Origin of the sequence: Acinetobacter sp. ACNIH2 (assembly GCF_002934965.1) — a bacterium.
In the GTDB taxonomy this organism is placed as follows: domain Bacteria; phylum Pseudomonadota; class Gammaproteobacteria; order Pseudomonadales; family Moraxellaceae; genus Acinetobacter; species Acinetobacter tandoii.
In genome coordinates, this window is sequence record NZ_CP026412.1 from 2878906 (window position 1) to 2994248 (window position 115343).

The 115343-nt window shown below is 39.0% G+C and carries 112 protein-coding genes, 2 pseudogenes and 1 CRISPR repeat array (2 of these 115 only partly in view); of the genes and pseudogenes, 79 read left to right on the forward strand and 35 right to left on the reverse strand.

Going from position 1 to position 115343, the window contains the following annotated elements:
* Positions 1-380, reverse strand: partial view of an NADP(H)-dependent aldo-keto reductase gene (locus C3F34_RS13595; RefSeq protein ID WP_044738507.1) — the 5' portion only. It extends 670 nt beyond the left edge of the window; the window shows 380 of its 1050 coding nt (coding positions 1-380); it begins with the start codon at positions 378-380; its stop codon lies beyond the left edge, outside the window.
* A gap of 158 nt (positions 381-538) precedes the next feature.
* The gene (gene crp, locus C3F34_RS13600; RefSeq protein WP_044738506.1) at positions 539-1246 is read right to left on the reverse strand and encodes a cAMP-activated global transcriptional regulator CRP; all 708 of its coding nucleotides are present in this window, start codon (positions 1244-1246) and stop codon (positions 539-541) included.
* A 148-nt stretch (positions 1247-1394) separates the two neighbouring features.
* Between crp and C3F34_RS13605 the strand changes: the two genes are divergently transcribed.
* From C3F34_RS13605 to C3F34_RS13615, 3 genes are all read left to right on the forward strand, one after another.
* A complete protein-coding gene (locus C3F34_RS13605) occupies positions 1395-1817 on the forward strand; it encodes an OsmC family protein (RefSeq protein ID WP_044738505.1) in 423 nt (140 codons plus the stop codon).
* A 294-nt stretch (positions 1818-2111) separates the two neighbouring features.
* Positions 2112-4691, forward strand: a complete 2580-nt coding sequence (gene clpB / locus C3F34_RS13610) for an ATP-dependent chaperone ClpB (RefSeq protein ID WP_104441840.1) — start codon at positions 2112-2114, stop codon at positions 4689-4691.
* Between the two features lie 211 nt (positions 4692-4902).
* Positions 4903-6192 (forward strand): DUF945 family protein, encoded by a 1290-nt coding sequence (locus C3F34_RS13615; protein ID WP_104441841.1) that lies wholly within the window; start codon positions 4903-4905, stop codon positions 6190-6192.
* Between the two features lie 211 nt (positions 6193-6403).
* Here C3F34_RS13615 and C3F34_RS13620 read toward each other — a convergent pair whose 3' ends face one another.
* Both C3F34_RS13620 and C3F34_RS13625 read right to left on the reverse strand, forming a co-directional pair.
* Positions 6404-7309: an AEC family transporter gene (locus C3F34_RS13620; protein ID WP_104441842.1), complete on the reverse strand. Its 906-nt coding sequence runs from the start codon at positions 7307-7309 to the stop codon at positions 6404-6406.
* Positions 7310-7320: 11 nt separating this feature from the next.
* Positions 7321-8223 carry a TauD/TfdA family dioxygenase gene (locus C3F34_RS13625; protein ID WP_104441843.1) on the reverse strand — a complete coding sequence of 301 codons (903 nt, stop codon included), beginning with the start codon at positions 8221-8223 and terminating at the stop codon, positions 7321-7323.
* Positions 8224-8791: 568 nt separating this feature from the next.
* On the opposite strand from C3F34_RS13625, the pseudogene C3F34_RS13630 reads away from it, so the two are divergent.
* Positions 8792-10035 (forward strand): annotated as a pseudogene (locus tag C3F34_RS13630) (dicarboxylate/amino acid:cation symporter).
* Positions 10036-10093: 58 nt separating this feature from the next.
* On the opposite strand, the gene rlmKL reads toward C3F34_RS13630, so the two are convergent.
* Entirely contained in the window at positions 10094-12298 is a 2205-nt protein-coding gene (gene rlmKL / locus C3F34_RS13635; RefSeq protein WP_104441844.1) for a bifunctional 23S rRNA (guanine(2069)-N(7))-methyltransferase RlmK/23S rRNA (guanine(2445)-N(2))-methyltransferase RlmL, read from the reverse strand.
* Positions 12299-12550: 252 nt separating this feature from the next.
* Here rlmKL and C3F34_RS13640 point away from each other — a divergent pair, with 252 nt between their 5' ends.
* The 7 genes from C3F34_RS13640 to C3F34_RS13670 all read left to right on the forward strand — a co-directional run bounded on the left by C3F34_RS13640 (position 12551) and on the right by C3F34_RS13670 (position 19788).
* The gene (locus C3F34_RS13640) at positions 12551-12904 is read left to right on the forward strand and encodes a hypothetical protein (RefSeq protein ID WP_044738601.1); all 354 of its coding nucleotides are present in this window, start codon (positions 12551-12553) and stop codon (positions 12902-12904) included.
* Positions 12905-13089: 185 nt separating this feature from the next.
* Positions 13090-14180, forward strand: a protein-coding gene (locus tag C3F34_RS13645; RefSeq protein ID WP_104442269.1) for an IS4 family transposase whose coding sequence is annotated in 2 segments (ribosomal slippage) — positions 13090-13630 and positions 13630-14180 — 1092 coding nt in all. Because the reading frame shifts where the segments join, the coding sequence is not laid out codon by codon here.
* 162 nt (positions 14181-14342) lie between these two features.
* Positions 14343-15359, forward strand: coding sequence for an aspartate carbamoyltransferase catalytic subunit (locus tag C3F34_RS13650; protein WP_044738500.1), 1017 nt, complete (start codon positions 14343-14345; stop codon positions 15357-15359).
* Between the two features lie 9 nt (positions 15360-15368).
* Positions 15369-16604: a dihydroorotase gene (locus C3F34_RS13655; protein WP_104441845.1), complete on the forward strand. Its 1236-nt coding sequence runs from the start codon at positions 15369-15371 to the stop codon at positions 16602-16604.
* Between the two features lie 155 nt (positions 16605-16759).
* Positions 16760-18220, forward strand: a complete 1461-nt coding sequence (locus C3F34_RS13660) for an OmpA family protein (protein WP_104441846.1) — start codon at positions 16760-16762, stop codon at positions 18218-18220.
* 190 nt (positions 18221-18410) lie between these two features.
* Positions 18411-19112, forward strand: a complete 702-nt coding sequence (locus C3F34_RS13665) for a VIT1/CCC1 transporter family protein (RefSeq protein WP_104441847.1) — start codon at positions 18411-18413, stop codon at positions 19110-19112.
* 451 nt (positions 19113-19563) lie between these two features.
* The gene (locus C3F34_RS13670) at positions 19564-19788 is read left to right on the forward strand and encodes a hypothetical protein (RefSeq protein WP_016166554.1); all 225 of its coding nucleotides are present in this window, start codon (positions 19564-19566) and stop codon (positions 19786-19788) included.
* Between the two features lie 108 nt (positions 19789-19896).
* Here C3F34_RS13670 and bioB read toward each other — a convergent pair whose 3' ends face one another.
* On the reverse strand, positions 19897-20886 hold the full coding sequence (gene bioB / locus C3F34_RS13675) for a biotin synthase BioB (RefSeq protein WP_104441848.1): 990 nt from the start codon (positions 20884-20886) through the stop codon (positions 19897-19899).
* A 299-nt stretch (positions 20887-21185) separates the two neighbouring features.
* Positions 21186-22286 (reverse strand): tRNA epoxyqueuosine(34) reductase QueG, encoded by a 1101-nt coding sequence (gene queG / locus C3F34_RS13680; RefSeq protein WP_044740632.1) that lies wholly within the window; start codon positions 22284-22286, stop codon positions 21186-21188.
* A gap of 21 nt (positions 22287-22307) precedes the next feature.
* Here queG and C3F34_RS13685 point away from each other — a divergent pair, with 21 nt between their 5' ends.
* Together C3F34_RS13685 and C3F34_RS13690 are read left to right on the forward strand one after the other, a co-directional pair.
* A complete protein-coding gene (locus tag C3F34_RS13685; protein ID WP_104441849.1) occupies positions 22308-23798 on the forward strand; it encodes an NAD(P)H-hydrate dehydratase in 1491 nt (496 codons plus the stop codon).
* A gap of 1 nt (position 23799) precedes the next feature.
* Positions 23800-24078: an acylphosphatase gene (locus tag C3F34_RS13690; RefSeq protein ID WP_104441850.1), complete on the forward strand. Its 279-nt coding sequence runs from the start codon at positions 23800-23802 to the stop codon at positions 24076-24078.
* A 17-nt stretch (positions 24079-24095) separates the two neighbouring features.
* Here the strand turns inward: C3F34_RS13690 and ruvC are convergent, their stop codons facing one another.
* A complete protein-coding gene (gene ruvC, locus C3F34_RS13695) occupies positions 24096-24641 on the reverse strand; it encodes a crossover junction endodeoxyribonuclease RuvC (protein ID WP_016166549.1) in 546 nt (181 codons plus the stop codon).
* Between the two features lie 236 nt (positions 24642-24877).
* Positions 24878-26971: a TonB-dependent siderophore receptor gene (locus tag C3F34_RS13700; protein ID WP_104441851.1), complete on the reverse strand. Its 2094-nt coding sequence runs from the start codon at positions 26969-26971 to the stop codon at positions 24878-24880.
* 351 nt (positions 26972-27322) lie between these two features.
* Between C3F34_RS13700 and C3F34_RS13705 the strand changes: the two genes are divergently transcribed.
* Positions 27323-27901 carry an FxsA family protein gene (locus C3F34_RS13705; protein WP_104441852.1) on the forward strand — a complete coding sequence of 193 codons (579 nt, stop codon included), beginning with the start codon at positions 27323-27325 and terminating at the stop codon, positions 27899-27901.
* 141 nt (positions 27902-28042) lie between these two features.
* Positions 28043-28675 (forward strand): LysE family transporter, encoded by a 633-nt coding sequence (locus C3F34_RS13710; protein ID WP_044740607.1) that lies wholly within the window; start codon positions 28043-28045, stop codon positions 28673-28675.
* Here the strand turns inward: C3F34_RS13710 and C3F34_RS13715 are convergent.
* Positions 28659-28850: a hypothetical protein gene (locus tag C3F34_RS13715; protein ID WP_044740608.1), complete on the reverse strand. Its 192-nt coding sequence runs from the start codon at positions 28848-28850 to the stop codon at positions 28659-28661. The two genes, C3F34_RS13710 and C3F34_RS13715, sit on opposite strands and share 17 nt — an antisense overlap.
* A gap of 303 nt (positions 28851-29153) precedes the next feature.
* On the opposite strand from C3F34_RS13715, the gene C3F34_RS13720 reads away from it, so the two are divergent.
* Positions 29154-29396 (forward strand): hypothetical protein, encoded by a 243-nt coding sequence (locus C3F34_RS13720; protein WP_104441853.1) that lies wholly within the window; start codon positions 29154-29156, stop codon positions 29394-29396.
* Positions 29397-29416: 20 nt separating this feature from the next.
* Here C3F34_RS13720 and C3F34_RS13725 read toward each other — a convergent pair whose 3' ends face one another.
* From C3F34_RS13725 to C3F34_RS13735, 3 genes are all read right to left on the reverse strand, one after another.
* Positions 29417-29719 carry a monooxygenase gene (locus tag C3F34_RS13725; RefSeq protein ID WP_044740610.1) on the reverse strand — a complete coding sequence of 101 codons (303 nt, stop codon included), beginning with the start codon at positions 29717-29719 and terminating at the stop codon, positions 29417-29419.
* Between the two features lie 113 nt (positions 29720-29832).
* Complete coding sequence (locus C3F34_RS13730; RefSeq protein WP_016166542.1) at positions 29833-30432, reverse strand: TetR/AcrR family transcriptional regulator; 600 nt, start codon at positions 30430-30432, stop codon at positions 29833-29835.
* A gap of 457 nt (positions 30433-30889) precedes the next feature.
* Positions 30890-31309, reverse strand: a complete 420-nt coding sequence (locus C3F34_RS13735; protein ID WP_104441854.1) for a DUF1398 family protein — start codon at positions 31307-31309, stop codon at positions 30890-30892.
* Between the two features lie 294 nt (positions 31310-31603).
* On the opposite strand from C3F34_RS13735, the gene C3F34_RS13740 reads away from it, so the two are divergent.
* From C3F34_RS13740 to C3F34_RS13845, 22 genes and pseudogenes are all read left to right on the forward strand, one after another.
* Positions 31604-33826, forward strand: coding sequence for a TonB-dependent siderophore receptor (locus C3F34_RS13740; protein ID WP_104441855.1), 2223 nt, complete (start codon positions 31604-31606; stop codon positions 33824-33826).
* Positions 33827-34163: 337 nt separating this feature from the next.
* On the forward strand, positions 34164-34919 hold the full coding sequence (gene hutC / locus C3F34_RS13745) for a histidine utilization repressor (protein ID WP_171284973.1): 756 nt from the start codon (positions 34164-34166) through the stop codon (positions 34917-34919).
* Positions 34920-35331: 412 nt separating this feature from the next.
* Positions 35332-37008, forward strand: coding sequence for a urocanate hydratase (gene hutU, locus C3F34_RS13750; RefSeq protein WP_044740614.1), 1677 nt, complete (start codon positions 35332-35334; stop codon positions 37006-37008).
* Between the two features lie 87 nt (positions 37009-37095).
* The gene (gene hutH / locus C3F34_RS13755) at positions 37096-38634 is read left to right on the forward strand and encodes a histidine ammonia-lyase (RefSeq protein ID WP_005300454.1); all 1539 of its coding nucleotides are present in this window, start codon (positions 37096-37098) and stop codon (positions 38632-38634) included.
* Positions 38635-38698: 64 nt separating this feature from the next.
* The gene (locus C3F34_RS13760; protein ID WP_044740615.1) at positions 38699-40111 is read left to right on the forward strand and encodes an amino acid permease; all 1413 of its coding nucleotides are present in this window, start codon (positions 38699-38701) and stop codon (positions 40109-40111) included.
* A 51-nt stretch (positions 40112-40162) separates the two neighbouring features.
* A complete protein-coding gene (hutI, locus tag C3F34_RS13765; protein WP_044740616.1) occupies positions 40163-41368 on the forward strand; it encodes an imidazolonepropionase in 1206 nt (401 codons plus the stop codon).
* A 10-nt stretch (positions 41369-41378) separates the two neighbouring features.
* Positions 41379-42302 (forward strand): formimidoylglutamase, encoded by a 924-nt coding sequence (gene hutG, locus C3F34_RS13770; protein ID WP_044740633.1) that lies wholly within the window; start codon positions 41379-41381, stop codon positions 42300-42302.
* Positions 42303-42408: 106 nt separating this feature from the next.
* The gene (locus C3F34_RS13775) at positions 42409-43074 is read left to right on the forward strand and encodes an HAD family hydrolase (RefSeq protein ID WP_104441856.1); all 666 of its coding nucleotides are present in this window, start codon (positions 42409-42411) and stop codon (positions 43072-43074) included.
* A pseudogene (murI, locus tag C3F34_RS13780) lies at positions 43071-43871 on the forward strand (glutamate racemase). Before C3F34_RS13775 ends, murI begins: the two are co-directional and overlap by 4 nt.
* A gap of 330 nt (positions 43872-44201) precedes the next feature.
* Positions 44202-45599 (forward strand): glutamine synthetase family protein, encoded by a 1398-nt coding sequence (locus tag C3F34_RS13785; protein WP_104442358.1) that lies wholly within the window; start codon positions 44202-44204, stop codon positions 45597-45599.
* Between the two features lie 329 nt (positions 45600-45928).
* The gene (locus C3F34_RS13790) at positions 45929-46351 is read left to right on the forward strand and encodes a DUF2946 family protein (RefSeq protein ID WP_228155368.1); all 423 of its coding nucleotides are present in this window, start codon (positions 45929-45931) and stop codon (positions 46349-46351) included.
* A 78-nt stretch (positions 46352-46429) separates the two neighbouring features.
* Positions 46430-48610: a TonB-dependent receptor gene (locus C3F34_RS13795; RefSeq protein ID WP_228155304.1), complete on the forward strand. Its 2181-nt coding sequence runs from the start codon at positions 46430-46432 to the stop codon at positions 48608-48610.
* Positions 48611-49066, forward strand: coding sequence for a copper resistance protein NlpE N-terminal domain-containing protein (locus tag C3F34_RS13800; protein WP_044740620.1), 456 nt, complete (start codon positions 48611-48613; stop codon positions 49064-49066).
* A gap of 429 nt (positions 49067-49495) precedes the next feature.
* Positions 49496-51715 carry an OsmC domain/YcaO domain-containing protein gene (locus tag C3F34_RS13805; protein WP_104441857.1) on the forward strand — a complete coding sequence of 740 codons (2220 nt, stop codon included), beginning with the start codon at positions 49496-49498 and terminating at the stop codon, positions 51713-51715.
* Between the two features lie 645 nt (positions 51716-52360).
* On the forward strand, positions 52361-53677 hold the full coding sequence (locus tag C3F34_RS13810; protein ID WP_104441858.1) for an NAD(P)/FAD-dependent oxidoreductase: 1317 nt from the start codon (positions 52361-52363) through the stop codon (positions 53675-53677).
* Positions 53678-54055: 378 nt separating this feature from the next.
* Positions 54056-55042, forward strand: a complete 987-nt coding sequence (locus C3F34_RS13815; RefSeq protein ID WP_044740622.1) for a quinone oxidoreductase family protein — start codon at positions 54056-54058, stop codon at positions 55040-55042.
* Positions 55043-55054: 12 nt separating this feature from the next.
* Positions 55055-55903 (forward strand): TauD/TfdA dioxygenase family protein, encoded by an 849-nt coding sequence (locus C3F34_RS13820; RefSeq protein WP_044740623.1) that lies wholly within the window; start codon positions 55055-55057, stop codon positions 55901-55903.
* Between the two features lie 60 nt (positions 55904-55963).
* Positions 55964-57067: a 3-keto-5-aminohexanoate cleavage protein gene (locus tag C3F34_RS13825; protein ID WP_044740624.1), complete on the forward strand. Its 1104-nt coding sequence runs from the start codon at positions 55964-55966 to the stop codon at positions 57065-57067.
* Positions 57068-57213: 146 nt separating this feature from the next.
* Positions 57214-58545, forward strand: coding sequence for an MFS transporter (locus C3F34_RS13830; RefSeq protein ID WP_104441859.1), 1332 nt, complete (start codon positions 57214-57216; stop codon positions 58543-58545).
* Entirely contained in the window at positions 58545-59198 is a 654-nt protein-coding gene (locus tag C3F34_RS13835) for a DsbA family oxidoreductase (protein WP_104441860.1), read from the forward strand. The genes C3F34_RS13830 and C3F34_RS13835 overlap by 1 nt, the downstream gene beginning before the upstream one ends.
* Positions 59195-59512 carry a Rieske (2Fe-2S) protein gene (locus C3F34_RS13840; protein WP_044740627.1) on the forward strand — a complete coding sequence of 106 codons (318 nt, stop codon included), beginning with the start codon at positions 59195-59197 and terminating at the stop codon, positions 59510-59512. Before C3F34_RS13835 ends, C3F34_RS13840 begins: the two co-directional genes overlap by 4 nt.
* Before the next feature lie 28 nt (positions 59513-59540).
* On the forward strand, positions 59541-60542 hold the full coding sequence (locus tag C3F34_RS13845) for a YeiH family protein (protein WP_044740636.1): 1002 nt from the start codon (positions 59541-59543) through the stop codon (positions 60540-60542).
* Between the two features lie 76 nt (positions 60543-60618).
* Here the strand turns inward: C3F34_RS13845 and C3F34_RS13850 are convergent, their stop codons facing one another.
* Positions 60619-61635, reverse strand: coding sequence for an AraC family transcriptional regulator (locus C3F34_RS13850; protein WP_044740628.1), 1017 nt, complete (start codon positions 61633-61635; stop codon positions 60619-60621).
* A 266-nt stretch (positions 61636-61901) separates the two neighbouring features.
* Between C3F34_RS13850 and C3F34_RS13855 the strand changes: the two genes are divergently transcribed.
* Both C3F34_RS13855 and C3F34_RS13860 read left to right on the forward strand, forming a co-directional pair.
* Entirely contained in the window at positions 61902-62489 is a 588-nt protein-coding gene (locus C3F34_RS13855) for an RBBP9/YdeN family alpha/beta hydrolase (RefSeq protein ID WP_044740629.1), read from the forward strand.
* 276 nt (positions 62490-62765) lie between these two features.
* Positions 62766-64601 (forward strand): DUF1302 domain-containing protein, encoded by a 1836-nt coding sequence (locus C3F34_RS13860; protein WP_044740630.1) that lies wholly within the window; start codon positions 62766-62768, stop codon positions 64599-64601.
* A gap of 512 nt (positions 64602-65113) precedes the next feature.
* Here C3F34_RS13860 and C3F34_RS13865 read toward each other — a convergent pair.
* Positions 65114-66184, reverse strand: coding sequence for an SDR family oxidoreductase (locus C3F34_RS13865; RefSeq protein ID WP_104441861.1), 1071 nt, complete (start codon positions 66182-66184; stop codon positions 65114-65116).
* A gap of 95 nt (positions 66185-66279) precedes the next feature.
* Between C3F34_RS13865 and C3F34_RS13870 the strand changes: the two genes are divergently transcribed.
* The gene (locus C3F34_RS13870) at positions 66280-66657 is read left to right on the forward strand and encodes a MerR family transcriptional regulator (protein ID WP_104441862.1); all 378 of its coding nucleotides are present in this window, start codon (positions 66280-66282) and stop codon (positions 66655-66657) included.
* A gap of 354 nt (positions 66658-67011) precedes the next feature.
* Positions 67012-67338, forward strand: coding sequence for a hypothetical protein (locus C3F34_RS13875; RefSeq protein WP_171284974.1), 327 nt, complete (start codon positions 67012-67014; stop codon positions 67336-67338).
* Between the two features lie 22 nt (positions 67339-67360).
* On the opposite strand, the gene C3F34_RS13880 is transcribed toward C3F34_RS13875, so the two are convergent.
* From C3F34_RS13880 to C3F34_RS13945, 14 genes are all read right to left on the reverse strand, one after another.
* On the reverse strand, positions 67361-67657 hold the full coding sequence (locus C3F34_RS13880) for a hypothetical protein (protein ID WP_104442361.1): 297 nt from the start codon (positions 67655-67657) through the stop codon (positions 67361-67363).
* Between the two features lie 96 nt (positions 67658-67753).
* Entirely contained in the window at positions 67754-68206 is a 453-nt protein-coding gene (locus tag C3F34_RS13885) for a hypothetical protein (protein WP_104441863.1), read from the reverse strand.
* Positions 68193-68558, reverse strand: a complete 366-nt coding sequence (locus tag C3F34_RS20605; protein ID WP_228155305.1) for a hypothetical protein — start codon at positions 68556-68558, stop codon at positions 68193-68195. Before C3F34_RS20605 ends, C3F34_RS13885 begins: the two co-directional genes overlap by 14 nt.
* Positions 68559-68615: 57 nt before the next feature.
* The gene (locus C3F34_RS13895; RefSeq protein ID WP_104441864.1) at positions 68616-68933 is read right to left on the reverse strand and encodes a hypothetical protein; all 318 of its coding nucleotides are present in this window, start codon (positions 68931-68933) and stop codon (positions 68616-68618) included.
* On the reverse strand, positions 68933-69616 hold the full coding sequence (locus C3F34_RS13900; RefSeq protein WP_104441865.1) for a DNA polymerase III subunit epsilon: 684 nt from the start codon (positions 69614-69616) through the stop codon (positions 68933-68935). The genes C3F34_RS13895 and C3F34_RS13900 overlap by 1 nt, the downstream gene beginning before the upstream one ends.
* A 10-nt stretch (positions 69617-69626) precedes the next feature.
* Positions 69627-70361, reverse strand: coding sequence for a hypothetical protein (locus tag C3F34_RS13905; protein WP_104441866.1), 735 nt, complete (start codon positions 70359-70361; stop codon positions 69627-69629).
* Between the two features lie 24 nt (positions 70362-70385).
* Positions 70386-71081, reverse strand: a complete 696-nt coding sequence (locus tag C3F34_RS13910) for an ATP-binding protein (RefSeq protein WP_104441867.1) — start codon at positions 71079-71081, stop codon at positions 70386-70388.
* Positions 71082-71120: 39 nt separating this feature from the next.
* Complete coding sequence (locus C3F34_RS13915) at positions 71121-71390, reverse strand: putative quorum-sensing-regulated virulence factor (protein WP_104441868.1); 270 nt, start codon at positions 71388-71390, stop codon at positions 71121-71123.
* Positions 71391-71714: 324 nt separating this feature from the next.
* On the reverse strand, positions 71715-72563 hold the full coding sequence (locus C3F34_RS13925; protein ID WP_104441870.1) for a DUF2303 family protein: 849 nt from the start codon (positions 72561-72563) through the stop codon (positions 71715-71717).
* Between the two features lie 60 nt (positions 72564-72623).
* Entirely contained in the window at positions 72624-72965 is a 342-nt protein-coding gene (locus C3F34_RS13930) for a hypothetical protein (RefSeq protein ID WP_104441871.1), read from the reverse strand.
* A gap of 308 nt (positions 72966-73273) precedes the next feature.
* A complete protein-coding gene (locus tag C3F34_RS20310; RefSeq protein WP_158654362.1) occupies positions 73274-73561 on the reverse strand; it encodes a hypothetical protein in 288 nt (95 codons plus the stop codon).
* 43 nt (positions 73562-73604) lie between these two features.
* Entirely contained in the window at positions 73605-74513 is a 909-nt protein-coding gene (locus C3F34_RS13935) for a hypothetical protein (RefSeq protein WP_104441872.1), read from the reverse strand.
* Between the two features lie 4 nt (positions 74514-74517).
* On the reverse strand, positions 74518-75456 hold the full coding sequence (locus tag C3F34_RS13940; RefSeq protein WP_104441873.1) for a hypothetical protein: 939 nt from the start codon (positions 75454-75456) through the stop codon (positions 74518-74520).
* Between the two features lie 46 nt (positions 75457-75502).
* A complete protein-coding gene (locus C3F34_RS13945) occupies positions 75503-76165 on the reverse strand; it encodes a helix-turn-helix domain-containing protein (protein WP_104441874.1) in 663 nt (220 codons plus the stop codon).
* A 111-nt stretch (positions 76166-76276) separates the two neighbouring features.
* Between C3F34_RS13945 and C3F34_RS13950 the strand changes: the two genes are divergently transcribed.
* From C3F34_RS13950 to C3F34_RS14030, 18 genes are all read left to right on the forward strand, one after another.
* The gene (locus C3F34_RS13950; protein ID WP_104441875.1) at positions 76277-76471 is read left to right on the forward strand and encodes a helix-turn-helix domain-containing protein; all 195 of its coding nucleotides are present in this window, start codon (positions 76277-76279) and stop codon (positions 76469-76471) included.
* Positions 76472-76503: 32 nt separating this feature from the next.
* The gene (locus tag C3F34_RS13955) at positions 76504-76830 is read left to right on the forward strand and encodes a hypothetical protein (RefSeq protein ID WP_104441876.1); all 327 of its coding nucleotides are present in this window, start codon (positions 76504-76506) and stop codon (positions 76828-76830) included.
* Between the two features lie 2 nt (positions 76831-76832).
* Positions 76833-77114 (forward strand): hypothetical protein, encoded by a 282-nt coding sequence (locus tag C3F34_RS13960; protein WP_104441877.1) that lies wholly within the window; start codon positions 76833-76835, stop codon positions 77112-77114.
* Positions 77111-77716 carry a hypothetical protein gene (locus tag C3F34_RS13965; RefSeq protein ID WP_104441878.1) on the forward strand — a complete coding sequence of 202 codons (606 nt, stop codon included), beginning with the start codon at positions 77111-77113 and terminating at the stop codon, positions 77714-77716. Before C3F34_RS13960 ends, C3F34_RS13965 begins: the two co-directional genes overlap by 4 nt.
* Complete coding sequence (locus C3F34_RS20315; RefSeq protein WP_158654363.1) at positions 77713-77880, forward strand: hypothetical protein; 168 nt, start codon at positions 77713-77715, stop codon at positions 77878-77880. The genes C3F34_RS13965 and C3F34_RS20315 overlap by 4 nt, the downstream gene beginning before the upstream one ends.
* Entirely contained in the window at positions 77877-78437 is a 561-nt protein-coding gene (locus C3F34_RS13970) for a hypothetical protein (RefSeq protein ID WP_104441879.1), read from the forward strand. The genes C3F34_RS20315 and C3F34_RS13970 overlap by 4 nt, the downstream gene beginning before the upstream one ends.
* Positions 78434-78646, forward strand: coding sequence for a hypothetical protein (locus tag C3F34_RS13975; RefSeq protein WP_104441880.1), 213 nt, complete (start codon positions 78434-78436; stop codon positions 78644-78646). Before C3F34_RS13970 ends, C3F34_RS13975 begins: the two co-directional genes overlap by 4 nt.
* Complete coding sequence (locus C3F34_RS13980; protein WP_104441881.1) at positions 78643-79152, forward strand: hypothetical protein; 510 nt, start codon at positions 78643-78645, stop codon at positions 79150-79152. The genes C3F34_RS13975 and C3F34_RS13980 overlap by 4 nt, the downstream gene beginning before the upstream one ends.
* A gap of 73 nt (positions 79153-79225) precedes the next feature.
* Positions 79226-80773 (forward strand): DNA cytosine methyltransferase, encoded by a 1548-nt coding sequence (locus tag C3F34_RS13985; RefSeq protein WP_104441882.1) that lies wholly within the window; start codon positions 79226-79228, stop codon positions 80771-80773.
* The gene (locus tag C3F34_RS13990) at positions 80770-81675 is read left to right on the forward strand and encodes a DUF1376 domain-containing protein (protein ID WP_104441883.1); all 906 of its coding nucleotides are present in this window, start codon (positions 80770-80772) and stop codon (positions 81673-81675) included. The genes C3F34_RS13985 and C3F34_RS13990 overlap by 4 nt, the downstream gene beginning before the upstream one ends.
* Positions 81672-82415, forward strand: a complete 744-nt coding sequence (locus C3F34_RS13995) for an ATP-binding protein (protein ID WP_104441884.1) — start codon at positions 81672-81674, stop codon at positions 82413-82415. Before C3F34_RS13990 ends, C3F34_RS13995 begins: the two co-directional genes overlap by 4 nt.
* Positions 82416-82423: 8 nt before the next feature.
* Entirely contained in the window at positions 82424-82597 is a 174-nt protein-coding gene (locus tag C3F34_RS14000) for a hypothetical protein (RefSeq protein WP_158654364.1), read from the forward strand.
* Positions 82594-82989 (forward strand): DUF1064 domain-containing protein, encoded by a 396-nt coding sequence (locus tag C3F34_RS14005; RefSeq protein ID WP_104441886.1) that lies wholly within the window; start codon positions 82594-82596, stop codon positions 82987-82989. Before C3F34_RS14000 ends, C3F34_RS14005 begins: the two co-directional genes overlap by 4 nt.
* Positions 82990-83012: 23 nt before the next feature.
* Entirely contained in the window at positions 83013-83471 is a 459-nt protein-coding gene (locus C3F34_RS14010; protein ID WP_104441887.1) for a hypothetical protein, read from the forward strand.
* Between the two features lie 71 nt (positions 83472-83542).
* Positions 83543-83758, forward strand: a complete 216-nt coding sequence (locus C3F34_RS14015) for a hypothetical protein (RefSeq protein WP_104441888.1) — start codon at positions 83543-83545, stop codon at positions 83756-83758.
* A gap of 124 nt (positions 83759-83882) precedes the next feature.
* Positions 83883-84548, forward strand: a complete 666-nt coding sequence (locus tag C3F34_RS14020) for a hypothetical protein (RefSeq protein WP_104441889.1) — start codon at positions 83883-83885, stop codon at positions 84546-84548.
* Between the two features lie 88 nt (positions 84549-84636).
* Positions 84637-86304 (forward strand): terminase, encoded by a 1668-nt coding sequence (locus tag C3F34_RS14025; protein ID WP_104441890.1) that lies wholly within the window; start codon positions 84637-84639, stop codon positions 86302-86304.
* A 9-nt stretch (positions 86305-86313) separates the two neighbouring features.
* Positions 86314-88602, forward strand: a complete 2289-nt coding sequence (locus C3F34_RS14030; protein ID WP_104441891.1) for a hypothetical protein — start codon at positions 86314-86316, stop codon at positions 88600-88602.
* Between the two features lie 83 nt (positions 88603-88685).
* Here C3F34_RS14030 and C3F34_RS14035 read toward each other — a convergent pair whose 3' ends face one another.
* Both C3F34_RS14035 and C3F34_RS14040 read right to left on the reverse strand, forming a co-directional pair.
* Complete coding sequence (locus C3F34_RS14035; protein ID WP_104441892.1) at positions 88686-89501, reverse strand: hypothetical protein; 816 nt, start codon at positions 89499-89501, stop codon at positions 88686-88688.
* The gene (locus C3F34_RS14040; protein ID WP_104441893.1) at positions 89502-89939 is read right to left on the reverse strand and encodes a hypothetical protein; all 438 of its coding nucleotides are present in this window, start codon (positions 89937-89939) and stop codon (positions 89502-89504) included.
* Positions 89940-90192: 253 nt separating this feature from the next.
* On the opposite strand from C3F34_RS14040, the gene C3F34_RS14045 reads away from it, so the two are divergent.
* From C3F34_RS14045 to C3F34_RS14115, 15 genes are all read left to right on the forward strand, one after another.
* Complete coding sequence (locus C3F34_RS14045; RefSeq protein WP_104441894.1) at positions 90193-91236, forward strand: hypothetical protein; 1044 nt, start codon at positions 90193-90195, stop codon at positions 91234-91236.
* Positions 91237-91262: 26 nt separating this feature from the next.
* A complete protein-coding gene (locus C3F34_RS14050; RefSeq protein ID WP_104441895.1) occupies positions 91263-92549 on the forward strand; it encodes a DUF4043 family protein in 1287 nt (428 codons plus the stop codon).
* A 64-nt stretch (positions 92550-92613) separates the two neighbouring features.
* Positions 92614-93090 carry a hypothetical protein gene (locus tag C3F34_RS14055; RefSeq protein WP_104441896.1) on the forward strand — a complete coding sequence of 159 codons (477 nt, stop codon included), beginning with the start codon at positions 92614-92616 and terminating at the stop codon, positions 93088-93090.
* Between the two features lie 68 nt (positions 93091-93158).
* Complete coding sequence (locus C3F34_RS14060; RefSeq protein ID WP_104441897.1) at positions 93159-94049, forward strand: RyR domain-containing protein; 891 nt, start codon at positions 93159-93161, stop codon at positions 94047-94049.
* Entirely contained in the window at positions 94049-94723 is a 675-nt protein-coding gene (locus C3F34_RS14065) for a hypothetical protein (protein ID WP_104441898.1), read from the forward strand. The genes C3F34_RS14060 and C3F34_RS14065 overlap by 1 nt, the downstream gene beginning before the upstream one ends.
* Before the next feature lie 93 nt (positions 94724-94816).
* A complete protein-coding gene (locus C3F34_RS14070) occupies positions 94817-95011 on the forward strand; it encodes a hypothetical protein (RefSeq protein WP_104441899.1) in 195 nt (64 codons plus the stop codon).
* Positions 94992-95399, forward strand: coding sequence for a hypothetical protein (locus tag C3F34_RS14075; RefSeq protein WP_104441900.1), 408 nt, complete (start codon positions 94992-94994; stop codon positions 95397-95399). Before C3F34_RS14070 ends, C3F34_RS14075 begins: the two co-directional genes overlap by 20 nt.
* 15 nt (positions 95400-95414) lie before the next feature.
* Positions 95415-95729 carry a hypothetical protein gene (locus tag C3F34_RS14080; protein WP_104441901.1) on the forward strand — a complete coding sequence of 105 codons (315 nt, stop codon included), beginning with the start codon at positions 95415-95417 and terminating at the stop codon, positions 95727-95729.
* Positions 95730-95739: 10 nt separating this feature from the next.
* Complete coding sequence (locus C3F34_RS14085) at positions 95740-96390, forward strand: discoidin domain-containing protein (protein ID WP_104441902.1); 651 nt, start codon at positions 95740-95742, stop codon at positions 96388-96390.
* Positions 96390-100340, forward strand: a complete 3951-nt coding sequence (locus C3F34_RS14090; RefSeq protein ID WP_104441903.1) for a hypothetical protein — start codon at positions 96390-96392, stop codon at positions 100338-100340. Before C3F34_RS14085 ends, C3F34_RS14090 begins: the two co-directional genes overlap by 1 nt.
* Before the next feature lies 1 nt (position 100341).
* On the forward strand, positions 100342-101565 hold the full coding sequence (locus C3F34_RS14095; protein ID WP_104441904.1) for a hypothetical protein: 1224 nt from the start codon (positions 100342-100344) through the stop codon (positions 101563-101565).
* A gap of 29 nt (positions 101566-101594) precedes the next feature.
* The gene (locus C3F34_RS14100; RefSeq protein WP_104441905.1) at positions 101595-102170 is read left to right on the forward strand and encodes a hypothetical protein; all 576 of its coding nucleotides are present in this window, start codon (positions 101595-101597) and stop codon (positions 102168-102170) included.
* 33 nt (positions 102171-102203) lie between these two features.
* Entirely contained in the window at positions 102204-104765 is a 2562-nt protein-coding gene (locus C3F34_RS14105) for a hypothetical protein (RefSeq protein WP_228155306.1), read from the forward strand.
* Entirely contained in the window at positions 104762-106102 is a 1341-nt protein-coding gene (locus C3F34_RS14110) for a hypothetical protein (RefSeq protein ID WP_104441907.1), read from the forward strand. Before C3F34_RS14105 ends, C3F34_RS14110 begins: the two co-directional genes overlap by 4 nt.
* Position 106103: 1 nt before the next feature.
* Entirely contained in the window at positions 106104-108614 is a 2511-nt protein-coding gene (locus C3F34_RS14115) for a hypothetical protein (RefSeq protein WP_104441908.1), read from the forward strand.
* A 47-nt stretch (positions 108615-108661) separates the two neighbouring features.
* Here C3F34_RS14115 and C3F34_RS14120 read toward each other — a convergent pair whose 3' ends face one another.
* Positions 108662-108928, reverse strand: a complete 267-nt coding sequence (locus C3F34_RS14120; protein ID WP_104441909.1) for a hypothetical protein — start codon at positions 108926-108928, stop codon at positions 108662-108664.
* 117 nt (positions 108929-109045) lie between these two features.
* Here C3F34_RS14120 and C3F34_RS14125 point away from each other — a divergent pair, with 117 nt between their 5' ends.
* From C3F34_RS14125 to C3F34_RS14135, 3 genes are all read left to right on the forward strand, one after another.
* Positions 109046-109642, forward strand: a complete 597-nt coding sequence (locus tag C3F34_RS14125) for a hypothetical protein (RefSeq protein WP_104441910.1) — start codon at positions 109046-109048, stop codon at positions 109640-109642.
* 69 nt (positions 109643-109711) lie between these two features.
* Complete coding sequence (locus C3F34_RS14130; RefSeq protein WP_104441911.1) at positions 109712-111640, forward strand: hypothetical protein; 1929 nt, start codon at positions 109712-109714, stop codon at positions 111638-111640.
* 176 nt (positions 111641-111816) lie between these two features.
* Positions 111817-112744: a CRISPR direct-repeat array (repeat unit 28 nt; unit sequence GTTCACTGCCATATAGGCAGCTTAGAAA).
* Between the two features lie 154 nt (positions 112745-112898).
* Positions 112899-113108 (forward strand): hypothetical protein, encoded by a 210-nt coding sequence (locus tag C3F34_RS14135; RefSeq protein ID WP_104441912.1) that lies wholly within the window; start codon positions 112899-112901, stop codon positions 113106-113108.
* Between the two features lie 60 nt (positions 113109-113168).
* Here the strand turns inward: C3F34_RS14135 and C3F34_RS14140 are convergent, their stop codons facing one another.
* Positions 113169-114029, reverse strand: coding sequence for a KilA-N domain-containing protein (locus C3F34_RS14140; RefSeq protein ID WP_104441913.1), 861 nt, complete (start codon positions 114027-114029; stop codon positions 113169-113171).
* Positions 114030-114110: 81 nt separating this feature from the next.
* Entirely contained in the window at positions 114111-114272 is a 162-nt protein-coding gene (locus C3F34_RS14145; protein ID WP_104441914.1) for a toxin-antitoxin system HicB family antitoxin, read from the reverse strand.
* 112 nt (positions 114273-114384) lie between these two features.
* Between C3F34_RS14145 and C3F34_RS14150 the strand changes: the two genes are divergently transcribed.
* Entirely contained in the window at positions 114385-114711 is a 327-nt protein-coding gene (locus C3F34_RS14150) for an Arc family DNA-binding protein (protein WP_104441915.1), read from the forward strand.
* A 52-nt stretch (positions 114712-114763) separates the two neighbouring features.
* Here the strand turns inward: C3F34_RS14150 and C3F34_RS14155 are convergent, their stop codons facing one another.
* Positions 114764-115343 carry the 3' portion of a DUF4124 domain-containing protein gene (locus C3F34_RS14155; protein WP_104441916.1) on the reverse strand. 29 nt of this gene lie beyond the right edge of the window, so only the last 580 of its 609 coding nucleotides appear in the window; its start codon lies off the right edge, out of view; its stop codon occupies positions 114764-114766.

Sequence of the window (115343 nt, forward strand, 5' to 3'; positions counted from 1 at the left end):
TCAATATAGTCTGTTTGTAAGCGTTTAAGTGAGTCGTCCAAGGCAGAAGCAATTTCATTCGCAGTAAAACGAGTTTGTCCGTCACGAATATGGCTTCCGCCTTGTGAGGGGCCAGCAATTTTAGAGGCAATAAATAATTGATCACGACCACCATGTTGCGCAAGCCAATTCCCAATAATGGTTTCCGTACGACCTTGCGTTTCAGGTTTTGGTGGGACAGGATACATTTCTGCGGTATCCCAGAAGTTGAGTCCATGCTCTAAAGCATAATTCAGTTGTAGAAAAGCTTCTTGCTGTGTGTTTTGTTCACCAAAAGTCATGGTACCCAAACAAATTTCTGGAACAAGAATGCCACTATCGCCTAATGGTTTGAATTGCATAAAGACTATCCTGAATAAGAGCTGAACAATTTTTTCAGACTATCGTAAACAGGTAAGTTTGTTAATGAATACTTGTAGGTTGTTTTGTGAAAAAATTGAATTAGTTAGCATAAAAAAAGCAAATCATTCGATTTGCTTTTCTAAGATAATCAGAAGAATTACTCTTCATCATCTTCGTAGTCATCATCAGTATTTGGCTGTTCTAAAGATACATCAAAAATAAGAATTGCTTTACCGTCAGTTTGAATCATGCCTTGGTCTTCGAGGGTTTTAAGTACACGACCAACCATTTCGCGTGAACAACCTACGATACGACCAATTTCTTGACGTGTAATACGGATTTGGCGACCATTTGGTAAAATCATGGCTTCTGGCTGTCCTGAAAGATCAATCAAGCAGCGCGCAATACGACCAGAAACATCAATGAAGGCAAGGTCTGTTACTTTACGGGTGGTGTTTTTTAAACGACGAACCAATTGAGCAAATACAGCATAGCTCAAGTCAGGGTATTGTTTACTTAACTCATGGAAGTTTTCATAGGTAATTTCAGCAATTTCACAAACATCACGTGTACGTACTTCTGCAGTACGTTGCGGATTTGATTCGAAGAGCCCCATTTCCCCAAAGAAGTCCCCAGGGTTTAAATATGCAACTACAATTTCACGTTCATCATCTTCACGTAAAATAATAGATACTGACCCTTTTAAAATCAAATAAAGTGATTTTGATTCCGTCCCTGCATCAACAATAGTTGTACGTTTAGGGTAGCGGTTTATATATGCTCGTTTTAATAATGCTTTGACTGATTCAGGTAATTGACCTGGCGATAGCGCATCAGTGCTCAGCTGTGAAAAATTTGAAGTCATGCTTTTGGTTTCCGAAAATGGATAAATAATAGATCGCACAAGACCTAAAATGAACTTGTCACACTGAAGAGGTGAAATTCCTTATCAACTCAAATTATGTTAGTGTACAGGTACACGGTAAATTTATAGCTTTTTTTAGGTAGTTGCAATGCAAACAAGTGTACATTGGCTAGAGAATGTTGCTTTTGAAGCGAAATCAGAAAGTGGCCATAGTGTGGTGATGGATGGATCCCCAGAGTATGGTGGTGAAAACCGTGGACCACGTCCCATGGAGCTTATATTAATGGGACTTGGTGGGTGTGCTTCCTTCGATATTGTGACCATTTTGAAAAAATCTCGTCAAGATGTGACAAATGTTGTATGTCAACTTAAGGCAGAACGTGCCGATAGCATTCCTGCTGTATTTACCAAAATCCATTTGCACTTCGTGGTAACGGGTACTGCGGTGAAGGAAAAACAGGTTGCGAAGGCTGTCGAACTCTCTGCAGAAAAGTACTGTTCAGCAAGTAAAATGTTGTCTGATGGTGGTGTAGAAATTACCCACGATTTTGAAATTATAGAAGCTGTATAAGCGTGAGAAAGCTGGTGATTCATCAGCTTTTTTTTGCCTTTGAATATGCTAACTTATATCCGAATATGTAACAAAAAACTTCTAGAATTTGGTTTCAATTGGGTAAATTTTTTAGATAGAGAAAAATTACATCAATACTCTTGAAAATAAAAATAATCAGACCAATATTATAACTAACATCTATAATATTTTTTAATTTAAGATATTGAAAAATATATAAAAATTTATTTGAAATCTAAAAATAAGTTCCCATATATCTTACAAGTTGAAAATTTGTTGTGAGGAATAACTAGAATGCGTTTTGAAAAATTTACAAACCGCCTACAGCAAGCCCTTTCTGATGCTCAATCCTTGGCAATGGGGAAAGACAATACCTCCATTGAAGGCATTCATGTGCTATCGACTTTATTGGAAGAAGCTTCAAATGCCAGTATTTTGCAACAGGCAGGCGCAAATTTGCGTGAATTGCAAACGAAGTTGCAACAAGCATTGAAAGATGCACCTACGCTCACGAACCCAACTGGTGAAATTAACCTTAGTCCAGAAGCTGTTAAAGCACTAAATCTGGCAGATAGTTATGCCCAAAAAGCTGGAGATGAGTTTCTGTCTACTGATTGGGTGTTACTCGGTTTAGCGGAAGTTGGTGCAACCAAGTCTTTATTAAATAGCGTAGGGGTAACCAGTGATAGCCTACGTAAAGTGGTGAATAAAATTCGAGGGGATGAAAAGGTCATGAGTAATAATCATGAAGATCAACGTGACTCATTGAATAAATACACGATAGACCTGACTGAACGTGCCTTAGCAGGCAAACTTGATCCTGTTATTGGGCGTGATGATGAAATACGACGTACAATTCAGGTGTTATCTCGTCGCACCAAAAATAACCCCGTACTGATTGGTGAACCAGGGGTGGGTAAAACGGCCATTGTTGAAGGTTTGGCACAGCGTATAGTGAATGGTGAAGTACCTGAAAGTTTGAAAGGTAAACGTGTTCTCTCTTTAGACTTAGGTTCTTTACTTGCGGGTGCGAAATATCGTGGCGAATTTGAGGAGCGCTTAAAAGCTGTTCTTAAAGATTTAGCCAAACATGAAGGTGACATTATCCTATTTATTGATGAACTGCACACCCTTGTAGGTGCAGGGAAAGGTGATGGGGCAATGGATGCAGGGAATATGTTGAAACCTGCTTTGGCACGTGGTGAATTACGTTGTGTTGGTGCGACTACACTAGATGAATATCGCCAATACATTGAAAAAGATGCTGCACTAGAACGTCGTTTCCAAAAAGTTTTGGTAGATGAACCAAGTGTGGAAGATACCATTGCAATTTTACGTGGTTTAAAAGAGAAATATGCAACGCATCACGGTGTGCAGATTTTGGACTCTGCCATTATTGCTGCTGCAAAAATGTCGCATCGTTATATCACAGACCGTCAATTGCCAGATAAAGCCATTGATTTGATTGATGAAGCTGCTTCACGTATCAAAATGGAGCTGGACTCTAAGCCTGAAGCGCTGGATAAACTTGACCGTCGCTTGATTCAATTGAAAATGCAGCTAGAAGCGGTCAAGAAAGATGAAGATGCAGGTGCGAAAGGCGAGATTAAGCATCTTGAAGAACAAATTGCAACGGTAGAGAAAGAATATAACGACCTTGAAGAAATCTGGCGTGCCGACAAAGCTTTAGTTGAAGGCAACAAAGATATTCAAATCAAGTTGGATCAGGCGCGTATTGCTTTAGAAAAGGCGCAGCGTGAAGGTGACTTGGCTGAAGCAGGTCGTCTGCAATACGGCGTGATTCCTGAGCTACAGAAGCAATTAGAGCGTATTGAGGTTGCTGAAGAAAACGAAGCACCCAAACTATTACGTAACAAAGTTACGGACAATGAAATTGCTGAAGTAGTAAGTGCTGCAACAGGTATTCCAGTCGCTAAAATGTTACAAGGTGAACGTGAAAAGCTGTTACAAATGGAAGAGTTCTTACATAACCGCGTAGTTGGACAAAATGAAGCTGTTGTAGCAGTATCGAATGCAGTTCGCCGTTCGAGAGCAGGTTTGTCTGATCCAAATCGTCCAAGTGGTTCGTTCTTGTTCCTCGGACCAACAGGTGTGGGTAAAACTGAACTTACCAAAGCATTGGCAAACTTCTTGTTTGACAGTGATGATGCGATGATTCGTATCGATATGAGTGAGTTCATGGAAAAACACTCGGTCAGTCGTTTGGTTGGTGCACCTCCAGGTTATGTTGGCTACGAAGAAGGTGGTGTATTGACTGAAGCTGTACGCCGTAAACCGTATAGTGTCGTGCTGTTTGATGAAGTTGAGAAAGCGCATCCTGATGTATTTAATATCTTGCTACAGGTGTTGGATGATGGTCGTTTAACGGATTCGCAAGGTCGTGTGGTTGACTTTAAGAATACAGTAATTGTGATGACTTCTAACCTTGGTTCACAAGATGTACGTGAATTGGGTGAGGGAGCTACAGATGACGAAGTAAGGGCTGTTGTGATGAGTGCAGTTTCTCAACATTTTCGTCCAGAGTTCATTAACCGTATTGATGAAGTCGTGATTTTCCATTCGTTGAAAAAAGCACAGATTCGAGGCATTGCGGATATTCAATTAGATCGTTTACGTAGCCGTTTAGCTGAACGTGACTTGAGTTTATCTGTTGAAGATACTGCCTTCGACTTATTGATTGATGCAGGTTTTGATCCAATTTATGGGGCACGCCCATTGAAACGTGCCATTCAGCAACAAATTGAAAATCCACTGGCCCAGAAAATTCTGGCTGGAGAGTTTCAAGCTGGTGATACCATTTTGGTTAAATCAGATCATCAACATTTGTTGTTTGATAAATTGAAACTAAGTTAATTTGAAGTCTAAAAAAACCAGCTTTGGCTGGTTTTTTTTATGTAACAAGGTTTGTATTAATTTGATATTTTGGGTCATAAACTGACAATTAAATGCATAATAGCGTGATGAGAATCACCTATAAGTCCTTTATATGTAAAATAATTATCTTTATATGGGGTTTTTGATTATACTGCGTGAACAGAAGAAATACACAATATGAGATATATTCATGTCGAAAATAAAATGGGGTGTTGGTGGCATCGTTGCAGTTGCTACATTAGCGGTAGGTGGAAATTTATATGCAGATAAAAGCTTGCAAACTTATTATCAGCAAGAAGCGAAACAACCAAGTAAAAATCTAAGCTTGAACTATCAAAACTTCCAAATGGGGGCTATGCGAGGCAGTGCCGACTGGACAGCTGAGTTGATTCTTGATCCATGTAAGCCAAAAGAAGTGATTAAGCTCACGGGGCGAGATCAGATTAAACGTAGTTGGAATGGTTACCAAATTCAGTCAGATGTTAAAGTTGTACAAGCAGATAGTGCTTTGAAATCTTTAGTGAATCAACCGTTAAAGCTTAACACACATGTGAATTGGTTAGGGACAATGAAATCTACCTTGACCACCCCCGTCATTGTGCGAAATGAAGCCAAAATACAGACGCGTTTAGATCCAGTCACTTTGGAATATCGTGCGAAGCCTGTGAATGATCAATTGCAAATGCAGGACTTGAAATTAGACATTCCTAATTTGACTGTGATGGATGCAGAAACTCATTTTCAAATGACCGGTTTGAAAATTGAAACCAATCAAGGGTTGAATGGTAATTATCTTGAAGCAGGAAAAACGACGGTTCAAATGGATTTGCTGAAAATGGCAGATCGAGGTTTGAATAACCCAATAAGTGCTGAATTAAAAAATTATCGAGTTGAAGCAGAAAGTGATCTTACAGATCGCGTTTTAAATACAAAAATGGCAGTTCAAGTTGGTGAAATGAAAATGACATTTTCACCTGTCATGCAAAATGTGAAGTTTAACTTTAACTTACAGGACGTAAACCGTGCCAAACTCCAAGCGTTGTTCGACATTATTGAAAAGAGTGAGAATAGCTGTTTAGCCCAAGAGAAATTATTACAAGATTTGGAACCTGCTTTACTTGCAGTCATTAATGAAGGTTTTAAGTTCGATTCTAGTGATAATCAAATCAAGATTGGGACAGGTGAAGCCAAAGCCAGTCTAACAGGTCGTTTTATGCCAAGCCATCAAAAGACCTTAAAAGGCATGGTCGCTATGGTACCGAGTCTGGTTGAATATAAGGCCGATGTGCAATTTGATAAGAACATGGTCGCTTCAATCATGAATAGCATTCCGGGTAAGGCAGGTCTGTCAATGTCGGATCAAGATATTGAAACGATGCTCAGCAGTATGCAGCAATCAGGACAGCTAAAACGTGATGGTGATGTGATGAAAATGTCGATGGAATATAAATATGGTGAGAAGAAATTTTTAACAGAATGATTTTATAAAATATTTTAAAACTAAAGCTCTATCTTACTTTCGTGTGTATTAGGTGAAATAGAGTTTAATTGAGTTAGACCTAGAGATATTAATCAACAGCAAGTTTTCTTGAGCAAGTAAATTCTTGAATTAAAGACCTGTAGGTTTATTGATAATATCTCAATGAGAAGATCAGCCTTCCCACTATGCTGGATGGGGAGGTTGAATGGATTTAGAACTTCATTACAAAAAACAGGGCTATTGGTACAGTGATCAATGCCAACATTGTACTCAACATCACGGATGTGGCTGCTTTTTCAGGATGAAGTCCTAACGTATTAGAAATAACAACAACATTACCAGCCATAGGTGTAGCAACCATTAGGGCCACAATTTGGAGTATTTGTTTATCTATAGGCATGATAAACATGAAAATCAAAATGCCAAAAACTGGATAAATAAGATGTTTCCAAGTCAAAGCCAATGCTGAGAAAAGCCAATCAATCTCAATTTTTGAAAATTTTGCAATTGTAATCCCAATGGTCATCATTCCCAAAACGCTATATGCACCTTTAAAATTCGCCAAGAAGGAAAGGAAGACTTCATCAAATTGAATATCGAGATATTTAAAAATCATTCCTAAAAATGCAGCATAAAGAATAGGCATTTTTATGACTTTTAAAATACTTTCTTTAATGTTCAGTGAGCCTTTAGCAGTAATCAAATAACCCACAGTAAATTCATATAGGTTAATACCAATGATAATAAAAATAGCCATAGCTATTTGTGTTTTATCAAAAATTGCAAGAATCAATGGCAATGCGAAATACCCTGTGTTACCTGTACCTGCTGCGAAGCCAAAGAGATTTACTCGGCTGTCTTTCCAAAAGCATCTTGCAAAGAGTAGCCCCGCTACAGCCATGAGCGATGCCGCTAAAAATGCGCCTAAAGAAAATTTGAGGTAGGTCCAATTTGCTGGTGATTCGATAATTGAATAAAAAATTACGAATGGGGAAATAATATAAACAAGCAAGGTTGAAATATCTTTAGAATCTAATTTAAATTTCTTACCCACACCCCAGCCAATAATTGAGATTGTGATTAACAAAAAAACTCTGATTACAACTTCAAAAATCATTGAATAACCAACTATTGAATGTCCAAAACGGTTGCTGATGAGAATGTGTATGTGCCATAACATCCCTGTAACCAGCGGTTACCTTTAACTTCACTACGTCTATGTAAACAACGGAGGTTATTAAAAATGATGAGATCTCCAGCATTCCATGATTTCTGAATTTGATTCTCAGAAACTATTGATTTCAGTTCATACAATGCTGATTCACTGTCTTCATCTGTTGCATTAAGGTTGTGTAATGCTGCTTTAATCTCGTAGTTCCCATCGACCAAGTCAAAAATTGAACTCTTTATTCGCTTATTCTGTACTTTAAATGTTTCTGGTGCTGTATGGACGAATCTTGACTCACCCAACACACTTTTAGATTTATGACTTAATTTTTTAATTACATCCGAAATCTTTACCAAATTAGTAGCAGTTCGTTGTTCATCTACAAGGCACATTAATGACAGAGTATGTGGTCTAATATTTCGAGACAAATAAGCTCCCTCGGTATGAAAGTCAAACTCTGCCATTCTTACAGGAGAAATGTGGGTATTATTTTTTAAGTCCTTAGGTGTGATTTCATGTACTAATGCTCCTTTTTTTTCTTCTTTGTAAGCAAAAGGATTTAAACCACACGCTTTTGTAACCCCTAGTAGCACGAGTTCTGAGATATACCCTTTAGAATAGGGTCTTGCAGCACTGGATGGAGGTTGGTATAGCTGATCATCAATAGGTAAATTGCAAAACTCAAGTAATCCACCTCCTACTTTTAATTCATTAAGATGAATATCTCTCAAATTTAGATATTTTTGTGCTAATTTCGCACAATGTTCAATGAGTTCTGTCGAAAGGCATTCATTAATTTGGGGCAATAATTTTAATTCATTTTTCCAAGCATTAGCCAAATTCTTATCAATCTTAATTTGCATGTTTTACCTATTTCGGAATTCAATTCTTATAAAGTCTTTGTATGTGTACTATTTAAATAACCGAGAAAAATGTTGATATCTATTCTTTTGATTCTTCCTTGAATGTGAAAAATATAATGAGAATGTGTTCTTAATTATCCTTCCTGTTTGTAATTAAATAATGTATTCATGCGTATTTTCAATTACATAGAGTTTTAAATATTCTCAATGAAATAATAAGAATAAAATCGGATTATTTACCAATCAGTAAAATATTATTTGTAACTGAAATAATTAATACAATTGAAGGTCTATATTTAAGATTTATTAATCAATTAAGTCATTGGCAAATTATTTAAAATACTAGGATTAGTTATGCATTTTTTGCATAGGTTTCTACTTTTTTTCATTATTAATTTTCTTTTAATTTGTTTAAATTCCATCCATTGTTTCTGAATCAAATAGGATTTGATTTTGATGAAATTAGATTAAAGCTATATTTTTCAATATCTTGCTTTGTCGTTTTTAAGGTTGTAAAAGGACATTTGATATGAATCAGAAAAAACTGCTGAAGTTTATTCTTATTGCCATGGTTTTAGGCATCGTTATTGGTTGCATCTTCCACTATTATTTAACACCTGTTCAAGCCGAAAATATTGCGTCATATTTCAAAATTTTAACCGATGTATTTTTAAGATTAATTAAAATGATCATCGCGCCATTGGTGTTTGCAACGATTGTTTCAGGCATTATCTCAATGGGTAAATCCTCAGCTTTAGGTAAAATCACCTTAAAGGCAATGAGTTGGTTTATTGGTGCATCATTCATCTCTCTTTTATTGGGTTTAGGACTCGCTAATTTTTTCCAAACTGGCGTTGGAATGAATTTACCTATTCCGACTGCTCCAGTCGATGTAGGGGTTAGCGCAACAAACCTCAGTTTGCAAACCTTCATTACTCATATATTTCCAAAAAGCTTTGCTGAAGCGATGGCGAATAATGAGATTCTTCAGATTCTTATCTTCTCTATATTTTTCGGTTCAGCGTTGGCTTACGTTAATCATCTGCAAAAAGATGGCTCTATCATCGGTAAGATCATTGATGAATTAAGCTTGGTAATGTTTAAGATTACTGATTACGTAATGACATTTGCCCCAATTGCTGTTTTTGCTGCTGTTGCAGGAGCAATTACTGTAAAAGGTCCAAAGATTATTCTTGATTATGGCTCGTTCATGGCTGAGTTTTATGCCAGCTTATTTATTCTTTGGGCAGTTATCATCACGGCTGGATTTATCTTTTGAAAAAGGATGTGTTCAGATTGTTAAAAACAATCCGTGAACCAGTTGTTTTGGGTTTTGCTACAGCGAGTAGTGAGTCTGCATATCCAAAATTGATGGAATCTTTAGAGAAGTTTGGAGTTCCTAAGCGAATCACTAGTTTCGTTTTACCATTAGGTTATTCTTTCAACCTTGATGGTTCGATGATCTATATGACATTTGCCGTATTATTTATTGCACATGCATATAACATCGATCTTAGTCTTTCTCAACAGTTGTTAATGCTTTTGACTCTAATGATTACCAGTAAGGGTATTGCGGGTGTTTCTCGTGCTTCACTGGTTGTTATTGCTGCTACATTGTCTATGTTTAAACTTCCAGAAGCAGGGTTATTACTTATCCTTGCAGTTGATCACTTCCTTGATATGGGTCGCACAGCAACCAATATTATCGGTAATAGTGTGGCAACGGCTGTTATTGCTAAGACAACGAAGTTGGATGAAGAAGAAGTTCCAAGCCCGATTGTTGTAGATGCACCACAAAGTGAAAAGCTTTAGTATTGGTTGCTCACTAAAAAAAAGACCGCTTTAGCGGTCTTTTTTTTTAACTGAAAGATTAGACTGGGTGATGCTGAATTTTCCAAGCGCGATGGATTTTTTGATTGCGCTTGAAGTCCGGCCCAATGGTTTCTTGAGTGATTTCTTGTACATTAAACATCGCTTCAATTTCTTCATCTAACTCAAAACCACGGTAATTGTTAGAGAAGTAAAGCGTTCCTTCCGTGGTTAAACGGTTCATGGCACGTTTCAGTAGAGACACGTGGTCACGTTGTACATCAAAGGTGCCGTAGAACTTCTTCGAATTCGAGAAGGTTGGTGGATCGATGAAAATCAAGTCATATTGTTCATGACCTTCTTTGAGCCATTCAAAACAGTCACTAGCAAAGAATTGATGCTGTTCATCTGCATGATCGACAGTTAAACCATTTAAGACGAAGTTTTCTTTTGACCAGTTCAGATATGTATTCGACAAATCCACACTAGTGGTACTTGCTGCACCGCCTAAAGCAGCATGTAAGCTTGCTGTTGAGGTGTAGCTATACAAGTTTAGGAAGTGCTTACCACGCGCTTCTTTGGCAATACGTAAACGAATTTGACGGTGATCAAGGAACAGACCTGTATCGAGATAATCCGTCATGTTGACTAAAATTTTCGCTTGACCTTCTTGCACGATAAAACGTTTAGATGCTGTACTTTGCTTGGTGTACTGATTTTTACCTTCTTGACGCGCACGGGTCTTAATGAAGATTGCATCACGGTTTAAACCCGTCACTGCACGAATCGCAGCTAAAGCCAAGTTAAAACGCTTTTTGGCTTTTTCAGGATCGATGGTTTTAGGTGGCGCGTATTCTTGCACATGCAGACGGTCGCCATACAAGTCAACGGCTACATTAAAATCAGGTAAGTCGGCATCATATAAACGCAAACAGAACACGCCTTCTTTGACTGCCCATTTTTTCAGGGTTTGCATATTTTTCTGCAAACGATTGGTAAAGTCTTCTGCACCTTCAATTGGTTCGAATTGAAGCGGTTGCCAAGTTTCAAGGAATGGCTTCACCACGGTAGCAGGTTTGATCTTGCCTAAGCGGATGTAGATAGGTAATTTACCATTCATCAAACGCATGGTTTGTGGATCACTAAATGCCATCACGTCCGCTTGTTCAACTGCTGCTGCGATCACAGCAGCAGTTTGATTCGGGAAGTTCTTTTGTAATAACGCAGACAGACCTAAATACAATGCACGGTTCGATGCTTTATCGCCTAAACGCTCACCATAAGGAGGGTTTGTGACGATAAAGGCTGTTTTATTGCCGACTTCAAAATCTGGCCAGTCAGAAAGGGTGCGTTCTTCAATCTGAATTTGCTCGAGCAGGCTCTCAAAACCCGCAGCAATAATATTTTGTTTAGTTGCCTTTACTGCTTCCCAGTCTGCATCAAAAGCATAAAACTTTGGTAAAGGTTGAGCCAGACCTTGTTGATGACGTTCAGCAGCTTCCGCTTTAATTGACATCCATAACTCATGGTTATGACCATTCCAACCATTAAAACCAAAACGACGCACTAAACCAGGGGCACGGTCAGTCAACAACATTAAAGATTCAATAATGAAAGTACCCGAACCACACATTGGGTCCAAGATAATGTCTGGACGTAATTGTTGAAGTTTGGCTTTTTGTAAAATTGCAGCCGCCAAGTTTTCTTTGATTGGGGCATCCGTCATATAACGACGATAACCACGTTTATGTAAAGAATCGCCCGATAAGTCTAAGCAATAAGTATGTTCAGTTTTACCTGCAAGGACGTATAGAGTAATTTCAGGTTGCTTGGTATCAATGCTTGGTCGACGACCAACAGCTTCCATGAATGAGTCCACTACACCATCTTTAACACGTAAAGTCGCGAATTGGCTGTTCACCATAATTTCGCGTTCAACGTGCAAACGGATAGCAAAAGTACTTTGTGGTGCAAAAATAAGAGACCAGTCAAAGCTGATTGCACCTTCATACAGTTCTTCAGCAACATCACGCGCATCATGGCTGCGTTCAAGTTCATGGGTATGAATAGGGAGCAGAACACGTGAAGCCAAACGTGACCACATGCAAATACGATAGGCTTGTTCTAGCGTGCCTTTAAAAACTAAACGCCCTGGAAAGCGTTCAATTTTTTCGATGCCTAGACCTTGTAATTCTTCTTGGAGTAAGGTTTCTAGCCCATCTGCACATGTGACCCAATAGTTGCTTAAACGGGAAGAGCTATTCATAAATTAGATAGACCAAGATTTAAAAAAATACTTGGCAAAGTTTAACTGATTTTGGCTTTGAAAGCTTTTTAAATTGCATGCTTGCATAAGCAGATCATAAAAAAATGCACTTTTACCGACTTGGTTCTCAAAATTGGTATGTATTTTGCTAAGTTAAGTCCATTAAATGGCGATGTGCATTTGAAATTTCACTTTATTTGCGCAATCTGCTGTGAAGTCATTATTCGTATTAAATTCAATAAAACTGGGGGATTGAAAAAGATGTCTAATCATGGATTCGTTGCTCATCCTGAGGCTTTTTCCGCTGCAACTTTAATTTATACGCGTTTGCGTCGTGTGTCGGGGCGTGTCATTGACGCGATGTACCTCGCTGAAAATAAGGATTATGCCCGTCATGTGGTCGATTTGGCTCTGGCAACAGGAGATGCAGAGTTAGCTCGTCAGGCTGAACGCTTAAGCAGTTTCATGGATTTGGATACAGTGATTGAACCAGAGGTAGTGGCTGAAACCGTAGTTGAGCCGACACAGTATCGCGAGGATGAAGTGACCGAGGAAGAAATTTATCGTGCACAGGTGCATCATCACTATATTGGTGCATTACGCTAAATCTTGTTGCAGATTGGTTTACTTATCATCTTGTTTAAGCCAATCACCTTAAAACTCAAATTTCTGGTGATTGGTAGACTCAGTGTTGAGTGGTAAATTTTGTTTAAATTATCTCTTTGTACACGACAAAAAAAGACAACTCATTGAAATAATGGCATAATACTTGTTTTCTGACGACGAATATGATGACACATTTCAATGAGTTACATCTCATCTTAAACAAATATCTAAAGTGGAACAAGTCACGTGTAAAATGTTTTACACTGATTATGCTGGCATTAATTGTAAAACAGACATGTAATCTTTCTTCTGCATCTAAAGCCTTACCCATCACGTGCTTACCACAATCATTTTATCGACGTATACAACGCTTCTTTGCAGATCAGTATTTCGATTATCGTCAAATTTCTCAGTTAATTTTCAATATATTTTCATTCGATAAAGTCCAATTAACTTTGGATAGAACCAACTGGAAATGGGGAAAACGAGATATCAATATCTTGATGTTAGCCATCGTCTATCGTGGAATAGCGATACCTATTGTTTGGACATTGCTCAATAAACGTGGAAATTCAGATACAAAAGAGCGTATTGCTTTGATTCAACGCTTTATCTCCATTTTTGGTAAAGATCGTATTGTGAATGTGTTCGCAGACAGAGAATTTATCGGTGAGAAATGGTTTACATGGTTAATTGAAAATGACATTAACTTCTGTATACGTGTTAAAAAAACTTTATTGTGACCAATCACTTAGCCAAGAATCATAAAATTAGTGATTTATTTCGTCATCTTCAAGTTGGTCAAACAGAATGTCGTAAACGACGTATTTGGGTTGGTCGAGTGAAACTGTATATTAGTGCGCTACGATTAGAAGATGGAGAACTTTTACTTGTTGTTTCTCCTATGTTTAATGCTTCTGCTATTGGTGATTATGCATTACGCTGGGAAATCGAAACCTTATTTAGTTGTCTCAAAGGACGTGGATTCAATCTTGAAAATACTCGTTTAACAGACCCTAGACGAGTCAAGAAATTGATAGCAGTGCTAGCGATCGGTTTCTGTTGGTGCTATTTAACAGGTGAATGGCAACATGATCGAAAAAAAGCGATAAAACTAAAGAAGCATGGACGACTTTCAGTAAGTTTATTTCGCTACGGTTTGGACTATGTTCAGATGGCTATTCTACGTTTGATTGGTTTTGGAAAAAAAGAAGAATTTAAGAAAGTGCTAGCAATTTTAAGAAAGAAAAAGCCTGATAGGACAAGGGCCCTATGAAATTTGTCGTGTACAGAGAAATTATCTTATTGAAATAATGCATAGGAAAATAAGAAGCCATTTTAAATATCGTCAAATTTTCTGTTGAGTGCCGAAAACTTCATCTGCCAAATTGGGGGAATCTCTGTATAATACGTTAACTTAACGTATAAGGAATCTCTCATGCACTTGGCGGAATTGCATACTCCGAGTCAGATTCAACTCAATAAAGAAGGAAATTTAAAGCATTTCCTGACCATCGAAGGGCTATCGAAAGCCACACTCACGAAAATATTGGACACAGCGCAGTCCTTTTTTAATGACCAAAATCAGTTGATTACTAACAACCTGCTTGAAGGTCGTACGGTGATGAACCTGTTTTTTGAAAACTCAACTCGTACTCGTACAACATTTGAAGCGGCAGCGAAGCGTTTATCTGCAAATGTATTGAATATTGATATTGCGCGCTCAAGTACGTCCAAAGGTGAAACCTTACGCGACACGCTTTGGAATTTAGAAGCGATGGCGGCAGACATCTTTGTGGTGCGTCATTCATCTTCTGGTGCAGCACATTTCATTGCTCAGACAGTTTGTCCGCATGTCGCAATTATCAACGCGGGGGACGGACGTCATGCGCATCCAACCCAAGCCATGTTAGACATGTTAACCATTCGCCGTGAAACCAAAAAGTCATTTGAAGAACTAAGTGTGGCGATTATTGGTGATATTAAACATTCGCGTGTGGCGCGTTCAGATATTGCTGCTTTACAGACTTTAGGTTGTAAAGATATTCGTGTGATTGCTCCAAATACATTATTACCGTATGGCTTTGAAGAATATGGTGCAGGTGTTCGTCTATTTAATAAAATGGATGAAGGTGTGAAGGATTGTGATGTGATCATTACCCTGCGTATTCAAAATGAACGTATTGATTCACCCGCATTATCTTCGCAGTCTGAATTTTACAAAATGTTTGGTTTGAACAAAGAACGTTTAGCATTGGCGAAACCTGATTGTATCGTGATGCATCCTGGTCCAATGAACCGCGGTGTTGAAATTGATTCAAGTATTGCAGATGGTCCGCAATCGGTAATCTTAAATCAGGTCACCAACGGTATTGCGGTACGTATGGCTGTTTTAGCCTTATCAATGCAAGGCCAATTACAAGAACAAGGTCTATTAGAAGCGATTGCGGGATAAGAGAAAGTCATGAGTATTGTAAAAATTGAAAATGTCCGTGTCTTAGACCCAATTCAGCAAAGCGACTCGGTGCAAACAGTTTATTTAGAGCAGGGTAAATTGGTTTCCGCTACAGATGAAGTTGAAGTTACCTTAGATGGTCAAGGCAAATGGTTAATGCCAACCATGGTCGATTTGTGTGCGCGTTTACGTGAACCAGGTCAGCAGCAGCATGGTACGCTCAAGTCTGAAGGTAAGGCTGCGCGTGAGAATGGTATTCTGCATGTGTTTACGCCACCAGATTCAAAGCCAATTGTGCAAGATAATGGTGCTTTGATTCATGGTCTGGTTGAAAAAGCCATGTTAGATGGTGGTATTTACCTTCAGGTGATTGGTGCGCAAACCCAAGGTTTAAAAGGTCAACAACCTGCGAACATGGCAGCTTTGAAAAAAGGTGGTTGTACCGCAGTTTCAAATGCCAATGCACCTTTTGCGAATGATGATGTGGTCATTCGTACATTGGAATATGCAGCAGGTCTTGGTTTAACTGTTGTGTTCTATGCAGAAGAACCACAAATTGCAAAAGATGGCTGTGTGCACGAAGGTTTTATTGCCTCACGTCAAGGTTTGCCAATGATTCCAGCTTTGGCTGAAACGGTAGCGATTGCTAAGTATTTACTCATGATTGAAGCAACGGGTGTAAAGGCACACTTTAGCTTGCTGTCATGTGGTGCTTCGGTGGAGTTAATCAAGATTGCCAAAGAAAAGGGCTTACCCGTAACCGCTGATGTGGCGATGCATCAACTACACTTAACAGATCGTTTAATTGACGGTTTTAATGCTTTGGCACATGTGCGCCCACCATTACGTTCTGATAAAGATCAAGAGCATTTACGCCAAGGTGTAAAAGATGGTGTAATTGATGCAATTTGTACTCATCATGAACCATTAAGTAGCTCAGCAAAAATGGCACCATTTGCAGAAACTGAACCTGGTTTTACTGCATTTGATACTTATGTTTCCTTAGGTGTGCAATTGGTCAAAGAAGGTTTATTTACACCTTTAGAATGGGTGGAGAAAGTCACTCTAGCACCTGCCAAAGTTGCGAATATGCAAGAGCGTTGGGAACAAGAAGCGGGATGGGTATTGGTTGACCCAGAAATACAGTGGACTTTAACCAAAGAAAGTATTCTTTCACAAGGTAAAAATACCCCATTAATTAATCAGACTTTAACAGGAAAAGTACTGCAAACTTTTCATGCTTAATTTTTGACTGTTATAAAAGCCAGCAATCGCTGGCTTTTTTATGCCTAAAATTTGAGATAGATCAAAGGGTGTATAAAATACAATAATTTACACTGTATGAAAATTGAACATATAAACTAACTTAATAAAACAACAAAAGAATAAGAGGGCAGGAAATGCTGACCAATATCATTGAATTACTACAGCAACAAGTTACGCCTATTGTTTTGCAATCTGAGACAGAGCATTTGCTGGAAAAGAGACATGCATTAGATAATTTTTATCCCATTTTACTCAGTTTATTAAAAGAAAAACCAGATTATATTACCGAGTTACAGAACCATCTTAATCCCAGATTGAGTGATCTTTTTAAGGCACATCAATCGCTCAAAGAAAAATTTATTGAAGCAATTGGTGCGACAGCACCACCATCTGAAATTGAAGAAACATTGAATCATGCGATAGCACCGACATTGGGGGTTTTAGAGACACAGGCGGGTTCAAGTGACCAGCATGCCATAGAGCATTTTTTACTTAATCACAATACGGATATTACTGTAACTTTACCTTTGTGGGCTAAACCATTACTTGCCGCACTAGGTGTGAATACACTAGTTGGTCAAACTCTACATCAAAGCCCAAGTAATGCTTCTTATATTGGTGCAAAGAGACAAAACCGTTGGTTGATACCTGTTTTATTTATTGTCGTATTAGGCTTGATCAGTGCGTTGCTTTTTAAAATGTGCAGCCGAGTTGAACAGCCCACGACTGTGGAAGACAGTTCAAATGTTGCCAGTCAACCAGCAAAATTTCAGCTAACCACTGGACAAGAGGGGATGTTGGTGACCTGTCAGATCTTCACATCAAACAAGTCGTATATTGATATTTTACAAGCAGAAGTGAAACAGATATTTGCACATCCCGTTGGATGTGGTGTTGATGACAACAATCAATTACACGAAAACTTTATCGATCAGGATGCAATACCTAGTGTCTTGAAAATTATCAAAGGAACGCCAAATGTATCAATTACTTGGTTGGGTGATCAATTGTCGATTCAAACCGAAAGTAATACAACTGCAACTGAGTTAGCCCAAAAAATTCGACCATTAGTGAAAAATATGCAAATAGTGATGCAGCAACCTATAGATGTAAACCAAGTGGTTGGCAGTAGTGTGAGCGATGCTGAAAAAGCATTGGCGAGTTTAAATCCAGAGCATATACGTGCCTTAGACGTGGCGACGGCACTGAATTTACAAATTATCAATTTTGAACCTTATTCAAGTGAAATTCCTGAAATTAATAAATCAATTTTAGATCAAGCGGCTGCATTAATTCGGCGAGCACCGCAAGTTAATCTGGTGATAGAAGGGCATACGGATAACGTAGGTACGGCACAAGACAATAAAGAGCTGTCAGTGAAACGTGCGCAAGCTGTTATGGATTATTTAATTAAACAAGGGGTTGATCCTGCAAAATTGCAAGCTGTGGGCATCGGTGCTGAAAAACCTATTGCAGACAATAGTACGCCAGAGGGACAGTTTAAGAATCGTAGAATTGAATTTACTGTGCTCAATACTGAAACAGGTAAAGCACGTCAAGTGAACGAGCAAGGTATAAATACTGAAGGTTATTAAGACTAGAATCTAATAGGGACAGAGCATAACCCATTCATGGTTGTGCTCTTAATTTTGTATATATGGTGCTGGTAAGAAAAAAAGTATGGAAAAGTTTTGTTAATCCAATGCTTTGTTAAGTGAATATTAAGAATATTGGTCTAAAATAAGGATTTATGCAGTATCAATAAAAATCAAGACGAGAGCATTGATGAGAAGATCTATACATCTAGAGAAGCATAATTTAGAAAAAACGGGTTGGTTACGTGCGGCAGTTTTGGGGGCGAATGATGGCATAATTTCAGTCACCAGTCTGGTAATTGGTATTGTGGCAAGTGGTGCAGGGCAACAAACTATTCTGATTACTTGCTTAGCAGGATTGATTTCGGGTGCCATCTCTATGGCTGCGGGGGAATACATTTCGGTTAAGTCGCAAGCTGATATTGAAGAAGCTGATCTAGCATTAGAGAAACGTGAATTAGAAAATAATCCAGAACAAGAATTAAGAGAATTAACCCAAATTTATATTCATCGTGGTTTAGATGAAAAGTTAGCACATGAGGTGGCAATTCAGTTAACAGCCCATGATTCTTTGGGAGCACATGCCCGCGATGAAATTGGCATTGTTGAAATGACTGCAGCAAAACCAATGCAAGCCGCTTTGTCTTCGGCTTTATCATTTTCGGTTGGGGCAGCCATTCCGTTGTTGGCTGTGCTTATCGCACCACAACATTATTTAGCCAGTGCGATTGTGATTGTTTCTATTTTTGCTTTAGTCGGTTTGGGTGCATTAGCAAGCTATACTGCAGGATCATCCATTTGGAAAGGGGCTTTAAGAGTGCTGTTTTGGGGATGCTTCGCCATGCTCATTACCAGTGCCATTGGGTCATTGTTTAATGTAAACGTCACATAACGAATAAAGTCTATAATATGAGTTTACTTTCCGACGAAATGCAATTCAAGCTTGAGTAAATTATTTGCCATTCGATAAAAATATGATAATTATAATGCAATGTATCTAATCATCTTGATACATCGATGTTTCAGGACCGAAACAAGCGCGAGACAGAAAAAAATTAAACAAGGAGTTTAAAATGTTTCAATTACTCAGAAAGTTACTTTGTTTCCACATTTATGAATATGAACAAATGCAGGAAATAGGTGAGCATCTGGAATGTAGAAAATGTGGTGAGAACAAAACCTCCTAGTCTTGGAATTGTTCTAACTAAATCCGAAGTGAGTTAATCATTTCGGATTTTGTACATTTGGCATTAGTCAAATTGATCTGTTCCTTTTTCATCAAATTCATTCTCTCATCCCTTAAAGCCATTACAATGTTTTCATCTTGTATTAATCAATTCACTATGTCTAAAGATTTTCAAAAACAAACGTATATTGTAGATGACCAACTTGCGGATACACTGACATGGTTGTGCCATCATCAAGACTGTTATGAACGTTTCGAATATGATGCAGTAGCCGAACAGTTAACGGTTTTCCACGCCAACGGTGCCGATATTATTCGAAAAGGGGATTATCTCACTGCGCAATACGGCATTTTGATTACTGCGCATAATTTTGCAGGTTAAGCTGCTGATCATTGATTCAGTGAATATAAAAATCTTAAATCAAATTCAAATAAAAAAGCCAATTCATAGAACTGGCTTTTTTATTGAGCTTAAGAACTAGAAGTTCTATTAGCCTGCCATAGCATCTACTGAAAGTTCAGAAACAGTTGGTTTTGCTTTTTCAGCAACTAAGCCTAATTTATTAAATAACTGCTTGTCGCGACCTTCACCAGCATTTGGTGTTGTCAGCAATTTTTCACCAGAGAACAGTGAGTTTGCACCTGCCATAAATGCCAATGCTTGGTCTGAATCAGACAAAGATTCACGACCTGCAGAAAGACGAATATAGCTTTTTGGCATAATGATACGTGCAACAGCAATGGTACGAATCCATTCAGTCACATCGAGCTTTTCTACATCTGCCAATGGCGTGCCTTCAATTGGAACAAGCATGTTAATTGGCACAGATTCTGGATGAATAGGTAGTGTTGCAAGTTCAAGTAATAGCCCAATACGATCAGCAGTGTCTTCACCCAAACCCACAATACCACCACTACACACTTTCATGCCTGCACCACGTACATATTCAAGCGTATTTAAACGATCATCGAAAGTACGGGTACTGATAATATTTGAATAATACTCACGCGAAGTATCAAGGTTGTGGTTATAGTAATCTAAACCTGCATCTTTTAAGCGTTCAGCCTGAGACTGGTTTAACATGCCTAAGGTCATGCAAGTTTCCAAACCTAAAGCTTTTACTTCACGAACCATTTCAAGCACATAAGGCATATCGCGTTCGTGCGGGTTACGCCATGCAGCACCCATACAGAAGCGAGAAGAACCAGACGCTAATGCTTCTTTAGCTTCGCTAATAACCTTTTCTACAGCAATACGCTTTTCTGCTTCTAGTTTTGAATCATAACGAGCAGATTGAGAGCAGTATTTGCAATCTTCAGGGCATTTGCCTGTTTTAATTGATAATAAAGTGCTGACTTGAATGGTATTGGCATCGAAATGCTCACGATGAACTTTCTGAGCTTGGAAAACCAAGTCTAAAAAAGGTTGTTCGTATAAAGCTTGAATTTCTTCACGCGTCCAATCATTACGTACAGTCATTCTAGGAAGTCCATCATCTGTATTCTTTATTGGCTTTTATCATACAGATTTCGTGCCAAAACCAAAGGCAAAAAAAACCAAAACTTATAGTATCTGACGATTAAAATAGGTCGATGTAATGAATGATTAGATAGAAGATTTAGTCACAAAGTCGGCTATTTTTAGTGAGTATTCCATGCAAAGTTTTTGTTTGATCCAATAAATTTTGTGCCAAACACGTAACTATCCTTTTTATAAAACAATAACTTTGCAAAGAACTGTAAATACAATAGTTTTATGGTGACGTCAGATTCATGATTTTAAACTGATTGTGATTTAATCAATTGTTCTTGAATGGCCCAGTCAATATGGACTTGCACAATATCATCATGCAAGTGACGAGTTTCGTGCAAAGTTTGTAGAATTAAGCTAGAAAATGGTGCATTTCCCAAACCAATTGCAATATTACGCATAAAGCTTTGATAGCCTGTGCGCCGTATTGGGCTGCCTTCAGTGCTGCTTAAAAAAGTTGCTTCATCCCAGTGCCATAAATCTAATAAAGTGACCCGATCTAGATCATGGCGTGGATTAAAATCTTCAATACTGGCTTTTTGTGCAAAACTGTTCCAAGGGCAAATGAGCTGACAGTCATCGCAGCCAAAAACCCGATTGCCTATTCCCCGTCGGAGTTCTTCTGGAATAATACCTTTATATTCAATGGTCAAATAAGCAATACATTTACGTGCATCGAGCATATAGGGTTCTACAATGGCTTGTGTCGGGCAGATATCAATACAAGCGGTACAGGAGCCACAATGCTTTGTGGTTGGCCCATCAAAAGGTAAATCAAGAGAAGTAAACAATTCCCCTAAAACAAAAAATGAACCTGATTTTTTATGAATGAGTAAAGTATGTTTGCCTGTCCAACCCATCCCTGCATTTTCTGCCAAAGACTTTTCAAAAATGGGTGCGGAATCTGCAAAAGGACGAGATTCGAAATCTCCCACACGTTCTCGAATACGAGTCGCTAATGTTTTTAGACGGCCACGCAAAATTTTATGATAATCCCGCCCACGTGCATAACGCGCAATAATGGCGGCATTCGGTTCATTGGGAACGTAACGTGGTTTGGGGGTTTCAACCAAATAGTTCATCCGAACACAAATAATGCTACGTGTGCCTGGAACCAGTAGCGTTGGGTCGGCACGCTTGTCTAAATTTTCTTCAAGATAAGTCATATCTGCATGATAACCACGTTTTAAATATTCTTTAAAACGTTCTAATTCTGCTTGAGCATCTGGTTTGGCAATGACACAATCAGCAAAACCCAAGTCTAAAGCCTGCGTTTTGATCCATGTTTTTAGCTCTTGAAGATCAAGCTGTTGCAGTGAGATGTTTGAGGAAGAAGAGGTCGAAGCCATAAACCAATAATAGGGGAAATCATGCAACGTTCAGTTTACCATAGCAGCGAAATTCAAGCATGGGAGCAACGTTGGTTTGCTCAGCAAAATTCATCATTAGGTTTAATGCAGCAAGCCGCTTGGACAATTGTGCAACAGTTATTTCCACAATTTGAACAAAAGCAGATTAAAAAAATAGCGGTGTGGTGTGGGCAAGGCAATAATGCTGGGGATGGTTATTTTATTGCAGGCTACTTAAAACAGGCTGGTTTTCAAGTCACTGCATTAACTACTGAACGTGGACCATCACCAGACTTACATCAGGCATATTTATTTGCCCAGTCGCAGAATGTATCTTTTGTTGAGATCGAAACAGGATTTTCAGAATCTAAGACGCCACAACAATTAGAATATTTTGAATGTCATGTAGATGCTTTATTTGGAATAGGACTGAACCGTGAGTTGAGTCAAGATTGGCAAAGGATTATTCACTTATTCAATGTACAAACTGGATTAAAAATAGCCGTTGATATTCCGAGTGGCTTGCAGGCGAATACAGGTCAGGCTTTACCTTGTGCCATTCAAGCCGATCAAACCTTTACTTTACTTGGCTATAAAGCAGGCTTATTTACAGGGCAAGGCAAACAATTTGTCAGTCAGTTACATTTAGTTAGCCTTATTCCTCAAGATGATGAATTACATCCCATCGCGCAGTTATCGCCTAAGAGTCTTACATTACCGCAACGACAAGCCTTCGGACATAAAGGTAGTTATGGTCACGTACTGGTGGTGGGTGGTCATGCTGATATGGGGGGAGCAGTCATCATGGCGGCAGAAGCAGCTTTTCATGCGGGGGCAGGTAAAGTCAGTGTGGTGTGTCATGCTAAGCATCACTCATCAATTTTGGCACGTGCTCCAAATATGATGCTACGCGATATTAATGCTTTAAATTCTGAGGCAATTCAACAGTTATTAAGCCATGTCGATGCTGTTTGTTTTGGTATGGGGTTGGGGCGTGATGATTGGGCTGAGCAGATTTTTCAGCAATGGTTTGAACTACTCAATCAAAGTACGCATTTAGAAGTCGTGTTGGATGCAGATGGACTTTGGTTTTTAGCGAAAGAAAAGCAAAAGTTGAATGATCATATCTATGCCACACCGCATTCGGGAGAAGCTGCAACGTTGTTGGGTTGTACAGCAGCGGATATAGAACAAGATCGTATTGCCGCGATTCATCGATTACGTGCGACTTTTGCTGGGCAATGGGTACTCAAAGGTTCAGGTAGTTTGATTTTGGAGGATAAATTGTATATTTGTACTCAAGGTAATGCAGGCATGGGAACTGGCGGCATGGGGGATGTGCTCGCGGGGATGGTGGCGAGTTTAAAAGCTCAATTTCATGATCAAATCGCCTTACATCAAATTGTCAGTTTACATGCTCAAGCTGGTGATTTATTGGCTGAATCGGGGATGCGTGGTTTACAGGCGCATGATATGGGACGAGCAATTTATTCTGTTGTGAATGGAGGTTAAAATGCAAAAAGCATTTCGGCTCATCATTTCAGGACGGGTTCAGGGCGTTGGCTATCGGAGATGGTTTTATCAGCAGGCTCAAGCTTTAGCATTAAAAGGGTATGTCAAAAATTTAGCTACAGGGGAAGTAGAGGTTTTGGTGATCACTGATGCAGAAAATCTACCTCATCTAATCGAACTGGCTTATTTAGGACCATCTCATGCAAAAGTGCAGCAGGTGAGAAGTTGTGAAGTATCACAAGCTCTCGACGTGACTGACTTTCAGATTATCCGTGAATAAACAAAATTATCGAATAATTAACGACGTCGGCTACTTGAGCGACTTCGCCCACGAGCCATGCCGCCTAAAGCATTGAGTACAGCCAATTTACTCATACTGCCCGAGGCATGCGCATGACAGATGGCAGCAGCCAGTGCATCGGCTGCATCCGCTTGTGGAGTCACACTTAAATTCAGAAGTTTGACCACCATCATCTGAACTTGTTCTTTATCCGCAGCGCCATAGCCAACTACTGACTGTTTAATTTGACGGGCGGTATATTCAGCAACTTGCAAATCCAGATTTACAAGCGCAGCAATTGCTGCACCACGAGCTTGTCCTAATTTTAGTGCCGAATCAGGATTTTGAGCCATAAATACTTGTTCAACCGCTGCTTCAGTCGGACCGTGAAATTTCACAATCCGTTCAACACCTGCAAAAATACGTTTTAGGCGTTCTGGCATGTCTTGGCTTTCGGTACGGATGGTGCCCGCATCGACAAAGCGTAATTTTTGACCGTCTTTTTCTATAATTCCATAGCCTGTAAGGCGTGAACCTGGGTCAATCCCAATAATTAATGACATAGTAAAAAACTTGGTAAGATTTGAAAAAATGATGCAGAGATTGCAATCGATCTGTGAAGTATATGATTTTATAGATATGAAAGAACAGTTATTTCGCTTTAACTAAGGTGTTGTTGAGCGATCTGGCTAAATTTTCACAGGCCTATTTGTTGGTGATGATTTTGAGTGGTCGTAAAGAGCGTGATCACCAAAAGTAAAACCCGAAAATTTTACAATTAACGGGTTATAAAAGCGGGTTAAAATTTCCACTGTAATGTAAGCGATGCATTTAGTGGATCGCCGGGTTGAATCCAAAGCTCGCTATAACTTGCAACATAATAGGTTTCGTCCAATAAATTATTGATATTGAATTGATAACGGAGTTGCTCTGATGGCGCATAATAGGCGTGTAAATTGACTAAAGTGTATGCAGGTAGCGTAAACCCATTATCACTGCTATGCCCACTACGGTCTCCGACATACATTGTGGTTGCACCGATGCCCATTTTACTGGCGTTTGCCAGTGACCATTCGTAATTTCCATTGATTGAGCCACTGTGCTTTGGCACATTACTCAATCTGGAACCTTTTATAAGGGTTTGGTCTTTTTCAACTTTTGCATCGGTATAGCTATAATTGGCACGTACAGAGAGTTGATCATTAAGCTGCATTTCTAAATCAAGTTCAATGCCTTGACTAGAGGCTTCACCTGCCGCAACTTGATAATTAGCATCTGTAGGATCGATGGTTAAGACATTTTCTTTTTTCATTTTAAATAAGGCGAGACTAAGCAGGCTCTGAGGGTTGATCTGGTATTTGCTCCCAAGCTCGTAACTTATACCTTTTTCTGGGCTAAAAACTTGGTTATGACGGTCTATACCACTGTTCAGTGCGAAAGAATGTCCATAATTTGCATACCATGACCAATTATCATTTAGCCGATAATTTAACCCTAATCGTGGGCTGGTTTGTTGTAGATCTCTTTTACTCGAGCTATCAATCAGTTTATTTTGAAAATCTTGCGTGATATGGTCAAAACGTGCGCCAAGTAGGACGCTCCATTGATCATTTAGAAAAACTTGATCTTGAAGATTCAGGGCAAAATAGCTCTGTTGTTCTTCGGTATTAATGAACAACGGAAGTTCAGGAAGATATTGTCCATATACGGGGTTATAGATATCGATCGTATTGGGGACACTCGTGCTGTGATTACGTCGCAATTGAAGTTGACGATAATTCAGATGGCCAATTTCACCGCTAACTAGAACTTCGTGTCTGGCCCAATCTTGTTGAATTACGCCCAGTAATTCCGTTTGAAAAAGTGCATCATCACTTTTATTGTCACGATAACGACGTTGTCGTTCTAGGGTTTGACCATCGCTTTGAATTTTACGCGGCTCACTAGAAAAACCTCTTAATTGAGCATCTTTAATGCTCAAGGCATTATTGATTTTCCAAGCATCATTATATTGATGTGAGAGACGAAGCTGGTAAAAATTGTCCTTTTGAAGATGCTGACCATCATTGGGTTCGCCTGAAAAGGTTTCTGGTTGCATGACAAATTGTTTTTGATAACTGCTGATTCCACGGTCGAAAGTTCCCCTTTGTTGCGTAAACTCGCTATCAAAATCGAATTGAGTTTGATCAGAGATTTTCCAAGTCAATTGAGGTGAAAAAAACAAACGTTCACTGGATACATGGTCACGGAAACTTTGATTATCTTCATGTGCAATCGCAAATCGATAAGCAATATCGTTATTGATAGGAGCTGTATGCTCAAAGCTCGCTCGATATTTTTCTAGGCTATTGGCACGTAGGTTAATTTCACTTTGGGGTTCCCATTTCGGCTGCTTAGTATTGATATTCAAAAGTCCACCTGTTTCACCACGACCATAGAGTGCTGCCGTAGGACCCTTTAAAAAGTCAAGTGATTCGATATTGACCATATCCCGCGGGGCGCTGAGTCCACGATTGACGCTAAGCCCATTTCTAATGATTTGAGCCCCAATATTGGGGTCGGTATTAAAACCCCGAAATGAATAGTTGTCCCAAAAGCCACCTCCATAGTTGGTTTGATGATAGACACCACTGACCTGAGCTAGGGCATCGTCTATACGTTGTACATCTTGTTGCTGAATAAAGTCTTTGGACAATAGGCTGCGACTAAAAGGGATATCGAGAATATCATGTGAAAATTTAGTTAATACTGTGGTTTGCTTTGAACTTTCTGTTAACGTTTCGGCTTGTAATTGTATGGTTTTAAGGACTTCGGGTGTACTTTCAGCCCAACAGAATGGAGTAAAGAGAGATAAGCTGAGGCTAGAGTAAAATATGTGAACAGGTTGTTTCATAAGTAATTAATGAACTTAATGTAATGTTATAACATTCTATATTTTTATGCTTAGAATACTAGAGTCATTTATATCTGAAATATGAATAACAAAAATGAGTAATTCTTATGATTTTCTTAATTTAAACTGATTGAGATACATACACTTTTAAGGTGCGTTTAAACAATCACCTTATAAGAACGACCCCTAAAAGAGTTCTTGAATGTGAATTGTTTCTACAATTTTTTGACCAAAGACTTTAAAAATAAAAAACTGCCCTTATAGATATTCTTAACCATAGAAAAATGCTGAACAGTGTGACAGTCATTGAACATGGTCATTTTTATTATTTTAGAGATTTGATTAATTTTCATGAAATTATTTCTGATTGTACTTGCTGGCTTAATTCTAGAAGTATTCGTCTGGATCGGCGTGGGTGACCTCGTTGGTAGTATGTGGTACGTGTTTTTCTGGTTTGTGGCTGCCTTCTTTATTGGATTAAATATTATCCGTAAATATTCGGCGGGAATTATGCCGCAAATGCAACAAATGCAATCAGGTCAGGTGAGTTCAGACCCAGCATTTACAGGAAATTTACCTAAAATCTTTGCTGGTTTTCTATTATTGATTCCTGGTTTAGTTAGTGATGTATTTGCAGTGTTACTGCTAATTCCAGCTGTTCAAAAAGCATTACAAGCGGCATTTATGAAAACCATGATGAAACGCCAACAAGCCATGATGAACAAAATGATGGGTGGCATGATGGGCGATATGGGTGGGGCAACAGGTGCTCAAGGGCAGAATCCATTTGCTGATTTAATGCGTCAAATGCAAGATATGCAAAATCAGCAGAGTGGTGGTCAATACCGTGATTCAAGCATTATTGATGGTGAAGCACGTGATGTAACCCCTGAAGCCAAGAAAATTGAAATGAAAGATGTAAATAAATAATCTAGCCGATTATCTATGTATCTGAACCGAAGTCCTTCAAAAGTACTTCGGTTTTTTTTATTCTTAATACGTGATTAATGCAGTAAAAATTTAAACAAGCGTTATAATTCACCCATTGAAAAATGGTCAATTTATAAAAATATGTCTTTATTACTTACCATCTGTGCTTTACATTTTGTCGCACAATTAACCCCTGGACCTGATGTTTTATTGATTGCAAAAAGCTCAGCTTCTACAACACGGTTAAATACCTTAAAAATCATTTTGGGCATTTCGGCAGGGATTGTCGTTTGGGTTGTTTTAACCTTATTGGGCTTTACCGTATTGGTTGAACAATTCCCTTGGATTCAGCAAATTTTGATGCTCATTGGGGGATTCTTCTTGGCTCGCATGGGTTGGGGAATGCTGAAGGAGGGGCTTACTTCTGCACAAACTCCTCAATTTGAAGGGACTTTAACTCTGCCAAATGGTCAGCAAAAGTATTTCTTATTGGGATTATTCACCAATTTGTCTAATCCAAAGACTTTAATCTATTTCAGTAGTGTCTTCTCCTTAGCACTGGGTTCATCTGCAAATGCCAATTTAAAAACTCAATTGGCATTTATTATCCCATTGCAAACGTTTTTGGTATTTAGTTTATTCATGTTCATCATGTCTACGCCAAAAATTAAAGCGTTGTATCAGCGGTCAGGACACTATATTGATATTCTTTCGGGTGCTTTATTTCTAGTATTTGCTCTATGGCTTTGGTACGACGCTATTCAGATGTTTTAGATTGAGCATTGGTCTCTTGAATCTGTGTGGAAGCCGAGTTTGCAGTTGTGGTATTTTTCGTAGTTTCTGCATAGCTATTGGGTTTGAGTGTGATTTCGGTATTCTCTGAGCCTTGAAATTTTCGGCTACGGTTTGCACGCTCACGTAGACCACCTTTTTTAATCAATTGTACCATTGCTAAAATCCACACTAAAAAACTGGAGTTGAGCCACTATAGTACTTGAATTATGAAAGGAGTTGAATTTTAAGACACTTAAACCTCGTTACATAATCATCAATCTCATAATTTTCATAAAAGAAAAATCAAAACAATAGACTAGTGCTACATTGATTAATTTTGAACTTTACAGTCGACTTTTATTTGTGACTTGGCTTGTGCATTTACAAATACTCACATAACATGAAGAAAGATTACATTGCCATGGATTTGGGAATGTGAAAATAAATACAACCACTACAGTGAAATAGGAGTATACCTATGCTGTATCAATACCATTGTGCTTGCTGTGATTTAGTGGTCGATTCGGATGTTAAAGAGTGTCCGAATTGCGGCTCACATAACATTCGAAGTCCATTTGGTTTCTGGATTTTTTGTATAGCGACGTGTTTAGCCGTTGTGATTGTGTTTAAAGTTGCGCAAGTTTATCTTCATAATCAGGCTGAAGCACCTGTGCAGCCAACTTTACTTGAAACATTACATTCAAGTGATGATAAGTCCTGACAAATTCAGGACTTATCATTTTAAAGTGGGGCATGGTTGATTTTTGAAAGATCTGTATTAACCTGAAAAATTTTGCTGCGAATATTGGTAATACCGAAACTTTCTAAACGTGCGCTGTGCATGACTAAATAGCGCTTTGCATTTTCCATCGAGTCAAATAGGTAGACTCCACCTGCTTCTTGGGCATCATTATTTTCTGTCCAGATTTTCCAAATAAGCCCAGTTTCCTGATTAATACTTTCTGCAAGTGAAGTAAATGCTTGAGTCATTTCTTTTGCAAAAGGTCCAGTACTTGGAAAATCAATTTGTAATAAAACAGTCATGTGAATAACCCCGAAAATTTATAGTGTTGTACGATTTTATCGCAGTGTTTGGTTTAAAAAAGTGACCGCAAAAATTAAAAAGGAGATCTCATCAGATCTCCTTTAAGCGCTATTTAAACAACTTTATCAGGTGTCATTAATACCTGATTAATATACAATTTTATTAAGCGATCACGAGAGCCAATAGCTTTTTGGTAATGGGTTGAATTGAGCAACAAACAAGCACCATAAGTGACAGTCCAAACATAAGATTGATAGTCTCGAATGGACATTGCACTGTTGTTTTCTTTTAAATATTTATCAGTGATTTCTTTAATACTTAAAATCCGCGCTTCACGGATTTTATAGAGTTCATCAAATAAGTTATTCAGTTTACGTTCGTTGTTGGTCAGACGTTCTTCAATCACATGCAGCAATATTGTACGGTTTGAATTTAACATGTTGTAGAGCATGTATTCTGAAACATACGAATTGATGTCTGTGTTGAATTTGTGTGAAATATCAAGTAAACGTTTTTCGTTTAGAATAATAAGTTCTAAATAAAGTTGATTTTTACTGTCGAAATGCTTGTAAATTGTGCCTTTGGCAATATCTAATTCAGAAGCAAGTTCTTCAAGAGTAATGTCCTGATTATTATCGAGTAATAATTTCTCGGCCATTGCTAAGATTTTTTCTTTACGCAAAAGAAAATTTTGTTGGCGTTCTGAATTCATGCATATGTTCCGTATAAGATCACTATAAAAGAACTTGTGAGAAGACTATAGCAATTTTTTCTTGAACATAATTAAACTATTGTAGAAGAAATGCCGATAAAAACAACAATTAGCCTAGTTTAATTAAGCTTGAAACAGCCATGCTATAACCTGAGGGGGAGATATCTAAATTTGGATACCTATCATTAATTTGGTCAAAATAATGATTTAAAAAGGGTTTGTAAAGTTTAAGCAGAAAGCAAATTGAAAGAAATTATGATAACAAAATTTTTCCTTAATTAAATCAGATAATTATTTTTAAGATTTTGCCTTTATTTGAAATTTCTAAAAAGTATCACATTGATTATCTGACGCATTGTTAACTTCTGTGTGAGCAAAAGCGTCCTTTATTTCGATTCAATAAATTCAATTGGGTAATTAAAAAGTTTCCTTGAATAATAAATACAAGAAATGTCAATTAAATTGGTAGTGTAACTGCAGGGTATTTTTCCATGTAGCTTTCACCAGAACTACCATAATAAACGACGTAACGTGCTTCTAAATTAACGGTGTAGCGAATTATTCCAGCAGACCAGATTGCTTGTAAAAACTCTGGAAATGAGGTGTGTCCTGCTTGGTCTGCTCGTAATGCTTGGATGAGTAAGTCTTGATTAAATGTAGGAATGTCTGTTGCCGTTGTAATCAGTGATGGATGAGGAAAAATGACAGCCCCACTATTGGTCTGATAAAGACTTTGGCAACATGGAAGAATCCATTCATTTATGGTTACGCCTGCTTCGCGTAAAGCTTCGGCTAAATAAGGAAATCCACCAATTTGAGGGCGATGATTCATGCCTTTTTGTATTGCTTGTTCGATGATTTCTATAGCTGTACTCATATTTTTTACTTCATTATTCGGCTGATTTTATTATGACACGAACCAGTTAATCTTCAGTGCTTTTTAACTTTATTTGCTCGAAATATTGGACGCTTTTGGGGATATTTAAGTCTTTAAAACTAGGTCTTCAGATGAATGTTTTTGGGTTTTTATTCGGTTGAACTTTTTAATAAAATTATTTCGTATAAAAAGAAAATAAGTCTGAGAAAAGCATTGTTCTATGCGTAAAAATTGTGAATACTCATGCCCGAAAATTCATGTTGTAAGATTATCTTTTGGGGTTAGGCAATAACTGTGAATACGTATCCATTTTCATTTTCTCATTTACAAAAAGCATTACTGACAGTTGGTTCATTTTCATGTCTAGGACTAAGCTCAGGAATGGCTTATGCAGCAGATGAAAATGAAACTGCACAACTTGCGACAATTACAGTAACTGCTGAGCAAGCGCAGGCTGCGTATTACCAGCCTCAAGTGAATTTGACGGGGTTTACACAGCAAACTCAGGCTGAAATACCTGCTTCACTGACGACAGTTACAGCACAACTTATTGCAGACCAACATGCCAAAACACTGACTGATGTCGTTAAAAATGATGCAGCCGTCGGTGATGGTTATGCACCAATTGGTTACTACCCAAATTTTATGATGCGCGGTTTCATGCTCAATGCAGGGTCAAGCTATTTACTGAATGGTAATCTACTTCGTGGCCAACAAAATGTAGCCCTTGAAAATAAAGCACAAGTTGAAATTTTAAAGGGAATTAGCGCCATTCAAAGTGGCATGTCTACGCCTGGCGGTGTAGTCAACTATGTGACTAAACGCCCTGAAAATATCCGTTCTTTAACGATTGAGGGAGATAGTCATGGAGGCAATCGTGTAGCGACTGATCTTGGTGGGTTATTCGGGGAACATCAGCAGTTTGGTTATCGTATAAATCTTGCAAAAGAAGAAATCCACCCTTATGTGGATCATGCCGATGGTCAGCGTGTATTTGGTTCTTTGGCTTTGGACTGGAAAGTATCAGATCGTTCAAAATTGGAGTTTGATATTGAGTCACAACGTCAGCGCCAACGTTCAGTACCAGGCTATCAGTTACTTGATGGCACAACCATACCAACAGGGGTGGAATGGGATCGGTTATTAGGTTATCAAAGCTGGGGTAAACCTGTTACCAATGAAAGTTTAAATGCTGGCTTAAAATATACCTACCAGTTTAATGACAATTGGACAGGGAATTTGGTAGCTTCACAAAGTCGTGTAGTGGTCGATGATTATTCAGCATTTCCATATGGCTGCGCTTATAGCAATGAGTGTCAATATACAGGTTTAGGTAATACCTTTGACCAAAATGGTAATTACGATATTTATGAGTTTCGCAGTCCAAATGACAGTTACCTGACCAATCAGTTTAAAACGGGGTTAAACGGGAAGTTCAATACAGGTACATGGCAACATAAGCTAAGTTTAGAATTATCGCAGACCTATAAACGCCATGCACAATACGATGCGATTTTTGAACCAGTAAACAGTGATTTTGAAGCTACAGGGAATATTAATAGTGACCCTATTGAATATATCCCAAGCGATAAAAACTTAGGCAACCATTACAAATCCTTAAACAGTGAACAGACTGCGTTAAATTTGTTGGATCAGATTGCTTTTAATACTCAATGGTCGGTTTTATTGGGCGGTAAGCTGTTGCATTTAAATGAAAATGCTTATGCTGCAGATGGAAGTAATATTCGAGAAACCAATTTAGATCGTTTCTTACCGCAATTCGCCGTGATGTATCAACCGTGGGAACGTACTCATGTTTATGCGTCTTATGCCAAAGGTTTAAGCGACGGTGGACAAGCACCATGGTATGCCTTCGGTAATCCTGATAAAGGTATCGCAGGCAATGCTTATGAGACTCTAGCGCCTGTCCATTCAACTCAATTTGAACTGGGAATCAAGCAGCAGCGGCAGGCATTTTTATTCACCGCAGCCTTGTTCGATCTCAAACAAGACAATCAATATACGAACTTAGACAATGTGTATGTCACAGATGGTGAACAGCATAATCTGGGTCTTGAACTGGGTGTACAAGGGCGCTTAAGCCAAAACCTTGATATTTCATCAACACTGGCGTTGACTCATTCACAACTTAAAGGCATTGATGTAGCTGAATATAGTGGACATCAAATGCAAAATGTCCCGAAATTACGCTTTGCTAGTCATGTTTCATATGCTGTGCCACAAGTGGAGGGATTGAGATTATTGGCAGGTATGCAATACAGCAGTGATAAATATGCGAATAGAGCAGGCACTGTTAAAGTTCCAAGTTTTACAGTGTTTGATATTGGTTCAGCTTATAACTTCCGCGCTTATGGGTATGACAATACGCTACGTTTAAACATTGATAACGTGTTTAACAAGAAATATTGGCGTGATGCAGGAAGTTTCTCTGGGGATGATTACTTATTCTTAGGCGCACCACGTTCAGCTCAATTTTCATGGACAGTGAATTTCTAGTTTAATATTTTCTAGCCACTTAATTGCTTAGTTGAGGGACATTTGTCAGATGGCGAATGTCCCTTATTTATTTTAAGGTAGAAGCACTTTTTTATAAGCTGATTTGCTCTAGTTGAGTTCACTATATTTTGACCAGCCATAGGGAACCTTAAAGCCAATCAGGTTTATGGGTGGGGATGGAGTTGTAAAAGAAGGTTTTTAAGTTTTACCCATCAAATTCGGCTGTCTAGAATTATGGGTGTGGAACATATAGATAACTTGACTATATCTGTATATACCTTTTGAGGGCTACAGGGTAAACTGCGAAGAATTAAGTTTATCTGTATCGAGTAATTACATGGCAATAAAAAAAGAGCCTAAACAAGACCTAGAGCTAACCATTGATGCAGATAGTCCGATCCCGATTTATATGCGAGTGAAGCAATTAATTACCACCAAAATTAATCAAGGGTTATGGTCGACCAATCAAAAAATTCCTTCTGAAAGTGAATTGGTTAACCAGTTGGGTTGTAGTCGTATGACCATTAATCGTGCGCTACGGGAGCTAACGGCAGAAGGTGTATTGGTTCGAGTTCAAGGTGTTGGTTCTTTTGTCGCAGAGCAACAAGGGCAAACTTCGTTGTTTCAAATTAATAATATTGCGGATGAAATTCAAGCCCGAAAGCATGAGCATCGTGCTGAAGTCATTGTTCTGGAAAGTCTTCGGGCAAATGCATTACAAAGCCTGCAAATGGAGGTACAAGAAGGTCAGCTACTTTATCATTCGATTATTATTCATTATGAAAATGATATTCCTGTGCAGATTGAAGATAGATTAGTCAATTCATATTTGGTGCCGAATTATTTAAAACAAGATTTTTCGCAAATAACGCCGAATGCTTACTTAATGCAAAATTCACCAGTGACTGAGGGAGAGCATATTGTAAAAGCAGTTTTGGCATCTGCCCAAGAGTGTAAATGGCTCAAAATCAATAAGGCAGAACCTTGTTTATTTATTCAACGTAGAACATGGTCAAATAAAAACCTCATTTCTAGTGCGCGTTTGATTTATCCAGGCAATCGATATCATTTAGAAGGCAAGTTTAATCCCTAAGACAACAGATGAAGGGAAATAGGCATTTAAAGTGGTTTATATCTCAGTACGCAGCTTTGTCGAGACCCGATAAAAGTTCAAATTTAAAAAAATGAATCATGCAATTTGAAGATTCATCAACCATCATCCACAATGTTGCTACTCTGGTGTGTTCAATAAAAACGCGGGTTGAACAGCGTGAAATGATACCAGTTCTAAGCTTAAAATTTAGAAATTCAAATTGTTTTCGGAAATGCATAAGTCTTCTTATGCATTTTTTTTATTTAAATTAATGGGTTGATGGAAAATTAAAAAAAATTATTGCATTAATGAAAAAATATATAGTATATATATGTATATACAAGTATGAACATGTAGTTTCCCATAAGAAGATTCTTGTGGACATTATTTTTAAAAGGAAAGGAGTCTGTTTGTGAAAGCAAATAATCCACGTTATCGTGACATTGAAATTCGTGCACCTAGAGGGACAACTTTAAATACAAAAAGCTGGTTAACAGAAGCGCCGTTGCGCATGTTAATGAATAACCTTGACCCCGATGTGGCTGAAAATCCTAAAGAACTTGTTGTATATGGTGGTATTGGCCGTGCAGCGCGTGACTGGGAATGCTTCGATAAAATTGTAGAAACACTCAAAAAACTTGAAGAAGACGAAACCCTTTTGGTGCAATCAGGTAAACCGGTAGGTGTATTTAAAACCCATAAAGATGCACCACGTGTGTTAATTGCCAATTCAAACTTGGTGCCACACTGGGCAAATTGGGAACACTTTAATGAACTCGATGCCAAAGGTTTGGCCATGTATGGTCAAATGACAGCAGGTTCATGGATCTACATTGGTAGCCAAGGCATTGTGCAGGGTACTTATGAAACTTTCGTTGAGGCAGGCCGCCAACACTACAACGGTGATCTAAAAGGCCGTTGGGTTCTTACTGCTGGTTTAGGCGGTATGGGGGGCGCTCAGCCTTTAGCTGCAACACTTGCAGGGGCTTGTTCTTTAAACATTGAATGCCAACAAACCAGTATCGATTTCCGTTTACGTACCCGTTATGTAGACGAACAAGCAACTGATTTAGACGACGCTTTAGCGCGTATTGACCGCTATACAAAAGAAGGTAAAGCAATTTCAATTGCGCTTCATGGTAACGCTGCTGAAATTTTACCTGAGCTTGTTCGCCGTGGTGTACGTCCAGACATGGTGACTGATCAAACAAGTGCACACGATCCACTCAATGGCTACTTACCAGTAGGTTGGACTTGGGATGAATACCGTGAACGTGCGAAAACTGAACCAGAAGCTGTGGTAAAAGCTGCAAAACAGTCGATGGCGAAGCACGTACAAGCGATGCTTGATTTCCAAAAAATGGGTGTTCCAACATTTGACTATGGTAATAACATCCGTCAAATGGCGAAAGATGAAGGCGTAGCAAACGCTTTTGATTTCCCGGGCTTCGTACCTGCTTATATCCGTCCATTGTTCTGTCGTGGTATTGGTCCATTCCGTTGGGCAGCGCTTTCTGGTGACCCAGAAGACATTTATAAAACAGATGCCAAAGTTAAAGAGTTAATTCCTGATGATGAACATTTACATCACTGGTTAGACATGGCTCGTGAACGCATTAGCTTCCAAGGCTTACCAGCGCGTATTTGCTGGGTTGGTCTAGGCTTACGTGCAAAACTTGGTTTGGCATTTAACGAAATGGTTCGTAGCGGTGAGTTGTCTGCACCAGTTGTGATTGGTCGTGACCATTTAGACTCAGGTTCGGTTGCAAGTCCAAACCGTGAAACTGAAGCAATGCAAGACGGTTCAGACGCAGTATCAGACTGGCCTTTATTAAATGCATTGTTAAATACAGCGGGCGGCGCAACTTGGGTGTCTTTACATCACGGTGGTGGTGTAGGTATGGGCTTCTCTCAACACTCAGGCGTTGTAATTGTGTGTGATGGTACAGATGAAGCTGCTGCACGTATTGCTCGTGTACTGACCAATGACCCTGCAACAGGTGTTATGCGTCATGCCGATGCCGGTTATGAAATTGCGATTAACTGTGCGAAAGAGCAAGGCTTAAACTTGCCAATGATCACGCAATAAAAATACATGGAAGAACTGGCGGTGCTTTTTGCAATTGTGAAAAGCACTGTCTCAGCAGAATATAGTGCAAAAAATTAGGAAGCCAACATGGAATTACTGATCCAACCGGGAAAATTAACCTTAGCTGATTTACGTCAAGCTTACCTCAACCCGATTAAAGTTAAATTAGATGAAAGTGCGTCAGCTGCAATCAACGCAAGCGTGGCTTGTGTAGAACAGATTGTAAATGAAGGGCGTACAGCTTACGGCATTAATACAGGTTTTGGTTTACTTGCTTCAACCAAGATTGCTCCTGAAGATTTAGAAAAATTACAGCGTTCGTTAGTTCTTTCGCATGCAGCAGGTGTAGGTGAAGCACTTGATGATGCAATGGTTCGTTTAATTATTCTATTGAAAGCAAATAGCTTGGCACGTGGCTTCTCAGGTATTCGCCGTAAAGTCATTGATGCTTTGTTGGCTTTAATTAATGCTGAAGTTTATCCGCACATTCCTCTTAAAGGTTCAGTCGGCGCTTCAGGTGACTTGGCACCACTTGCACATATGTCTTTGATTTTACTTGGTGAAAGCAAAGCGCGTTATAAAGGTGAATGGTTACCAGCAGTTGAAGCTTTAAAAATTGCAGGCTTAGAACCAATTTCTTTAGCAGCGAAAGAAGGCTTGGCACTTTTAAATGGTACCCAAGTTTCGACTGCTTATGCTTTACGTGGTTTGTTTGAAGCTGAAGATTTATTTGCTGCTGCGACAGTTTGTGGTGGCTTAAGTGTTGAAGCAATGCTGGGTTCACGCTCACCGTTTGATGCTCGTATTCATGAAGTACGTGGTCAACGTGGTCAAATTGATGTGGCGGCGGCTTATCGTGACTTATTGACGGATTCGAGTGAAATTGCACATTCACACGAAGACTGTAGCAAAGTTCAAGACCCATACTCTTTACGTTGCCAACCACAGGTGATGGGTGCATGTCTAACGCAAATCCGTCAGGCTGCTGAAGTTTTAGAAATTGAAGCAAATGCGGTATCTGATAACCCACTTGTTTTTGCAGAACAAGGTGATGTGATTTCTGGTGGTAACTTCCATGCGGAACCTGTAGCAATGGCGGCAGATAATTTAGCATTGGCAATCGCAGAAATTGGTTCACTTTCAGAACGTCGTATTTCGATGATGATGGACCGTCACATGTCACAGCTTCCACCGTTCTTGGTCGCAAATGGCGGTGTGAACTCAGGTTTCATGATTGCTCAAGTGACAGCAGCAGCTCTTGCGAGTGATAACAAAGCACTTGCACATCCGGCGAGTGTTGATAGTTTGCCAACTTCAGCGAATCAGGAAGACCATGTATCAATGGCTCCGAATGCAGGTAAACGTCTTTGGTATATGGCTGACAACGTCCGTGGCATTTTAGCTGTCGAATGGTTAGGCGCTTGTCAGGGTCTAGACTTCCGTGAAGGCTTAAAAAGCTCGCCTAAACTTGAACAAGCTCGTAAAATCTTGCGCGATCAAGTTCCTTACTACAGTGAAGACCGTTTCTTTGCTCCTGATATTGAACAAGCAAGTGAATTACTTTCGAGTGGCTGTTTAAACGAGTTACTTATTCCAAAACTACTCCCTAGTTTATCTGAAGTGTGATTGATAAAACGGTCACATGGAGTGGCCGAATCTAACTAAATTTCCTCAAGGATTGGAGATTATAATGTCACAAAACTCCACACTACAGCGGGGATTGAACACCCGCCATATTCGTTTCTTGGCATTGGGCTCAGCAATTGGAACTGGGCTTTTCTATGGTTCGGCTACCGCCATTAAAATGGCGGGGCCTTCAGTATTATTGGCGTATATCGTTGCAGGGATTGCAATTTATATCGTTATGCGCGCACTGGGTGAAATGGCTGTCCATAACCCAGTATCCGGTTCATTTAGCCACTATGCATCACAGTACATAAGTCCTTTGGCAGGTTTCACTACGGGCTGGACTTATGTGTTTGAAATGGTGATTGTCGCGATTGCCGATGTCACCGCTTTTGGTATTTATATGGGGTTCTGGTATCCCGATGTACCACGGTGGATCTGGATTTTATCTCTGATTATGTTCTTGGGTGCCATTAACCTGATTCACGTTAAAATCTTTGGTGAACTCGAATTCTGGCTTTCCATCATTAAAGTCAGTGCCATTGTTGCCATGATTTTAGGTGGCATAGGCTTAATGTTCTATGGCTTCCACGCTGACCATAGCAGTGTGGTACCGGGTATTCAAAACTTATGGATTTATGATGGCTTTATGCCGCATGGCATTGCAGGCTTAGTTGCATGTTTATCTGTGGTTGTATTTGCTTTCGGTGGTATCGAAATTATCGGTTTAACTGCTGGCGAATCACAAGATCCGAAAACCACTTTGCCAAAAGCCATTAATGCTGTTCCAGTCCGTATTTTACTTTTCTATGTACTGACCATTTTTGTTTTGATGTCGATTTTCCCATGGAATCAAATTGGTAGCCAAGGTAGCCCATTCGTACAAATTTTTGAAAATTTAGGCATTAAATCTGCCGCGAATATTCTAAATATTGTAGTGGTGACTGCTGCGATTTCAGCAATTAACAGTGATGTATTTGGCGCTGGCCGTATGCTTTATGGTATGGCAAACCGTGGTCAAGCACCTCGCATTTTCCAAAAATTATCGCGTAATGGTGTGCCTTGGATGACTGTTGTGGTTATGGCTGGCGTGCTGTTAATTGGTGTGGTGTTGAACTACCTAATTCCTGAAAATGTATTCATGATCATTGCATCAATTGCGACTTTTGCAACGGTTTGGGTATGGCTCATGATCTTGCTTTCACAAGTCGCGATGCGCCGTAAGTTATCTGCTGCTGAAATTAAGGCACTGGATTTCCCTGTATGGGGTTGGCCAGTTGCACCTGCGTTCGCGATTGGTTTCATGGTGTTTATTTTAGTGATGATGGGTTATTTCCCTGATTCACGTCCTGCAATTTATGTCGGAATAACATGGCTTGCACTCTTAACTATTGCTTATCGCATATGGGTAAAACCACAGCAAAACTTGGGAAAGGAAAGTAATCCTATCCAGCAAAATGTTGAGATAGAAAGCTAACAAATGAACTGCCCAATGGTTTAACTATTGGGCAGTTTTGAGGAAAGGCTCATGAAAAAACTTTGGCAGAATTGCCACATTGCGACCATGCAAAATGGGCAATACTCCTACATTGAAGATGCTGCAATTGTCACAGAAGGGCATCTCATTCAGTGGATTGGAAAACAACAACAACTTCCTACCGACACATATTTCGAAACAGTTGACTTAAACGGTGCTTGGGTGACCCCAGGGTTCATCGACTGTCATACGCATAGTGTATTTGGTGGCAACCGTAGTGTTGAGTTTGAAAAGCGCTTACAAGGTGTAAGTTATGCTGAAATTGCAGCGAGCGGTGGTGGTATTGCTAGTACAGTACGTGCAACGCGTGAAGCAAGCGAAGAACAACTATTAAATTCAGCCCTTAAACGTATTCGCTGTATGCAACAAGACGGTGTAACCACCATCGAAATTAAGTCTGGTTACGGACTCAATTATGAAAATGAGCGCAAAATGCTGCGTGTGATCCGTCAAATTGGTGAAGCTTTACCAATGACGGTAAAAAGTACCTGTTTAGCTGCGCATGCTTTACCGCCAGAATACAAAGACCAAAGCGATGCTTATATTGAGCATATCTGTACAGAAATGCTGCCTAAACTGCATGCCGAAGGTTTAGTCGATGCAGTAGATGCGTTCTGTGAGCATTTGGCATTTTCACCTGCTCAGGTTGAACGTGTTTTTAAAACGGCACAATCATTGGGCCTACCCGTTAAGCTTCATGCTGAACAGCTTTCATCGTTAGGTGGCTCAAGTTTGGCAGCACGTTATCATGCTTTGTCGGCTGACCATTTAGAGTACATGACCGAAGATGATGTTAAAGCTATGGCTGAGTCGGGCACGGTTGCTGTGTTGCTACCAGGTGCCTTTTATCTACTGCGTGAAACACAATATCCACCAATCGAAAGCCTGATTAAACATGGTGTGCGTATTGCGCTATCGAGTGATTTAAACCCGGGTACATCTCCAGCACTTTCTGTACGTTTAATGCTGAACATGGGCAGTACGTTATTCCGTTTAACGCCTGAGCAAGCCTTAGCTGGTGTCACCATTCATGCTGCACAAGCGCTTGGTTTAGAGCAAACGCACGGTAGTTTGGAGCAAGGTAAAGTCGCTGACTTTGTGGCTTGGGATATTGAGCATCCATCTGAAATTGTTTACTGGCTGGGCGGAGATTTGCCTAAGCGAGTCGTTCAGCATGGACAAGAAGTTATTTTTTAAACGGTGTCACATGAATCACACATTTAAATGGCAAGGCCGACATGATGGCGAGGGTGAAGCACACCAACGTATTCACCATATTGTGAACAAAACTCAACATGCCGAATTTGCCCTGATTGGTTTTAGCTCTGATGAAGGCGTGAAACGTAACAAAGGCCGAGTTGGTGCTGCCGACGCACCAGATGCAGTCCGCATGCAACTGGCTAACTTACCGATTCATCGTCCAGTGAGTCTGGTCGATTTGGGTACGGTGACTTGTGAATACGGCAATTTAGAGCAAGCACAAAGCGAATTAGCAGAACAAGTCGCAAACAGCCTACAAAATGGTTTAAAACCGATTGTGTTGGGCGGTGGACATGAAGTTGCATTTGGTAGCTTTAGCGGTCTATTCCAATATGTACAAGCCAACGCGCCAGATAAAAAAATAGGCATTATTAACTTCGATGCCCATTTTGATTTGCGTGAAGCAGAGCATGCCACTTCTGGAACACCTTTTTTACAAGCAGCAAGGCTTTCAGAACAGCATCAAAAACAATTTAATTATTTATGTATTGGGGTTGCCAACCATGCCAATACTAAAGTTTTGTTTGATACAGCCGATGCTCTGAATTGTTCATATTTAAGAGATCATGAGGTTAATATTTTTAACCTACCAAACGTGCTTGCAGCGGTTGATGCTTTTATTGAAAAAGTAGACTGTTTGTACGTTACGATTGATTTAGATGTCTTCTCGGCTGCAGTTGCACCGGGGGTCAGTGCGCCAGCTGTAAAAGGAATTGATTTAGCCACTTTCGAAGCAATTTTTAAGCATATTCAAGAGACTGGCAAAATCAAACTTTTAGATATTGCTGAGTGCAATCCAAAATTTGATTTAGACAATCGAACAGCAAAACTGGCTGCGTATATTGTTTATCAATATTTGTTTAATCAATAAGTTAAAGATATATTTTTAAATCAGGTCTTCAGTTAAGGCCTGATTTAAAAGGCTATAAAAAATATAATATAATAATGAAAAATATAGTTTATTTTAGAATTTAAAAATGGAAAAAGCCTTAAAAAAATATCAAGCTATTATTTTTGATATGGACGGTACTCTAGTCGACTCCTTTAGCTTCTTTTTAGGTGCTTTAAATCAACTTTCTACAAAGTATAACTTTAAATCAGTAGGCCTTCATGAGGTTGAGTACTACAAACAACTCACGCCTAGAGAAATTATGAAAGAGATGAAAGTTTCCAGATGGAAACTACCTTGGATTGCTAAGGATTTCATTCGCTTAATGAAAGAAAGAGATCAAGAAATTTATATGTTTGAAGGTATGCAGGATCAGCTAATAGAACTGCATAATCGAGGGTATACGCTCGCAATTATTACTTCAAACTCTAAAGAAAACTGTCAAAATCTTCTGGGTAAAGAACTCTGTGAGCTTTTTGCTCATATTGATGGTGGCTCTTCTGTATTTGGTAAGGCAAAAAGAATTAGGCGTGTTCTCAACCTTTTAAATTTAAGTAAAGAGCAGGTCATTTATGTCGGTGACCAAATGACTGATGGCGAAGCGGCTCATAAAGCAGGCATTGATTTTGCTGCGGTAGGATGGGGTTATACGTCGGCTGAAAAATTAAAAACCATTCAACCCAAAGTTTTGCTCAAAGACTTAGTAACCATGAAAGAATTTTTCCAAATATATGAAATACAGGATAAATTATGAGTAACAATAACAACCCGATTGGAATGATTGATTCTGGTTTAGGCGGGCTGTCACTATTTAAGCACATTCGGCAGGCTCTTCCCAATGAAGACATTATCTATTTCGCGGACTCGAAATATGTCCCGTATGGGGACAAAGAAAGTGACTGGATTGTTTCAAGAACCACTCACTTAATCTCGAATCTTATAAATGACGGTAAGTGCAAAGCGATCGTTGTTGCTTGTAATACCATGACTGCTGTAGCGATTGAAACAATCAGAGCGCAAATAAATGTGCCGCTTATTGCAATAGAACCAGCCGTAAAACCCGCAGTAGCAATGACACAAAACAAGCATATTGCTGTCTTGGCAACTGCAACGACGGTTAAGGGCAAAAACTTAAAAAGTTTAATTAAAACTTACGCACAAGATATTAAAGTGTCTCTAGTGCCGTGTATTGGCTTAGCCGAAAAAATTGAAACAGGTAAAGCACATACCGCGGAAGTTAAGGATTATTAAAAAAATATTTTAGCGCCGTTGGTCGAGCAAAAAGTCGATACGATTATTTTAGGATGCACACATTATCCGTTTGTTTCAGATACGATTCAGGAAATTGTAGGTCATGATATTCAAATTATTGAGCCTTCGGAGGCTGTAACAGCACAACTAATTCGGCAGCTCAATCAATATCATTTAAGTTCTGAACGTACACATGAGGGGAGCCATATTATTTGGACCAGTTCAGACCCATTGAAAGTCGCTGACGTGACTTTTTCTTTGTTAGGTACGCATTTGCCCGTAGAAACTACAGATTTTTAAAGTTAAGAAAAACCTCTAAGCCCAGAAAAATGAGTCTATCCATAAGGGATATAGATTTTTTGATTTCGTAAATTTTTGACTGATGTAATTGGCTAAAGCAGTCAACAAATTTAGTCTGATTTAAAAGCTCGAGATGATTTCGGGCTTTTTTATTTAATTTTATGCAGTCATAAGCCTGAAATGAGCATCTTTAAACAAATAAAATAAAGGTTAAATAAATTTAAATATTTTGTTTTATATGGTTATTTAAAAAATTTACGCAACATTTACGTTACTTCATGGCATGCCTCATTTATCTTGAGTTCATTCAAATGAATAGGGCTAGAGATGATGAGTAGCTTACTCGCGATACAAGATAAACAACACGGTTCGAGAATAAACATCCCCCTTGATCCTTCAACTTTGGATTTAGACGAAATATTGTTTTTAGAAGAAGTAGAGTACTATTTCACTCGATATCCCAATACCAAGCATATTGATATTTGTCTGCATGACATTAATGGCCATATGCGTGGTAAACGAATCGATGTGAGCAGTCTTAGAAAACTGAGTAAAGGGTGTTATTTTCCGCTCTCGATTTATGCGATGAGCCTAGATGGGGAGGTGATAGAAGAAACTGGATTGGGAAAACAAATTGGAGAGCCAGATTATTTTTGCAAACCAGTATTAGGAAGTTTGCAGCCTTGTCCGTTAGAGCCTGAATTGAATGCTCAATTATTATTAAGTATGAAAGAAGGGGGCGCTGATTGCGAATATGAACCGCGAAATATTTTAAAGAACATATTGGCACAACTTGAAAAGCAGCATTTATATCCATGTATGGCTGCGGAATTAGAGTTTTACCTATCCGATCAGAATGCAAATGCAGGGATTATGGTATCTAGCCAATGTTTTGATGTTCAGGCGCCTAATAGCTATCAACAGGTTCTAGATGAAGTTGAATATATTGCTGCTTTGCAAGGTATAAACATTACGGGCATTGTGGCTGAATCATCTGCTGGGCAATATGAAATTAATATTCAGCATATGGACGATATTCTTAAATTATGCGACCAAATTATGCTTTTAAAGCGCACGATCAAACAAGTGGCTTTAAAAAATGGATTAAGGGCCAGTTTCTTAGCAAAACCTGATCTTCATAAAGCAGGGAGTGGTATGCACTTTCATATGAGTCTTTTAGATCGAGCCAAACGGAATGTGTTTCGTATGCAGCCAAATGAATCGGTATCGGCTGAATTATTAAAAGTGATTAGCGGGCTGATTCTACTTTTACCTCCAAGCATGGCGATACTTGCACCTAATATCAATTCTTTTCGACGCTTTCAGAAAGGCAACCATGTGCCTTTAGAGGCAAATTGGGGACTGAATAACCGCAATGTCGCAATTCGGATTCCATGTTCGGATGCTGAAAATAGTCGATTAGAATATCGAGTGGCAGGTGCAGACTGTAATCCATATTTGACCATTGCCGTGATGTTGATTGGAACATTACATGGCTTGACCCATCCTTTAGTCGTTCCTACAGCAACGAACCAAATGAGTGATCCTACTGAACGTATTTTTTTAGCGACAAATCAGTTGGATGCTTTAGCACTGTTTAAAGAAAACCATATTTTACAGAGCTATTTGGGTAAGCGTTTTATGAAACTTTGGTGTGCTGTTAAACGTGCAGAACATCAGCATGTGTATAGTCAAATTACCGCTATAGAACAAATGTGGAATATTTAAAAGCTGCCTTATAGCCACATGAATAAAGTTGAATCGTCTGATAGAAAATTGACTCGCATGGTCGTCAACTGTCCCTGAAATATAATTTTCAAAATGTCGATGTGGAATTATGGATGCCTAAATATCGTGCATCCTCTAAGCATAAAAAACCGATTGATATGGTGATAAAAGAACAAGGTATTCCCAAAATAAGAGGAATAGAACTTTAATTCAGCATTCGATATGGTTGATCAAGAAATGACTTTTAATAGTATTTCGAATTTTAGGAAGAATAATTGATTCAAGTGTTACATCTATGTTAGTTTTCCGCGTTCATCATTTCAGACGGGATAGGATTGAGAGCATCTTTTGTGCTCGCTTTAATAGCGATGTGGATACATGTTGCAGTTTTTTTGCAGCCCTTGTTACCTGAGAAACTGCAAATTGCTCAGGTCTGTATCACTATTGCTGAATTAGCAGTCCAGACGAAAGCAACTCAACAGACTAGCCATCATGCACATGCTGAATCTATGCATGATCTGCAAAATATGCAGCATTCGCCATCTCAGCATCAACATCATTTAGATCATCACTGTATTTTCTGTACGGTATATGGGCATTTAGTTGCTCATTTGAATCTTGGTATCCAAGAAGTCTTTACGCGTATGCAAGTTCGTATGCTTGCATTCCAAAAAGCATTTAAGCACGTCTTTTTTGTTTTACAGCGGCTATTTCTCACTCCTCAAGGGCGAGCCCCACCTTTATTTGCCTAAATTTCACAACATTTTAGTCAGAGAGCTTTTCTAAGCATGAAAAGTTCTCATGGAATTTTACGCATTAAAGGAATTGAAATGTCTCAATTCAAGTTAAATCCGTTCCTTAAAGGAAATGGCGGTATGGTTTCGCCATATGTTCAAACACAGATTAACCCTCGAATTTTTAAAGTTTTATGCAGTGTAATACTCGGTGCAATATCTGGCTTAAATGCTCAAACCAGTCATGCAGCAGAGGTTGAAGCAAAAACAGAAACAACCCAGTTGTCGACCATTACTTTGACTGCTGAAAAGCAGGATGAACGACATACCTCATCTCAGGCGATTACCCAGTTTAATCATGACTTATTAGACGTTCCATTTACAAAGTCCCATGTTTCCAATGAGGACATTCAAAATCATCATGTTCATCGAGTTAGTGATGCTTTGTCATTGGTTAATGGTGTGGTTTATCAAGACAGTTATGGTGGTGGTTTTTGGGATAATTATTCTTTTCGAGGCTTTAGTACAGACCCCAATATGGGCACTATCTATATGCGAAATGGTTTAAGTTCAGTGAGTGGTATTCATACACCTCGAGACATGGTGAATATCCACGCGATTGATTTCCTAAAAGGCCCTATGGCAGCAATGTATGGGCAAGGTGCAATTGGCGGGATTATGAATATCACCACCAAACAGCCCGAATGGGAATCTATAAATAGCCTAAGTGTGAGTGGTAGCACCCTTGAAGAATATCGTGCTGCATTGGATACCACAGGTGCAATGAATCAGGATGTGGCTTATCGACTGGGTTTGGCTTATGAAAATAATCAGAGCTTTCGAGATCAAGTCGATAGCCAACATTATTATATTGCGCCGCAACTGGCTTGGAAGCTTTCAGCGCAAACCCAGTTGAATTTGGATACCGAGTTTGCTCAATCGAAAGGGGTATTCGACCGAGGTATTCCAATGGTTAATGGGCAATTGAACCTGAACAAAAAAACATTTTTGGGCGAACCTAGCGACGGTGATATTGAAATTCAAGATCAAATGGTTCAACTGCGTTTGAATCATGCATTTAATGATGATTGGAACAACACCACGGCAATCACCTATAGTCATGGCGAGCGAGCAGGGACATCGACTGAAATTTCTTCTATCACCGCAGATGGGCAGACCGCAAACCGTTTCCGTCGTTCACGCCAATTTGAAACCGAGACGACAAACTTTCAGTCGATTTTGCGGGGTAAATTGAATACGGGGTCAATTCGACATGAGTTGGTCACGAACATAGAAGCAGGTCACTATACGATTGATCAGTTACAACGCCGTAGTGCCGCGGGAGCATCGAGTCAGATTGATCTTAATCACCCCGTATATGGTCAGAATATTTTGCCATTAACACGAACCACCAAAAATACCAAAGAAACGCAGCAAATGCTGGGATTTAATCTGCAAGATCAAATCTTCTTGAATGATCAGTGGAATGTACTTGTTGGTGGGCGTTTAAATCGTTTAGAACAGCAAATCGATGACCATCGTAGTGGAAAATCTGCTGAACAAGCGTTTACACCATTTACTCCTCGAGCAGGAATCAATTATCAACCAACTGAGAGACTATCTTTCTATACGAATTGGGGCAAAGCATTTGAACTGAATACAGGATTAAATAAAAACAATGACTTGTATAATCCTGAGAAAACTGAAAGTTGGGAAGTCGGTGCAAAATATCAATTCCAAGGCAAAAGTTGGTTGGGACTCACTTATTTTGATCTCGATAAACAACATCTTTTAACCGAAGGAATCAGTGATAGTTATGTTGATAGTGGACGCGTGCAAAGCCACGGGGTTGAATTTGAATTACAACACCAATTGACCGATCAGCTACGTCTCAACGCAAATTATACGTTTACGGATGCATCTATCGTTGAGAGTGAGGTTGAGGCAAAAGGGGCAAGATTAAAGAATATCCCGAAGCATACGGCAAATTTGAGTGCGAATTACCAATTCAACTTTGCGGGATATGATGCAGGCTTGATTGGTCATGTGAATTATTATGGCAAGCGTAGTGCAAACTATATTGATAATGGTACCAGCTTACCTGATTTTACGATTGTAAATGTGGGGGCGTATGCACAACTTCGTCCTGATTTACGCGTGCAACTTAATATTGATAACCTGTTTGATCAAGATTATTACGTTGCTAGCTATACCAATAATTGGGTTCAACCTGGTGAACCACTTAAGGCAACCGCTACCTTGAATTGGACCTTCTAAATGAAAAAAACATTACTGTGTTCATTCGTTTTTGCCAGTTTATGTTTGGGCTGTAGCCAGTCAAAACAAGCTGAACATTCAACCCGTGAAACTGAAAAATCCACAAAAGCTGTAGATCCGCAACTGCAACTGTGGGTGGGGCAATACCGAGGCATTACGCCATGCGTGACTTGTCCTACGTTCTGTGATGGCTGTGAAGGATCAACAATTGACCTTAAATTAAATCAAGATCAAAGCTTTGAATTGATACGGACAGCAAATAGCGGCAACAAGAAGTCTGAAACTTTTAACGGGAAGTTTGCATTCAATGATGATGGAAAGCTCCAGATTCAACTTCATGGTGTGAAAGATCGTAACCTCATCGTATGGGGGCAAAATTATGTGGAAGTTATTGACTCTAATTCGGGGCGACCATTTGATGCATTTGAGGATTTTCAGTTAGAGAAATTGAGTTAGCATATTGTCATCAAAATTGTGATGCCAAGCTTGCATGGGTCGAATTGATCCAAGGACAGACTTTTGATGTTTCCCTGAGAATTCAGGGGAATATCACGATGTTTCATCAATACAGGATTCATCTGTACAGTGAATGCTTACATATTGTTTAGATGTGTTTTGTTTTGAAAAACCGAGCAATTGAATATAGTACATATTTAAAATGTACGGGCTTATGGGAAAAATTGCATAAATCTCAAGATAGCATTTCCACTTTGAGCCAGAAATCTGTAAAATCTACGCGCATTCGTTAAGCCGTTTTTTAATCAGCGCCAAGCCTTTGGCTGATTCTTTTTGCAAACCAATTTCTTCATTGCATTCTGCTTTTAATTCAATATTTTCGACGCTTATCTGTCTGGTGTAGGCATATAAGCATCATTAGGTGCCAACATGGAAATTAAAGTCAATTATCTCGATAACCTTCGACTCGAAGCTAAATTTGATGACTTTACTGTAATTGCTGACCAACCTATTCGCTACAAAGGCGATGGTTCAGCCCCAGGACCATTCGACTATTTCTTAGCTTCTTCAGCGATGTGTGCCGCTTACTTTGTTAAGGTGTATTGCCTTGCACGTAACATTCCAACCGATAACATTCGCTTATCACAAAATAATATTGTTGATCCTGAAGATCGCTATAAACAGATTTTTAAAATCCAAGTTGAGCTACCAGCCGATATTTCAGAAAAAGATCGCCAAGGGATTTTACGCTCGATTGACCGTTGTACAGTAAAGAAAGTGATCCAAACAGGACCTGATTTTGTCATTGAAGAAGTTGAAAGTATTGATGCAGATACACAAGCGCTTTTAATGCCGAATCTGGCGTCTGAACACTTGACTCATATCACAGGCAAGGACTTACCTTTAGAGGAAACTATTGCCAACATGTCAGGCTTATTGGCGAACTTAGGCATGAAAATTGAAATTGCGTCTTGGCGCAATATTGTGCCAAATGTATGGTCGTTGCATATTCGTGATGCGCATTCTCCAATGTGTTTCTCTAATGGCAAAGGTGCAACGAAAGAAAGTGCTTTAGCTTCAGCCTTGGGCGAGTTTATTGAACGTTTGAACTGTAATTTGTTCTACAATGATCAATTCTGGGGTGAAGAAATAGCCAATGCCGAATTTGTACATTATCCAGATGAAAAATGGTTCCAACCTGGTCCAAACGGTGAATTACCACCAGAGATTCTGGATGAGTATTGCAAAGCAATTTATGATCCTGAAAATGAACTTTTAGGCACGCATTTATACGATACCAACTCAGGCAATATCGAGCGTGGTATTTGTTCATTACCTTACGTGCGTCAGTCAGATGGTGAAGTGGTGTACTTCCCAACCAATTTGATTGAAAACTTATATTTAAGTAATGGGATGAGTGCAGGTAACACGCTTGCAGAAGCGCAAGTTCAATGTTTATCCGAGATTTTTGAACGTGCAGTGAAGCGTGAAATCATTGAAGGGGAAATTGCACTTCCAGACGTACCTGCGGATGTACTGGCGCAATATCCAAGCATCATTGAAGGGATTAAAGGCTTAGAAGAGCAAGGGTTCCCAATTTTGGTGAAAGATGCATCATTGGGCGGAAAGTACCCAGTGATGTGTGTCACCTTAATGAATCCACGGACTGGTGGCGTATTTGCTTCGTTTGGTGCTCATCCAAATATGCAAGTGGCGATTGAACGTAGCTTAACTGAATTAATGCAAGGTCGTAGTTTTGAAGGACTAAATGATTTACCACGTCCAACTTTTAGTTCGCAGGCGGTCACAGAACCGAACAACTTCGTAGAACACTTTATCGATTCGAGTGGCTTGGTGTCTTGGCGTTTCTTTAGTGCGAAATCGGATTATGATTTTGTCGATTGGGATTTTAGTGCTGAAGGACATGCGAAAAATGTTGATGAAGCCAAAATCTTGTTTGATATCCTCAAAGATATGGGCAAAGAAGTTTATATGGCTGTTTATGAGCATTTAGGTGCTACAGCCTGCCGTATTTTAGTGCCTGGCTATTCAGAAGTTTATTTGGTTGAAGACTTAATTTGGGACAATACCAATAAGGCGTTGTGGTTCCGCGAAGACACGCTGAATTTACACCGTTTAGATGATGAGCAGCTTGAAGCCTTGGTTGAACGTTTAGAAGAAAGCGAGTTGGATGACTACACCGACATCAAAACCCTGATTGGGATTGAGTTTGATGACAATACGGTTTGGGGACAACTTACGATACTTGAACTCAAGCTGATGATTTATTTGGCTTTACAGCAATTTGAAGAAGCCAAAGACTTGGTTGAAACTTTCTTGCAATACAACACCAATACAGTGGAACGAGGTTTATTCTACCAATGTTTAAATGTTGTGTTAGAAGTTGAACTCGATGATGACATGGAACTTGAAGATTATGAAGTCAATTTCCGCCGTATGTTTGGTGATGAACACATGGATGCAGCCGTGGGTTCAGTCGATGGTAGTGTTCGATTCTATGGTTTAACGCCAACCAGTATGAAACTTGAAGGGTTAGATCGTCATCAACGTTTACTTGATAGTTATCAAAAACTACATGCTGCACGTGCCAAATATTCGAATCTTGCCAAAGTCAAATTGTTGGCCTAATTGATTTAATTTGAGTTGCAATAAACCTAATAATTTTAGTCATACCTCTTGAAAAAGGGGTGTGACTTTTTCTTGCTGTCATTATTAAAAATGGTCTTATTTAAGCACCAAGATTTGTATATTAATGGCTGACTTTTAAATGCAGCATATAAAAAACTATTCAAAATTTGGGGCTATTTTGAGTTTTAAAACCATAATTTTCTAAGTGATCCATGTCAGAAGTTCTCCTGATAAACGAAGCCAAATGCAGGGTAACTTTTTCCTTTATTTCATAAATATTGCTTATTTTGATTAAAAAAAGAACATTTGAAAGTTGAATAGTATATTAAAAACTTAGAGCTTTATCTCCTTTGTTTTCATAAAATTTATATGCGTTTTGAAAATTTAGTCAAAATATACTTTTGAAAAATAAATAAAAATAATAATTTTAATTTTCATGTTGCTGATATTTAAAATTTAATCTCGCCTCTGATCTCGTTAAATTTTTATCATTATTTATTAAATAAATGTTCACTATCATTTATTTGTATTTTATTATTTTGCGATACATTTTGATACAACTCTAAGCGCAATGGAACGCTAGACAATTATTTGATGATTATGAATCGAATGTTTCCTAACCATCAAACAATTGGAGAAACAACAATGCAACTGGAAAACAAAAATTGTAAGAAACGCATCGTAATTGTCGGTGGTGGAGCTGGTGGGCTCGAACTCGCGACGCGTTTAGGGAACCGTTTAGGTAAAAAAAATAAAGCTGAAATTATCTTGGTCGATGCAACTTTAACCCACATTTGGAAGCCACTTTTACATGAAGTGGCTTCAGGAACATTGAATTCACATGATGATGAATTGAATTACTTTGCACATGCCAATAAAAATCATTTTGAGTTTTTTTTGGGGAAAATGATCAATATTGATCGCACTGAAAAAAAGATTCAACTTGCGGAATTAAGTTCTCATCTAGGTGAGCAAATTGCGCCATGTCGTTCTATTGCTTACGATATTTTAGTTGTTTCGGTAGGATCGACTTCAAATGACTTTAATACTGAAGGCGCAAAAGAACATTGTGTGTGCCTGGATTCGCGTGCTCAGGCAGATTATTTACAGAAAGAGTTTTTAAATCTATATCTCCAAGCTCAAGCTAATACCCTAATTGAAGATACGCAGCGTAGCTTACTGAATATTGCGATTATTGGTGCAGGTGCAACAGGGGTTGAATTGGCAGCGGAATTGCATTTCGCGGCACATCAATTTTGTAAATATGGTTTAGATAGTATTCAACCCGATAATGTGTGTATTACCTTAATTGAGGCGGCTGATCGAGTATTGCCAGTGCTGAACTCTAAAATATCAAGTTTGGCTGAAGCAGAATTAGTCAACATGGGTATTCAGGTCAGAACCAAAAGTCGAGTACAAAAAATTGATGAAACACATATTTATTTTGATGATGGAACGCAATTAGCTGCTGACTTAAAGGTTTGGTCTGCGGGAATTAAAGCGCCAGATTTTCTCAATAACATTGCAGAATTAGAAACCAATCGTATTAATCAACTCATCGTTAAATCGACCTTGCAAACGACACGAGATGATTCAATTTTTGCAATGGGGGATTGCGCGAGCTATACACCAAAAGGCAAGGAGCGTCCTTTAGCACCGCGTGCTCAAGTCGCCAATCAACAGGCAATTTTTTTGGAAAAAGCCTTAGCGGCTTATATCACTGGTCAACCACTTCCAGAATTTGTCTTTAAGGATAAAGGCTCACTCGTGTCTTTAAGTGACCGTAATAGTGTTGGACATGTTATGGGCAATATCAATATTGAAGGGTTTGTTGCTCGTTTAATGTATATGTCATTGTATCGGTTTCATCAAATCGCTTTGCATGGATTATTTAAAACCAGCATTCTGATGTTAAAGGATGTTTTATCTAAGTCGGCTAGACCACAATTAAAAATGCATTGATATTTCACAGATAAATTTAGTTTATTGATATAAAACGGTATAGCGATTAGCTCAAATTTGAGCTAATCGCTACTCTGTTATTGGGTTAATGATCAGGTTGAATTTGAGCTTATTTTGTTCTTATGCAAATTTTCTTGAAATTCATGATCATTGTGCGTGCTTTAATTCAATAATTTTCATGTTTTATATCGTCTAGGGACGCATAAGAGTTTCAAGTTATGATTTCGACAGAATTGTAGTCTGCAGCTATCCTTACTTATGCCATGTCGTAAAATGCTAAATCAATGTCGTCTAATGCGAAGTTGTCACCCTAGCTATGTTGTAGTTTGAGTACATGCTTCTTTAAGCACCGAATAAGAATACGACACGGATAGTAAAATGACGATGAATAAAGCAATCAGGTTCTATGAAACAGGAACCCCAGAAGTAATGCGTTACGAGGATATAATAGTCGGTGAACCGGATACTGGGCAAGTAAGACTGCGACATGTAGCCGTTGGTTTGAACTATGCTGATACTTATTTTCGTGATGGTACTTATCAAATTCCTTTAGCCAATGGTATGGGGGTAGAAGCTGCAGGTGTAATTGAAGCTGTGGGTAAGGGTGTGACCGACTTTAAAGTTGGGGATCGTGTAACTTATACGGGGTTTTTAAATACCTTAGGTGCATATAGTACGGCACGTTTAATTGCAGCAAATGTTTTAATCAAATTACCAGAAGAAATTTCCTGCGAGACAGCAGCTGCAATGACCATGCGCGGTTTAACTGCTAGTTATTTAATGCGTCGAATTTATGACTTTAAGGCAGGAGATACAATTTTATTACACGCTGCGGCAGGTGGTGTGGGTTTGATTGTGGCGCAGTGGGCAAAGTTACTTGGTTTGACCGTTATTGGCACAACCTCTTCGGATGCAAAAGCTGCGATTGCCAAAGCACACGGGTGTGATCATGTAATTAACTATAGCCATGAAAATGTTGCAGAGCGTGTACGTGAGTTAACCAATGGTGTTGGTGTTAATGTCGTTTTTGACAGTGTAGGTAAAGACACCTTTATGTCGTCTTTAGACTCGTTAAAACGTCGTGGTTTAATGGTGTGCGTTGGTACGGCATCAGGGCCGATTCCAGACTTCAACCCAGTTTTGCTGGCACTAAAAGGCTCATTATATATTACCCGTCCAGCACTCGCAGACTACATTGCCGACCCAGTGGAGAAACAAGCTTTAGCCAATGAACTGTTTGATCATGTCGCAAGTGGTCGAATCAAAATTGAAATTAATCAACGTTATGAACTGAAAGACGCAGTACAGGCACATCGTGATTTGGAATCACGTAAAACCACAGGTTCTTCTATTTTTGTAATTTGAAAAGGATTTCATATGCAAATTGAACAATTAAGCTGCCATATTGGCGCAGAACTAAGCGGGATAAATCTGGCAGATGCAATTCATGATGATGGTCTGTTCTCTGAAATTCGCGCTCATCTTTTAAAACATCGTGTTTTGTTCTTAAGAGATCAAAATCTAACTCGTGCTGAGCATGTGGCATTTGCAGAGCGTTTTGGACAGTTGGAAGACCATCCTGCGGTGGGAAGTCATCCAGAGCATCCGGGGTTGGTGCAAATTTATAAAAGTCCAGAAAGTCCAATTGATCGCTATGAAAACGCGTGGCATAGCGATGCCAGTTGGCGCAAAGTTCCACCAATGGGTTGTGTCCTGCGTTGTATTGAGTGTCCTCCAGTTGGTGGCGACACCATGTGGACGAATATGGTGATGGCGTATGAAAATTTACCAAATGATGTTAAGGCCAAAATTGCCAATTTACGCGCTTACCACAGTATAGAAGCTAGCTTTGGTGCAGCGATGCCGATTGAAAAACGGTTAGCTCTGAAACAACAGTTTCCAGATGCAGAGCATCCTGTGGTTCGTACCCATCCAGAAACAGGCGAAAAAATTCTGTACGTGAATGCATTTACGACGCACTTCAGTAATTTTCATACCAAAGATATGGTGCGTTTTGGACAAGATGCCAATCCGGGTGCTGCTGATCTAATGCGTTATTTAATTTCACAGGCTTATATTCCAGAGTACCAAGTTCGCTGGCGTTGGAAGCCAAACAGTATTGCCATTTGGGATAATCGTAGCACACAGCATTATGCAGTCATGGACTATCCTGCATGTCACCGCAAAATGGAACGCGCGGGCATTATTGGTAATGCCACTTACTAAGTTTAAGAATTAAAACATTTTACTCAATTCACAATTTGAACACTATACGAGGAGATGCATATGCAATTCTTTGATGATTCTTTGCACCCAGAAAATATGGAAAAAGTGGTTATTACGGTTGCACCTTACGGCCCAGAGTGGATGCCAGAGGATTTTCCAGAAGATATTCCGGTAACCATGGATGAGCAAATCCAAAAAGCGGTGGAGTGTTATGAAGCAGGTGCATCGGTACTACATTTGCACGTGCGTGAACTTGATGGCAAAGGCTCAAAACGCTTATCTAAGTTTAATGAACTGATTGCAGGTGTGCGTGAAGCTGTACCTGACATGATTATTCAGGTCGGTGGTTCAATTTCATTTGCACCTGAAAGTGAAGGTGAAGCTGCCCTTTGGCTTAGTGATGATACGCGCCATATGCTCGCAGAACTGACCCCAAAGCCAGATCAGGTGACGGTTGCAGTGAACACTACGCAAATGAATATTATGGAACTTCTGTATCCTGAATATTTGAAAGGTACATCACTTGAACATCCTGCCATTCAAGAAGCATATGCCGAAATGACTGTACCCGCAGGACCGGCATGGTTAACTGAGCACTTAAAGCGTTTGTGTAAAAATGGCATTCAGCCGCACTTTCAATTAACTGGTATGCATGGTTTAGAAACCTTGGAACGGATGGTGCGTAAAGGTTTATACATGGGGCCATTGAATCTGACATGGATTGGTATTGGTGGCGGTTTTGATGGTCCAAATCCATTTAACTTCTTTAACTTTATTCACCGTGTCCCAGATGGCTGTACTTTGACCTCAGAATCATTGCTTAAAAACGTTTTGCCATTTAACACCATGTCTATGGCGATGGGTTTGCATGCGCGTGTAGGTAATGAGGACACAATTATCGATCATCGTGGTGAGCGTTTTAGTTCTGTGCAGCAAATTCAACAAACTGTTCGTATTGCGCATGAGCTTGGTCGTGAAGTAGCAAATGGCAAAGAGGCACGTGAGATTTATCGCATAGGCGTGCAATACAACAGTATTGAAGAGACCTTACTCGCCAATGGTATGGCACCGAACCGAAAAGTAGGTCAAAAAGGGGTTCCTCAACGTACTGGTGAAATTATATTTGACCAAACGTCATATGACATAAATCGTAAAGTTGGTTAATGGTTAACGTATCAAACGAACGCAACAACAGCCGAGTCAAATGGAATGTTGGCTTGGCTAAGATACTAAGTTGATTGTGCGGCGGATCAGGCACAATTTTTATGAAGAATGAGAATTAGAAAGTATAAGAAACACAAGGAGGTCGTATGGGTGCACATCAGTATGCCAGTTCTACAGATGGCTTAGATACATCAGTCGACATACCACGTAAGTATGCGTGGTTAGTTTTTGCTTTAACTTTTGGTTTGCTTATTTCGGACTATATGTCGCGCCAAGTGCTTAATGCGGTTTTTCCTTTAATTAAAAATGAATGGGCCTTGTCAGATAGTCAGCTCGGCTTATTAAGTGGCATCGTTGCTTTAATGGTTGGATTGTTAACATTACCTTTATCTATATTGGCTGACCGTTTCGGCAAAATTAAAAGTCTCACTTTTATGGCTGTGTTATGGAGTTTGGCAACGCTTGGTTGTGCAATTGCGGAAAATTACCAACAGATGTTTATCGCCCGTTTTATGGTGGGTGTCGGTGAAGCAGCTTATGGCAGTGTAGGGATTGCGGTAGTTGTAGCCGTCTTTCCCCGTGAAATGCGTGCAACATTAGCCAGTGCATTTATGGCAGGTGGAGTGTTTGGTTCCTTCTTGGGCATGGCTTTAGGTGGTGTTATGGCTGAACACTATGGTTGGCGTTGGGCATTTGGTGGCATGGCGGTGTTTGGGTTGTGTTTAGCACTTTTATACCCAATGGTCGTCAAAGAGAAAAAGATAGGAATTCAGTCCCGTAAGATTAAGTCTGAAGCCAAACCTGATCAATTTAAACAACCACTAAAATCTATTTATTCCAGCCGTTCTGTGCTTGCAACCTATATTGGCAGCGGTTTGCAGTTATTTGTTGGGGGCACAGTCATCGTTTGGTTGCCGAGTTACCTCAATCGATTTTATGGCATGAGTACAGATAGAGCAGGTGTTGTCGCTGCGGTGATTGTGCTGAGTAGTGCAATTGGCACCATTCTTTGTGGAATGTTGTGTGATCGTTTGGGGCGTAATCGACCTGATCGCAAAGTGAGTCTAGCAATCGCATTTTGTTTGATTGGTTGTGTTCTGTTGTCAATTGCCTTTGGGATGCCTGCTGGAAATGGGCAACTGCTCATGATCTGTATTGGGATGTTTATTGCACTTGGAACCAATGGTCCTTCTAGTGCGATGGTCGCAAACCTGACCCATAATTCTGTACATAGCACAGCATTTGCAACCTTAACTTTAGCCAATAATTTTCTTGGTTTGGCTTTAGGTCCTTTGGTTATTGGAAAGATATCGGATGTGATTGGCTTACACAGTGCCTTTCAACTTATGCCTTTAATGAGCATCGCGGCGGCAGCCGTATTTTTCTATGCTAAACGTCACTATCTTCGAGACATCACTCGTTTTGAAGCACAAACCAAATTGGAACCGACTCAGTTATTTAATACAGGTGATCGCTGATGTCTCGTTGGATTCATATTGATGTGTATTTTGATTTTATTTGCCCTTGGTGTCTGATTGGCAAACGGCAATTAGAAGCGGCCATTCAATTGCTGCAACAGAGCGATCCTGATGTAGAAGTCAAATTGCAATGGAAAGGCGTACAGTTATTAACTGAAATTCCAGAAGAAGGTGTCCCTTTTCAAGCTTTCTATTTAAAAAGATTAGGGAGTATTACCGCAGTTCGAATGCGTCAGAATCAAGTACGTCAAGCTGCAAAAGCTGTTTCCTTAGAGATAAATTTTGATCGTATTCAACGTATGCCGAATACAAGAAAAGCTCATCAGTTAATTAAGCATATCGAAACTAAGGGCGATCTGATGTTACGGAATCGGCTATTAGAAGGAATATTTTCAGCCTATTTCTTGCATTCAGAAGATATTGGGGATGTAACAGTTCTAAAGAGGATTGCAGCCTATTTAGGAGTCCCTGAAGAAGAATTGAACAATATAAGTAATACAACAACGACGCCATTTTTGTCGGCAAATACAGGAGGAAAGGGCGTGCCATATTTTGTATTTGATAAAAGTTTTGCGATTGCAGGGGCTCAATCAGCAGATGTGCTTTATCAGGCAATGCTTGAGGTTCTTGCTACACAGGGACAAGCCGTATGACAGTTCGTTTTGAAGTACCACAAGAAAAAATTCCTAAGCTAGGTGAACGAGCCTTTTTAATCATAGGGAATAAGGCATTAGCATTATTTAACATTGCAGCTCAATTTTATGCCATTGATGATCGATGTCCACATCAAGGAGCTTCATTATTTGGAGGGAAATTAGACGGGCGTGTAATTCAGTGCTGTGCACATGGTTTGCGTTTTGATTTAGCTAATGGATGTTTGATCAATTCAACACAACTAAAAGTTGCCTCATATCCTGTAGAAGTCATTGGCGAACAAGTATTTATTAAGTTGAATGCTGGAGAATAGTGTGAGTAATTTGAGTCAACTTGATTATATGCAACAAATTGGTCTGCATCAAAAAATCCGAGAACTCACACCAGGGTTCACGGTCAGTTTAGTAGCCGCTGCAGCAGCAAGCTTTCTTTCGGAACATTATGGCGCACCTGTAATGTTGTTCGCGTTATTGCTAGGTATGGGATTGAATTTTCTGGCTGTGGAAGGAAAGTGTAAAGCAGGCATAGAATTTACTGCCAAAACAGTCATGCGGGTCGGTATTGCTTTGCTTGGTATGCGGATTACATTAGGACAAATTACAGCATTAGGTTGGCAACCGGTGGCATTGGTGATCATACTCATAATTGTGACGATTTCCGTATCTATATTCGTTGCGAAATGGATCGGTTTTCAGAAACTATTTGGTATGTTGACGGGAGGAGCTACCGCGATTTGTGGTGCGTCAGCGGCACTCGCAATTTCTGTTGCATTACCAAATCATCCCAATAAGGAAAAAGCGACATTATTTACAGTCATTGGTGTATCTGCACTGTCTACTTTGGCAATGATTGTATATCCAATGATTGCCCACTGGCTGGCTTTATCTCCAAAAGAAGCAGGTATTTTCTTAGGGGCAACTATTCATGATGTCGCTCAAGTGGTGGGTGCAGGTTATAGTATGTCCGCGGAAACGGGTGATACCGCAACTGTAGTTAAGCTTATGCGGGTGGCTATGTTGTTACCTGTTATTGTTTGTGCTGCCACGATTACACGTATGCAAGGTGTCTCATCAGATGGAAAGCGACCACCTTTATTACCATGGTTTGCTGTAGGATTCCTAATTCTTGCTTGTGTTAATAGTTCTGGTTGGGTTCCAGTTATGGTGCAAGGTGGTATTAATGAGTTATCTCGTTGGTGCTTGATTATTTCAATTAGTGCTTTGGGTATGAAAACACAACTGAAAGAACTCGCAACGGTGGGTATTAAGCCGATCCTTTTAATGATAGGTGAGAGTGTTTTCCTTGTTTTGCTGGTCTTAACTATAATGCATTGGCTGTTCTAATCTCTTTTATCAAGGTTATGGATAGAGGTTTCATGGTTTCAAATGTTTGTTCTATGAAACTTCATCTCAGCATCCTTTACTTAATAGAAGGGTTTTGTTGATTACGCCATGTTGTTGGTGAAACGCCAAATTGGCTAATAAACCAACGAGTAAATGAGCTGGGTACAGAATAGCCCAAAATATCGGAAACTTGAGCCAGTGAGTAATTTAAGTTATTCAAATAACGAACCACTAGTGTGCGACGTACATCGTTGATTAAAATGCTAAAGCTAGTTTCAGCAGTTTCTAATTTACGTTGCAGTGTACGTACATTCACGCCGTGTGTTTGAGCAACTTGTTCAATGGTCGCACGTCCCATAGGTAAAAGAACATAGATACTTTTACGAACTTCAAAAACAGTTGAAGATTCATTTTCATGTTGCAATATATCAATATCGAGATAACGTCGGGCATGATCTGCCATTGCAATATTGGCTTGTGGGTTTGCTTTATCCAATTCAGAAGATGTACAAACAATGCCATTGAACTCACTACCAAATTCGAGTAAACAACCAAAGACCCGTTGATGAATGGTTAAATTCTGCGGAGCATCATGTGTGAAGTGTATGCTGAGTGGGCGCCATTTCTGTGATAATAAAGCAGCACAAAAGCGGTGTGTGATTCCTAGAGCGAGTTCAATTGCTTGGCGACTATATTGCTGGGTAGCAGAGATCACTTCGATGTGAATAATGACTGTATGGACAACTTCTTCAATATATATTTCTAAAGCATTATTAATGAGGTTTCGATAGCGAACAATTGTTTGTAAAGCATCACGCAAGGTTAGCTGATAATTGAGCAATAAGCTTAGTTCCCCAAAATCTGCAATTTGGCGTTGTTCTGCCATATGTAAGCCAAAAGTTTCACAACCACTCTCCTGAGCAGATTGTTCTAAAAGCTGAATGGCTTTGTCTACAGAAATTCGTAATTTTGGATCATTGAGTTGAGTAGGATAAAGCCCGACATTTGACAATAAATGGTAAGGATTGAGGTTTAACTGTTGGCTCACATTCAAATAGTTTTTGAGCATAGCTGTATGCGCGAGAGGAACCACGATCTTTTTCCTTCTGTATTTTAACCATCCTGGTTAGTTTCTAGTTATAACGAAAATATCAGATTTAGCAAAGTATTCGATATTGCTTCTACACCATAGCTTAGACCAAACCCACTCAATTTCTAAAATTGTTAACACCTTATTGTCGTCAAATGAAAAGGCGTTGTCGCGAAATGTATATCGAGCGTTTAACTGAAAACTTATTGTGAATAAGAAATAAAAATAACCATTAGCCTGAAAGAGCAAGGAGCTCAGGGTGTAGAACTATGGAAAAAATATTCACACAAGCGACAGTTTTGATTATTCCAGGGTTACGGGATCATGTAGAGGATCATTGGCAAACCATACTGGCATCACGTTTAGGTAAAGTTTATTCAGTACCGCCCGTGGAAACAGAGAAGTTAAATTGCGCAAACCGTGTGGCACGGATTGAGGCGGAACTCAGAAAAATTGAAGGACCTGTTATTTTGGTGGCGCATAGTGCGGGTGTATTGATGACGATACATTGGGCTGCTTTGTATCAATATAACATTCAGGGTGCACTTCTAGTTACACCACCTGACTTGTCTGAAAGCTGGCCTGATAGTTACCCAAGTCCAGAGACGCTTAAAAAAGAAGGTTGGTGTCCATTACCGAGTCAAAAACTACCTTTTCCTAGCATTGTGGTTGCCAGTACCAATGACCATTTAGCAACATTTCAAGCTGTTGAAGCTATGGCGAAGATATGGGGAAGTCAATTGGTTAATGCAGGAACAGTCGGACACTTGAACCCCGCTTCTGGTTTTGGGTATTGGCCTCTGGCGGAGCAATTGATTTTACAGCTAGATGCTCTGCAAATTAAAAGTGTTTCTTAGTTTGTAGATGAATTCCAATATCTAAAAATGATTTCGTGTAAATGACTGAACGACTAATTTGTATGACCTAAAGATAAATTTGTACATTTTAAAACAGTCAATTTAAATATCGGGCCAAAGGATGGCTTTACAGAATAAATAGAGATGTGGAGCAAAAATGTTGAATTTAAACAAAAATGCTGCATGGTCTGTCGTGGCAAAGTAAGCTGAATTTTCAGCATTTTTATTGAAATTAATCACAGTATTTAAATTAAATCATATCGATATGGAGATGATATGGTCAGTTATTTTGTGTCTTTGAATGGACAAAATCATCATATTTCACTGATGAAAAAAACGGTTCTTTGTTTAAGTCTGAGCTTGGCTATGTGTGAGGTTTTCGCTGCAAGTTTCGATTTAAATGGGGAATGGAAGCTTGAAAGCAAAACGTCGCTCAGCTATGGGACAAATTGGAGTACTCAAGGCGCTTCTAGTTCACTGGTCTATAAACCTGATGCGAACTACATTGGAAAAGATGGTAATAGCATTGATATTAATGGTGATGACGGTCGCGTGAATTTCAATGAAGGCGATGCAATATCTCAAGTGATCAAAGGCTTGAGTGAGCTCAGCTTAACAGGAAAACAGCAGGGTGCTGTTGTTAGTGCAAAGTATTGGTATGACCATGCCTATGAAACTGGAGAAGGTGACTTAAAAGCCTTTAATGATTCTGCGTGGCCACGACTTGCTAATTTTAAAGGTATCGACTTGTGGGATGCTTATATCTGGAAAAACTTTGCTTTAGATCAGGGTCAAACGGCGAGTATGAAACTAGGTAAGCAGACTTTGCAGTGGGGCAAATCACAATTCTTCCAAAATGGATTAAACAGTGTAAGTGCTTTTGATTATGCTGCGATGAATCGTCCAGGTGGTGATACTAGAGAGCGTGTGATTCCAACAGAAATGTTTTCTTTTGAAGCAGGCATAAACCCGTATTTAAAGTTTGCTGGTTTCTATCAGTTTAAATTTAGACCCTCTGTGGTCGATGGCTGCGGAACATTCTTTGCTATTTCAGACTTCGTACCCGAAAACTGTGGACCAATTCTGATTACGGTCATGCCAGGTGATAAACTGTCTGATACCGCTTTACAGAACAAATCTTATATTCCGCGGAGTGAAAGTCGATATGCTAAAGACAGTGGACAGTATGGATTTTCTTTAAAACAAACTTTGCCTAAGTTCAATAATGCTGAGCTTGGGTTGTATTTTGCAAATTATCATAGCCGCAATGCTAATTTTGATGGAACCGCTGTAACTGCAGTCGGCCCTACAAATTTTAATACAGCGCAATTTTTCTCAATCTATCCAGAAGATATCAAAATGTATGGACTGAGCTTGGCAGCAAAAGTCGGTACGACATCTGTTTTTAGTGAATTAAGCCACAAACCTAATCAGCCTTTGCAGTTTAATGGTACAGATATTGTTTATGCTCAGGTCTTAGACAAAAATACGCCACTGACGGATAGAGGAACTTCTGCTGAATTTGGACAATATTTACAAGGTTATGTGCGTGCACCTGTAACACAGTTTTCATTTGGTGTCAGTGATAGCTTGAACAATGTATTGGGTGCGAATACCCTGAATTGGGCTACTGAATTGGCCATGAATCATATTGGTGATATTGGTAACTATCGCTTTGGTCGAGTCGGTGCATTTGGACGCAGTGAACTGTCATCTGGTGCTTATAATCCTGAAACCAAGGAAAATCAATGCACGCCTTATGGTACAGCGCATCTATCCAATGATGAAATTGACCATTTAAATAAACGTTTTTGTAACACAGATGGCTTTTTTACCCAATGGTCATATGGATACCGTTTACGTGGCGCTCTGACTTTTAAAGATGTGCTACCTGCCATGGTTATTACACCAAGTGTGTTGTTTCGCCACGACCTATATGGCTTTAGCCAAAATTTTCAAGAAGGACAAATGAGTTTGGCTGCGACTGTTTCGGCAACGTATCAGCAAAAATATAATGTAGAGTTTGCTTACGTAAACTTTTTTGGTTCCAATAATTTCAGTACTATTGATGATCGAGATTTTGCATCAGTTGCATTTAAAGTTAATTTTTAAGTGTAGGTGATTTTGTTATAGCAATCAGTTTCTCAAGGCGTATTCAGTAATTCAATAGTGTGTTCAATCAAAAAACTCAGCAAACTAGGGGTTCAAATCTATTCCGACAAGGCTATTAAATGTTGTCAGATGAATAAAGTCATATTTTGCTTGTTTTTATCTATGGTGATTGGCTTTGAATTCGATCTTATTAAATCAAATTTGGCTCAAGCAGTTTTCATCATCTAGTGAATGAAATCCATATACATTTGACAATTTTAGATGGATTTACACAATAAGATGGATCTTATTCCACAAACTGTTGCTATTTATATTGATGGAGGAGGTATTCATTTTGTAACAGGATTGTTGTTATGAATTAGCCGAGTGAATGGGCGTTGTGGTACGACGAAATATGCCGATTTGTATTGCTGTGCATTCTCTTTTAAAAATGCACAGTGAACTAGATTTTAATAAAGTTGATAATGCCGTAAAGACTAGGATGTATTTAATATCAAACGATGATATTAATATCAGCGAGTAACCCACTCCACAGTCTTTTGCATGGTTTCTTTCAGCTCGGTTGGAGGGATTTTCCATTGTTGATTTAGTCGATTGAATGTTCCCAGATCAAGCTGCTCAGTTCTGATAAAGTTTAGCATTTCGGGGGACATGTCTAATTTTTTTGCTAACCATTGCCACTTTAAAAGCCATGTTAGAAAAGAGATAGAAATAAAATGCCGTGGAGGATTAATTTGTAATGACTGAGCAACGATTTGTACTAAAGTTTGAAGCGATATTTGCTGAGGATTCGCCACTAGAATTTCCTGCTTAACTGTTTCAGGGTCTTCACTAGCATGTACCATAGCATTCACCAACATAGTAACTGATACCAAAGGTAGAGAATGTTGTGGTGTACCAGGAAGAGCACTCATTTTTCTTTGTCGAAGCTGTTGAATTAGAGCAGTAATAGGTTGAGATGCTGGAATTTCCCCCGTTATTTCATCTCCAATCACGGTGGCAGGGTGGATGACTGTCCATGGTATATTTAATAAGTCTGCTTGTTTAATCCAGTTAAAATGCCCTTCAATTTTTGAAGCTTCATAAGCGCCTAGTGCCTCATAAATTTTTGGCCAGTCAGTTTTTTCGATATGTTCTCGGAATATGCCCGCTGCTTTTAAATGCTGATCGAGGGTCAACATAAAGCCTGATAAGTGTACTGCACGTTCTAAATGGCAATGTTTGTTCACGCTATGAAGCAGATTGGTTAGTCCATCAACATTGACTGCTTTAGCCTGCTGCATAGACAGATGCCATTTGAATAATGCACTAGCATTATATAGATAATTCACTTCTTTCAATGTTTTCCAGTCTTCAGGTGATAACCCTAAATTGGGTAAAGTAATATCGCCTTGAATAAAACTCAGCTCTTGATCATTGATATTTTGCTGTGTCAGCCAACGACGCAATTGAGGTTCTTGTTCATTGATATTGCGACATAAAGCAAACACTTTTGCACGATCTCTAAGTAATTGTGCGACAAGGAACTTACCAATAAATCCAGTTGCACCGACTACAAGTGCAGTTTGCGATAACATAAGCATAAAATTAAACTCGATTAATTGTTAATGCTTAAGCTAAACTGTGGAGTATAGTCCACAGTCAAGAGTTTTTTAAAAAATATAAAAGGAAACTGAATATGCTAATCGGCGAGCTATCACAACAAATTAATTTAAGTCGGGACACAATCCGTTTTTATGAAAAGATGGAACTGATTCAGCCTTTGGTACGCAATAATGGCTACAAGGATTATCCTGAACAAACGCTGCAACAACTAAAACTTATCCAGACCGCTAAAAATCTAGGCTTTACACTTGCTGAAATAAAAGAAATTATTAATATCGTGGGAGAAAACGAGATTCCCGCTGAGCAATTTCAACTAATTTTGCGAGAAAAATTAGTGATGATTCAGGAGAAAATGGGACAATTGCAACATATACAAAATATGCTTGAAAATTTGCTAGGGGGCGAACCTTGTCCTTTAAGGAAAGGATGTGAAGTCATCGAATTGAAATAGTAATGAAAAAGACCTTATTTAAAATGGTCTTTTGATATGACTTTTAAAAGAGTAATTGTGTGATGTCATATTTTAAGTTTAAGAAATTCTTATAAAAATAAGCTTATACAAAATCAATTAAAAAAGCGCCTATCTTTTGATAAGCGCTTTTTAAATTTTGGAGCGGGAAACGAGACTCGAACTCGCGACCCCAACCTTGGCAAGGTTGTAAAAAATTATAAATAATAATGGTTTATACGAATGCGGTGTCGAAGTGGTGTCGATCTAAATTATTGTAACAAAATGCTTATTTAGTTTCGCTATTTGAGTAAAACAGATATTACTAGATTTGAATATACTAATTATAGGAAAAACATGGTGTCTGTTAAAATTACAGGAAATTTGGATGGCTTAAAAAAGCTTACTTCTAATGCAAAAAATTTAAAAGACCAAAATCAAACTAAATTCGGCGATATCGTTACTAAAGAGTTCATTCAATCAAATACCAACTTTGAAAGTTTAGATGATCTCTTTGAAAAAGCAGGTTTCAAGGTGGAGACTGAAGAGGATATTGAAGCGGTACCACAAGAAGAGTTAGATAATTTTATTCGTGAGAATACTAAATTCAAAGGTTTCAGTGATTTACAAGTTGAAGCTGTCACTGAATTCGCACGAAAGCAACTTTTCAAGGGTATTAAATAATTAAATGGCGCGTTTAGCGCCTTTAATTTCTACGTCTCGATTGCCTTGCAGCCTTTTCAGCGTTCATATTTTCCAAAATCGGCATCACATCGTTAGGATCATAAAGGTGTTTGCCATCTCTCCCTTTATTGAATGGACGTAAATGATCAACAATGGTTTTACGAGATAAATTGAATCTTTCCATTAACCAAGCAGCAGTTACTCGATTCGGCAATTCTTCAGCTTTAAGCTCTACAACTTTCCCAACATTTGGGATTGTGTCATGAAGGAATAATTTTGGTGGAGTTTCCGATTCGACAATTACAATATATTTATTCATACCCATTCTATTATCCTTTAAATACTGGTGCTCTTGAGAAATGATCACAGAGGGTCAGCAATATGATCACTTCACAAGAACACCAGTGCTGGAGTCTTAAATTGCCATTTGCCGATTGGTTGGAGTTACGATCAAACTATCAAGTCTTTTACCTGCTTCAATTTCCTCATCAGTGGCATGTCTCCACTTGGTTGGTAAAAATGACTTAACAATAAAACCCCAGTGCCCAGACTTTGTTTTGTATTTAAAATCAAAACTACAGTCCTCAACTAATTGACAGGGTTCTTCTGAAAAATCTTGGTTATTTGTCAAAACCCAGTCATTAAGTTCAAAAATATTATTCGCTCTGCGATACGCTAAAAGTGCATGACGTATATCGCTTATCTTCAACATACCTTTCATTTGCTCATTAATTTCAGGAATGTGGGAAAATTCTTCATTAACCCAATGGCGACCACAATTTGACACATGTGTCATTTGCGGATGAAGCGGATCAAATACTATTTCTTTAGCCTGCTCATACCCACCCAATTGCTCAATCAGATTCATGACTTTGCTCCTGTGCTTCACCTAATGCCATTAGCTTGAGTGCAATGTCCTGCCACATTTCACGCACTTCATTTGTTTTACTCTCGGTGTGTGTTGCTAAATCAAGCGCATTAATAGCAACTGTTAAATCCAGTAATTCTTTAGAACTAACAAGCAAAAACCCTTCAGGCACAGCTTGGGATTTGGCTGATTGCCATAACTCCCAATCACTTTTGAAATTCCAGCCTGCATACCGATTATTCGGGAATCTTCTCTCGCAGTCATCGAGGTCTTTTTTTAATGCTTCATAATCTACGCCTATTTGTTTAGCTTTAAATTTTTCAAAATCTTCTCTTTCTTTCTGAATATCCATCACAACCACCATAAATTTAATTTGATAAACACTGTTCCATTCACTACCAACATCACTTCAAGCCACCAGATAACCCATTCCATGTGATTCACCTTTAACAATATGCAGAATTTCCTTTTCTGCTTTTGCTGTGCAAGTCTGTTCAGGTGCTGCAAGGTGTCTTTCAAACTCAGCCCCAAGTTCATGCGCTGCTGGATTGCCTGATAAGTCGGCACCTACACGCACATAGTGATGTGACTTTTTATAGGCCTTTTGCGCTTCGCGGCTTTTAGCTCTTGCTGCAAAACCACCGTTTAATGCATTTACGTCATAACCTAGTTTTTCTAACCAGATTTTGAATTCTAAGAGGTTCTTTGGTTTGACTACTGCACGCATTAAGCCACCTCATTTTGTAAAGCTTTTCGCAAATAGGGATCGAGATCATCTTGACGAAGCAACCAGGATACATAGCTAGGTTCAAGATCCTTAATTGCTGTGCCTTTATGCTTGCCGAATGTAATAAACTTAGGAATTCTTGCAGTCTCAGACATTAGGTAAAGTGAGCTTATATCTCTAATCCCAAGCTGTTGAACCAATGCCTTAAGCAGCACACCAGTAAAATAAATGTCAGCCTTCGCATTATGAGCATGTCGAAGATGCTTACGAGCTAACTCCAAATCATCCATTACGTGGTAGTACATCGCAGTCAGGTTGTGCGGTAGATCAGGCCAAACCATTCGAGATAAAGCCAAAGTACAGATACCTTTCACTTCCAAGTCTGGCTTACACTTCTGAATAGCCTTTATGTCATAATCAATGTTGTGGCCAATCAGGTATTCAATGCCTTCTGGTATCTTGAAAGTTTCATAGCTCGGCTTATCGGCAATCTCTTTATCTAGGATGTGATGAGTTGCCAATGCACCTAGCGCGATAGGCTCAGGGCAAGAGAAAAACTCATCAAACACCTGATCCTGTTTAACAACCAACACCCCTTGCTCAAAAGAGCAAGGTGCGTAAGCGATTTCAATTGGATAACCGTTTAGATCATGGGTTTCGGTATCTAAGATCAATGCATTCATAAATCAGCCCTCAGTATGGAAAGTCATCTTGAGGAACGTTGTTTAATATAGGTGGTACATCATCGTAGAAAGGATCAAATCCGCCTTGGTTGTAGCCATTGTTTTGGTTGAAACCTTGATTATTATTGCCATATCCACCGCCATTGTTTTGCTGATAACCACCGTTTACATTCTTTGGTTTTCGAGTGGTAATAGGGTTTAACATCAAGGAGGCGAGTGACTTTGGTAAAGCTTCAGGTGATGTTTTACGATCAATAATTTCCTTTGCCATAAGCTCGCTTTGAGCATGGAAGCAAGAGAAGAAATTCATCTGGAATTTCCAGTCACCGCTATTGTTTTGATAGTTTTCACGTTGGAGTAAAAGACCAACACGCTTACCAGTAATTTCAGGTGCAATGATGCAATTTTTTGTGATGCGCTCCTTTGCATCAAAGTCGTATTTTTCCAATGGTGCATTGGTTGGAGTCAAACCACGCACGCCAACACAAGCAAGCAGAGCATTGATTTTGTGAACACCACCTAAAGGCGTTCCATCTTTCTTTTCAGTCCAAATTGAGAAAGAAGCAGATTCTTTATTGTCGGTTTCAAATTCAATTTCAAAACCTGTGGTACCAGAATTCGCGGTGATGAATTCCATATGTTTAATGATGCCGACATATTTACCAGCTTCTTCGATACGTGCGCTGCTGTCTGCTTGTTTTGCTGATTCAGGGTTATAACCAAATTGTTTGTATTGCTGATTCATGAAAAATTACTCCAAAATATTCAATTAAGCGTGGTTAGCAGTTTGTTGCTGTTGGCTGTTTTGCGACTGAACTTGTGGATTAGGGATTCCGTAGAATTCGCAAATCGCAATATCCACTTCGTTTAAGTCATTTTCGATGTGGTCTTCTTTAAATAGATCAGCAGGTGCTTTAACAGTCGAATTGCCGTTATTTTTGGTCTGAAAAACATATTGACCATTGATCACAGCAGTTTGAAGACAAGTAGTCACCATGCCTTCGAGCGTGATTTTCTCGTCAAGCATTTTTCCAATTGTCTTAATTTTGGTTTTGCCCTGAGCGTCCTCTTCGGTGTGACTTAAAAGGTAGACCCGCTTGTGGTCATGGGCATTGATAGCTGCGTTGAACACATCCCATGCATTTCGACCAATCTCAGTGAACTTATCAAAACTCTTTTCAGAGCTTCGACGCATGAACTCATTCGCCATGACGTACTGGAAGTCATCAACAATAATTATCGGGCGCTTAGACTTAAGAATTACATCTATGATGAAATGCGGGTTGTCAGAGACAAGAATAGAACCTTGTTTGTTCTCAGGCGTGATGTATGTCCAGTTCGGTGAACGAAAAGGCAAAGGCTTTTTGATGACTTGAATCAACAACACATGTTGAGGATTTAGGTTTCTTAAGCTTGTGGTTTTGCCAGTACCAGACTGACCTATAATTAAAGTTGCAATACTCATTATTCATTACTCACTATTCATTCTAAGAATGGGTGGTGTTTATGCACCAACCCAGCCCATGCGTTTTTTGTATGCCCGACGATCTTGTGAAGGGATATGTGTGCGCTGTAGAACCTCGGCAAGCTTCTGGCGTTTCTGTGCTTCTTTAACCCATGGCAATGCTTCTAAGCTGTTACGTAAGTTGCTATTTAGAGTTTCCTGCTCGAGCAACCAATTAACGTAGCCATGGTTAAGATCAACAAGAGCAGTGCCTTTAAACTTTCCGAAGTTGATAACTTCTATTGTTTCCACTTGAGAGCTTGAATTCATGGCTTAACTCCCGCTTTAACAAGGTGTTCAGTTTGAGCAGCAGTTTGATGACGATCAGCAGAACAACTAGTGATTCCAGAAAGGATTACGGTGCATATAGTGATAGCTACTAATGCAGCAGTAGCTAAACCTGATGATTTGTATTGCACTGTGTTTTCAGGAGTAGGGTGCTGGTATAAGCACGCTGTTGTTTTACTTTTGTTTGTCGTACGCTCTTGCGTTTGACTAAGGCATTCGATTTGTTTCATACTTATCTCGCAAATTTGCAAAGCCCTGATATCCGTCGAAAGTCATCGGGGCTTTTTTTCGCCTATTGTTTATGTGTTATGCCGTGAATGTACCGATACGAACTTCATTGTCTGGAAGCAGCTCAATAACCTTGTCTTTGAACTCTTGAATGATCTCGTTGCGAAGAATTTCTTCTTTGACGATTTGAAGGGCAAACACAGGACTACCATCTGAGTCATTGGTGAGTAAGCGCAACTTGATTGTCTTCTCGTCCAATCCAACGTATGCAGTGTCTTTAATTTCAAAATACGCAGGTAATTTTCCAACTGTCGTTGATGCTTCAACGTTCTCTAATACAGAGCGAGACTCGCTTAAATTATTAACTTGGCTTTCAGTTGTAGACGTTGCGTTGATCTTCATATTGCGCACGGCATTCAATGCTTCACCAATTGAGATGGTTTCATTATTTGGCGTAAGGGCCACGAAAACACCAGCCCAATCTTCCAGTAAAGTTGCAAAGCTTTTTTGATTAAACTTGCCATCTTTAATTTTGTTGAGCTTTTCCCAAACTACAGTCGGTTCAAGCTTTAACGTCGCTTTGTGGTCGCAATGACCTTGAGCGAAGTCTTCTTGAGTGAAGTTTAAGATTGCAGTTGCAGCTACGTTTTTATGGTCCACAAATACAAGGGCAGTTTTTGGTGCAACATATGGTTCACCAGCAGAGCAAATCACGTTCGTTGGACCAGCTTCTGAATGCTCTAATACATAGCTTTTGAAATCTTCAAAAGAAGGAGTGGTCAAAACACCACGCGCACGATTGCGGCCATTTAAGAATTGTTCTAAATCAGCGAGTTTATAGTTCTCATGAACCGCTACAAGTTGACCACGATCAAGTTGCTGGACAGGTTTAGCAAGTTCAACGATATCTTTAGCTGAGTTTTCCATTTTAAGTACCTTACTGGTTGGATTTGAAAAAGTTGTTAGAAAGAAAGTAGGGAAGATGCTTTACGCGTCTTCGTGCTGGTTGTGTTCTTCAAATAATTGGCTGGTGTGATTTGCAAACAGGGTTACGTCACCGCCAGCATTGAAATGCATTGGAGATTTTGAAGTTGTGTCTTCAGTACGTTTGCCTTTAGCCGTTGGCTCAAGGTAAGCAAGGGTGTGCGCGATTTCGACCTGGCTAGAATCACCGATACGGGAAATATCCAGCGTGATTTTGATTTGACCTTTTTTGTTGTTCTTTACAACGCCTTCGGCAACCATGCTGATAACAGCACCTAATTGGTTTGCGAAGACACCGCCGCTTAGATCGCCGATGAATTGTTTTGCATTAGTGGGTTTTGACATTTTATTCACTCACATTGGGTTGGTGTGTGAGATAAATATCGCATTACCGATATTTATAGTCAATAGGAAATCCGATATTTTTATGGAAATTCCGATTTTATGTTTTAATAGGCAAAATAAAACCTGCACAGGGCAGGTTGTATGGGGCGATTAAAATGTTAGTAGATCAAGATAAATCAATAGTTTTTATGGCTCGCACACCTAATGGTCACGAGTATAAAGTTTTTTCAGATGGCACAGTAGACGGATTTGAAAGTGGTATACGAGTCTTTAACTATTGGTTGCCTGTATATCAATCTGAGCAAGCATTACGGAAAAAGGCGACTAAGCAAAGTAGCGTCACCGACCAATAAGTTCCCAATTTCATTTTTTGATGGTTGATCGCATGGTGTTGCATTAAACATTAAAGCAATTGGTTTTGCTTCAGGGGAGAAATAAAAATGAACACCGTTATATTCTTCCATTCTTGAAAAAATTGAGGAATGGGAGTTGCCACCCATTGATAAGTCTAATGCAAAGACAGCATCTGAATAGCGATTTGACTCACTTGCTGCCAGCATTAGATCATCAATATACTTGTAGTACCAAGTTGTCACATTAAACTCCAATTTTATGAATTATTAGGACTCTGCAGAATATCTAGTTAAATAGATCGGGTGCTGGCGCTGATTTTTTAGCCCAGCTAAGAATATTGTCAGAAATAGCTGATTCTTCGTAATATTTTTGATGTTCAATTTCATTCATTTCTAATTTCCATTCAAATTCTTTTAAGAAATTAGCTCTTTTTTCCTGTTCTTGCTCTGGTAGTAAGCTTAATGAATAATCATTAGGTAATAAGGTAAATAGAATCGCATCTTCACCAAGACCACATTTTTTAGCTAGTTGAAGGTCTGTAAGGGCAGTGAGGCAGTTCACTTCAAACTTGTCATATGTTTTATAAATAGTTGAATTAATATTACCAACTTGCTTTGTACCATTTGGACGAATCGGTAAATCAATTTGATGTATATCTTTACCAATTTTAATATCTAACCAAGATTTTTCAGGGAAAATATTATAAACATCGTCACCAATTTGACTAAAAATTCGAGATTTAATATTGGTTATTAAGTTTGATGTTCTGTATGTAGGGAAACGATCTGCTATTTCATTGGGTACATCGTGAGGCTTACCAAAAGGCACAACACGATAGAATAATTTATCAAGTATAGCTTGTGTTGATTCACCACTAGCATAACCGCGATGATCAAGAATTAATTGGGGAGAAACCGATTTCTTCCAATCCCTTTTTAATAAATACTCAATTAAATCTATAGCTAACTCTAGGTTATTAGATATATCAGTACCATATACACATTCCAGTCGCCCGTAATCTTCAATAAATTTAGTATGTATAAATCCATTTTCTTCTAGAAAAACACCAATGGCGATTTGCTCATTACTAATAAGATCTGGTGTCCAACGTATTTGAGTCCAACGACCATCAACTACAGATTCTTGAGGTTGATTTTTTTTAAATTTTTCTTCTAAGCCTTTGAAATTATTCATAGTATCAACTCAATGGACGAGTAATTGCATGGGATGAAAGAAATGTATCACACCTTTCACCGAATTTCTCTAAGCTCTGGGCACGTTGTTTTAAAAAGGTTAAGACTGTTTCCAAAGCTAAATAAGAAGGTAATTCTTCTATACCAGTTTCAATTATTTCATCCCCAATTAGATCTTGAAGATGTGTTTTCAACTCATTTTCAACTTTTTGAAATGCTTTTTGATGTTCTAGTTTTGCTAACTCAAGTTCCTGCATCGTATTCTCATATTGGAATAACCCCGCCGATGCATTTCTATCATGTAATAGTTTTAAGTGTATATTGTTGGCGAATCCAATATGAGAACAATCGTAATTTAATAATTGAGATTCTTTCCAATCACCGCCATGCAAACATTCACCATGATCTATAAGGCTGAACGTTTTATCTGGAAGGTGGATTGAATTACCCATATTTCTATCGGTATTTAAAATCCAATCATCGAATGCAATTAAATTTGATAAGTACTCCCAATCTTTCATACATGAACTAAAGTATTCAACCATTACATTCATAATTGAAGGATTATTTTCAATTTCAATCCTAAGATTTTTCCCTTTTATGTCTTCAGTTACCCATGCAAATGTAAAGCCTCTATATCGATCAACCTCACTAAGTAAGTTGACAAAGTTAGGATCAAGTATTTTAGTTTCGAGTAATAGAAAACCAGCCCTAGGGGGCATAGGTAAATTTAGAGCTTTACCCAAAAGGTATCCAATCATTTCATTAATTAGACTTCTGGGTTTATTACCTGCATAAATTTTTACCCAGGAGTCTCTTTCAACCCCATCATTCCATTTTATGCTTGCCATATGAGTAGCCCCTGAGACACCATCAGTTGCACCTCTGAGATACTCAATATAATCTGAAGATTGTAAATATTGAATTATTTGTGGTTCTATCATTTTTATTATTACCTCTTAAATTAATGAATAGGATACTTATATTCTATTAACTTCTTCTTACTCGTTTTGGACGTGAACCGCCAAGTGGTCTAAATGCGTCGATTACCAAGCCAACCAATTCCATACCATCTTGGAACTCAATAATATTTGGCTGAAAGTTTGGGTTAAGTGCCTGTAAATATTTACGATCATCACTTTCAATAACTAATTTCTTAAACGTTGCATCTGTATTATGACGTACAACAATCAAATCTTCCGACAGCAAATCACATACCTGAAATGCAGGATTTACTAGAATATAATCACCATCTTGATAAGTTGGATAATTACTAATACCTACAACTTTTAAGTAAAAACAACCATCTGGGTCATCAGAACTTAAAGGGGGAAGCCATTCAGCAATTTCTGAAGGGTTTATTGATTCTACAGATGTCATTGATCCAGCTTGAACCCAGGATAAAACAGGTAATAATTTTGAAGTAACGGGTGCAACATTATTATCAAACTTTTTAATGACTCCTGTTTTTAATTCTTCGGCTGACACACCTAAAGCACTAGCTAATTCAAGAATTGAACCTGTTGATTTTGCTATACCAGTTTCAAGGTCAGAAATAACAGATTGGTTTACACCTGATTTTTGAGCAAGAGCCTTTTGAGTCATTTTTTTTGACTTACGTATCGCTTTTAGATTTTCACCTAAAGTAGCCATAGAAAATTTCCTTAAGTTCACTATCGGAATTCTGATACAAATTGCAATCGGATTGGCTATTGTTTAAATATCGGAAAACCTATATATTTATTCAAATTAATGGAGTTTCGTATGAATCAGTGGCAAACAATGATCTCTGAATTAAGAGAAAAGGGGCTCACACAAACTCAAATTGCAGCAGAAATTGAATGTTCTCAAAACTATGTAAGTGATTTAGAGCGAGGTGTTTGTGGGAAACGTATTTCTTATCAGTTAGGTAAGAAATTAGAAGCCCTTTGGGAGAAGCACCAGCCCAGAAAAATTTAAAAGCACAACCAACGAGTTAAAAAGGAAATCTTATGGAAACAAAAATAATGCTTCTATTCAGCAAAAAACTGTTGGCTCCCATGTCAACACGTGTACCGCTGGAAGTCCAAGAGATCATTGATACTTTGGCTGAAAGCCAAGGTAGTGACCGTGCTAAGTGGTTAAGAGATGCCATAGATAAAAAGATTGAACTGGAGACAGGTCAATCATCATCTGAGCACTTAGAAAAATCAAAGAATACAAAGTATCCCAGCGTATTCACGAATGTATTCAAGAAATTTAATACTTTTTTGAAGGCATTAAAAAAGCCCGATGGTCTAGATCGAGCTTCAAGTATTCATCATCTGTCGGGAAAATGAACATGACTAATTTAACAGAACATAAGTGCGCTGGCAAATGTCCAGAATTTAACGGGGAACAGTGCAATCACTGTTTGATCCAGCAAATTGAAAAACGTGAATTTGAATTGGGCGTTGCACCAGATGATGCGTATTTCATCGGTATTGATTTAGCTGCTGATGGGGAAGATAAGTCAGTTGAAATAGCTTATTGCGGAATATCTAAAAAATACTGTACTTGCCCAAACGGTGTACAGATTTGCTTACATGAACATGGTGGTGCAGTGGTGGAGGTACAACCATGAAAGAACGTCCGATTCTATTTAATGCCCCAATGGTCAAAGCAATTTTGGAAGGTCGTAAGACTCAGACTCGTCGTTCTATAAGTCCGCAACCGTCATTAGTGATGGGTGAGGGTAAGCATTCAACTTATGCTTACCGTGGTGGTATGTATGCATTGGATTTATACGCAAGCAATTCAAATATTTTAAGCAAGTGTCCATTTGGGAAAATTGGTGATCGTCTTTGGGTACGTGAAACATTCCGCTTATTTGATTCAGAGGAATGCCCACATGCTGATTTTCCTTGTGGTTGCCCTAGTTGGGGAACTCCACTGTATCGAGCATCACATGATTGTGGTGATGGTGAAAAGTGGACTCCATCAATTCACATGCCACGCTCGGCAAGTCGCATTTTGCTCGAAATTACCAAAATTCGTGTAGAGCGACTTCAAGACATATCTGAATCAGACTATTTAAAAGAAGGTGTGGGATCACCAATCTTACGTTACTGCAAAAAGCCTAAATTTATGCAGTTATGGGAATCAATAAACGGTGCAGATTCTTGGGCTGCAAATCCATGGGTATGGGTTGTTGAATTTAAAGTTATCCAAGGCGGTGCAGCATGAGAAATCACTTCAGTGGTTATTGTTATTACTGCACGCACTTCGTTGCAAAAGGTGCAGGGCATTTTGAAAAGCGCCAAGACACTAAAGGTTTTCGTGTCATTCGTGCTGAGTGTGTTTTCAAACAGCGGGAAGAAAAGCAAAAAGCGAGTGGGGTGGTGGCATGATTGAAAAAATCACCCTGACCAAAATTGGTCCATATCAAGAGCATTGGGCAACTATTTATATTGACCCAAACAACTCATACAGTGCTGGTGGTGGCCGTATCACAGTTGTAATGGGTGACTATGTTGGGAGTGCTTTTTTCTCTCATGTGGGTCAACCAACTTTTAAAGAGTTTATTGCTCAATGTGATCCAGAATATTTAATTAGAAAGCTATTCAAAGTTGATCAGTGGATTCCTGTTGAAAATGGTGAGGAATTTATTGAATACGTTGCTCTTGAACGTCTAGATGCTATTAAAGAACATCGCTCATCAGGCACAGTTACTAAAGCTGCACTACGCGAGTTATACGATGAATTGAAGAGTAGTGAGTTCACTAATACATCTCATCTCTATGACATTTTGTATAAAACCGAAAGAGAGACCATGGAATCAATTTTTGGTGATGATTGGTGGTTTGAGCTTAACCCAAGCAAGATCAATCGAATTTATACGTTTTTAGATTCAATGCTGACTGATGTGATTGCTGAATTTAAGAAATTAAATGAGGTGACAGCATGAACCTACGTCACCCTAAAATCCGTTCTCGTTTTAAGCCTGGTCAGATCGTCCGTTTGGATGGCTGGGCTTATAGCGTGGCTGCAACTATGCATATCGATAACTGTGAAATTGTGCATGTATGTGCCAAGTTCCGTTGGTCATTTGGTCCTGATATTTCGGCACGTACCGTCACTGCAAAACAATTGGTTTTGATGCGAGGTGTTGCATGATCAATAACACCTCAATTCTTGCTCTAACTGACATTATCCAATTGCCTGAAGCAGAACGCTTACAGGCGATTAAAAACAGCTTTGGTGATAAGTCTCATGATGAACTGTTGGGCTTGCTTGGTAATGTTCTGAATATAGCTGTGAATTACGCTCAATCATGTGATGAGACTCTTTATCTGCACATGGTAACGAATGGCGGTATGCATCCTTATTCGATTGAAAAGCTAATCTCACCTAGTTTCCATGGTGCTTTGAATGGGCTGATCCTGTCACAAAAGGCACCTAATCAAGAGGTGCTATGCGAATCATGTGCTTATCGCTGCGGAACTTTAGCAAATCATTGTCTTACAACTCAATCTGATTTGGCTCATGCTTTGGAATCGGATGCGGTGTTTTATTGCCATAAAGATATTGAGAATCTGGATTGCCCGACCAGTGAAGACAAGAAACGTATGAAGCCATGCAAAGGGTGGGCGCAGCATGTGAAGAACAAGGGGGATTTATGAAAGAACTCCACAAAACTTTGCTGTTCATTTTCATGTTGTTTGGGGCTGCTTTAATTCGATTTGGGGGTGTGGCGTGAATTTCAACTTACTCCCTCACGAATTAATTATAGATAACTTTGCTGGTGGTGGCGGAACCAGCACTGGTTTAGAACAGGCCTTCAAACGCCCTGTTGATGTTGCTATCAATCATGATCCAAAAGCACTTGCAATGCATCGAGTAAACCATCCTGACACCAAGCATTATTGCGAAAGTGTTTGGGATGTAGACCCAATTGAAGTTACTGGTAATCAACCTGTTGGGCTTGTTTGGCTATCACCTGATTGCAAACATTTTTCTAAAGCTAAAGGTGGCAAACCAGTTGAAAAGAAAATTCGTGGTTTAGCTTGGGTTGCACTTCGTTGGGCTGCCAAAGTTCGCCCTCGAGTAATCATGCTTGAGAATGTTGAAGAGTTTAAAACTTGGGGGCATCTCAACTCAAAAGGTATGCCATGCCCTGTGCGAAAAGGAAGGACTTTTAATAGTTTTGTGAATGCCTTGAAGAAGCAAGGTTATGAAGTCGATTATCGTGAGTTGCGTGCATGTGATTATGGCTCACCCACTATTCGCAAGCGTTTCTTCCTGATTGCTCGTCGAGATGGTTTGCCAATCCAGTGGCCTGCACCTACACATGGTAGCCCTGATTCTATCCTGGTGCAAAAAGGCAAGTTAAAACCATGGCGCACCGCTGCGGAATGTATTGACTGGTCAATTGAATGCCCAAGTATTTTCACACGCACACGTCCGCTTGCAACTGCAACACTTGAACGTATTGCAGGTGGACTTAAGAAGTTTGTTTTTGATAATCCAGATCCGTTCATTATTAATGGCATGGCACCAGTTTTAACTGAGTGCGCAAATGCATCGAACAAACGGTCAATGCCAATTAATGAGCCGCTGCGGACTATCTGTGCGCAGACTAAAGGTGGACATCATGCATTGATTGCTCCAAGCCTAGTGGTAAATACATCAGGTCATCACGGGAATAATGTGATGAACCCTTTACACACAATTGCAACTGGTGGGCATCACGGCTTGGTGGCGGCTTTTTTGGCAAAGAACTACACAGGTGTTTTAGGTAGTTCAGCAAAAGAGCCTGTACATACGATTACAGCAAAGGACCACAACTCACTTGTCGTTAGTCATCTATCAAAGATGAAGAATAACTGCATTGGGCAGGAACTCAGTGAGCCGATCCACACCATGACCACTGTAAACCAGTTTGCTGAAGTTCGGGCATTCCTCACTGCATTTTACGGAAATGAAAAAGATGGGAACTCTATTGGGGAGCCGCTGCGCACAATTCCAACACGTGACCGTTTTGGACTGGTCACTGTAGGTCAACAGCAATACCAAATTGTGGACATTGGCTTTCGTATGCTTCAACCGGTTGAGCTTTTTAAAGCACAAGGTTTTCCAGACTCCTATGTGTTTGAAAAAGGCCTAGATGAGCATGGCAATGAAATCCGCCTAACCAAAACGGAACAGACACGCATGGTTGGCAATTCAGTTTGCCCTCAACTTTCACGCGCTTTGGTTGAAGCTAATTTCAAACACGAAAGTAAGTATAGAGGGGCAGCATGAGCAACCAAGAAGTTGAAATTTGGATGCCTATCTATATAGGCGATATTCTTGCAAAAACTACACGAATGACCACCGAGCAAATCGGTGCGTCGTTTTTATTGATGATGGACTACTGGCGCAATGGTGCAATTCCTGATGATAACAATGTTATTGCCAGTGTTATCCGTATGTCAGTGACAAAGGCAAAAGCACTCAAACTGATCTTGGTTAATTCCAATTTATTTGAAGTAAATGATGGTCAAATGTCATCTAAGTATTTGGATGGATTAAAGAATCAAGCTGAGATTAATAAGTCTTCTAAATCTGAACGTGCAAAGAAAGCTGCTGAAGCACGCTGGAATAAAGAAAATGGTGATGCAACCACTGGGCATAAAAATAGCAATGCTCAAGCATCCAATGAGCATGACCCAAGCAATGCTAATGCATATGCTCAAGCAATGCATGAGGATGCTCCAAGCAATGCTTATGCAATGCTTGAGGAATGCCCGTCATCGTCACCTTCATCTATTAATAATATATCTCTTACGCACGAGCAAAATTCAGCCGCTTCAAAACCAGAAATCGAAGACCGCTTTTCGTTTGATTTGGAAACAGCTAACACACGAATCAAGCTACGTGGCCTCAAGGAAATTACTCAGGATGAGTTGAATAAGCTTCTGGATGACTTAAGGGCTGAGTATGGCCATAAAACCCAAATGGTGAAAAACCAGATTCTTGGGAAACTTGTTCAATGGGTTGAGCGCAGACAACAAACACCTTTGGCATCACATGATAATCCGCAAGGTAGACCTAGGAATAAATCGCAATCTCAAAACCTGAACGTCAACGACGATTGGAACAACCAACCCAAAAACGATCAACCGTTTCACGGCACCGTCCAACTACCTGAGGGCATGATATGAACGCACATTTTCAATTCAGTAATCATGCAGTCTCACAGGTTGTTTGTGAGCTGCACCAAGTTCAAAAACTTGTGGCAGGTGGGAATTTGATTTGCCCGATATGTGCAAGTGAATACGTGAATGCTGACCGATCTAAACACCAATCGGAAACAAATCGAGCAGTGTTTGAAAAACACATTGCAGGCGCAATGCTTCCAGATCGTCATGCACATTCGTCATTCTCGAATTACAAGACCACGACTCAAGGGCAAGCGAATGCATTGAGCCAATGCGCAAACTTTGCAAAACGCATTGCTGAAAAACAAAACTCAAATTTCATCATGGTTGGATCAACTGGGGTTGGTAAAACACACCTTGCTTGTGCAACGGCTAAGAACCTTCTGAAAATTGGGCTTAAAGCACGTTACATCACCAGTGAAGAAATTGCTCAACGGATCATGAACGCATGGGACAAGGATACCAAAGACCAGTCCGAGGAAGCCGTGATTTATGAGTTTGCTCAATACGATTTGTTGATCGTTGATGAGTATGGATTACATGACCGTGAAAAGCGCACTGAGCTTGTTCACAAAGTTTTAACCAAGCGATATGACTTCAAAAAACCAACCATGCTGGTTTCCAACTTCACCTTGAAAAAATTACGTGATGACCTTGGGGACCGATTATGGTCGCGCTTCCAGCACGATGGCTTAAGCGTAGTTGAGTGTAATTGGGCTGATGCTAGGGTGAGTGGGCAATGAAACGAAAAATGAAGCAGCGCGTAATACAGCAGCGTAGGCAGCAACGAAATATTCAAGCAATGCTCAGTAATTCACATTGCCAACATGGGTTCGACATTGCATGCCTGATTTGTGGATTTGGACAGAAAGATGGCAAACGAGTTTGGCACGATTGGACCAAGAAAAAAGAGGAGGTTGCATGACAAATTATTTATCTCCTACACAGATTAAAAGACTTGTACATCAACGTGAAAACAAGCCTAAAACACCAAAGTATGAAAATCATAAAGTTGTAATTGATGGGGAAAAAGTTGCTGATTCAAAGCATGAATATAACCGATTAACTGAGCTGCAAATTTTGGCACGTTCAGGTGAGATTAAAGATTTACAAACACAGGTTCGCTACAAGCTGATTCCAGCACAGAAAATTTGTGGTGTGAAAGTTCGTGGTACCGATTATGTAGCGGACTTTGTGTATTGGACCAAAGATGATCAATTCGTTTGTGAAGATGCCAAGGGGCATAAAACTGCGGATTACATCATTAAACGCAAGTTGATGAAGTTGATTCACGGTATTGACGTAGTTGAAGTTTAAGAGCGATTTAGGGGAGTATGACAATGAAGTCTAACGCTGAAACAATCCTTGAAGCCATTGAGGATTTACACAATCAAGAGCAGATCGTTACACGAGAAACCCTGTCACAACTGACGGGTTTAAAGCTTTCAATTGTAGATGATCGTTTGAGTTATCTTGTCGATAGCGGTCAGATTATTCGTGTTCAGCGTGGTGTATTCATTCCAGCCCCGAAACATCGCCCTGCAAGATTGATGTCTAAAATGGTATTGCCAGATGGTACCGTTAAAATTGAAATAGGGGATGATGAAATACTGACACTAACTCCCCGAGAAGCACGTCATTTGGGTAATTTAATGGTTGCTGAAGCAATGCAGTACGCCAATATTGAAATGGGCCATCACATGGCAATACTTCAGAGTGAGGTGTCAGGGCAAGTTCGTAAATTATCGAAACAAGTAAGTGATTTATTGGATGTAGGGAAGCAGGGTGAGTTGTTATAACTCTAACTATCTTTGATACATATTTACGTGTTAAATTAAAACTTTTATCCGAAATTTATAGAGAGCTTGTTATGGCAATTATGACGATATTGCGCTTACCAACTGAGGTTGAACTTAATTCACATCTTTTGGAATCAGATACTTTTTTTAAAGCGTTTAACAAAAATATATGCTCAGATAATAATTTTTCAGCGCATGTCATAGACAATGGGGACGGAACATACGATTTAGATGGATGGACTATTACTGATGAAGATGAGGATGATTGGTTTAAGATTATCAAATAAATGAAAATCCATTAATACAGTTTCATCAAAAGCACTTATTGTGCTTTTTTTTATGTCCCCCCTCTAAGGTTAGACCTCCCCACATATATACATGATCATTAAACCAATATGAGGTTTGGTGATCATGGCTGAAAAAAAAGTAATTGATTGGGAAAAAATCGAACTCGATTATCGAGCAGGCATTAAGTCTCTACGTCAAATTGCAGGTGAGCATGATATTGCAGAATCAGGCATTAGACGTAGAGCAAAGCAATACGAATGGGTTCGTGATCTATCAGAAAAAATCAAAGCTAAAGCAGATGACATTGTGCGCAAGGAGAGTGTGCGCAGTGTTGTGCGCACGAAAACGACCATTTCAGAAAAAGAGACTATTGATGCTAATGCCAATGAAGTAGCGTCAGTTCGATTAGCGCATCGTAAGGATATTCAACGTTCACGAAAGATTGCCATGAGTCTTTTTGATGAGCTTGAAATGATGGTCGGTCAAGAGAATGTCAGATTGCTTGAAATGTTGGGTGAGCTTATGTGGACACCTGATGATAAAGGCAATGACAAAGTAAATGACCTTTACATGAAGATCATATCAATGCCTGGTCGCGTAAAGTCCATGAAGGATTTAAGCGACACACTCAAAACATTGATTGCTTTAGAACGTCAAGCATTTGGTCTTGATGATGAGAACAATAAACCTGTTGATGCACTGACCGCATTACTTGAACGAGTGAGCACAGGGAATAGCTCTGCGTTTAAACCAATTGCCGATGATCCTGAATATGGAGCATCTACATGAATATAACGATCAACCGCCCATACCAATTTAATTTCATTCACGTACACGCTTTGGAAATGCACCAACGTTGTGCAAAATGGAGTGAAAATTGATTTATAACACTAACTTACAGCCACTACCGACAAATGCCGAGGAGCTTGAACGCTGCTTGGCAGATCCTATTTGGCGTATTTTTAGTGGCTGTCTATATAAGATTAAAATTAAGGGTGATGACTTTGTTAATGAGTTCGGGCAAGTAGAAGAAGCTCCAACTTTTGAATTGCCTTTTAAACCGAATGATGCACAAAAGAAATTCTTAAATCGATTGTGGTACCGCAATATTATTTTGAAAGCACGTCAGTTAGGCTTCACCACATTGATATGTATTCTTTGGTTAGACCATGCGTTGTTTAATGCTAATCAGCATTGTGGCGTTATTGCCCAGAACTTAGAAACTGTTGGTGATATTTTTAGCGATAAGATTAAATTTGCCTATGACAACTTACCACCTGAAATATTAGAACGCTTTCCACTCAAAACGAATAATGGTACCGAGATGGAGTTTGCGCATAACGGTTCTAAAATTTCAGTGGCTACATCTTTCCGTGGCGGCACAATGCACCGCTTACTTATTTCGGAATACGGTAAGATTTGCGCCCAATCACCTGGTAAAGCCAAAGAGGTTCGTACAGGTTCATTACCAGCAGTTCCAACAACAGGGATTTGTGTCATTGAATCTACTGCTGAAGGTCGTGGTGGTGACTTCTTTGATAAGGTTCAGATCGCACAGAAGAACTTTGCATCACGTAAAAAGCTCACTCCAAAAGACTTTAGACTACATTTTTATGGTTGGTGGGAAGAACCGAAGTACCGCATTGATTCAACTGAAGTCATCATTACTCAAAAAGACCATAATATTTTTGATCATATTGAAATTGTCGTATCCCGAAACTTGGGTAAGAAGATCAAGATCGATCCAGATCAACGCGCTTGGTATGTATCGACCCGTGATAATGATCTATCTGGTGATCAAGCTTTAATGTGGCAAGAATATCCTTCATTCCCTGATGAAGCATTTCAGGTCAGTACAGAAGGAAACTACTACGCTAAAGATATGCTCGAGTTGCGTAAACGTAGTGGTATTACTCAAATTGAAGTTTTAGATGTACCTACGTGTACGTTTTGGGATATTGGCAACCATGATGGTTGTGCAATTTGGTTTCATCAAATGATGAATCAACAAGATCGCTTTATTGATTATGAAGAAGATCATTTTCAAGATTTACGTCATTACGTAAAACTTATTAAAGATAAGCCTTATATCTACCATACCCATTATTTACCGCATGATGCAGCACATCAACGGCTTGGTGATTACAACAAGTCAGTATTAGAAATGCTGGAAGAATTATTACCTGGTCATAATTTTGTGGTGATTCCACGTATCACATTGCTTACGACAGGTATTCAACAGACCCGACGACACTTGAAGAATGCTTGGTTTGATGAAGAACGTTGCAAATTGGGTATCGAACGTATTGAAGGTTATAAGAAAAAGTTTAACCAACAGGCCAACATGTTTATTGATCAGCCTGATAAATCTAACGGATGTTCTGAAGGTGCCGATGCACTTAGACAATGGGCACAAGCCAAAGATGCTGGCTTGCTTGGTGATTATGTCTATACAGCTAGTCTTACTGGCATGAATCAAGATACAACACATCAAAATCCACATGGTTATGTCGAAGCACCTGCACCAGATTGGCGAGCAATATAAGGAAAAGCTATGTTTACTCAAGAAGATACACCTGTAAATGAGCAGATTAGCGATGATGAAACGCTCAGTCTGGAAGAATTGACCGAGATCATGAATGAAATTGAGGAACAACCTCACTGGCGACATACTGCTGATAAAGAGATGGACTATGCCGACGGTAACCAATTAGATACTGAGTTGCTGAATCGCATGAAGACTATAGGCATTCCGCCTGCAGTCGAAGACAGAATTAGTCCAGCATTGCTGTCTATTCAAGGTTATGAGTTGCAGACTCGTACAGATTGGCGCGTTAAGGCCAATGGTGAAACTGGTGGTGATGATGTTGCCGATGCACTCAATTATAAATTGAATCAGGCAGAGCGATTATCTAAAGCAGACAAAGCATGCAGTGATGCGTTTAAACCACAGATTGGTTGTGGCTTAGGCTGGGTTGAAGTGAAGCGAGAGCAAGATCCATTTAAATATCCTTACCGATGTGTTGTAGTTCACCGTAATGAAATTCATTGGGATATGAAGTCTACAGAGCCTGATCTATCCGATGCCCGCTGGTTACGTCGAACTCGTTGGATTCACCCTAAACGTTTAATGAATGCGTTTCCTCAGCATAAAGAGCTGATTGAAACCGTTGGGCGATATGGTGGTTCATGGTGGCAACAATCTGAAGTATTAGATGGTGGATCAAGCACAGGCTTACAAAATGCATGGCTTGATGCGCGGTCATATACGATCAGTGAACAGTACTGGTATAACCCAACCTCTAAAGAGGTGAATGTCATTGAGGTTTGGTACCGTCGTTGGGTGCGTGTGCCAGTGATGAAGTTTGCCGATGGTCGCGTGGTTGAATATGACTCTAAAAATATGGCTCATGACTTGGCAATTTATCAAGGTGTTGCGCGTGTAGAAATGGCAACAATCTCTAAGCTACGACGTTCATATTGGCTTGGTCCACATCTTTTACATGATAGTCCTTCACCATATTCACACCATTATTTCCCTTATGTACCGTTTTTTGGGTTCCGTGAAGATAATACTGGCATCCCTTATGGCTTTGTTCGTGGGATGAAGTACAGTCAGGATAGTATCAATTCAGGTATATCTAAACTGCGTTGGGGCATGAGCGTTACTCGTGTTGAACGTACCAAAGGTGCAGTGGCCATGACCGATGAACAATTACGTCGGCAAGTTGCTCGGCCTGATGCGGATATCGTATTAGATGCAGCACACATGGCTAGACCTGGTTCTAGATTTGAAGTTAAGCGTGATTATCAATTGTCACAGCAACACTTTCAGTTGATTAGCGATAATCGAGCTGCAATTGAGCAAGTCAGTAATATTACTTCGGGGTTCCAAGGTAAAAAGGGTAATGCGACTTCTGGGAAGCAAGAGCAGTTACAGATCGAGCAATCTAATCAAACCTTAATGAAGATGATGGATAACTTCCGTGAAGCACGTACGCTCATTGGTGAAATGTTACTGTCAATGATTGTTGAGGATATGGGAACAGGGCAGCAGACCATCATTATTGAAGGTGATGCTGTCCGTGAGGATCGAACAGTTATTATCAACAAGCCTGAGGTTGATGAACATGGTTATCCTTATGTGAGTAATGATGTTCAACGTACACGATTGAAAGTAGTCCTTGATGATGTACCAAGTACCAGCACATTCCGAGAGCAACAGCTTAATGCCTTGTCTGAGATTGTGAAGTCTCTACCTCAAGAGGTTCAAGTGGCAGTATTGCCTTATGTCATGGCATTGACCGATATTCCGTTTAAGAAGGACATTATTGAATCTATTCGTCAAGCTACACAGGCACCAACACCTGAACAAGTTGAGCAACAAATTAAGGAAGCTGTTGATAAAGCACTTGCCGAAGCTGGTATTGATTTGAAACGTCGTGAGCTCGAACTCAAGGAACGTAAAGCAGTAAGCGAAATTAGAGAAATAGACGCACGTTCAGTACAAATTGGTGTACAAGCTGCATATTCAGCAATGCAAGGTGGTTCACAGGTAGCAATGATGCCACAGATTGCAACTATTGCAGACGAGATTATGAAAGGTGCAGGTTATCAGCGACCTAATCCGGGTGGTGATGATCCAAACTTCCCAACCGCAGAACAGACAGCAGTGCGTGATGTACGTTCACCATATTTAGAAGGTGAAGGGGCGCAGTTAGGAAGTGAAGGACTGGTAGAGGTGCAACAGAATACCAGTCCAATGAATCCAGCAGTACCGAAGCTGGGAGGTACAGGAATGCAGGGGATTGAGACGGAGAGGACTTCTGATAATTTGCAGTGAAGTAATAAATTCCAAAACCAATCCTACTTATTTTAATACACTAAAAAAACCCACTTTAAAGTGAGTTTTCTCGTGGTAATATCTTAACCTAAGAGCAGTTCTTTTGGATATTTAGGATCAAATTCATAAAGTAGATCTAAAGGATGCTCATCGGTATTAAATCTTAAATGGCTAACCCAGGTTCTTAGCTCTTCATTATCTAAATCAAAGTCTGAATCTGGTGTAGGGTATGCAAACTTTGCATCTTTAATAATCAAGGATGCATCTTCAGCAATTCTAATATCATCATAACTTTCCAAAGAAGGTCTTAAAAATCTGTTTGGAACATTGCGCTTTACTAAGTTCGCAAATTGCAATTCTGAAAATATCCATGGAGATGAAATATATTTATTTTCAGTCAATAAATTTTGTATATTGATAGAATTATCAGTACCAAGGAATAATAAGAGTTCGCAGCTATCAATCACGCGATGAAGAGCTGCATTCAAAATCATGAATACATTAGCTGTAGTATGGTTTCGTTTTTCGTAACTGTAAGTATGTGTTTGACTTTGATAGCAATATTTATCGTCAATTTTTCTTAATAAATCGTATGCGTTTGCCCATACACCAGAGTCTACAAAAACCTTTAATTTTGTATGGTATTCGATTTTTGCCGCAAGCTTAATTACATTTTCTTGATCAGCATGAGAATGGGATAAAAATATATCTGGTTTAACATTCGAAAATAGCTCATTGTTGATTTTCTCAACATCAAAAACCTCATTTTCATTTAAAAGAAGGTTCTCTATATTAATTAAAATTTCATTATTTTTTGATTTGTATTCTTCTAAAGCTTTTGAAGGTAAAGGCCCATATAAAGAAAAATCAAAATTTTTAACATGAATAGCTTTGAACATTTATTTAACCCCTAAATAATATGCAGCCAGCGTGCATAAAAATAATGAAACTTGAAAGTAGGAAAATGAGTATGTTTTAAAAAAAACCTCCAAAAATTTAGGACGATTTGCTTTTAATGTATGTTCATTGATCACTAGATCTGTTGTGAGAATGGAATTCTGGATTACAACTTGATTATAGATGTTTATAAATGTTTTTTCCTGGTATAAATAATAAGCATGAAAAGATGCTAGAAATATCCACGGGAAAAAGAACATCCATAAACTTGGATTTTCAACATTCTCTGAGACTGAAAAAGCTAGTAAAGCTGACATTAAAGTAATATTTGCGGTCATTAGAACTAACACGCTATTTGATAGTCGGCTGATAATCCCTTGTAGAAATCCCAAATAAGCAATTTTAAGTTCAGTGCTTTCAGAACTTGAATTGTTTGCCATATTGCTCCCCAAGTAAAAAAACATCTACTATATTGCATTTATTGGTTATAAATGCAATATAAGTCACTGATTTATTTTAATTGTGTATTTCAAAAAAATTACGTATAAGCAAAAAATACCTACCCCCCTGTAAGGCTAACGCCATCATATCCAATTCCTAGACACTTGTCTCATGTTGAGCAATCAACAGCTAAACGCTAGATAACTCTAGCCATTCGCCTTTGCGGTCACAGCGATAAGTGATAGGACAGACATGGATATTACAGAGCAACAAAATGAGTTGATTGAAACGAATGGTGGTAAAGCATCACCTGAACTTGCAGCGCAGCTTTTAGAGCAAGCGTTAAATGGCGATACCGCAAATGCGGAAGAAGGTAGTCAGCCAGCAACTACCCAAGTTACAGAAGAAAATACCCCAAAAGTTGAAGGTCAAGACGATACGCAACAGCCAAATGATGCTCAAGCACAACAGCAACAACAGGTCGATGAAAGTCAGTTAAATGCTGAAAATGCAGTGATTTTGGCGAAAGATGGGAAACATACTATTCCTTATGGCAAGTTAGTGGAAGCACGAAACTCAAGTCAGGAATGGAAGCAAAAGTTTGATGAAGCCCAACAACAATTGGCGCAACTTCAAGCTGATGCGCAGGAACGTAAAGATAACGGTCAAGCTGCAACAGTACAAGATAACCAAGTGGACATTGCCCAACAAGCGATTGAGCAAGGTGTAGACCCTGCAATCTTCGGTGATTTTGACGAAAAAGGCTTAGCCGATGGTATTCAGAAACTTGTTGATATGCGTGTATCAGCAATGGTGCAACAGCAATTACAAACTGCTTTAGCTCCGTTGCAACAACAGCAGCAAGTGAGTGCAGAACAGGCACACTTTAACGAAATCTTTACAGCACATCCTGATGCGGAATCCATTGTTGAATCGAAAGAGTTCAATGACTGGAAAGAAGCTCAACCAAGTTTTCTCAAAAATGCGTATGAGACAGTTTTAAACCAAGGTTCTGCTACACAAGTTGTAGAGCTATTAGGACTGTACAAGTCAAACACCCAATCAAGTCAACAAGCTGCTCAACCTGCCGAAGATGCAGTCAAGGCAGTAGCGCAAAAAGCTGTGAGTCAGGCTCAAACACCACCACCGAACAGTCTTAGTGATTTGCCCGCTGGAAGTCCTGCTGGCGTTTCCCGTGATGAGCGTTTGGCAGCAATGTCGCCAATGCAACTTTCCGAGGAAATGCAGAATTGGACACCTGACCAGATCGAGCAATTTCTAAATCGACGTGTTTAAACAAACGTGATGAGAGTATTTGAAAAATGACTAAAACTAATGCCGCTTATGGTGACAAAACAAATATGGTGCAACAGGCCGTTGGCTTGTTTGCTACTCACATGCAGCGTAACGGTACGCTTAACCTGTTGGCAGGAAAAATGCCCAAAGGTGAAGCTGGTGCTGAAGCGACTTTACGTAAACAAACCACTCAGCACATGCCTATTGTTCGTGTTCAGGACTTAGGTAAGAGTAAAGGGGATGAGGTTACATTCCACTTGCTTAACCCTGTTGGTGCTTATCCGATCATGGGTTCAGCTTATGCTGAAGGTCGTGGTACTGGTATGTCACTGAATGAAGATCGTCTACGTGTGAATCAAGCGCGTTTCCCAGTTGATTTGGGTAATGTGATGTCACAGATTCGTAGTCCTGCTGATCTTCGTCGTTTAGGCCGTCCAGTTGCACAAAATTTAATGGATCGCTATTGCGACCAGTCATTGATTGTTCATATGGCAGGTGCACGTGGTTCTCACGACAACATTGAATGGGTTATTCCTAAAGACAGTCACCAGAATTTCAATGAAATCATGGTGAACCGTGTTAAGGCCCCAACCAAAAACCGTCATTATGTTGTAGATGGTGCAGGTGTACAGAGCGTTAAAGCAAATGCAGGTGAGCTAGATATTGCATCTACTGACTTATTCACCATGGATTCAGTTGATTCCATGAAAACTGTGCTGGATCAAATCGCATTACCACCACCGATTTGTAAGTTTGAAGGTGATGTAGCAGCGGAAGATTCACCTTTACGCGTGTGGCTTGTATCACCTGCGCAGTACAACAAATTTGCTGCACAACCTGGTTTCCGTTCTTTCCAATCATCTGCATTTGCTCGTGCAAGTCAGGCGAAACAGCATCCGCTTTTCTTAGGTGATGTTGGTCTGTGGAATGGCTTCATCATTCGTAAGTTGCCACGCCCAATCCGTTTCTATGCAGGTGACGATATTAATTATTGTGCTGCTTATGACTCTGAAACTGAATCTAAAGTGAAAGTACCTGCAAGTTTCGGCGAACAATTTGCCGTTGACCGTTCAATTATCTTGGGTGGTCAGGCAATTGCAGAAGCATTTGCTGCAAGTGACAAGTCTGGTGTTCCGTTCTTCTGGTCCGAAAAAGATCTCGACCATGGCGATAAATGGGAACTTTTGATCGGTTCGATTCGTGGTACCTCAAAAATCCGTTTTGCCGTGAATACAGGTGAGCGTACTGAGTTTACCGACTATGGCGTAACCGTTGTTGATACCGCTGTGCCAATCATTGGTGCTAATCAGTAATTGTTTTAGGTGTGTCCATTATTGGATTCACCTCATCTCATTCTCATGCATGGAGAGATTTAAAATGGCGACAATTAAGAAGAAGCAAAGTCGTTATGGTCAATACGGTGGTTTTTCACCTTATGGCAACGTCACAGCTTTGATTTTTGCATTAGCAACAAATTCAACGGGTGCAGTAGTTGATTCAGATACAACCGCACCAGTAGCCAGTGGTGATGTTATTGATTTAGGTGAATTGCCAGAAGGTATGCGTCTTGATGATGCCCAAATCCTGATTAAAACAGGTATGACCGCAACGGTTAAGGGATCCCTAGGTTTTAAATATACCGATGGCATTAACAGTACGGCAGTTCCAGAAGATGCTGCTTATTTCATTAATGCTGGTGATATTGCAACAGCAGGTCGATTACGTGCAAATACAGGGAAATTGGTCACACTGCCAAAGCCTGCACGACTCATCTTAACAACAAGTACCGCAGCCAATGATAAAGCTAGTGACATTCAAGTAATTGTCAGTGGTGAATTGACTGGTCCTCGTTAATGGTTTGATGGTGTGGATTTCGGGTTTTCACACCATCTTTTTTATTCTGAACTACTCACGGTGATGAAATGAAATCGATTGCAATTGCGATGATGTGCCATGCGATTAATGCAGCATACTGCCAATCAATGGGTGATGACAGCCAACCAACATGGGATGATGCCCCTGAAGCCCATAAGCAAAGTTTACTTGCTGGTGTTAAAATGCATCTCGCCAATCCTGATGCTACTCCTGAACAGTCTCATGAGTCTTGGTACAAAGTAAAAGAAGCTGAAGGTTGGAAGTATGGTGAAGTAAAAGACTTGGAGAAGAAGGAACACCCATGTTTTTTACCATACGCAGAATTGCCAGCAGAACAAAAGGCTAAGGATTATTTGTTCCGTACCACAGTACATTTGGTGAAAAATTTCCCTGATTCTGATGAATACCTTGCATTGAGCGCGGAAGTTGTCAATTTACGCCAAAAGGTAGAACAGCAAAAGTCAGTGGCAATTCGTACTGCTACTGTTACGCCTACGGAAAGTATCCAAAAAGCAGCTGGTGTAGCAATCCAGTATGTAGGGAATAAATCTTTGTACACGGACCACTTGTATAATTCTGCTTTAACCTTTGAACAAGGTCAGGTGCGTTCTATTCCAAGTGATTTAGCAACAAAGTTTTTAAAGCATCCTGAGTTTAAAGCTTATGAGGGTGAGCCTGAATCGACTTCAGGTGAAACTACTGAGCAAGTATCAGATGATACGTCTAGTATTCTCAATCGCTCTAAAGAAAAACAGCAGGAAGAAGTTGATAAAGAAAATCAAATCTTTGACGAAATTGAAACTGTCGGAAAAATGACGAAAGCTGGTCTGATCCAGTATGCTCAAGAAAAGTATGACCAGAAACTTAGCCCACAAAAAAATCTTGATGAACTGAAAGAATCAGTCACTCAATTGATTCATCGATTTGGAGTGGTGTAATGCAATTAAGCGACCTGATTAGCCGTTTTCGTACATTAGCCAACGATAAGGTAGAACCATACTTTATTGATGATGAAAGTGTCATTGATTGGCTTAATGATGCAGTGAATGAAGCCTGTATACGTGGTCGCTTATTGCTAGAAAGTCATAATCCTGATGTATGTCATATTGATGTGACGACTGGTACAGCTAAATATCCACTACATGAATCATTGTATGAATTAAGCCGAATCTGGTTTGAACCAACAGATGGCAGTAGAGGCTCATACTTGGCTTTAATGTCTGCTGAGAATCTGGACCATCGATATAAGTGTGATAACTGGAAGATGATGCAGGGTGTACCTCAGTTTGCGATTCAGGATGATAATGGTATTCGGCTTGTACCAATTCCATCAATTGAGGGTGAATTGCAATTAGAAGGCTATCGTATTCCTTTGACACCATTGCAAAATGATACAGATATTCCAGAGATCAATCAGATTCACCATGTTCATTTGATACAGTGGGTTTTGCATCAAGCATTTAATGTGCCTGATGCTGAATTCTTTGACCCAAATCGGTCAGCATTGGCAGAACAAGCATTTACTGAATACTTTGGACCGCGACCAGATAGTGATTTACGTCGAACCACACGTGAAGATGTACCGCACAATGTAGTTCCTTTCATGCCATGACTTGCTTGTGACATAAGCACCCCTGTAAGGCTAAAGCTTTTCAGGGGTTTTTTACATAATGACCTTATTCAATTCATTTAATCATGCACAAAGATGGGCAAATTAATTCTTGATATACGACAAGGTGATGTTCTGAATATTGGTGGTTCTCAAGTTCGCTTAATTGTGAAATCAGGAAAGTCATCTCGTTTAGAAATCACCGCATCAAATGAAATCGAAGTATTACTTGAGCGCAAGAGTGCTCCCTTAATTTTGGAGCACAATACGGATGGCAAACACACTATATGACTTTGCACGTCAGCGTTTCTTGGAAGCACAGCTTAACTGGATGACCGACACAATCAAGGTCATTCTGGTTGATACAGGTGCATATACACCACAAACATCAGTACATCAATATTTATCTGATATTCCAACATCAGCCCGTATTGCAGGTCCAGTAACGCTTACTGCCAAAGCAACCACTGGTGGTGCAGCAGATGCAGCAGATTGTACTTTCCCAACCGTTTCAGGTGCATCTATTGAAGCTATTGTAATTTATGCAGATACAGGTACGGAAAGTACCAGTCCTTTAATTGCTTATATTGATACTGCTACAGGTCTACCAATTACTCCAAATGGTGGAGACATCATCGTAACGTGGGATAACGGTACAAACAAAATATTCAAAGTTTAATTGATAAGGTGGGATATGGAGGATAACCAAAAACCACCTACACAATCTGTAGGTGTTGCAGGTTTTAAGGCTGATTTATATGCAAATGATCAAATTAAAATTCATTGGCATAACTTGATTGGCTTACCAAAATTTCAAATGTATGCGACTCAGATGTCTGGAAATAGTTATGGCGATATTGGCAACGTTATGGAATGGATAATGGGCTATGTACAGGATCGTATTCAATCGTATGGAGAGCAAAATTTCTTTGATGAATATGTCAAATGGCATAGCGAAAAAGGATATTGGAACAATGAAGATGTTTATGGCGCTCTAATTAAGCAATGAGGACAGTAAAATGGAAATATTACCTTTTAAATATTACAGGCTTTATATAACAAAAAACGCAAATGGTAATAATGGTTATTTTTCCATGAATACTTTCAGTATGTATGAGGCAAATGAAAGTACTACTGACCTATGTATAGGTGCAACTGCAACCGCAAGTTCTGAAATAAATTCGACCAATAATGCACCTAAGGCAATTGATAATAATGCATCGACGTACTGGGAAACAGCATCAACTTCTGGTGATAAATGGTTCAAAGTTGAGCTACCTACTGCGAGAAAAGTCCGGAAATTAATAATTACTGCGACCACTTACCAGGGGGAAATGCCGAGTGCATTTATTTTTCAGGGATCGAATGACAATGTAAATTGGGTAAATCTTAAGACAGTAAACAAAGGAACTTTTAGTTCACCTACTTCTTACACCGAGTTGTTAAGCACAGTTGTTGGAGGTAAAAGTGTTCTGGATAGTGGTGATCCTAGTTTAAAAGTGATTCTTTTCAATTGGCAGACCATGCAATACATCATTCATACAACACCTAATGCATCGGGTGACTGGTTTATATATTTGAATGATACAAGTGATGTATTAATTACACACATAGGGCCAGCTGGATATCAGCCAATAAGTGATGGACCCGTTACACCAATGGTGTATTAATGCCATTTTATGCACCACCATTATACGATAACGTAAATGTACGTTTAGAAGGAGGTTATATACCTCCCAGTGCTGTAGGTGGTGAAAAAACTCTTTCCCCTATTGGGCGATATGACTATAAGCCCTCACATTACAATAATGTTAATGCCTATTTAACCTCAGGATATATTCTTCCTAACCCAGTTGGGCAATCTAAAAGCCTATCTCGTACAGAGCACAGTGGTGCTTTGCCACAAACGATTTCTGTAATTGGTACTGAACACGCTGAAATAGGTCTCAATCGTGTCGATTTAAAGATATCGTACGTACTGCCAAATGGAGTGGAATACACTTCCATTGGTAATTTACATATTAGAAATGCTGTAGAGAAAATATATGTAAATCATGATTACATCCCAAAAGCTGACATGCAGGTTAATCTTTCTGGTAATTATCAGATTAGTACTTCTGCTGTATTGAATCGACGTGGGAACTACGGTTTTTTTGGCTTTTCTTCAATTAACAACGTTAATAAAGAAGTTATCAGTGTCGGTATAAAGCAGTCAGAGTTTGGGTTATCAACGGTAATTCTTGCAAAAAGAACAATATCTGTATCTGGGTTTTTAACATCTCTGTTTGGCACTCCTTTAGTCAAAGATACATCTATTCACCCATTTGGTATAAATTCTTTAATTTTCAGCAATTTAATAATTTATAATTTACGCCAATATGTAAAAAATAATAGTTTTAACTCAACAGTATTTGGCTCAGCTTATGTTCAAGGTGGAGTTAAATTTGTCGTACCCAATGGACTTTTTGGAACTGTATGGGGTGCAAATAAAGTTATCAATACACGTGCAACTCAATATGTGGTTGCTGAAGGTATTTCTAGCTTTACAGTTCCAAATCCTATTGTTTCTCCTAGATTTATCATAACGTCAGGAATTATTGGTACTATTTTTGGAGTTCCTTTTGTTCAAAGGAATCCAAGTCCTAAAGGCTTTATAAATACCAAGTATGGTATAGCATGGATTTCTCATAGCCCTCGCTACATTATGGCAAAGGCTGTTGAGTCATATATATCAGGCTACCCCAAAGTCTTTGATCCAACCCAAAATATATATGTCTCAGGCGTAAATACAATTATCACTGGTGGTGTTTTTGGTGATATTGCCATCCGTAACCATCGAAGGGTTTTGAAAGTAAGTGGTTTTGATTCATATCAATTTGGTGATTGGTCTGTAGTTGAAAGTAATTTAAGGAACATTCATCAAAAAGGGGTTAATGCTCAAATATTTGGTGACAATGCGATACGGAATAAAACACCATCTATCATACCAATTGGAATCTCCTCATTTTCTGGAATAAATTCTTCCATTGGCTATCGCATTCGTAATGTTAAGCCAAGTGGCTTGTATCAACCAAAATTTGGTATTCCAACTTTTACCAAGCCTCCAGAATTAAAACCTATTAGCATTTATTCAAGTGCTTTTGGTACATCATGGATTTCTCACAAGAATCGTATTGTTAGTGCTGGTTTTGGGAGTGAGTCTTTAATTTTTGGAGGGATCAATGTCTGGCACTATACAAGGTATTTAAAGCTCAATGGAGTTATCAAGGATGAATACGGCATACCTCGTATAGAGCATGGTCGTAGAACATTACTTGTTAAAGGTTCCTTACATTCAGCATATGGGAATATTGTATGGCTTTCATATGCGGTACGTTCAATCGTCCCACCATCCATTGATTATCCAAAAATACCTAACCATCGTGTAGGTGGAACACAACATGTTCATCTGAATGGGTACGTCGCAACATTATTTGGTAACCGTATAATCCCTGATTCCCATACAATTTATATGCAAGGATTCTCAAATGTCTTTGGTCTTGCCGATGTTAATTTATGGAAAAAATACATTAAACCAAATGGTTTCTTAACAATAGGGCAAGATGCAGGACATCGTTTTGGTACAGCTAAGTTTTGGAATTTAAGACAATACATTATTCAATTTTATGATGGTAATAGTGGATTAGTACCGCCTCTATGGACAGGTTGGACTAATATAAATAACCGAAATAAATCAATTGGTGCAATAGGTGGTAATTTTACACGTATAGCTGAACCTACTATTGAGAATAAGGCACGACCGATATTGCCATCTGGTTTTGATTCATCATCAATCATCAGTAAATCAATGATTGCAGATCGGGTAAGAAATTTAAAATTACAAGGTATTGATACACCTTATATCAGTAGTTGGTCAGTAATATTTAACGCTGCAGCAGTATTAGCATCAAAGGGATTCAACTCACAGTCATTCGGCATAGCAAGTATTATTAATACTCGAAGATATTTTAATCGTATTGGTAATTTTGAGAGTCTTGAAGTGGGTAAGCCAATGGTTGCTGATCGGATCAGAACCTTAAAGTTTGAGCAAAGATATACAATTTCCCCACCTTATATACCAATTCATCGCATTGATTTGCATACTCGATATATAGATGAAGTTGGGCGTTTTGATAATCATCAAGCATTTGGTAATCCATCTTTGAGTATTCATTGGAATATGATTACTCCACGTTGGACATTGAGAGACGCTTATGGCACACCAGTAGTCAAAAATATAACTCCTGAGTTGGGTACACGAGGTCGCAACAGCGAAGAATTTGGTCAGACTAATATTCGTACACAATGGCGTGAGCTATTACATTTAGGCAGTCAAACGGTTGCATGGGGTAGAACTGAGATAGCATTTAGGGATCGACAATTCTCAGTGAGTGGGTTTACTCAATGGGCTATACCGAGACACACAGTAACTAAGACAGGGGTTCCTCCTTACTACCCACAATATATATGGCTAGATGAAGTCGAGATTGATGGTAAGCAAAACAATGGGCATGGTATAGAGATACCAGAAAGGCAGGTTGCCTTTCCATCGGTTAAATCTAACGCAATATTCCCAATTGGTTTTGTAGCGAGTAGTTATGGTAGCCATTACACACAATCTAATGGGATATTGGTACAACCTGGATTGCAAGAATTAACAATCGGTGATCATTTTATTGGTCTGAAAAATAGAACGATAACAGTACCTACGATTGGTGATTTGCTTCAAATCCAAAATGCGAAACCAAGAATATCCCCTTGGACTATATGGGCAACTGAAGATACCCCAAACCAAGCGAAACTTAATCATTCTGATTCGAAAGGTACTTTTCATCCGTTAAACAGTAATGGAGGAACACGACCAGCAGGTGAGATTTTTGGAAACTTAAATATATCTTTGCTACACCGCAAGTTTCCAATTGGTATGGGTAATCAAAGCAGTTTTGGTAATGGTCATAAAATTGATTTAAAACAACGTTACATCGTTCTGAAGGATTTTGGATTTAGAAGTCAGCGTATTGGGTTTCATGTTGTTGGCCCATTTGACCAAAATGTAATGCAATTCGATTCAAATGATATGCAGGGTTTTGGATGGCCATCATTAAGTATTCCATATCGCGGTGCATTTTTCATTAAACCTAATGGTCTCAATTTTCCTACCTTTAACAGACCTACTGTAGATTTCTTTAATCGCACTATTAAGGCTCTTGGTAGTAACCATCTACAAATGGGGACTATTAAAAGTGGTGATAAACCTTATATGTGGCAAGGTTTGCGTGTTGGTGAGCTGATTAAGGGTAATTATGGTGGTTTTGAAAATGAAGTATTTGGAAATACCTTCATTTCATTAAAAGTCAGAAACCTTGAAGCACAAGGCTTTGAAAGTTTTGTGATGGAATATGACTATACACAGTTTGACAAACGTATGCGAGTTGTACGCCAAGAGTTACCTAAACCAAAACTGTTGATCAAGCCTGTAGGTGTTGATGCCTTATTCGTCACAGTGCCTAATATAAAGCCAGCAGTACATTACATTCGCCCAGATGGTAATGCTGATCAATTTAGAAAAGGAGCTTTTTAAAATGGTAGCTTCGAAGTTATTTCCAATCGCTGGTATTAATAATGTTGACGCAGATGATGGGCTTCAGCAAGGTGGCGATTCACCTAGATTATATTTACGTGATGCAGTTAATCTTGATATTACTGATACAGGTCGAGTGAAATTACGACAAGGTTCAGAAAAGGTCACCCCTTTAAAATATAAAAATGTCTGGCAAAGTCCATTACATAAAGATGTATTTGCAACTATAGAAGGTCAATTGGTCAAACTTAATCCTGAGACTTGGCAGCATGAAGTTTTGGCAAATATCGGACATGGACAACTATGTTATGAAGTAATTAACAATCTTATTTATATCTCAAGTGAATTAGGTCTGTGGATATATAACGGAAAGAGTGTTCAGGCTTTAACGATTGAAACACCAGCAATGCCAATCTTAACTCTGCTTGATAGTGGTGGATCATTAAAAAGTGGAACTTACAGTGTGGCGATTTCTTGGTTGCGCGAGCAACAAGAATCAGCATTATCCCAAATAGCGTCAGATCAGATTGAACCTCTTGCAAATACCACTCTTGAAGATCAGGCTTTTGCCAGTATTCAGGTCAAATTACCTTTCTGTTTTGATCCCACGGTTACCCACGTCAGAATTTATGTTACAGAACGCAATGGAAGTGAATTAAAGTTTCATACAGATTATCCAATCAGTTTAAATTTGATCACTATTTCTAGTTTGGATTTAGGGATGGCAGCACGGTTTAAGGGTTTATCACCTATGTCTACAGGTCGATATATGAAATATTGGCAAGGTCGTTTGCTTACAGCCGATAAAAATATTTTACGGTTCTCAGAACCAATGGCCTACCATTTACATGATGAACGCTTTGGTTTTGTTGTCATGCCTCAACGCATTACCTTTATCTTACCTGTTGATAGTGGAATCTGGGTTGGACAAGTTACGCATGTTGTTTTTCTGACTGGCACTAATCCAGCAGAAATGACATTTCAGTCGAAGACGTCTCTTGCGCCTGTACCAGATAGTGCAATTGAAATTGATACTAATGATATTGGTTCTGATATATCGCAAGGTGGGAATACGACTGCATTATGGCTCGCAGAGAATGGTTATATTCTAGGGACTTCAAGTGGTCAGATTATTGAGTTGCAAGCTGGCATATTAAAAGGGATCACCGCAAAGTCTGGTAGGTCTGTAAGGCTAGGGAGAAGGGTTACAACGATTGTAACCTGATGTCATTGTTTACTTATAGGTATCAAACGATGAACACCCAAGAATTAAAGAATGATTTACAAGCAGAAAATTACCAGATGACTGAGCAAGGTATTTATTTTCCCAAGCAGGGCATTCTGGCTCAAGGTGAATATTTTGATCGTGTCAATGGTGGTGAATGGCAATCAACTCATAACCTTGTGGTAAATGAAGGTCTTGCACATTTACTTAATGTTGCAATGGGCTCAAAAGCTAAATCTGCTGGATATTATCTTGCTTTATTTAGCGGTGCTACTGCTCCAGCAGCAAACTGGACTGCTGCAAATTTTGCATCGGTTGCAGCTGAGATTGTGAGTTTGACAGAAGGGTATACCTCTGCAACACGACCACAATGGACGCCAGCAGATACTTCAATAAATTCAATTGATAACTTCGCTTCTGTGGCTAAAGTGACTATTGCTACATCATCACAGCTTACGGTTACAGGCGCTGCTATGCTGACAAGTAGTACAAAAGGTGGAACAACAGGCACATTAATTTCAGCATCAAAGTATGCAGCAGCACGTGTATTCCAAGATGGTGATGAATATGAAATCGGTTATCGCCTGAGCTTCACTGCGGCATAACAGATGCACAGTCCACGTCCTTATGGGCTTTTGGTGATTAATAGTGAACTAACGGAAAAAGATAGTTTATTTATTGATCATCAGCTAAAAAAGTTAAGTAATCAGAAAGCCCTATCAAATTTAGAAAGCATCAGGCAAGTCAAGGATTTGCCTGATGGTGGTTATGTCATATTGCAAGATATGGGCGGTATTTTAAAAGCAATCGCTTATAAAGATGCAATTGAAGATATTCAGTACGATGGAACTGCAAAACCTTATATCCCTATGCTTTTTAGTGGTGTAATTTTAAAAGCAAGAGTAAATCGAGATGAAGGGGTTGCTCTAAAAATCACAGAACAATGCCGTAGAAGACTAATTCAATATTCAGATCAAAAAAAAATACCAGCAAAAGAATTAAGGTTACAGCGATTTGTCATTGAGCCGAATTTAAATTTAGTACCAGAATTTGTGCCTAATAATAGTAATAGCGAACTAATTACAACACAGTATGTACAACAACGACCTACGTGGTATAGCGGTGCAATGGCAGAGGTGATGCAGATTGTTGGTGGATTTGGAAAGCTAGAATTAAAGAAATTACCTCAAAATGATTTAGAGCGCGCACAGTTTTCTATACCAGATCAATATATTGAGTCTATTTCTGAAGAAATCTACGGAATCCGATTACCTGGATACAACGGTATTCCATCACTTGGCGGTCAATTTCAATATGACTATAAGTTTACCCGAAGCCATGGGATTACATTTGATCGTAAAAATAAGCCATGGTTGATACGAATTGGACCATCTGGCATATACGCCATGCCGTTACCTGTAATCCCAGCTACAACTACAGATTCATTTCGAGAATACATGGATGATGTAAGTGACCTTGAAATTCTTTCGATTCTAGATAGATTTAGAGGAATACCAAGTGGTGAAGGGTTTCCTCAAGGTGACGGATTTGAAGCATGGCGTAGAGCTGGGGTAGTTATTAAGGTCACTGATACCTCAGATTTTTATTCTCATAGCCCATATTTTCCAGCTTGTGGTTGGAGTTTTAATTTTAATGGTACCGAAGGATTCAATACTTGCTATAGCTATGACAACGATGGGGTAATTATAGGTAAGTCATATCAGGTGAGCTTAGATTTTAATCCCGCTGAAAATCATGGATGGATTAAACGTAAGGAAGTAAAAGAAGAATATCGAGATGTAATTTCAACATACTTAAAACAACTCTTCGAATTGCTAGAAAACGGGACAGATAAATCCAAAGCCATCATGTACAAGTTGCGTCGTGTTCCTCAAGAAGATTTATATCAATATGCTTTGGCTAGTTTAAGAAGTCCAGAAGGAGTTACTTCTAAAGATATAGATTATTGGGACAATTTAGAAATTAAACCAATTGCTGAATTGATCGGGAAAGTTTCAAAAGTGAGTGAGGGCGCCCTGTACCATACAGCGAAGCCAAAGTTTCAACCCCAAATTAAGTTTCCAAGTGTTGAACTTCACGGCTGTATTTCTTTTGATTTTAGACCCTTAACAGAAAATAGTGTACCTGCTGGATACATCGCTAAATGTGACACCATTATGTTTGGGTACTATATTGGGAATAACTTAAAAGTCGTCAAATATTTCTATGATACTCGCGGCTATGTTCAAGATGAGATATCAAATTTTGAACCAGTTATGACTGTAGGTAACTGGGAGAAAACAGAAACTGAAGGTACTACTACAATACAAGGTCACTTCTACACAACGGATTTAGATTTAAGACAAGCATTATCACCAACAACCACACATACCAAGATTAAAGGTGAAGATAAAGGATTTGATAGCCAACCATTTTTCAGTTTTGATGATTACTTTTGGCGACCAGGTACAATTTGGCGTAATCGTTATTATACCCACCTTACTCAAGTGACTAAGACTGAATATGAGTCTTTAGATGTTGCGATATGCATTCCATATTTTAATCGCTGCGCTGATATTACTGCTTATCAACTCAATATCTTGAGTAATAATCAAACTGAGTCTTTAAGTCTAAAATCCATGCGTGACCCGACCAGTTATCGTTACTGGACTCATGACAATATTCTAGCTTGGGCAGGTGGATTAGAAGTCATGAAAGGGAAGCCAACACCAGTAGATGGTAATCCTGTATGGGTAGAAATTGAAAACTACAATCCTACAGTATATTCAGATTTTGCTGATCAAGGCAGTTGGTTACCAGGATTGCCTTATGACATAACTTGGTTAGTACACCCAAATAAGAATCAGTGGAATCATTCAGGTGGTGGTGGCGCACCAAAAATTAAAGAATATTTAAAGACAATAACTTTACCCAATAATTCTAATGGATCGGTGTATTGCTCACTGATAGAAACTTTTAAACAAGTACATACACGTGTTCCGAATTATTTCTATTTTACTGGTTCTCCTGATGAATTTGGAGAAGTCTTTTATAGAGACGCCTGTAAGGTTGTATTTGGAGATAGTGAATATGCCAACATATCTGAATTCGATCAGAATAATCGTCGCTATAAGTGGGGGTATTCTAGTTTAGTTGAAGATAAGTCCGCATATCATTTTATTGGAGTAATTAATGAATGACTTTATATCGTGATGATATTCAGGAAACGATTGCGTATTCCAATAATACAATTGGTAAGTCGAAGGCTATAACCGAAGAATTGATAAGAATTCGAGAAGATTCACTACACCGACTTACCGTGTTTTCTGGGAACATTGTTATTGTTAGTGATGAGTTAATTGATTCAGCTATTTTTCCTGTCAAAGATACAGTCAATGTGATAGATCAGTTTACTGGCCGTAAACGACACGTAGATTTTATTTATGATGAAATTATTGTTTCAGATAATTTTAAGAATCGTCTCCGTGCAAGATCATTGATTCAGGACAACATTAGCTCTACATCAACACAAAAAGATAAGCTTCGCAATTTGAATATTGAAAGATTGCTTATTGTTGAGAATATAAATACTAAAAAATATAGCTTGTCTCAATTAAATGAATTTTTAAAAGTCAAAGATGCTTTTAGAGCAACCGCGCATTTAAAAGATTTAATTTCTGACGGCATTGATATTTATGATGCTTCTTTAAAATTTAAATTACGAGCATTTACTAACGAGCATATTGTTTATCAAGATGATTACAGACTAAGAAAAATAGCACGATCAACAATCACAGAAACATTAAAGGCACAGGGTAGCTGTGTCGCTCGATATTCTGACTATATTGTTGATCAGATACACTGTTCAGAACAATTCACTCAGCGCAAGATAGTTAAACAGCGCGTAATTGATACGATTTATGTCGCGGAAGTTTTAAAGCTTCAGCGAAAATCTAAAGACAGTATTTATGAAGTTTTGAATCCATCTGATTTTAGTCTAGGTAAAAACTTTGCCAAGCAACTCATTAATGATCTTATCTTTATTGAAGAAGATTCTTCAAAAGAAAAACAATATGGGAATGCATGGACAGCAAATGTTGATACTTGGGCAATGAGTCGTTATCAAGACTATGGTTTTAGTGAACTGTCTGTAATTGATGGTGTTCTCTATGGTGTTACTGATGATGGCTTATATAAATTGGATGCCAAAGAATCAATAGATGCCAAATTAGTAACAGGTCAATTGGATTTGGGGCAAGGAAGCCTAATTCATCCTTTAGGTGCATATCTCGAATATGAGCTATCAGGAAATTCAAAAAAGTTAGAAATAGGTGTGGGCACTACCCAAAGTGGAAATAAGCAAACTTATTACTATTTATTACCCATAGAAAAAGCAGATTACATGACGAATGGCCGTATTTTATTTGGACGCGGTTTACGAGGTCGTCACTTTGCATTTGAAGTCAAAATATCAGGTGAGCACTGTTACATCAATGACCTAAGTATTGATTTCGCTGCGACTAAACGGAGAGTTTAAAATGACAATTACTGTTCCTCAAATTGATGTTGTCACAAAAGAAGTCACAGAGAAACTCGATTACTTTGAAAATAAAGTAAATGGTTACGCAAATGATGTATCCGATGCGCTCAGAGATCTAACTAATATTTCGGTAACTGAGATTTTGCCACCTTCAAATTTAGCTAAACCTGATGAGAGTGGATTTGAACCATTAAATGGGCTTTCTGTACCTGAATTAATCATTGATCGACCATCACCACCAGTCATCAATTTAGATATTCAACCACCAAAAGAGATGATTGCCCCTGAATTTTTGGGACTAGAGATTGCTATTCCAGATGCACCTATCTTTAGTGAAGACTTATCTACGCCGAGTTTTATTGATGCTTCCACATTGCCCGATGTAGACACTACAATTAATCTGCCAACTGCACCTACTTTCAATGTCCTAAACTTTGATGCAGGTTTAATGCCTGAGAAAGTTAATTTAAGTGACCTCATAAGAGACTTGGATTTAAGCGATTTGGAATTGCCAGCAACACCTGAAGCACCAATTTTGAATCTGCCTACAGCACCAAGCATGGGTATCATTTCGGTTCCATTAAGACCTGAAATTAATGATGATGTTGAAATGCCTAGTGCACCAACCATTGTTATCCCAGAAATGGATGTAATGGAGAAAATTCAATTGCCTGATTTCAAATATGAAGAAGTTCCTGTCTTTGAAGGTCGGCCTCCTGAGTTTAATATTACGATCCCAGATAACATTGATGCTTTGATCTCAGATGCAAGTAAGGTGGCAAAGCAAGACTATTATGCATTTAATACTGAAAGTGCAATTAAACCATTAGTTTTGGAAATACGCTCATGGCTCGATGGAAGTCATACAGGGCTTGGATTACCCGAAGCGGTTGAACAATCACTATTTAATCGTGCGAGAGAACGGACAAGTCGAGAGACTGAACGCGCAGTGCAAGAAGCTGTCACAGAGTGGGCAAGTCGTGGTTTCTCAATGCCACAAGGTATGCTAGCAAAGCAGGTCAGTGATATTCGTGATCAGGGAAAACTTGTTATAGCGGATTTAAACCGTGACATTTTAATTCAGTCATTTGATAAGCAATTAGAGCATATCCGTTTCCTTACTGAGCAAGGTATGGCATTGGAAAAAATGAAGCAAGATATGTGGCTTGCTTATGTTTCTAATACGATGGAGTTAGCTAAGTTTCAAATCGATAGTAAAATCAATGTTTTGAATGCTCAGATTAGTATATTTAATGCTCAAAATACTGCGTTTGAAAGTTTAATTACAGTTTATAAAACCAAAGTTGAAACTGCACTTTCTCGTATTACAGCTTACAAGACATTGCTTGATGCTCAGGCGGTTATTGGACAAATTAACCAACAGAAAGTTGATGTTTTTAAAGCCAAAATTGAAGCAGTTATGACCAATGTTGAGGTATATAAAGCATTGGTGCAAGGTGCGACTGCACGAGCTGGATTGATTGCGACTAAATTTGATGCGTATAAATCTGAGGTTCAAGCTTACTCAGAGCAGATAGGAGCTGAAAAGCTTAAAGTTGAAGCTTATGATTCACAAATCAAAGCTGAAACCTCAAAAGCATCAATGTATGAATCTCTCGCTCGTATGTATGCAGCAACGGTAGATGGTGTAACTGCTAAAGCGAATGTGAAATCTAAGCAAATAGAGCTAAACCTTGAAGCTGCACGTGTAAAAATATCTGAATATCAAGCAAATATTGAAGCATATAAAGCAGAAATTGATGCAAAAATGGGGGTTATTCAAAGCAATACATCAGCATTCAATTCACAAGTAGAGTTGTTTAAAGCACAAGCAGACGTTGAAACATCCAGAGTGAATACACAAGCAAGTGTAATAGACTCAATTTCACGTACTAAAATTTCTTTTGCTGATGCGCAAGCCAAGTTCGCTGAAATGAGAATGCGTGTTGGCATTGCAAATAGTGAATCATTGGCTAGATTTGCTGATATGAAATCACGTACAGCTATTGCAGTATCAGAAGCGCATTCACGATATGCCGACCTAAGTTTAAGAACGACTATTGCGAATGCGGATGTTTATAACCGTTATATTGAATCACAATCTCGCGTTTCTATTTCAAATGCTGAGATGCAAGCCCGTTATGCGGACATGAACAGCAGAACCAATATTGCTTTTGCAGAGACTCAATCACGTTACAACGATATGATTCTTCGTACGCAAATTGCCAATGCTGAAACCAAAGCGCGTTATGCAGATATGAATGTCCGTACCAATATTGCATTTTCTGAAATGCAGTTAAAAGAGTACGAGGCCAAGATGCAGAATGCGATTCAAAAAGCGCAACTTGCTTTAGAAGCAGCTAAAGCAGTGGGGCAGTTCTCGTCTCAATTGGCTGCTGGTGCAATGTCGGCAATGCATGTATCAGCGAGTATTGGAGCTAATGCTTCTATTGGTGGTAGTGTTTCTGAAGGAACTAGTACAACTACGAGTCATAATTATAGTTATTAATCTTCAAAATTTTTGGTATGTATTATTCAATGTATTACATACTTAAATTACTTAAAATTTAACATGCAAAATTGTAAAAGCTCCTTTTCAATATCTTGAAAAGGAACTGATTCTAAATAGATAAATTCTACCCATTCATTTGCAACTTGTCTTTGCTGACATATTATATTTTCTAAATTTAATTCAGCTTCTTCTATATTTCTGATTGTGCTTTGAAGCCTTGAGATATATGTGTTGAAAATGACCACGTTTTTATCGTTAAGGGATTGAGCAATATCAATTATATGATCTTCAATGTGGTGTATTTTAAACATGATTTTTGCTTGTCTCTCTACCTAATTTCTGATTATTTGTAATTTATAGTTACCCAAATTTACATGAAGTTCCATCATAAGTATATTGATTGTTAATTTTAAAGCGATTTATGCATTATGTTAGATAAAATTAAATCATTGTTTTCTAAAAAAAGCGTGAGTATATACCAAACCGAATTTAATTCAGCGGTTAAGCTGACGAATAAGTTATGTTTAGGTAATTACAAATACTTTAAAAATAGTAACTTCAGCTATTTTGATGATCAAGAAAATGTTTTAAATTTAATCAGATTTCTCAAAAGTGAAGGATGGGATATTAGGAATTTAAAATTAGATCGAGAATGTTTAACTATTCACTACAATATAAAACAATACATTGACGAATTTTATAAAATTGATAGCATACTTACGATTGGTTATATAGAAAGTTCTCACGATAAACAATTTTATGAATCAATTGAGCAAAGGCTTTCAAATTTGGAAAACCCAATAAACTCAGCTGAAAATCATCTAATCCATGCTTGGCTAACTTTGCCAAATTTAGAAATATTAGATTTTACTTATTTTACAACTGAGGCTGTAAAAACTAATAACCCTGAGAGATATGGTCATGTTTTTGCGAAACACGGTGATGATGATTTATTACACAGATATAAACCACAGTTAGTTGGTGTTGAATATCTAATAAAAGCAGGATATGTAAAGAACCAATAACCCTGTAAGGCTAACTAATAAAACAAATACTGAATAACCATACATGATATTTATAGTTGAGTAAGTGTCATGTACGGCTTAAAAAAACGTTCAAAGCAAGATGAAAGTGGACAAATTCAAGGTGCAGGTACTGGCACTTCTGATGATATTAAAAAAACGGTACCCAGTGGCAGCTACATTATGCCTGCTGATTCTACCCAAAAGATTGGGATTGATAATTTAAAAAATATGGGGAGTCCCACACCAGTCAATCTCAGTAACGGTGAATTCCAACTCTCGCCTGACCAAGTTCATTCGGTGGGTGTGCAAACACTTAATGCCATGAAAGATCAGACGCACATGCCTGTTGATCAACCTCAATTGGGTTTTAAGCCTGGCCAGAATAAACCTGAGTTATTTTTTGCGAATGGTGGATTGGTATCAAGCCCTTATCCAAGCGCAGATGATATTCGACGAGCCCAACAAAATAGAGTTGGTGGGCCACAAATGCGTGATGTCACACCAATTAATCGTCAACTTCCAGCAACATCAACTACACCTTCAACAACTAGCTCACCATCTGCAAGTCCAAGTAATACAGCACCAGCACAAGGTAGTAGTTTTGGTGCGGGGTTTAGTTCATTACGTCAAGGTATTAACCGTGCTGCAAATAGTAAACTTGGTAAATTGGGTACAGTTGGTGCTTTGGCAAGTACAGGCTTTGCTGTAGGCGATACACCAACAGAACAATATCGTGAGCGTTTCGGTTTGGGTGATTATAATCCTGATGATTCTGATGGTATGCGATTTGCAAAAGATCTTGGTGTACGTGCTTTAGGTGCTGCATCTGATCTAGGTGTTGCCATGACATTAGGTCAGGCTGGTCGGTTTTATGCTGATAAACAACGTATTGCAAGTGAAGCAAAAGCAGCTCAACCTGAATTTAATGCTAAACAGAATAATCCAAATCCTGTTGTAAATAATCCATTTGGTAATCCTAAAGCACCACCTGTAACTCAAACACAGCCTGAAGTCCAAACTCAATCAAGCACTGTACAGAATTCTGATCCTTATGTTATTCAGCAAAAAGGAAATAGCTTTAGTTATGCTAATCCTGGTGCAGCTGCCCAAGCACGAGCAGATGGAGTTCGAGAAGGTGAAGGGTTGGGCTTTAAAGTACGCCCTGCAAATGATCCTAAAGGTGTAGCAAATTTCATGCAGAATACACGTGAGATGGGACCATCTGAACAACAGATTCAAAATGCAATCGCTCAACGTGAAATGAATTTAGGCTTGGGTATGCAAGGTTATGGCAATAATTCTGTTCAGGCACCTCAGCGTAATGATGCACAGGAGGCAGAGCGCCAATCTGTAATTAAAGCAGCCAGTACACCAATTGCTGGTGCCAGAGGACTGACAGCTAATCAAATCCGCACTTTATCTGATTTACAGCAAGGTGAGGATAATCGTGCGAGTCAACGTTATACGACTGATGCAAACAACGTCGCTGCTTTACAGCGTGAAGCTATGGGGCAAGCTGGACAGAATTATCGTACAGAACTAGGTGAGCAAGGTACAAATAACCGATTTAATGCAAATTTAGGTTTTGATGCACAAAAGTTTCAAGCTACCAATGATTTGGCAAACCGAGAATTTAATTTAAATGCTACTGAGAAAGGCTTTGGGATTCGTAACTCGCAACGCTTAGAAAAATTGTATGAACAATATGATTCTGCGAAATCCGATGAAGATCGTAAATCAATTCAAGAAAAAATTAACCGTTATACAGGTAGTAAAGCTGATACAGGAAAAGATCGTTATATGACTGTAGGTGGTGGTCAAGAGTGGAATGAAAAGTCTGGAACTATGGTAAATAGACCTCAACAGTTATTTGATACACAATCTCAGCGGTTTATTGATACGCCACAAGGAAAAACTGCACAACGAGCTGTTGGTACAATTTCTAAAGTAGGCGACAAAACCGCTGTTTGGGATGGTAAGGACTGGGTTCAACAGTAATACGTAGTCACCTTCTGGTGACTATTAATTACATTGCATTTGCCCACCAATATTTTATGACTCTTTAATTGCTTAATAAAATCAATAGGTTATAAACGTGAGTTAAAACTTTGGTCTTTTATGGATTTTTAGTATTAACTCGCTGTTATAACTTTATTTTTTGCTATAAAATTACTGTTCACTGCCATATAGGCAGCTTAGAAATTTTACTCCTAGCACTCCAAATGTTAAGCGTAGTTCACTGCCATATAGGCAGCTTAGAAATGCAGGGTTAAATGCAACAGCAGTACCATATGGTTCACTGCCATATAGGCAGCTTAGAAATAACTCCATCCATCCTGCACCAAGCCACTTCTGTTCACTGCCATATAGGCAGCTTAGAAATTACGAATCAGGTCAATACGCAGAGGTTTTGCGTTCACTGCCATATAGGCAGCTTAGAAATGAACGATAATTTCAGGAAATTGTGTTTCTTGGTTCACTGCCATATAGGCAGCTTAGAAAGCAAAGAAAGGCGAGAAGGGCGACCAAGGTATGTTCACTGCCATATAGGCAGCTTAGAAAATAAAAAAAGTTTACACGCTCATCGGTAGCCGGTTCACTGCCATATAGGCAGCTTAGAAATGATTCGTAAGGCATTCCTTAAGCTCCTGCAAGTTCACTGCCATATAGGCAGCTTAGAAATTCCTATTGATTCTCTTAACCCACTGCAGAACGTTCACTGCCATATAGGCAGCTTAGAAATTAAGAATCTCAACCAATCCTGCGAACGTCATGTTCACTGCCATATAGGCAGCTTAGAAAACCAACAAATGGCTCAACCCATTTTGTAATTCGTTCACTGCCATATAGGCAGCTTAGAAAATGAAGAATCAAAAGGTCAAGTTGGTCTATTGGTTCACTGCCATATAGGCAGCTTAGAAAGATCAGGGATGAATCAACAAAGCTATTTGTCAGTTCACTGCCATATAGGCAGCTTAGAAAACTTCATAAAAGCCTGCTTTTGTAAAATTGTCGTTCACTGCCATATAGGCAGCTTAGAAAATAATAAGTAAAAGCTATTTGATGCGTTCCTTGTTCACTGCCATATAGGCAGCTTAGAAAATCTAAAGATTATTTATATAACACCTAAACTGGTCATGGGAAAAAGCATAAAAATAAAGCGACCTAATTGGTCGCTTTTGTTCACTTTTTATATTGATAAACTATTTATAAAAGTGAAAAATAAAAATCTACTTTATAAACAGATGAATCTATTATGATTAATTATGAATTAATTTTTGAAGAACTCCATGCTATGCAACCCAAAGGAGTGAAATTTTTTAAAGATCATACATCACAAGAGTTTGAAGAATTAAATAACTTTCTAGAAGATAATCAATTTGAACTTGGAATAGAGATAAAACCCCATAGGGAGAGTCAAACTGGTCATCGAGCTATAGATGCAATTCTGGTTAAAAAGTTATGATTTTTTGGGCTGAAAAATTTCAAAAAGATACCCCACAACTTAGATTGTGGGGTATTTGTTTTACTTACTCGCTAAATATCTACCAGTTGTGAGTAATTCATTGCCATACACAAAATCAAGTAATCCGTCGAATTTTTTAGCAAACTCTGCAAGATTTATAGGGTAGTAGCCTTTAAGTAATGGCATGGCTGATAATTGCCCATCATCTCTGACTTGTACAAACCAAGAGTGGTAGTGACCACCGTTATATTCATTGTTGATTTGCTGTGCCACCTGAATGACTTGTTGAGGATATGGCAGGGCTTCGACTTCCTGTTTTTCAGATTTGGCTTTAATTTCCATTGTTTCTAAATAGTGAACTGCTTCTGGGAAATGGATTGCCAATAACTCAGCATAACGTGGAATTTTAAAGTGACGATTATGTCTAGCCCACATCTCAGCAAAGATTTTGCGCTCACCGCCTGAACGACGAGAAACAATTTCATGCAACAAGGCTTGCTGTTCTGGTGAGATGGATTGGCGGTCATTGATTTTCCACTGCATTACCAAAGCATCGTAAGCACGAATCACAATCAAGTGGAACTTTGCGGAGATCCACATTGCATATGCGTAAACTATTTCTTTGACAGCGTACGTCCCACGATTATTACCACCATTGATTACTTTTACAGCACTTCTCATATTTGAGAAGTGGTTGTTTTCAATAAGGCTCATATCCGAGACTTGTTCAATCTCTTTAATTAACTCTTGAATTTGCTCAACACGTAAAAAGTTAGATGGCTTATGCTTAGCAAGATTGCCACTTGCTTTATGTAAATCAGCAAGTGAATATCGCCCATCTTCGTCTTGGCGAATAATGAGTTCACCAATTACTAAAGGTTGGTTGTTTGGATTTAAAAGATTTTGTTGTATAGTAGTCATGTTGACTTTCCTGTAAGTTGTTGACACATAAAACCTTGTTAATTCTTGGCGGAAGGCAAGGTTTTTTTGTGCCTGTTGATTTCATGCTTTTGCACTCTCTTGGGTTAGTAAAAGTTCAACAGCCTTATTCATTAAATAATTCATTGAACGCTCTTCTTTTTTAGCCTTTTCTTTCAAAGACTCATGCAATTCACCTTCTAGGCGGAATCGCACATCTGTGGATTTTTTTTGCTTATTACTCATAGTTCTCACCTAATTGCCACACTTTGTGGCGTTTGATAACTATAGCCACACTTTGTGGTAATGTAAATAGATCAAGACAACATTTTGCCACTTTTTGTGGCATGAGGAATTTATGAGCAACCAAGCTGACCACACAATTGTTAGATTGCGCGTTCCGCCTGAACTAAAATTAAAAATTGAAAAGTCGGCTGAAGACAATAATCGCTCTCAAAGCGCAGAAATGGTTTCGCGCCTTGAAAATAGCTTTATTTCAACTAGAGTTGCATCGGACCCATATAAAAGAATGCTACTAGCTGTTATAGCGCAAGTTGTTGCGGAACAAGCAGATAAGGAAAAACCATCCTTCCAAGAAGCTATTGATAAAATTACAAAAGCAATCATGGTAGATGAAGAGTGGTTTGATAAAGTTAATGGTCAATTAAAAAACCAAAAAAAGTAAGTCACTGGTGACTAAAATGCCGACTTAAAGTCGGCTTTAATTTCTTTTTAAATTAATTACACTGCAATTGCCCACCAATATCTCGGCACATACGACCATTATTATAATAAGTGCCACTATTGCCATTATAACGGTTGCCTTGATTATCCCAGCATCCAGATCCATCACAGTTAGTCATATGGGTTGGTGTTGGTGCTTGTGGCATTGGTGCTGAGTAAGAGTTATTTGAGTTTGAATAACTATCACCACTAGAAACATTTACACCATTCATTGCCGCAAGAGTATTGCGTTGATTAGCAGTTAACCCTTTTGAATTCTTATATGGTGTGCTCGCTTCATTAATAATTTTCTGTCTCAATGCTTCATTTTCAGCAGAACGTACCTGTTGACGTGTTTGGCTATAACTAGAGGTAGTATTATTTTGGTAAGGATTTACATAAGTATTTGGAATTGATGCATTTGATTTGAAAGTCTGTTTTTGTGTTTCCGTGGGTGTTCCTAAAGAGCGGATAGTTTCTATTTTTTGTTCTTTCATTCCTTGAGGTGGTTTTTTTCTGGAGTATGTAACATTACCTTTAGCATCAACCCATTTATAAATTTGTTGTGCATTCAAGTTAAAGGATAGAAGGATA

What these genes read in the sequence shown, in the direction of transcription:
- C3F34_RS13870 (WP_104441862.1), top strand. Translation starts at nt 66,280, where the DNA reads ATGCTAATCGGCGAGCTATCACAACAAATTAATTTAAGTCGGGACACA.
- C3F34_RS20605 (WP_228155305.1), bottom strand. Translation starts at nt 68,558, where the DNA reads ATGGATATTCAGAAAGAAAGAGAAGATTTTGAAAAATTTAAAGCTAAA.
- C3F34_RS13970 (WP_104441879.1), top strand. Translation starts at nt 77,877, where the DNA reads ATGATTGAAAAAATCACCCTGACCAAAATTGGTCCATATCAAGAGCAT.
- C3F34_RS13895 (WP_104441864.1), bottom strand. Translation starts at nt 68,933, where the DNA reads ATGCGTGCAGTAGTCAAACCAAAGAACCTCTTAGAATTCAAAATCTGG.
- C3F34_RS14055 (WP_104441896.1), top strand. Translation starts at nt 92,614, where the DNA reads ATGGCGACAATTAAGAAGAAGCAAAGTCGTTATGGTCAATACGGTGGT.
- C3F34_RS13810 (WP_104441858.1), top strand. Translation starts at nt 52,361, where the DNA reads ATGCAACTGGAAAACAAAAATTGTAAGAAACGCATCGTAATTGTCGGT.
- C3F34_RS13880 (WP_104442361.1), bottom strand. Translation starts at nt 67,657, where the DNA reads ATGAATAAATATATTGTAATTGTCGAATCGGAAACTCCACCAAAATTA.
- C3F34_RS13900 (WP_104441865.1), bottom strand. Translation starts at nt 69,616, where the DNA reads ATGAATGCATTGATCTTAGATACCGAAACCCATGATCTAAACGGTTAT.
- C3F34_RS13690 (WP_104441850.1), top strand. Translation starts at nt 23,800, where the DNA reads ATGCAAAAAGCATTTCGGCTCATCATTTCAGGACGGGTTCAGGGCGTT.
- C3F34_RS13650 (WP_044738500.1), top strand. Translation starts at nt 14,343, where the DNA reads ATGCACTTGGCGGAATTGCATACTCCGAGTCAGATTCAACTCAATAAA.
- C3F34_RS14080 (WP_104441901.1), top strand. Translation starts at nt 95,415, where the DNA reads ATGGAGGATAACCAAAAACCACCTACACAATCTGTAGGTGTTGCAGGT.
- C3F34_RS13820 (WP_044740623.1), top strand. Translation starts at nt 55,055, where the DNA reads ATGCAAATTGAACAATTAAGCTGCCATATTGGCGCAGAACTAAGCGGG.
- C3F34_RS13800 (WP_044740620.1), top strand. Translation starts at nt 48,611, where the DNA reads ATGAAAAAAACATTACTGTGTTCATTCGTTTTTGCCAGTTTATGTTTG.
- C3F34_RS13655 (WP_104441845.1), top strand. Translation starts at nt 15,369, where the DNA reads ATGAGTATTGTAAAAATTGAAAATGTCCGTGTCTTAGACCCAATTCAG.
- C3F34_RS13615 (WP_104441841.1), top strand. Translation starts at nt 4,903, where the DNA reads ATGTCGAAAATAAAATGGGGTGTTGGTGGCATCGTTGCAGTTGCTACA.
- C3F34_RS14135 (WP_104441912.1), top strand. Translation starts at nt 112,899, where the DNA reads ATGATTAATTATGAATTAATTTTTGAAGAACTCCATGCTATGCAACCC.
- C3F34_RS14110 (WP_104441907.1), top strand. Translation starts at nt 104,762, where the DNA reads ATGACTTTATATCGTGATGATATTCAGGAAACGATTGCGTATTCCAAT.
- C3F34_RS13965 (WP_104441878.1), top strand. Translation starts at nt 77,111, where the DNA reads ATGAAAGAACGTCCGATTCTATTTAATGCCCCAATGGTCAAAGCAATT.
- hutG (WP_044740633.1), top strand. Translation starts at nt 41,379, where the DNA reads ATGAATCACACATTTAAATGGCAAGGCCGACATGATGGCGAGGGTGAA.
- C3F34_RS13775 (WP_104441856.1), top strand. Translation starts at nt 42,409, where the DNA reads ATGGAAAAAGCCTTAAAAAAATATCAAGCTATTATTTTTGATATGGAC.
- C3F34_RS13815 (WP_044740622.1), top strand. Translation starts at nt 54,056, where the DNA reads ATGACGATGAATAAAGCAATCAGGTTCTATGAAACAGGAACCCCAGAA.
- C3F34_RS13840 (WP_044740627.1), top strand. Translation starts at nt 59,195, where the DNA reads ATGACAGTTCGTTTTGAAGTACCACAAGAAAAAATTCCTAAGCTAGGT.
- hutC (WP_171284973.1), top strand. Translation starts at nt 34,164, where the DNA reads ATGGCAATAAAAAAAGAGCCTAAACAAGACCTAGAGCTAACCATTGAT.
- C3F34_RS14065 (WP_104441898.1), top strand. Translation starts at nt 94,049, where the DNA reads ATGCAATTAAGCGACCTGATTAGCCGTTTTCGTACATTAGCCAACGAT.
- C3F34_RS13940 (WP_104441873.1), bottom strand. Translation starts at nt 75,456, where the DNA reads ATGATAGAACCACAAATAATTCAATATTTACAATCTTCAGATTATATT.
- C3F34_RS13950 (WP_104441875.1), top strand. Translation starts at nt 76,277, where the DNA reads ATGAATCAGTGGCAAACAATGATCTCTGAATTAAGAGAAAAGGGGCTC.
- C3F34_RS13975 (WP_104441880.1), top strand. Translation starts at nt 78,434, where the DNA reads ATGAACCTACGTCACCCTAAAATCCGTTCTCGTTTTAAGCCTGGTCAG.
- C3F34_RS14090 (WP_104441903.1), top strand. Translation starts at nt 96,390, where the DNA reads ATGCCATTTTATGCACCACCATTATACGATAACGTAAATGTACGTTTA.
- C3F34_RS14145 (WP_104441914.1), bottom strand. Translation starts at nt 114,272, where the DNA reads ATGAGTAATAAGCAAAAAAAATCCACAGATGTGCGATTCCGCCTAGAA.
- C3F34_RS13865 (WP_104441861.1), bottom strand. Translation starts at nt 66,184, where the DNA reads ATGCTTATGTTATCGCAAACTGCACTTGTAGTCGGTGCAACTGGATTT.
- C3F34_RS14070 (WP_104441899.1), top strand. Translation starts at nt 94,817, where the DNA reads ATGGGCAAATTAATTCTTGATATACGACAAGGTGATGTTCTGAATATT.
- C3F34_RS13930 (WP_104441871.1), bottom strand. Translation starts at nt 72,965, where the DNA reads ATGTCAAAACCCACTAATGCAAAACAATTCATCGGCGATCTAAGCGGC.
- C3F34_RS13715 (WP_044740608.1), bottom strand. Translation starts at nt 28,850, where the DNA reads ATGGTACAATTGATTAAAAAAGGTGGTCTACGTGAGCGTGCAAACCGT.
- C3F34_RS14000 (WP_158654364.1), top strand. Translation starts at nt 82,424, where the DNA reads ATGAAGCAGCGCGTAATACAGCAGCGTAGGCAGCAACGAAATATTCAA.
- C3F34_RS14150 (WP_104441915.1), top strand. Translation starts at nt 114,385, where the DNA reads ATGAGCAACCAAGCTGACCACACAATTGTTAGATTGCGCGTTCCGCCT.
- C3F34_RS13795 (WP_228155304.1), top strand. Translation starts at nt 46,430, where the DNA reads ATGTCTCAATTCAAGTTAAATCCGTTCCTTAAAGGAAATGGCGGTATG.
- C3F34_RS13955 (WP_104441876.1), top strand. Translation starts at nt 76,504, where the DNA reads ATGGAAACAAAAATAATGCTTCTATTCAGCAAAAAACTGTTGGCTCCC.
- C3F34_RS13660 (WP_104441846.1), top strand. Translation starts at nt 16,760, where the DNA reads ATGCTGACCAATATCATTGAATTACTACAGCAACAAGTTACGCCTATT.
- C3F34_RS13875 (WP_171284974.1), top strand. Translation starts at nt 67,012, where the DNA reads ATGGTGTCTGTTAAAATTACAGGAAATTTGGATGGCTTAAAAAAGCTT.
- queG (WP_044740632.1), bottom strand. Translation starts at nt 22,286, where the DNA reads ATGGCTTCGACCTCTTCTTCCTCAAACATCTCACTGCAACAGCTTGAT.
- C3F34_RS13990 (WP_104441883.1), top strand. Translation starts at nt 80,770, where the DNA reads ATGAGCAACCAAGAAGTTGAAATTTGGATGCCTATCTATATAGGCGAT.
- C3F34_RS14010 (WP_104441887.1), top strand. Translation starts at nt 83,013, where the DNA reads ATGAAGTCTAACGCTGAAACAATCCTTGAAGCCATTGAGGATTTACAC.
- C3F34_RS14020 (WP_104441889.1), top strand. Translation starts at nt 83,883, where the DNA reads ATGGCTGAAAAAAAAGTAATTGATTGGGAAAAAATCGAACTCGATTAT.
- C3F34_RS13685 (WP_104441849.1), top strand. Translation starts at nt 22,308, where the DNA reads ATGCAACGTTCAGTTTACCATAGCAGCGAAATTCAAGCATGGGAGCAA.
- C3F34_RS13725 (WP_044740610.1), bottom strand. Translation starts at nt 29,719, where the DNA reads ATGACTGTTTTATTACAAATTGATTTTCCAAGTACTGGACCTTTTGCA.
- C3F34_RS14085 (WP_104441902.1), top strand. Translation starts at nt 95,740, where the DNA reads ATGGAAATATTACCTTTTAAATATTACAGGCTTTATATAACAAAAAAC.
- C3F34_RS14015 (WP_104441888.1), top strand. Translation starts at nt 83,543, where the DNA reads ATGGCAATTATGACGATATTGCGCTTACCAACTGAGGTTGAACTTAAT.
- C3F34_RS13980 (WP_104441881.1), top strand. Translation starts at nt 78,643, where the DNA reads ATGATCAATAACACCTCAATTCTTGCTCTAACTGACATTATCCAATTG.
- hutI (WP_044740616.1), top strand. Translation starts at nt 40,163, where the DNA reads ATGAAAAAACTTTGGCAGAATTGCCACATTGCGACCATGCAAAATGGG.
- C3F34_RS14100 (WP_104441905.1), top strand. Translation starts at nt 101,595, where the DNA reads ATGAACACCCAAGAATTAAAGAATGATTTACAAGCAGAAAATTACCAG.
- C3F34_RS14040 (WP_104441893.1), bottom strand. Translation starts at nt 89,939, where the DNA reads ATGGCAAACAATTCAAGTTCTGAAAGCACTGAACTTAAAATTGCTTAT.
- C3F34_RS13905 (WP_104441866.1), bottom strand. Translation starts at nt 70,361, where the DNA reads ATGAATCAGCAATACAAACAATTTGGTTATAACCCTGAATCAGCAAAA.
- C3F34_RS13935 (WP_104441872.1), bottom strand. Translation starts at nt 74,513, where the DNA reads ATGAATAATTTCAAAGGCTTAGAAGAAAAATTTAAAAAAAATCAACCT.
- C3F34_RS13625 (WP_104441843.1), bottom strand. Translation starts at nt 8,223, where the DNA reads ATGCAAATTAAGATTGATAAGAATTTGGCTAATGCTTGGAAAAATGAA.
- C3F34_RS13665 (WP_104441847.1), top strand. Translation starts at nt 18,411, where the DNA reads ATGAGAAGATCTATACATCTAGAGAAGCATAATTTAGAAAAAACGGGT.
- C3F34_RS13915 (WP_104441868.1), bottom strand. Translation starts at nt 71,390, where the DNA reads ATGAATTCAAGCTCTCAAGTGGAAACAATAGAAGTTATCAACTTCGGA.
- bioB (WP_104441848.1), bottom strand. Translation starts at nt 20,886, where the DNA reads ATGACTGTACGTAATGATTGGACGCGTGAAGAAATTCAAGCTTTATAC.
- C3F34_RS14130 (WP_104441911.1), top strand. Translation starts at nt 109,712, where the DNA reads ATGTACGGCTTAAAAAAACGTTCAAAGCAAGATGAAAGTGGACAAATT.
- C3F34_RS14030 (WP_104441891.1), top strand. Translation starts at nt 86,314, where the DNA reads ATGTTTACTCAAGAAGATACACCTGTAAATGAGCAGATTAGCGATGAT.
- C3F34_RS13710 (WP_044740607.1), top strand. Translation starts at nt 28,043, where the DNA reads ATGTCTTTATTACTTACCATCTGTGCTTTACATTTTGTCGCACAATTA.
- C3F34_RS13825 (WP_044740624.1), top strand. Translation starts at nt 55,964, where the DNA reads ATGCAATTCTTTGATGATTCTTTGCACCCAGAAAATATGGAAAAAGTG.
- C3F34_RS13735 (WP_104441854.1), bottom strand. Translation starts at nt 31,309, where the DNA reads ATGAGTACAGCTATAGAAATCATCGAACAAGCAATACAAAAAGGCATG.
- ruvC (WP_016166549.1), bottom strand. Translation starts at nt 24,641, where the DNA reads ATGTCATTAATTATTGGGATTGACCCAGGTTCACGCCTTACAGGCTAT.
- C3F34_RS14005 (WP_104441886.1), top strand. Translation starts at nt 82,594, where the DNA reads ATGACAAATTATTTATCTCCTACACAGATTAAAAGACTTGTACATCAA.
- C3F34_RS13705 (WP_104441852.1), top strand. Translation starts at nt 27,323, where the DNA reads ATGAAATTATTTCTGATTGTACTTGCTGGCTTAATTCTAGAAGTATTC.
- C3F34_RS13605 (WP_044738505.1), top strand. Translation starts at nt 1,395, where the DNA reads ATGCAAACAAGTGTACATTGGCTAGAGAATGTTGCTTTTGAAGCGAAA.
- C3F34_RS13720 (WP_104441853.1), top strand. Translation starts at nt 29,154, where the DNA reads ATGCTGTATCAATACCATTGTGCTTGCTGTGATTTAGTGGTCGATTCG.
- rlmKL (WP_104441844.1), bottom strand. Translation starts at nt 12,298, where the DNA reads ATGAATAGCTCTTCCCGTTTAAGCAACTATTGGGTCACATGTGCAGAT.
- C3F34_RS14035 (WP_104441892.1), bottom strand. Translation starts at nt 89,501, where the DNA reads ATGTTCAAAGCTATTCATGTTAAAAATTTTGATTTTTCTTTATATGGG.
- C3F34_RS14095 (WP_104441904.1), top strand. Translation starts at nt 100,342, where the DNA reads ATGGTAGCTTCGAAGTTATTTCCAATCGCTGGTATTAATAATGTTGAC.
- C3F34_RS14125 (WP_104441910.1), top strand. Translation starts at nt 109,046, where the DNA reads ATGTTAGATAAAATTAAATCATTGTTTTCTAAAAAAAGCGTGAGTATA.
- C3F34_RS14075 (WP_104441900.1), top strand. Translation starts at nt 94,992, where the DNA reads ATGGCAAACACACTATATGACTTTGCACGTCAGCGTTTCTTGGAAGCA.
- C3F34_RS13835 (WP_104441860.1), top strand. Translation starts at nt 58,545, where the DNA reads ATGTCTCGTTGGATTCATATTGATGTGTATTTTGATTTTATTTGCCCT.
- C3F34_RS13830 (WP_104441859.1), top strand. Translation starts at nt 57,214, where the DNA reads ATGGGTGCACATCAGTATGCCAGTTCTACAGATGGCTTAGATACATCA.
- C3F34_RS13960 (WP_104441877.1), top strand. Translation starts at nt 76,833, where the DNA reads ATGACTAATTTAACAGAACATAAGTGCGCTGGCAAATGTCCAGAATTT.
- C3F34_RS14045 (WP_104441894.1), top strand. Translation starts at nt 90,193, where the DNA reads ATGGATATTACAGAGCAACAAAATGAGTTGATTGAAACGAATGGTGGT.
- C3F34_RS13995 (WP_104441884.1), top strand. Translation starts at nt 81,672, where the DNA reads ATGAACGCACATTTTCAATTCAGTAATCATGCAGTCTCACAGGTTGTT.
- C3F34_RS13620 (WP_104441842.1), bottom strand. Translation starts at nt 7,309, where the DNA reads ATGATTTTTGAAGTTGTAATCAGAGTTTTTTTGTTAATCACAATCTCA.
- C3F34_RS20315 (WP_158654363.1), top strand. Translation starts at nt 77,713, where the DNA reads ATGAGAAATCACTTCAGTGGTTATTGTTATTACTGCACGCACTTCGTT.
- C3F34_RS14050 (WP_104441895.1), top strand. Translation starts at nt 91,263, where the DNA reads ATGACTAAAACTAATGCCGCTTATGGTGACAAAACAAATATGGTGCAA.
- C3F34_RS14140 (WP_104441913.1), bottom strand. Translation starts at nt 114,029, where the DNA reads ATGACTACTATACAACAAAATCTTTTAAATCCAAACAACCAACCTTTA.
- C3F34_RS14120 (WP_104441909.1), bottom strand. Translation starts at nt 108,928, where the DNA reads ATGTTTAAAATACACCACATTGAAGATCATATAATTGATATTGCTCAA.
- C3F34_RS13730 (WP_016166542.1), bottom strand. Translation starts at nt 30,432, where the DNA reads ATGAATTCAGAACGCCAACAAAATTTTCTTTTGCGTAAAGAAAAAATC.
- C3F34_RS13925 (WP_104441870.1), bottom strand. Translation starts at nt 72,563, where the DNA reads ATGGAAAACTCAGCTAAAGATATCGTTGAACTTGCTAAACCTGTCCAG.
- C3F34_RS13760 (WP_044740615.1), top strand. Translation starts at nt 38,699, where the DNA reads ATGTCACAAAACTCCACACTACAGCGGGGATTGAACACCCGCCATATT.
- C3F34_RS13885 (WP_104441863.1), bottom strand. Translation starts at nt 68,206, where the DNA reads ATGAATCTGATTGAGCAATTGGGTGGGTATGAGCAGGCTAAAGAAATA.
- C3F34_RS13855 (WP_044740629.1), top strand. Translation starts at nt 61,902, where the DNA reads ATGGAAAAAATATTCACACAAGCGACAGTTTTGATTATTCCAGGGTTA.
- C3F34_RS13700 (WP_104441851.1), bottom strand. Translation starts at nt 26,971, where the DNA reads ATGAAACAACCTGTTCACATATTTTACTCTAGCCTCAGCTTATCTCTC.
- clpB (WP_104441840.1), top strand. Translation starts at nt 2,112, where the DNA reads ATGCGTTTTGAAAAATTTACAAACCGCCTACAGCAAGCCCTTTCTGAT.
- C3F34_RS13785 (WP_104442358.1), top strand. Translation starts at nt 44,202, where the DNA reads ATGAGTAGCTTACTCGCGATACAAGATAAACAACACGGTTCGAGAATA.
- C3F34_RS13845 (WP_044740636.1), top strand. Translation starts at nt 59,541, where the DNA reads ATGCAACAAATTGGTCTGCATCAAAAAATCCGAGAACTCACACCAGGG.
- C3F34_RS14060 (WP_104441897.1), top strand. Translation starts at nt 93,159, where the DNA reads ATGAAATCGATTGCAATTGCGATGATGTGCCATGCGATTAATGCAGCA.
- C3F34_RS13805 (WP_104441857.1), top strand. Translation starts at nt 49,496, where the DNA reads ATGGAAATTAAAGTCAATTATCTCGATAACCTTCGACTCGAAGCTAAA.
- C3F34_RS13945 (WP_104441874.1), bottom strand. Translation starts at nt 76,165, where the DNA reads ATGGCTACTTTAGGTGAAAATCTAAAAGCGATACGTAAGTCAAAAAAA.
- C3F34_RS13910 (WP_104441867.1), bottom strand. Translation starts at nt 71,081, where the DNA reads ATGAGTATTGCAACTTTAATTATAGGTCAGTCTGGTACTGGCAAAACC.
- C3F34_RS13670 (WP_016166554.1), top strand. Translation starts at nt 19,564, where the DNA reads ATGTCTAAAGATTTTCAAAAACAAACGTATATTGTAGATGACCAACTT.
- hutH (WP_005300454.1), top strand. Translation starts at nt 37,096, where the DNA reads ATGGAATTACTGATCCAACCGGGAAAATTAACCTTAGCTGATTTACGT.
- C3F34_RS14115 (WP_104441908.1), top strand. Translation starts at nt 106,104, where the DNA reads ATGACAATTACTGTTCCTCAAATTGATGTTGTCACAAAAGAAGTCACA.
- crp (WP_044738506.1), bottom strand. Translation starts at nt 1,246, where the DNA reads ATGACTTCAAATTTTTCACAGCTGAGCACTGATGCGCTATCGCCAGGT.
- C3F34_RS13860 (WP_044740630.1), top strand. Translation starts at nt 62,766, where the DNA reads ATGGTCAGTTATTTTGTGTCTTTGAATGGACAAAATCATCATATTTCA.